The following is a 113,905-nucleotide window of genomic DNA, read 5'->3' on the forward strand; positions in this document are numbered from 1 at the left end:
TCCGGACCGGCGGACAGGACGATCGGGCTGCCGCTGGAAGGGGTCACCGTCACCTGGTAGCCGGTCAAATAGGGCAGCACCGCCGCGGTCCACTGCAGATGCAGCGCCGAGCCGTCATAGACGACCGACTTCAGAACCGGCGCGGCGATCGTTGGCAAGGTGATTGCTTCACCAGCCGAGACGACGCCGGTGATGATTCCCATCACGGGCGTGACAGTTGCCGTCCACGTCTTGGACAGATCCAGATCATACGGGATGGAGATCGGCATGGTCGGGCCGGCCGACACGGTGGCCGGCGTTCCGCCATTGTCGAGCGTGACGGTGTAGCCATCGACCGGACAGCCCGGATCGAAGTCGACATCGATCGTGATCGTCTTGCCGTCGTAGGATGCCGACCTGATCTGCGCGACGCCGAGCGGTACGGTCAGCCGTTGCGATTTCGGCCCCTGGCTGGTCTTGCCGCCCGTGGTGTTGATGATTGTTGCTTCGATTTCGTAGACGGTATTGCCCGCCGGCGTGATGTTGTCCCATGTGATGGCGGCAGGGCTGGCCGTCGCGGTTTTGGCGGTGCCGGCGACGCCGTTGGTGTAAAGCACCGCGCTCAGTTCCCGGTCGGTGGAAAGCGCGCCCGGAGTGACGAAGGTCGCCGCGATCGTGTTCTTTCCGCTCGCCAGCGTCACCGTGGCATCGACGATCTGCGGCGGTTGCGGCTCGATCGCCACCGCCGCGCCGGTTGGCCCGACAAAGGCGCCATAGATGACGCGGCCGGCAATGGACGGCGATGCCAGCGTGTCGAGCGCGCCGGTGACGATCTGTCCACCCTTGTCGCCGCCTTCGGCAACCGCGACGACGTCGCTGCCCGACATCAAAAGGAGTTCATAGCGCGGCGCTGCGACCACCTCGCCGGTCGGCAATGCGGGCAGGCTCCAGACGGCGCTCGCCTGTCCGCCGTCGAAACGGATCGCGGAGATGGCCGGCGATGCGGTCGGGACGATCTGCTGCGCGCTCACCGGGCCTGTCGTGAAGGGTGCGCTGAAGCCGCCGGCCGTCGCTCCGACGACAGGCTGGACGGCCGATATCCGGACCGAATAGGTCTGCTGCGGGTCAAGGCTCAGATTGGCGATGGTGGCTTCAGCATCACTGCCCAGGTAATAGTCGCCCGTCAGACTGCCGCTGGAATCGTCGATCAACTGCAGATAGATACCACCGATCTGCGCGCCGCTGGGGATCTCCCAGGTAAAATCGATGCTGGACGCCAACACGGAAAGCACGCGGACACGCGCCTGCTGCGTAACGACGGGTGCGGACGCGATGTTGGCGGTGTTCGACCAGTCCAGATCGGCCGGGTTTTGCCCGCTTCCCCCGAACTGGACCTGAATGATGTAGGACGGCCCGGCTGCAAGCGGCATCGCGTTGAGCACTCGCACGGTGTTGGCCGTCGACCCGGTGCCATAGCCGATGGGCAGGTTGTTCTCCAGAAGCCGGGCATAGGCGACGTAACCGCCCGTCACGCCCGTCGTGTTCAGATTGGCGGTCACCCCGGCCTGCGTGCTGGCCAGCGGGAGCGGCGCGAACGGATCCACATACTGAATGGAGGAGAAGGTGGTCGCCGGATCGATCGTTTCGCCGCTCATGTCTGCATCCCCGCGGCATGCACCGCCTGCTGTCTACGCCCGTGCACCAACCGGCGACGGACGCACGGGCCCAAACCCGCAAACGCTGCCGCCAAAGACCCTCCGCGCCGGGAACCGGTCACCGGCGGGCACGGCATGGTCAGAAGTTTCCGCCATACTTGACGTTGTCGTGCGCGATCATTTCCAGCGTGCTGGCGTAGTCGGTGTGATAGCGCTCAGGCAGGCGCGCACGCATGTATTCGAGCGAACGCGTGTTGTTGCGGTGCAGCTGTGCCATGGCGTTGAAATCGCCGACCGCGATTCCGTTGGCGTAAAACGTGCCAACCTCAAGACTTCGACCAGCCTCCCGGTCCGTCTCGTCCACCAGCTTCAGGTTGCAGAAAATGCCGTCGTAGCGGGACTCCTCGCAGCTTGCCACGCTGTCGGTCCCGTCCCGTGTCAGCACCGCGTCACCCGGCTTCAGGTCACAGGCATGCGCAAGGCCGTCCGGCGTGACGACCGGGTGGCCGCCCGTCAAGATCACCGAGAGTCCGCTCTTCGTCATCAGTTCGAACACCAGGTCGACCGGATGCGGCGTGGCGCCGGCATTGTGGAGCGCCCGGGTGGTAGCCTCCACACCCAGCGACCCGCCATGCACGGTCCGGACGCGGGCCGTGTTGTCGACCTCTTCGAGCACCCGCTCGGCGCCGTCCGCCATCGTGACCGACGCCTCGGCGGCGATGCAATGCCACCAGAATTTGATGTTCGGGATCTGTATGCAGTTGACCGACGGCTGGTCGGGCCAATCATAGCTGCACACGTTGAACGTGAATGTCGGAGCCACCGGGTTGTTCACCGGAATGTTGAACTGGAAGTAGAAGCCCGACAGCGTATCGCGCGCTGGCCCGTAGGGCGGAAACTGCAATGATTCCATCTGGCTGGCGGCATCGAACGGATAGCTCCACGTCACCACGTTCGTGCTCGTGTCACCGGTGATCTGGGTCAGCAGGCCTTGGCTGCTTTGATGGTCGATCTTGTGCTGGGCGCTGACCGAGTAGAGTTGGGTCGTCACGCTCAGCCCTTGCGTGAACTGGTGGGTGTTCGGATCGACGTAATTGAGCGGCTGCTGGACGTTGACCGTCCCCGTGAACGGCACGAGCAGGATCGGTGTGTTCGACGTGTCCTGATTGTAGAAGTAATCAAGATCAAGGCCGGTCTGCGGACGGCCGAGACCGATCTCGATCTCGGTGTGTCCGCTCACCTTGATAACCGGATCGGTCACATCGGCGGCCACGGCCTGCGCGTTCAGCTCAATCGCCTGTGTGTTCGCGACCATGCCGAACCGAGGCGGCGTGCCCGGCGCGGCTTGCGAGTGGTAGAAGCCGACGCTCGTCATGTTCGCCGGCGCGGCCTTGGCGGTCGCCGAGCGTGTTGCCGCCGGCGCGTAGCCGCCACCGACGCGGTTGGCGTGGCCCATTGCCGCGATATCGCCCGTGTCAGAATCGAGCGCCAGCGCAAGGCTCCCGCTCATCAGTGCACCGCGCTTGTCCACATGCCACGCCCGGCATGTCGCCCGGCCCTGCGCGTCCTGACCCGCATCGACGATCTGGAGTGCCTGCGTGTCGTCGTCCTTGCCGGCGCCCGACTTCGCCGCGGCGTCGAGATCGTCGAACAGGGCGGGATGCGATTGCCTGGTTTTCCCCGTCAGTTTCAGGAAGGACGCAATTGCCGCCGCATCCTCCTTGTCCGCGGGATCAAGCGTTCGCGGCACATTGTCTTTGGTCTTGTCGATGGCAGCNAGCAATCACGGCCCTGTCGGCCCCGGAGACTTCAAACATAAATCAACCCCTCCCGAAATCGATAAACGATCAGGTCAAAAAAATGCCAACACGACGCGATACTTGTTTGCCGACGGCTCAAATTTATTCTGTATTTCCTGTACGCTACATCNTGAATAGACTTTATGACAATCGGATTCTGGAATTCTTCAATCCAGGATCAGGGCTCAAAGCCGGAAGATGACGGTTGCGGCGATGCAGATGGCGCTCATGAACCTGTGGGCGCAGCTGTCGTAGCGGGTTGCGACGGGTCGCCAGCCCTTCAGCCTTCCGAACAAGCGTTCGATGACGTTGTGCTGTTCCCGCGCATGCTGGCGACGTCCGACCTGATGGCGATGCTGCCGGGCGGCGTCATCTGAAAGCGGTTCGCTTCCATCGGCTTCAAGCTTTGCCCGATGCCGTTCGAGTTCGCTCACCGGCGGGTCGAGATGATCTGGAAAGCCAATCGCACCAACGAGCCGAGCCATCGCGGGCTGCGCGGCCGGACTGGTGCGGCCTGTGAGGCGTTGCCGGGGATCGAGGGCTGAGCGCGTCGTGGTAGCTGTCGGTGGACGATGCCGGTGCCCGGATCAACGACCGGAGAACTTACCAGAGCGAAACCAGTCCGCGTTCCGGGCTTGGAAACTCGACGCCGAGCGAATTTGCGGCCCGGCTGAACGAAACCCGAAAGGTCGCATGAGGCCCGGACCAGAAACGGGGTGAGGCTCCCCTCTCGGCAGAGCAAAAAACGGCAGAGTTTTAACGGGGCCGAGACAAGATCATGGATGGCGGAAGGACGAACCGGACAGGCAGTATGGGTGCCATGTCACGGTCGACGCTGCTGCAACGAAACCGGCGGCAGCCGGTCATCCGCATGGCTCCAGTGCATCGACGAAGGCGCGCGCGCGTCTGGCAATGTCGTCCACGGTGTAGCTCGGCTTGAACAGCGCCGATCCCAAACCGAACCCGTCGATACCAACCGATCGGAAGTCGGCCATCGATGTTGGCGTGATGCCGCCGACGGCGGCGAGAATTGCATCCTTCGGCAGGACGGCGCGCATGGCTGCGATGCTGGTCGGCGATACCATCTCGGCGGGAAAGAGCTTCAGCAACGACGCCCCGGCATCGAGCGCGGCGAATGCCTCGGTCGGCGTGCAAACGCCCGGACACCACCAAAGGCCGCGCGCCAAAGCATGCGTGCCAACCGCCGGGTTCATGTTTGGCGCAACGATGATGCACCCTCCCGCATCGGCGACCGCATCAACGTCGGCACATGTCAGCACGGTACCGGCGCCGATGATGGCCCGGCCGCCATGCCGGTCGGAGATCCGCCGGATCGATTCGAGCGGGTCGGGCGAATTCAGCGGAACTTCGATGATCCTGAAACCGGCTTCGACGAGCACGTCCGTGACCGGCACCGCCATCGAGGGCTCGAGGCCGCGCAAGATGGCGATGAGGGGGACGGCGTCAAGTGCCGATCTGAGCGTATTCACAGGAGCAGCCCGGCCGACCGGGCAATCAGGAAGTGGCCCATGGCGACGATGTCGTCGGGCGCGCGCCGGCTGTCGACACCGGCGATGCCCAGCGCGGTTTCGTAGCGGTCCGCAAGGTCGTTTCGCCCGATGATGGTGACCCGACCATCCTTGTTGCCACGGTCGGCGCCGGCGGAAATCTCCGCACCGATCAGCAGGCCGGACAGATAATCCGCCACCATGGTGGGCGCGATCTTGCCCATCAGAGGCAGCGTGCGGACATGGAAAAGGTCGTGCAGCAGGCTCGACCGCTCTTTCAGGCCGGCCGTCACGCCTTGCTTGAAACCCTCGGCGCTGAACGGCCCATCTTCGATCAGTGCTCCCAGGATTGTGTGTCCCCTCAACGCGCTGAAGATTTCGCCCGTCATGTAGGTGGCATAGTCCTCGATCCGCCCGTCAACCACGCGAATCCACTTGCTGTGCGTGCCCGGCATGACAAAGACGCCGTCGGACATGCCGAGCGCCGAGGCACCGATGATCTGGGTCTCCTCACCACGCATGACATCGGGGCCGGATTCATGCTCGGTGGTCACGCCGGTAATGAAGGAAAGCTCGACGCCGCAGGCTGTACGGTGCGGGACGAGCGCGCGGGCCAGGTCGTCGGCACCGAGCGGCACGGTTTCGTATGGCGTTTCGACCCAGCCGTTCCGGCTGGTGATCATTCCGGAAGCCAGAACCGGCAGCCTGGCCTTGGTCATCCATTGTCCGACAAGATTGGCGAACACGGCTTCGAAGTTCCCGTCCGGGACATGCATGATGCCTTCCGGCGAGGATACGCTGTCGAGCACTTCGCCTTCGGCGCCGATCAGAAAGGCGCGGAGCGAGGAGGTTCCCCAGTCGATCCCGATGAGCACGGGCTCAGATACGGCCGAATTCATTCAGCAAGTCCTCGACCGTCTTGCCCTTAGCAACCCATTTGCGGGTCTCTTCTTCGCGGTCGGCCTGCTCCTGGGCGAGCGCGACGACTTCCTCGGCCTTTTCCAGCGGGACCACCGTGACGCCCATCAAATCGGCGACGACGAAATCGCCGGGGTTCACAACGACGCCGCCGCACTGGATCGTGACATTGATCGACAGTTCTTCCTTGCGGCCGGAAAACATGGTGTGAGTGCCGCGCGGCGTGATCGCGCGCGTCCAGATCGGCCAGCCAATGTCTTCCAGCTCGTCCGTGTCGCGACCGGCGCCGTCCACGATCATGCCGCGGATGCCGCGGTTCTGCGCCAAGCCGCCCATCAGGCCGCCACAGACCGATGTGTTCGGATCGCCGCCGGCGTCGATGACGATCACGTCACCCGGCTGGCCCATCTCAAGCGCCTTGAGCGGATCGACAAGGTCTCCCTTTGACAGTTGGACGGTCACGGCCTGACCGGTGACCTTGGCACGGAAGGCGGGCTTGATGCCGCTGTCCATCACGCCGGTGCGGTACTGCACGTCGGCGAAGACCGCGGTAGCGGAATAGCAGGTCAGGACCTTGTCGAACTTCGCCAGAAGGTCGGGCTTGCGCTCGAACTCGTTGAACACCTTAAGCATCATTGTCTCCGTTATTGGGCGTGAGCGACCAATGCCTCGGCATTGACCGGATAGTCGGGCCGTTGTCCCGTCAGAACCTTTGCCACCTGCGTTGCCGCGGTGACGCGGGCGGCCCGGATGGATTCCTCGGAATAGTAGGCAACGTGCGGTGTGATCAGCACGTTGGGCAGCGTGAAGAGGGGATTGTCGGCGGGCGACCATCGCGCGCGCTTGGCGGGCTCTTCCTCTGGATCATCCAGGCCCGCCGCTGCCAGTCTGCCATCGGTGAGCGCGCGAAACAGAGCCTTGTTGTCGACGGTCGGTCCGCGACCCGTATTCACAAGGATGGAGCCCTCTTTCATGGTCGCGAACTCCGGATCGGAAAGGAAATGGCGCGTGTCCGGGGTCATCGGCGCCTGCATCAGCACATAGTCCGACCGCGCAAGCAGTTCGGATTTCGACACCAGTTCGACTCCGTGCTGCGCGGCCACTGCGGCCGGCAAGAATGGATCATAGGCAATGATCTCGACACCAAATGCCCTGGCGCGGGTCGCGATCGCCTGTCCGATCTTGCCAAAGGACACGACGCCCATGGTCCGGCCCCGCAGGCGGTAGACCGGCTGACCGCTTTGCCAGCGCCAGACACCGGCATGCGTCGCACGATCATAGTCGGGCAGCTTGCGTGCCAGTGCCAGCCACAAGGAAATGGCGTGGTCGGCGACTTCCTCGGTGCAATAGTTCTGCACGTTGGTGACGAGAATCCCCCTTTCGGATGCCGCCTCGACATCGACAATGTCAACGCCGACGCCGTAGCGGGCGATGACCTCGCACTTGCGCATCCTGGAAATGGTGTCCCGGCCGATGCGCGCATACTGGTTCATCATCGCGGCGCAGTGCGGAGCCGCATCAAAAAGGTCGTCTTCGTGCTTTGCCTGCAGCGCAATCACCTCCGCGCCCACTGCTTCCAGGATCTCGCGCTCCACACTGACATCACCGTAGTCGTAGTCCGTGATCACGACCTTCGGGCGGTCGGTTCGGGGTCGAAAGGCGTCATGCCTAGACATAGGCGCCCGCCGAATAGGTCAGCTCGTAGGAATGGCTGTAGAGTTCGAAAATGTTGCCGAACGGATCTTCCATGTAGACCATGCGGTAGGGCTTCTCGCCCGGATAGTACTTGCGCACCTGCTGCATGCGCTGCCGGCCGCCAAGCTTCTCGATGAGCTTGACCCGCCCTTCGACATCCTCGTCCTGGATGCAGAAGTGGAACAGGCCGCGCCGCCAATACTCGAAGGGACGCTCTTCCTCGATCGTGTTGGGGAACTCGAACAGTTCGATCCCGACGCCATCGCCCAGCGACAGATGGGCGATGCGGAACGAACCCCAGCCTTCGCCGAACACATCGTCGCACATCTGGCCGATGGCGCTGTCGTCGTGCTGGATCTCGGTCGGGCCCATGATGACGTACATGCCGAAAGCCTTCGAATAGAACTCCACCGCCTTTTCGAGGTCGGGAACGGTGATGCCGATGTGCGAGAATGTGAGCGCGGCCATGGGGGACTCCTTTTTTCGTGTGTCAGAGAATGCTGCGGACGATGCCGCCCTCTATCCGGTGGGCTGCACCGTTCGAGGCTGTGCTGGCGGAAATCGTGACAATCATGCGCGCCACTTCATCCGGCTGGACGAAGCGCTGGATGAGCGATGTCGGCTCGTCCGATTTGAAATAGTTGTCGACGATGGTTTCGAGCGGCTCGCCCTTCTGCGCGGCAAGCCCGTCGAAATAGGCGGCAACCCCTTCGGTCCATGTCGGACCGGGCAGGATCGAGTTGACGCGGACGCCGGTGCCCTTGGTCAATTCCGCCATGCCGCGGGTCAGTCCGAGCATCGCGGTCTTGGTCACGGAGTAATGGACCATCTGCGGCAGCGGCTTGACGCCGGCTTCGCTGGCCATGTTGACGATCGAACCGGTGCCGCGTTTCAGCATGGCGGGCAGGAACACCCGGCTCATGCGCACCGCCGACATGACGTTGATGTCGAAGTACCGCATCCAGTCGTCGTCGGTCAGATCCTCGAACGGCTTGACCGAGAAGATGCCGACATTGTTGACGAGGATGTCGAGCTCACCGAGTTCCTGCGCGAAGGCGCAAAGCGCATCGGCATCATCGCTGTTGGTCAGATCGCCCGACTTGCCGCTCACGTCTCCGCTCGCGGACAGATCCTGCACGCAAGCCGAAACTTCTTCATCGGTCAGCCCGTGCACGATCACCCGGGCGCCCTCCTGCAGATAGGTGGCGGCCGTGGCCTTGCCGATACCCGACCCGGAGCCGGTGACGAGGACGAGCTTTCCTTTCAGACCGAGATCCATGTCAGGCGGCCTTCTTCTCGCTGGCTGTCTGTGCCTTTGGCGTGCGTCTGAAGATGCGCGCCATCAGCGCCGAGATCTCGGCGCGCCACATGTCGATGCCGACTGCGAGCAGGATGATCACGCCAAGAACGATGTTCTGGACCGAGGACGGCGCCGCGTTCAGGTTGAGGCCGTTCTGGACAATGACAATCGTCATGGCGCCCATCAGGGTCGCAAGGATGTTGCCCCGGCCGCCCGCAAGGCTGGCACCGCCCACGACCGCGGCCGCGATGGCCTGCAGTTCCAGCGTCTGGCCGTAGTTGGGCGATCCGGAGTTGAGGCGCGCGGCCATAAGGACGGCGCCCACAGCCGTCATGAAACCCGCAATGACGAAGGTTGTCGCCTGGACCTTCCTGACGTTGATGCCGGTCAGGACGGCTGCGGCGGGGTTGCCGCCGACGGCGTAGATCTCACGCCCGAGCTTGGTGAAATTCATCGTGAAGGCGGCAAGGCCGTAGAAGAAGACGAGGTAGAAAAAGGGCAGCGGAATGCCGATCAGCTTGCCGTAGAAGATCGGCTCAAGCGCGGGGTCGAGCGAGAAGATCGGCGAGCCGTTGTTGAACGTCAGCGCCAGCCCCCGGAAGGCGATAAGCGCGGCGAGCGTGGTGATGAACGACGGTATTCGCCCATAGGCGGTGATCAAACCGAGCAGCAGGCCGAGCGATGCGCCGATGATCAGGATCAGCGGAATCGCCAACGCAAGCGGCAAATCCATGAATTTGAGCATCTGCGCAAGAATCATCGTCAGCAGTGCCACCATCGACCCCGAACTCAGGTCGATGCCCGCCGCAAAGATCACGATGGTCGAGCCGATGGCGATCAATGCCACGATGCTGACCTGCAGGGACAGGTTGGACAGATTGCCCGGGTTCAGGAAGCGATCGGTTGTCAGGGCGACAATCAGGGCCACGATCACCATCGCGGCGAACGGGCCGATCAGTTGCGTATCGAATACCCGCCTCATGCGAGAGCCTCCTCCGGATGACGATGATTATGGTCGATGGGATCGGCGGACGCCCGGACGAGGTCGTCGTGGGACAGTTCCGCCGCATTCACGGTGCGCTTGATCGCGCCGTGCTGGACGATTGCGATGCGATCGCTCATGGCCAAAAGCTCATCGTGATCCGAACTGATCAGAATGATCGACTTGCCGGCGCGTGTGAGCTTGTTGATCAGCTTGTAGACCGCGATCTTCGCGCCGATGTCGATGCCCTGCGTGGGCTCGTCGAGGATCAGCACCTGTGCGTCGGAGAACAGCCAGCGCGCGATAACGATCTTTTGCTGGTTTCCGCCCGACAGGAAGTTGACGGTTTTTTCTTCCGCCTGGGACGAGATCTCCAAATCGCGAATGAGGTCACGGGTCCCCTTTTCCTCGGCTTTCAGATCGAGCACACCGAAACGGGCCAAGCCGCCGAGCGAGGCGGCGGTGATGTTGCCGCTGGCCCGGAAATTGAAGAAGAGCCCGTCGAACTTGCGGTTCTCCGGCACGAGCGCCAGGCCGGCCCGAATGGCATCGGTCTCCGCCCGGAACTTCACCTTGCGACCGTTCAGCCGGACTTCACCGGCGGTCAAATCGTCAGTGCCGAAGAGCGCGCGCGCAATTTCGGTCCGCCCGCTGCCGAGAACGCCGCCAAGGCCCAAGACCTCGCCGCGATGAAGGGTGAACGATACGTCGGTGACGCCTGCGTTCGTCGCTAGCCCGCGGGCTTCGAAAACGACTTCCTGCGTGGCGTTACGCTCTTTCGGGTAGTGCTCTGCGATGTCTTCGCCGACCATCGCGCTGACGATCTCGGAGACATTGATCTTGGTTTCGCCGCTGGCGCGCACGACGCGGCCGTTGCGCAGGATCGTCACCTCATCGACGATCCGCTCCACCTCGTCGAGACGGTGGGAGACATAAAGGATCGCAACGCCACGATCGCGCATCTTGCGCAGAAGTCCGTGCAGGCGCTCGATCTCGTCTTCGCCGAGCGCCGCGGTCGGCTCGTCGAGGATGATCATCCGCGCATCCATCGCGACCGCCTTCGCGATCTCGACAAGCTGCTGCTCGCCGACCGACAAGCTGCCCGTGATCGCCTCGGTCGGAATATCGACTTCCAGTTCGGCCAGAACCGCAGCGGAGTCGGCGTGAACCTTCTTCCAGTCGATGACGCCGAAACGGGATCGCGGCATGTTGCCCAAAAAGATGTTCTCACCGACCGAAAGGGTCGGGACGATCGAGAATTCCTGGAAGACGGTTGCAATGCCAAGTTGGCGCGCGGCTTGGGGATCGGAGATGACAACCGGCTGGCCGTTGAACAGAATCTGGCCGCTGTCGGGCTGCTGCACGCCCGACAACGTCTTGATCAGCGTGGACTTGCCGCAGCCATTCTCGCCCAGAAGGCCGTGAATGGAACCGGCGAGCAGCTTGATGCAGACACGGTCATTGGCCAGGACGCCCGGATAGGCCTTGCTGACGTCGACAAATTCCCAAAGCGGGATCGGTGCGGTCATCGCCTTGTTCTCACCAGAAGGGCCGAAGGGCGGCGTTTCGCCCCCCGGCGGCATGCGCACACGCCACCGGGGAACAGGGAGGTTCTCAGTACTCTTTGGACGGCTGCGGGAAGAGCTTCTCGGGCTCCTGCAGGACCGCCAGTGCACCTTCACTGTCCTCGATCGTCGTCGGCGTTTCGATCCAGCCGCCGGGATAAGTCCCTTCAAGGGCGTCGAGCGTGGCATGCATCGCCGCCTTGCCCATCAGGAAGGGAGAGGTGTTCACCGTCGCCGTCACGTTGCCGGCAGCGATCTCCTCGAGACCGGACGTATCGCCGTCATTGCCGAGCAGCACGATGTCCGACCGGCCGAGTGCCTTGGCCGCGTATGACGCGCCAATGATCATGTAGTCGTTGGCCGCGAAGATCATGTCGAGATCGGGATGCGCCTGCAGGATGTCCATGCCGGCGGTGTTGCCGCCCTCGACGTTCCACTTGCCATCGATCGAGACGACGACCTCGAAGTTCTCATTGCCTTCAATGCCGTCGAGGAAGCCACCGACGCGCTCGGTCGAGTGGTAGCCCGGCTGCCCCTCGATGATGCCGACCTTCAGCGGCTCGCTGCCATAGTTCTCGATCGCCCAGTCGGCGATCTTGTGCGTGCCATTGCGCTGCGAGTAGCCCACAACGCCATGGATCGGGGTCGGAAAGTTCGGGATGTCGGAGTTGATCATCACGACGGCCATGCCTTTGTCGACCGCCTGCTTGAGAAGCGGTGCGGCGGCAAACTCGTCGTGCGTGCCGAAGATGATCGCGTCTACGTCCTGAGTAAGAACGTCCTGGATCATGCCCATCTGGCCGTTGATGTCCGCGCCGCTCTGCGGAGCCAGCATGAACACCTCTGCGCCTTCCTCTTCCGCGACGGCCTTGATGCCTTCGCCGATGGCGATGTAGTAGTTGAACTCCGTCGCCGGCGGCATGTAGGCGATCCGGAACGGCTCGTTCTTTGGAGCAATCGCGTCGATCGGCGCCTGGGCGCCCTCGGCCAGCGGTACGGGCGCCGGGTAGTCTTGGGCGAGCGCGACCGTTGCGAGAGCGGCAAGGCTCACGGCAAGGGTCGCCTTTGTTGCGGATTTCAGCATGTCAGTCTCCTCCTGAGGTGGGTTGGCTTATCCGTTGAAGGGAGCGTCAATCACTCCACGTACGCCGGGTTTGACGGCAAAAAGCCCGCCGGATTCCGGTTCTTTTCTGAGAGCTTCCTCGCCGCTCATGAGTCGCGACGTGGTTATGAAGAGCGTATCGAGGTCCGGACCGCCGAAAGCGCAGCAGGTCGGCTTCCAGACGGGCACGTCGATCACGCGGTCGATGCTGCCGTCGGGCGCCACGCGGACGACGCGGCGGCCTTCCCATTCCGCGTTCCAGACGCCGCCCTCGGCATCGACGCACGAGCCGTCCGGCAAGCCGGGCTCGGCGGCAAACGAACAATGGAGCCGCCGATTGGAGACCGTGCCTGTCGCCTGGTCATAGTCGAACGCAACGATCTCACGGTCGGGCGTGTCGGCGAAGTACATCACCGACCCGTCCGGCGAGAAGCACGTCGAATTGGCGCACGACACACCGTCGAACAGTGTGCGCACCTTAAGGTCGGTATCGATCGAAAGAACCGAGGAATTGGCCGCGCCGGACCCTTCATTCATACCACCGACGATCAGCCGTCCGACCCGGTCGGTCCGACCGTCGTTCAGGCGCGTTTCGGGATTGCCACGTTCGAAATGCGTGATCAGCGTTTCCTCGCCTGTCGCCAGATCGACGAGCGACACCCGATCGGCAAACGCCACGATCAGCCCGCCCCGGGCGCGCGGCGCAAAACAGCACACGCGTTCGGCCATTTCATGCCGTGCGGTGTCGCCGGAAGAGGGCTCATAGGACCAAAGCGCGCGACCTTCGATGTCCGTCCACCAAACCATGCCGTCTGACGGGCTCCAGAAGACCCCCTCCCCGTGCTGGTTCCTGCAGTCGACGACCAATTGCGCTTGCATGGACGACCTTCCTCCCAGAGATCGTACTGATATCTAATATACCAGCTTGTATTATCTGGTGTATCAGATATTTTGCAGACCGCAACACTTTTTTTGAGAGACCGCCGATGGCCCTCGCGAGACCCAAGTCCCTGCGCGAACTCGCCCTTGAGTATCTTCGCAACCGAATCATCGACGGCACGCTGAAGATGGGGCAGACCTTGTCGGAGCGCGGCATCTCCGAAGAGCTAAGCGTTTCCAAGTCTCCCGTGCGGGAAGCGTTGGCGCAACTCCGTGATGAAGGACTGGTCAGCATCGAGCCGCAAAAGGGGGCCCGCGTCTTCACCCTGAGCGAAGCGGAAGTGACCCAGATTTGCGATTTCCGCCAGGCGATCGAGACGGCCGCCTTCGAACTTGCGCTCGCCCGCGATCCCGACGGGCTGGCCGGGGAAATGACCAAGGTCGTCGACGCGATGGAAGATGAGCGTGCCAAGGGCAATGAGAAAGCCTATCTCAAACTCGATACCACCTTTCACCAGATCATCTTCGAGCACGCGGGCAACGACTATCTGACCGCGAGCTACACGCGGTATGTCGGCAAGATCGCGGCCTTGCGTACCCATCTCGCCAAACTGCCGCAGCACACCGAGTTGTCGTTCCAGGAGCACCGCAAGATCGCGGCCGCGGTCCGAACCGGCAATATGGATGTGATCCGGAAGCTCCTTGCCGAGCACATCGACCGAACCCGTCAGGCCTACAAGAGCGCCACGATCGTCCTCGAAGGCACGGCCGTCGCCTGACCGCTCCCTGCTGGCTGAATTGAACGGGCGTTGCCATTGTGAGGCGCCTGCAACCCTTCTGGCGGAACCACGGACGGAATCCCTGACTCCGCGATGCCTCCTGACTGATTGACATCTGAGATATCAGATGTCATATTTCAGTTGGGAGGAAGCATCTTGTCGTCAAGTGTCGGGCAGGCCGCGCAGGCGGTCCAACCTCTGATCCGCTTGGATTCGGTTCGCAAGAGCTTCGGTTCAAACACCGTGCTCGACGGCATCGATTTCGCGTTGCGCCCCGGTGAGATTCACGCACTTTGCGGCGAAAACGGCGCCGGCAAATCCACATGTCTCGGTCTTTTCTACGGTCTGCATCAGCCCAATGCGGGCAAGATCTACCGGGATGGCGAGGAGATGCGGATCGAGAGCCCATCGCACGCCCAGGCGCTCGGGATCGGATGCGTCTTCCAGGAACTCAGTCTTGCCGGCGCGCTGTCAGTTGCCGAGAACATCTATGCAGGGCGCGCGCCTTCGCGGATGGGCATCGTCGACTGGCGAGAGCTCCGCCGGCGCGCTGAAACCCTGTTGTCCGAATTCGGCCTCGACATCGACGTGTCGCGGCCCGTCGACAGCCTCCCCATCAGTTCGCGCCAGATCATCGAGATCGCCAAGGCGCTTTCGCTGAATTCCCGAATTCTGCTGCTCGACGAGCCGACGTCGGCGCTCGCGCCGGACGAAGTGGACGCGCTGTTCCACGTCCTGCGCGGTCTCACCCAAAAGGGGATCGGCATCGTCTACGTCAGCCATCACATGTCGGAGATCTTCCGCATTGCCGATCGGGTGACCGTGCTGCGCGACGGTCGCCGGATCAGCACCCGGCCCGCCTCCGAAACCTCGCAGGAGCAGGTCGTCGCGGAAATGATCGGCAGCGCTCATCCCGGCGATGTCCAACGCTCCGGAACCGCGTCGCACCGCGAGGTGCTGCGGCTGGAGGCGCTTTCCCAATCCGGCCATTTCGAGGACATCTCGTTTTCGGTGAAGGCCGGCGAGATCGTCGGGCTTGCCGGCCTGATGGGTGCCCGGCGCAGCGAGATCGTCCGTTCGATCGTCGGGCTCATGCACGGCGCGACGGGGCAGGTGCTGCTCAAGGGGCAGCCTGTCCGGTTTCCTTCTCTCCGCGACGCGATGGACGCCGGCGTCGGCTTCGTGCCCGAGGAACGCAAGACCGAGGGCCTGTTTCTCGATCAATCGCTGAGCGACAATCTTGTCGCGGCCAGCCTTTCCGACCATGCCTCATTCGGGATCATGCGCCCCGAATCCATTCGCCAGGCCAGCCGCTCAGCCATCGACGCGTTCAGCGTCAAGACGCGCGGCGTCGGCGAACGCATCGGCGCGCTTTCCGGCGGCAACCAGCAAAAGGTGATGCTGGCCAAGTGGCTCAAGCGCGCACCCGACCTGCTTGTCGTCGAGGAGCCGACCAAGGGCGTCGACGTTGGGGCAAAGTTCCAGATCCATACCGAACTGATGCGCTGCGCTGCCAACGGCATGGCGATCATCATCGTCTCGTCGGATTTTCCCGAGCTCGTCTCGCTGTCCAACCGGATCCTGGTGATCCACGAGGGCCGGCTCATGGGTGATGTCGCCGCTCATGATGCCACCGAAGACGCGCTCCTTCAGATGGCCGCCGGTCAACGCGCATCCATTGCGACGCCCGATCCCGTACACACAGGAGCCGCCTCGTGACCATCACTCTTCAGGCCGATGAACCTGAGCGCAAGCCGCTCTTCCGCCGGGTCCTGCAGGCGTTCATCGACGTCCGCGAACTGACGCTCATCGTCCTGATCGCCGCGATCATCATCGTCATGGCGAATGTGAGCCCGTACTTCTTGAGTTTCTCGAACTTCCGGGCCGTTGCCGTGGGCATGGCTCCCACGGCGGTCATCGTAATCGGCATGGCGATCCTTCTGNCTGGCCGGCCTGCCGATTCCGGTCGCCGTGATCTGCGGCCTTCTTCTCGGCGCCGTCGTGGGAGTGGTCAACGGCCTGCTTGTGACCGGGCTTGGAATCAACCCGCTGATCGCGACGCTCGGTACCATGTCGATCGCGCGCGGCATCGCGCTGGTCCTGACGGAGGGCTTTTCCGTCTCGAGCCTGCCCGCAGCCTTCGGCTGGATCGGCAAGGCCGATCTTGGCGGCTTTCCCGTCATCGTCATCGTGACGATCCTGCTCGTGGTCGTTTTCGACCTCGCCGTCCGGCACACGCGCTTCTTCCGCCAGGTCTATTTCATCGGCGCCAACGAGAAAGCCGCAATGCTCTCGGGCATCAACGTCAACCGCGTGCGGATCATCGCCTATGCGCTGACCGGCGTCCTGGCGGCGTTTGCCGGTGTGCTGCTCGCCTCGCGCCTGATGAGCGGCACGCCCACGGCCGGCAACGGCCTGGAGCTTCAGGTGCTGGCCGCGGCCGTCATCGGCGGCGCGTCGCTCCGCGGCGGGGAAGGAACGATCCTCGGGGCGTTCCTTGGCGTCGTGTTCGTCGCACTGATCAACAACACCATGACCATGCTGGCCGTGTCGATCTACTGGCAGATGATCGTCATCGGCACCGTCCTCGTCTGCGCCGTTGCGCTCGACATGCTGATCCGAAGCAAGCGGGCCTGATGCCCGCTTCAATTCCGGCAACCGCAATCCACGACCACTGATCCAACAGGGAGACCACGATGACTGATCTGAAATTAAACCGCCGCAACCTGCTCACTGCCGGCGCGGCCGCCGGGCTGGCATCTGCCTTCGGCCTGCCAATGCTGTCGAAGCAGGCGTTCGCCCAGGGCGCCGGGATGGAATACGTTTTCCTGTCTGTCGTGACGCAGGTGCCTTTCTGGGTCGACCACCGCGCCGCGCTCGAGGATGCAGCCGATGCCCTGGGTGTGAAGACCAGTTTTACCGGCCCGCTTGATTTCGACACCGCCGCGCAGGCGCGCCAGCTCGACGAGTTGATTGCGCGCCGGCCTGCCGGCCTGCTGATCTTTCCGGGCGATGCGGCGGCGATGGCGCCCGGTATCGACCGGGCGGTCGAAGCGGGCATTCCCGTCGCCTGCTGCACCGGTGACGTGCCACAGAGCAAGCGATCCGTCTTTCTGGGGATCAACGGGTTCAACGCCGGCAAGATCGGCGGAGAAATGCTCGCCCAGGCGATAGGCGGCGAAGGCAAGGTGATCCTCGGTACGTTCCCGGCCCCGTCCGTGCTGGAGCGTGTGGAAGGCTACAAGGCCATCTTCGCCGAAAAATACCCCGGCATCGAGGTCGTCGACGTTGTCAATGACAAGGCCGATCCGTCCTATGCGCCGACGGCCTACCTTCAGGCCATCCAGGCCAATCCCGACATTGTCGGCATTGGCGGCACCGACGGCGACAGCGGCAAGGGTGCCGCGATCGCGGTAAATGAAGCCGGCCGGGCCGGGGACATCAAGATCGTCGCCATGGACCGCAACGACGACATGCTGCCCTATATCGAGGACGGCACGATTCACGGAGCCGTGGCTCAGAAATCCTACATCGAGGCCTTCCTTGCGGTGCACATGCTGCATTGGCAGAACACGGACGGCATCAAGGTCGTTCCGGACTGGAAGGCCGCCGGGATCAACCCGCTCCCGGAGAGCGTCGACACCGGCGTGATGCCGATCACGGCGGACAACGTCGCCCAGTTCAAACACGCCTGACGACAAGAACCGGCGCAACCATCGTTGCGCCGGTTCTGATACGTTCCTTTCATGTCCGGGATCTGGACCGTCCTGTCGCTCGAAAAAGGCGACCTCGAACTCAAGCTTCTGCCGGGCATCGGCGGACGGCTCTGGGACATTGTCTTTCGTGGCCGATCGCTTCTGTTTCAGAACCCGGACCTCATTGGCCGTGCCGTCGATCTGAACGCGCTCGGAGAGCTGCCGACGCGCTCACCGCAGTTCGGCTTTCCGCTTTGGGGCGGCGAGAAAACCTGGATCGCACCGGATTCGGCCTGGATCGGCGGCGCGCCCTTCCCGATGCTCGATTCCGGACCCTATGGCGTTGAATCACAGACATGCGACCGGATCGCGATGGCCAGTGAGACCTGCCCGCTGACATCGCTTTCCGTCCAGCGGCGCATCACGCTTGCGTCGGAAACCGAATGGTCGATCGAGCATCAGATCACGAACAAGGGCGCAGCGGCCCGCCATGTGGGCATCTGGTCCGTGATGATGATCGACCATCGCGCATCGATCGGTGTGGCGACCTCCGCGCCAACGATCGAGCCCGTCTTCGGGAACGCCGGAACGCTTGTCCAGCCGGCCGACGCGGGCATTGTGTGCACGTGTGCGGAGCGGCAGGAGTTCAAGGTCGGCCTGCCGAACCCCGATGGTCGCACGCTGATCCGGTTCGGCGACGGCGACACCTGGCTTCTGTGTGCGACCGACCCTCAGGAAGAGGCCGATGCCTGGGCCCACGGCCATCCGTTCGAAGTCTTCAATTCGGGCGACTATGCCTACTGCGAAGCGGAATGGCACTCCCCGGCCAAGACGCTCGAACGTGGAGAGGCGATGTCGTTCCGCCAGACCTTCCGGATCTGGTCAGGCGATCAGGTGCCCGGTGACATCGGCCTTGGGCCGTCTGATCAGGAGTTGATCACATGCATGTTCTGATTACGGGCGCTGGCGGCCACCTCGGCCGCAAGCTCTTCGACGCGCTCGAGGCCAAGCCCGGCTACGCCGTCAGCGGCATCGACATTCGCCCCACGGACCATCCGCGGATCCACACCGCCGACCTGTCGTCCGAGCCGGTCTGGGCGGACCTGTTCGAGGGTGTGGACGTTATCGTGCACCTTGCCGGCGACCGCGAGCCGGGCGCCACCTGGCCGTCGGCGATCAAGAACAACATGGATGCAACGCTCACGCTCTATCACCACGCCGCGGCCAGGGGCGTGAAGCGGGTCGTCCTTGCCAGCTCGAACTGGCTTCACGGCGACAAGCGCTTCACCGGCGATCGGCTGGATTCAACAACGCCGCCCGGTCCGATCAACGCCTACGGCATGTCGAAGCTCTTCTGCGAACGGACCGGCGCTTATTTTGCCGAGCACCACGGTCTGTCGGTCATCTGCCTGAGGATCGGCTGGACCCAGTGGACCCACGACAACCGTCCGGGCCCACACATGGCGATGGGGCGATGGGGCCAGGAGATGTGGCTCAGCGACCGGGATTTCCTGAGCGGAATGCAGGCCGCGATCGAAGCGGCCGATGTCGACTTCGCGGTGCTGAACCTGATGTCGGACAATCCCGGCATGCGCTGGGACATCAGCGAAACGCGCCGGGTGATCGGGTATGAGCCCGAAGATGGAAGCCCAGCAAAGATCACGATGGCAATCCGCCTGACGTCAGCGCTGAAGAAGCTGGTAACCGTGACGCTGCCCAACGCGATCGATAAGCGGCACCCTGACTGGTAGCCGCGGGGATGAAGCCGCGCATGGCGCGGCGTCGAAGAACGGCGCCCCCGGAATCCGAGGCGGCAAATGGCCCAAACGGCAATTTCCGCCAATGAGATCAAAAGCGCGTGCGCACGCCCATCAGGGCCGCGATCCGCGCGTCGATGCAAGGGCCGGCTGCGTATCAGCGGCTTCCGCTATCGAGCCAAATCCTCTCTTGCGAAACGCAGTCGGCCCATACATTGCCGCCGGTTGCGGGCATGAGCTTATGAACAATCTTACGGTGGCTTCCGGCCGGCAGCATCCGCTGCCGGCATCTCGGCGCCGGAGAATTTTCCGCTCTCAAGGATCAGCCACGCTCGGCCAGCATTTCGACAAGATCTATGTCCGCCCGTTCGGTCAGCGAGACATAGACAAAGGTGATCGTCTCGCGTGCACTGACCATTGCCGAGGGGTAGGGCAGGTGCACCAGTTCGCGGGACGCGAACGCCGGCGACGCGGTCCCCATCTGCCATCTTGTTTCGATAGAGACATCGACAAGATGCATCCGCAAGCCATCGGCTCCCGTCCGGCTTGTCGGGATACCGGCAAGCTCCAGAAATGCAGGCTTGTCGTCAGACTTGCGAAACCCGTCAATGAACGATGCGGCCAGCGACTGCAGCCGATCGTCACGCTCCTTGTCCGGATCGACGTGCACGTGGCTGCGCATGTGGTCATGGGCGTGATTGTGCCCGACACCGTGGCCATGATCGTGGTCGCCAGACATCATGTGAGCTCCCAACCTTGTCCGCCTTCAACATCGGGGCCAGGCGGAACACTCACGGGCTTGTCGATGATGCCCTTGTGGGAACCAAGCTTGCCGTGGCTGACAAGCGTTCCAAGAACATCGACGATCACACGTGTTGCCAGCAGCGCTGTGATGTCGGACGTGTCGTAAGGCGGAGAAACCTCTACGACTTCGAGGCCGCAAATGCCTTCCTTGGCAACCAGCGAGACCAGCTCCAGCGCCTCGCGCGGAAGAAAGCCGCCGGGCTCCGGCCAGCCGGTACCCGGTACAAAGCCGCAGTCGACGCTATCGATGTCGAATGAAACGTAGACTGCGTCAGCATCCTTCCATGCAAGCTCAAGCGCTCGGGCAGCCGTCTCGGCAAGACCCAGTTCCTCCACGTCGCGCATGGTGAAGATGTTGGTGTTGCGCTTGCGCGCCTCCATCACGCCTTCGCGGGGCACCTGCCAGCCGCCAATCCCGATCTGGACAAGGTTCACCGCCGGAACATTGGCGAGATCAGTCGCGTGGAACCATGGGGTGGTGTGCATCCGCTCATCCAGATCCTTTTCCTGGATGTCGATGTGGCGGTCGAAATGGACGATACCGATGCGTTTGGACGTGCATTGCGCGATGCCGCGCACGCATGGAAAACCAATCGAGTGATCGCCGCCGATCATGATCGGAAGCGCACCCGATGACGCCACATGGCTGACCGCGCGGGTGATCTGGTCAAAGGTCTTTTCGATGTTGGCGGGAATCGTAAAGACATCGCCGACATCGCACAGAGTCATTTGTTCGCGCAAATCGATGCCCATCTCATAATTATAGGGCGTGTAAAGGGCGGAAATCTTGCGCACGCCCTGCGGTCCAAAGCGGGTGCCGGGGCGATAGGTCGTGCCGCCATCAAACGGAATGCCGATGATTGCCGCGTCGTAAGCACCGACCTTGGTCGCGTCTTCGATGTATGGCGCCTTGAGGAACGTGTTGATGCCCGCGTAATGGGGCAACTCGCCGCGCGCAAAGGTCGGGATCGACTTGTCTTCCAGGCTGTCGGATCCTGTCAGCCCCATGCGCAACGCCCACGCGCGCTCTTGCTGCCAGGCGGCCGAGGGCAACTCGCCTTCTTTTTCCGCCGCTTTCCAGCCACGCATTTGCAGCTTGTCGAAGTCGGGGTGATGAAAGCGCTGCGGAGCCGGGCAGCCGATACCGCCGGCTTTTTGCCCTGACCGTGAGGGCCCAAATTCAGTTGATGTGCGCATGGTTGGCTCCGATGTGATTATTCGGCGGTTGTTGGATCAGTTCGTTGGCTTCAGGCACATCTGCGCGTGAGGCGGAATCGATCGGAAGATCGTAGGTGATCGTCGCGCCGTAGCGTTCCGGTGCATGGGGATCGTGCCGTGTCTTGTCGAAAACCAACAAACGCGTGCCCAGCTTGAACGCTTCATGAATGTCGTGTGTCACCATGAAAACCGTCATGCCGCGCTCCTTCCAGAGTTCGAGCAGAAGCTCGTGCATGTCCAGACGAATTCCCGGATCCAGCGCGCCGAACGGCTCGTCGAGCAAGAGCACATCGGGCTTCTTCAGAAGCGCCTGGGCTATGGCAAGGCGCTGTTGCATCCCGCCGGAGAGTTGCGCGGGGTATCGTTTTCGCGCCGCAGCCAGTCCGATCTTGTCCAGCGTCTCGGTCACCCGTTCGCGGGCCTTGCGTCGCGCGGCGCCGAAGCTGCGCGCGGTCAAAGCACTGCATTCGAATTCCTCGGCGAGGATCAAATTGTCTTCCACCGTCAGATGCGGGAAAACCGAGTATTTCTGGAAGACGATCCCGCGTTGCGGTGTCGGCTCGCGCGGCAACGGTTCGCCGTCGATCAAAATGTCGCCGCCACTGGGATGCTCCTGAGACAGCAACATGCGCAGAAAAGTGGATTTGCCGCAGCCTGACGCACCAACAATCGTGCAGAAGCTGCCTCGTGCTATATCGATGCTGACGCGCTCCAGAACGATCGTGTCGCCATAGGACTTGGTCACGTTGCGCACGCTGATTTTGGTATTGCCGACGTTCCGGGTCACAGGCTTCCCCCCCTGCAAGTGCGCCCAGCGGAAGGCACGCATCGACAGCAGCAGCAACAGCCTGTCGATCACATAAGCCAGCAGGGTGATCCAGATGACGTAAGGCAGGATGACATCCATCGCGAGAAACCGGCGCACGAGAAAAATCCGGTATCCGAGCCCCGATGTGGACGCGATGGCTTCGGCCGAAATCAGGAAGATCCAGCCAGGCACAAGACCCAGACGCAAGGCCGTGATCAGCCTTGGCAGAACCTGCGGAAGCACAAGCCTGGTCATCATTTGCCAGGTGTTGGCGCCAAGCGTCTGTGCCTTGATGACCAGTTCGCCGGGAATTTCCATCACGGCCTGCGCCGTCGCCCTTGTCATCACCGGGGCGGTGCCAAGCGCGACCAGCATCACCTTGGACGCTTCTCCCAAGCCGACCACAATGAAAAGGATAGGCAGAACGGTGATCGGGGGGATCAGTGAAATCGCCGAAATGTAGGGCGCGAGTGCTGCCCGTATGTGCGGAACGAACCCGATGAGAATGCCTGTGATCAACGCGAATGCAGTTGCAACAGCCATACCAAATCCAAGCCGCCACAGGCTGTCGAATGTATCGACCCAGAGAACGAGATCTCCGGTTCTGCGGTCTGGAACTGCGGCCAGGCGCCAGAACGTTGCTGCCATCTGCTCGATCGACGGCAGCAACTTGTCGGCGGGATTTTCCAGCCGTCGGAAATGGCTGGCCACGGCATAGATCACAATGGTTGCCGCGAACGGTGTCGCAGCCAATGCCAGCCCCAGAACCCGGCCGGGTGTACGGTTGATCAAACGCATGGACGGTTCAGATCGAGGCGATCAGAGTTCGCCGTTCGCCGCCATTTCCATGTAGCTGGTGTCGAACCGCAGTTTCACGTTGCCTTCGTCACCGAAAACGGAGCCGTCGGGGAACTCGACGCCGACAAACTCAGGCGATGGCGCGCCTTCGCCGAGAATGCCCTTGTCGAACAGAAACTCGGCAACGAACTGCATGGTCTGCGGCAGCTCCGGCGATTGCGTGAACTCCACCGCCGCGGCCGGCTCGTAGAACATTTTCGTCGTTGCAAGCTGTGCGTTGTATCCCGCCAGATCGGTTCCCGAGGCATCGGCCATGGCCGTCAGCGCTGCCTCATCGCCAGCCGCCATCAGGCCCATCACTTCATACCATGCGCCGGTCAGGGCCTTGCCAAAATCCGGATTGGCCGCCAGCGTTTCGGTATTGACCATCATGATATCGATGATCTCGCCGGGGATGTTGGAGGAGTCAAACACCTTGGTCGAACCCGGTGTCGCTTCGATTTCCGAAAGCAGCGGATTCCATGTCACCACAGCCGTGACGTCGTCTGTCGCGTAGGCGGCAATCATGTCCGCATCGGATGTGTTGACAACGGTTAGGTCGCGCTCGGAGAGTCCGGCACCATCGAGCGCGCGCGCCAGCAAATAGTGCGAAACGGACAGTTCCACCAAGTTGACATTCTGGCCGGCCAAGGCTTCGACGCTGTCACCCTCCTTGAGGACAATGCCGTCGTTGCCGTTCGAGAAATCACCGACGATAAGCGCCGTGGTGTCGACGCCACCGCCGGCCGGAATGGAAAGCGCATCCATGTTTGTCATGGAGCAGCCGTCGTACTGGCCCGCCGTGTACTGGTTGATCGACTCGACATAATCGTTGATCTGTACGATCTCGACATCGATTCCGTACTTGTCGGCCCATTTGTCCATGATGCCGGATTCTTCAAGATAGCCCCAGGGCATCCAGCCGACATAGATCGACCAGCAAACGCTGAACTCGGTTTTCTCCATGGCATTGGCCGGTTGACCGACTGCCAGTGCCAACATGGCCGCCGACGCCCACGCCGCCGCTTTGAGTGTCTTGATCATCATGGTCTCGCCTCTCCGCTCGTTCGGCTTGGCCACATGGTGTGGCCACCGGTTGAAAGAGGTTCGAGCACGCAGACCGGGAGGAGGCTCGCGTGCGCAAACCTGTGCAGATATCTCCCGGGATTTTGCCCCGCCGTGTTTCCGACCTTCACCGGCCGGATGGTACCTCTCGGACCTGCACCCTTCAAAAAAAGAGGATCGGAACCCTAGGCACCCGCTGCACACAGGAACAAAAAGCAAGCCGCGTGCCAAACGCATATCGGGGCAGCATTGGGCGCAAATGGCGCTCAGGCGTCGACCGGTTGGCCTGTTTTGTGTGCAGCGCGCTTCAAATTGATGCACCGATTGATGCAAGCGTTCGCGGCCCGATCGAAACCGAAAGACGATTGGCTTGCTGAGGGTGCCGCGCTTGCGCAATCGGATGACCGTCGAGAACCGATTTGGCCACGGGCCGCAAAATGCCTGTTGAGAACACAACCGGCCGAGCAAGTGCGCTCTTCCAATCGGCCAATCGACGAAAAGCTTTCGATGGACCTGCTCGATGCGCAGTGAGCGGCGAGGCGAAACACGCTTTGGCCCGCACCTTACGGATCAGTCCACATCCACCTGTTCTGCTCCCAGATCTTTTCACCGATGCGGCAGTCCTGTTCGCCGCCGGGCAGATCCAGAATGCTGCCGCTCGTGGGTATGATGCGGGCTGGTGATGAGGGTCCGCCTGCCAATTCGAGAACGATCTTGCGTCGCACGGCTTCCGGAAATTCGTCCCATGACAGGACCGGTATCAGGAACGCACCGGGGCCGCCAATGACGCAATCCCGGTAGTAAAGGTCCAGCCGCTCAATGTCGAACTGGCTGTAGATGCCGTCGCGCGTCATCAGTGGCAGGCCGTTGATGACAATGCCGGATGAAAGCGCTTCATCGCGGGCCCGGACGACATATGGCCCCTGATTGTTTGGCCCGTCGCCGGAAATGTCGATGATCCGCCGGCTGCCGGAATAGGCGTTGGTGTCGATTGCGCTGACCGCAAAATTGATCCCGCCGGAAATGGACGTGCGGCTCATGGACAATGAGGCGTGGGCAAGCAGTTGCTCGGCAAACGCCTGTGCGTCTGCGCGCTCCTCGATCAGCGTCCAGTCCACCAGGATCCTCTGATTGTACTGGCCCGCCCACTCGACGTACTGGATCGCCACGCGGCCGAGCAGGCCGTCGCTTATTGCGTCAATCACCTCATCGCTGACCAGGGCTTGCGCATAGCCGCGACGCTGGATGTCGAGTTCTGCCGGAGACATGGAGCGCGAGACATCGACGGCGAGCACGAGTTCGGCATCGACCTGAATTGTCTCTGCGCGCAAAGCAGCCGTCAGCAGCAGCCAAATGGACATCGTTAGGATCAGGCTTTGGAGGCTTAAGCGCATGTGTCAGTGCATCTCTTTTGCCAAATTCCGTCAACTCACGAATTTCCGGCCGCAGAAGCCTGACCCGCCCGAACCAGCTCTGGCAAACCGATTTCACCGAACTCAAGGTGGTCGGCCGGGGCTGGCTCTACCTCTCCACCATCCTCGACGACCACAGCCGGCACATCATCGCCTGGCGGTCTTTTAAGGCGATGCGCGCCGGAGACATGACCGCGATCCCGGAGGATGCCCCGGCTGCCTCCGGATATGACAGCGCCGTCGTCGCCGACCGCCCGCGGCTGCTCACGGAGAACGGATCGTCCTATATCCCGGGAGACCTCGCCGTCTGGCTCGAAACCGAGGGCATCGACCACGTCCGCGGCGCGCCAAGCATCCGCAGAGCCAAGGCAAGGTCGAGCGCTGGCGCCTGACGCCGAAGCACCGGATCGTGCTCGAGAACCACTCCTTGCCCGGGGCGCTCGAGGAAACGAGCGCCGCTTTCGTCGGGCACTACAACCATCGGCGCTACCAGGAGCGCCTCGGCAGCCTCACCCCCACAGGCGTCTACTTCGGCAGGGCGGAATCCATCCTCGGGCAACGCAAGGAGATCAAGGCAAAGACGATCGGGACACGCCGCTTGCTGCATGGTCAGACGGCGGCATAGACCGAACCGCCAACGAGCCAGAGCCTCCGCTCCCGCTCAGCCCGTCGTGTCCCCAATCATCCGGCGACGGACACGCATAAAGGCAGCGCGGAGCACCGCCCGAGACCTTGGATCATGCGGTGGGGATCGGTGATCCGGGCGGACCGCGTGGCGGACACGCTTGCGAGGACCACCGGTGAGGTTGGGGCCGACACGCTTGTCATCGGAAAACCAAGTGCGCAGCACGTCCCCTTCAATCAGAAACATGCGGTTGGCCTTGGACCATTCGGATTCGCCGTCCTTCAGTTCTGGCGACAGTCGACCCGCAATCGAGGGCTCTCCTCCATGAATCGGACATCGGCGCAATGCGCCGCGGCTCGCCAAAACGAGCAAATTCGGCAGGCTTGTATACCCCGATACAGCGCGCTCGGCGTCGACCTTCAATGATCGGCAACATCGCGTGGCGGCTCTTGCCGTACGGTCGATCCAAGGAGGAAACGTCAACATGAAACAGACAGCTCTGGCGACGGTAACTGCCGTCGCGCTTTCCATCTCGTCGTTCGCTTCGGATGCCCGCTCGGAAGAGATCATGCGGATATCGAGTTGGTTGCCGCCGAGCCATGTGAACACCGAGATCTTTCCCACCTGGATCGAATGGATCGAAGAGGCCACCGACGGCCGCGTCACGGGAACGATCGAATATGACCTGGCCTCGCCGCCCAACCAGATCGACATCGTCACCGATGGCGCGGCGGACGCAGCCTGGATCTTCCATGGCTACAATCCCGGTCGCTTTGTCACGACGAAGCTCATCGAGCTTCCCGGCCTGTCCGGCGACGCCGAGGCGAGTTCCGTTGCCCACCAGCGCGCCTACGAAGCACATCTGAGCGCCGCCGGCGAACATGACGGGGTCGTGGTCGCGGCGATGATGACGCATGGGCCGGGCCAACTCTACATGCGAACGGTCCATGACGGTCTGGAGGCGCTCAGCGGTGCCAAGATACGCATCGGGGGCGGCGTTTCGGCCGACGTCGCGGAAGGCCTTGGCATGGTGGGTGTCCAGGTGCCCGCGCCACAAGTCTATGAAACGCTCGCCGGCGGTGTCGCAGACGGCGTGATGATGCCGATCGACACCAACAAGGCCCTGCGGCTGTACGAGGTGGCACCGCAAACCTACATCATGCCCGGCGGCTTCTATCGCGGCTCCTTCGCGCTGATCCTGAGCGAGGCCTTTCTCGCGCGCCTGAGCGAGGAGGACCGTGAGGCGGTCCTGTCCACCACGGGTGAGCGGCTCGCGGCGATGGCCGGCGCGGCTTGGGCCAGAGCCGATGTCGCCGGTCTCGAACTGGTGGAGGAGGTGACCGCTATGCACACCTTCTCCGAAGCGGACCAGAACGCCTTCGCCGAAATCGCCGCCGAGATTCGCCGGCAGACGGTCGATGCGGCCGCCGGCCGCGGCGTCAACGCCGCCGCCGCGCTCGAACTGATCGAAGAAACGATGCGGACCTACCGCCAGTGAGCGACCGCGCCAACGGCGGCGTCCGGTCGAACGGGAACCGGACCGCTTTGCGCTGGGTCGCGCGGTTGCCGCTCTACGCGGGCGCCCTGATGCTTCTGGTGATCCTCGGTCTGACGGTGGTCGATGTTTTCGGCCGCTACATCCTGGATGCGCCGGTGAACGGCAAGACGGAACTGACCCGGCTGATGATGGGGACGATGATCGCGCTGGCGCTGCCTGTTGTGTCGGCACGCGACCAGCACATCACGGTCGATCTGTTCGACGGCCTGTTCGGTCCGCATCAGGCGCGCCTGCGGGATGCGGCAATCAACGCCGTTTGCGGCGTGTCGACCCTGATCCTCGCCTGGTGGGTCATGTTCCGGGCCGAACGGCTGATGAAATGGGGCTATGTCAGCGATTTCCTTCACCTGCCGCTCTATCCGGTGGCGTACTTCATTGCGCTCATGGTCGCGGTCACCGGCTGCGTTCTGCTCGTCAAGGCGGTGCTCGGCCCCGTCGCCAAGCCGCACGCCCGCGGTGGCGATCCGATGCCGCCCCGGGTCTAGCTCGAGGACACCGTTATGACGATCTCGCTTCTCGGCTTTGCGGCCGTCATCGTACTGGCCTTCCTGCGGGTTCCGATCGCCTTTGCGATGGGGCTGGTCGGCGTCGTCGGATTTGGTTGGTTGAACGATTGGAAATGGACGGCGGCCTTGTCGCCCGCGGCAGGTACGGTGCTGGATTCGGTGCAGACCGAAACGCTTTCGGTCCTGCCGCTGTTCATCTTGATGGGGCTGCTGGTCAGTCAGGCCGGGCTTGCGAGCGAACTCTACCGCGCCTCCAACGCCTTTCTGGGACACAGGCGTGGCGGCCTGGCGATGGCGACGGTCATCGCCTGCGGCGGATTTTCCGCGATATCCGGATCGTCACTTGCCACGGCGGCGACGATGTCCAAGGTGGCCATGCCGGAGATGCGCCGGTACGGCTATGACGACCAGCTCGCCACCGCGTCGATCGCCGCCGGCGGCACGCTCGGCATTCTGATACCGCCGTCCGTCATCCTGATCATCTATGGCGTGATGACCGAACAGAGCATCGAAAAGCTCTTCCTGGCCGGCGTGATACCGGGGCTGGTGGGCATCCTTCTCTATCTGGCCGCCGTCCGGTTCATCGTCTGGCGCCGCCCCCATTTCGGACCTTCGGGGGCACGTTCGGATTGGCACGCGCGCGCCGCAGCGGTGCGGAACGTCTGGCCGATCGTGCTGCTCTTCACCGCGGTGCTGGGCGGCATCTATCTGGGCATCTATACCACGACCGAGGCGGCAGGAATCGGTGCGGCCGGAGCACTGGTGATCGCGCTCGTGCGTCGCAAGCTCGGCGGCAGAGCGTTGCTCGATGCCCTGATCGAGACCCTGCAAACGACGGCTTCGCTGTTCGCGGTGCTCATAGGAGCGGTGATCTTTCAGCGCTTCGTCGTTCGCGCCGGTCTGCCGGAAGCGCTGCTCGAGGTCGTCACCGCACTCGATGTCGGCCCGCTTGCCGTCATCTTCATGATCCTGCTTGTCTACTTCCTGCTCGGCTGCGTGTTTGAAAGCCTGTCGATGATGCTGTTGACGGTGCCCGTGTTCGCGCCGGTCGTCGCGGGACTGGGCCTGTTCTCCCAATATGGCGCGATGGGCGAGGAACTCTCGCTGATCTGGTTCGGCATCTTCGTGGTGGTGGCAACCGAAATCAGCCTCATCACGCCGCCGGTTGGGCTCAACGTCTACGTCCTGAAAGGCGTCATCGGCGACGTGGCGACGGGAACGATCTTCAGGGGCATCACGCCCTTCTGGGCTGTCGATATCGTTCGGCTCGTGCTTCTCGTCTTCATACCTTACATGGCGATCGCCTTGCCGTTGACGATGCAGAACTGAGGGGCCCCACCGATGGCGGACAAAGCAAACATGTCGCTCACGTTCCGAACCCTGTTCCGCCGCTTCACGACCGGGGTGGCAGTGGTCGGTGTCGCCGGCGGCGACGGCCCGGTCGGCGCGACGGTAAACTCGCTGACGGCGGTCAGCCTCGACCCGATGCTCTTGCTGTTCTGCGCGCGGAACGGCAGTCGAACCGCCGGCCACATCCAAGAGACTGGTGCGTTCTCCGTCAACATCCTGACCGCCGAGCAGGAGGCGGTCTCGCGGCACTATGCCGGCGAGCCGGGCGACAAGCCGGACTGGACATGGCACGCCTTTGACGAGACGGTCCGACTGGAGGGCGCCAATGCGACCTTCGTGTGCCGGCTGGAACGGGTTCACCCCGCAGGAGATCACGCCATCATCGTCGGCCGGGTCACCGACATGGCCGGACCGGAAACCCCCGGGACTCCTCTTCTTTATCACGGTGGCGGTTACGCCGCGCTCCCCTGGCCCGGCGAGGCGCCGGAACCGGTCGAACCCGTCAGCTTCTGGTGGACCGGCTAGCCGACATCCAGCCGTTCGGCATGGGCCGGCGAAATGACGAAATAGCCGTCATCGAGATAGAGGGTCCCGCTCTCGCGCATGCGTTTGAGGGTCCGCGTGACGGTCACACGCGAAACGCCGGTCATGGCGGCGATCATTTCGTGAGTCAGTCTCGTGCGCACCATATTGCCCTTGGCGTGACGCGTGCCGAACATCTCGCCGAGCCGCGTCAACAATTCGAGCACGCGCTCCTCGGGCTTGTTCGAGACCATTTGCTCGAGGCGAAGCGCCAACACACGCTGCTTCAAGCTCGTCAGCCGCAACAAGATCAACGCGAACTCGGGGTGCTCGCGAAACAGATCGGGCAGCCTGCGCGCCTCGAACTCGAGGACCGTGGTCGGCTCGGTCGCCACCGCGGACGAGAAGCTGGGTAAACCCGCAAAAGCCGTCGCCTCGCCGCAGATCGTGTCGGGGCCCATTTTTTCAAGCACGATCTCGACGCCGTCGATGCGGAAAATCGATATCTGAACGAGCCCGCTGACGACGAAATAGAAGCTGTTGCTCGGTTCGCCCTGCGCATAGATCTGCTCGCCGGCCCGGAACGTCTTTTCCCGCACCAGATGTCGCAGCTCCGAGATCATCGAAGCCAACTGGTTCGGCATGCGCCACGTGGCTTCCGGCTTACCGGTCATCTTCATTGCCTGCCTGCGGGAACCGAACGCTGACAGTATCCGGCGATACAGCGCCGACGATCATACTGCACATATGGTTCCCTAGCACACATCGAACGAGCGAGGGAAACGTCGGAATGGCTCTGCAAACTCTCCAAACGCACGACGCGGACGGCGACGATTGGACCGCAGGCGAAGAGGTTGTCGCCAAGGCAGCGTCCGCCGTTCCATGGCTGCTGGACCAAGCGGGCCGTGTGGACCGCGACCGGACGATCCCGGACGACGTCGCGGCGGCACTGATCGAAACCGGCATTTTCAGGCTGGCCCAGCCAAGGCGTTTCGGCGGGATGGGCGCATCGCCGAGCCTGATGTGGCGGGCGGTTTTCGAGATCGCGCGCGGTTGCGCGTCCTGCGCGTGGATCTCGGGGCTGACCTGCGCCAATCTGCTGGTCGTCGGGCGCTTCTCCGAAGCGGCGCAACAAGAGGTCTTCGCACCCGACAGTTCACCCGTCGTGCCCTTGTTGACCGGCGGTGTCGGTCACGACATCAAGATCGAAACGCGCGATGACGGCATCATGCTCTCGGGCAAGTGGCGCTATGCCTCCGGCATCGATCTCGCCTCCTGGGTCGGCCTTCTCGTGAACCCCGCGCCGACGGACGGTCGCGCCGAGCCCGTTCTGGTTCTCGTGCCGGCGGACGCGTTCACGATTGACCATGACAGTTGGCATGTCATCGGCATGCGTGGCACGGGCAGCAAGAACATCGTCCTGGAAAGCGCGTTCGTGCCGCACCACCGGATGATGGACTGGGCGGCTCTTCAGGTTGGCGAGAAGCATGCCTCCTGTCCCAACGACGAGCCGGCCTATCGGTTTCCGCTGAACGCGCTCCTCGCCATGTCGGTGATCGCGCCGACGCTCGGCGTCGCCTCGGCGGTGGCGGAGGAATATGCCGCGATCGTCAGCCAGCGCGTGCAGTCGAACGGTCAGGGGAAGCAGGTCGCCGACAGGTCCTCCCATGTCGATCTCGCCGCCGGCATCGCGACGATGGACATGCTGCGCAATGTCCTGATCACAGAGGTCGAAGCGATCGAGCGCAAAGTCGAACGCGGTCAGACGCTAAGCTTGGAGGATCGCGCACTCCTGCGGATGAAGATCGCCATCGCCGCGCGCAAAGGCCTGTCGGTCGCACAAGAACTGTTTGCCGGTGTGGGAGGCAGCCTGCTGCCGGAAGGAACCCGGATCGAACGGCAGTTCCGCGACCTCCATGCGATGAGCAGCCATTTCCTGTTGCAGCCCGACCCGATCGGTGAGGCCTATGGCCGCTTGCTGCTGGGGCTGGATCTGCCCGCCGGCGCTCGCCTTTGAGCATCTTTGGGGCCGTGGATCGACACCGGCCCTCGCCAACACACGAAACCCCAGCAAGAGGCACGCCATGACCAAGACAACATTCAACCCCGAAGACCCCGCCTTTGCGACGCCCGACGGCTCGACGATCTTTGCCAAGTTCGGCTACTCGGCGGCCGTGCGGTCCGGCGATCACGTCTTCGTCGCCGGACAGATCGGTCTCAATCCCGATGGAACGGTACCGGACGATGACGAGGGGCAGATCGTCCGCGCATTCGAACGGCTTGAACTCGTGCTCCGGAGCGCGGGATGCGGCATGGAGCATCTCGTCGAACTGGTGTCCTATCATGTCGGCTTGCAGGGCCATCTTTCGCAGTTCGTCGAGATCAAGAAGCGGTTCGTCCCTGAACCGCATCCAACGTGGACCATTCTCGAAGTCGCCGGCCTGGCACGCCCTGGTCTCGTGATCGAGATCAAGGCCGTGGCGGCCCTGCCGTCGAGCTGATCCCTGATGGCGAATGGTGCTGTCAGGTCGCGTTCCGTCGGCTCTGCCGGACGGTATCTGCTGACGTGTGGGACGATCTACCGCCATGCATGGGACGACCGTCCGGCGGAGGCCATGCTGGTCGACAACGGGCGGATATCCTGGTCTGGCGCGCGGGGAGAGGCGCCGGCGGCGGATCGCGTGATCGATCTGGGCGGCGGCACCGTTCTGCCCGGGATGACCGATGCGCATGTGCATTTGCTGGCCGTCGGACAGGCGCGGCAGCAGGTCTCGGCGATCGCGCCGGACATTCGCTCGCGCGACGACTATTTGCAGCGCCTCACGTCCACATCGCAGGGCATGCCCGCCGGCGCCTGGCTCTTCGGCGGCGATGTCAACGAACAGCTGTGGCCGGAGAAGCGGATGCCGGATCGCGCGGCCCTCGACGCTGCCATGCCGGATCGCCCCGTCTTGCTGCGCCGCTTTTGCGGCCATGTCGCGATGCTCAACTCGGCGGCCCTCCAGGCGCTGAATCTGAATGCTGAGTCCGCCGGCACAGCCGGGGTAGAACTTGACCGCGACGGTGGCGCGCCGACGGGCATCGCAAGGGAACGTGCGGCCGAGTTCGTGTTCCGCGCCGCGCCCCGCCCTCCGGACCGCCAGATCGCTCGCGCGACGCGGCAGGTGATCAACGACCTGTCCCGGTTGGGGGTCACCGCTGCCGTGGATGCCGCCGTCGGCTTCACGTTCGGATTCGAACCGGAGTGGAACTTCTGGCAGCTCTTGCACGAAGAAGGGGACCTGCCGCTTCGGCTCGGGTTCATGGCACAGATCGATCCGGCCACCGCAAAAGCACTGTCGCTTGCGCCCGTCCGCGATCCATGGTGGCAATTGTGTACCCTGAAGATCTTCGTCGACGGCATTATCGGGGCGCGCACCGCGGCCATGAGCCGGCGCTATCACGACACCGATGGCAGCGGCTATCTGATGCATGAGCCGGCCGAAATCCGAAAGTTCGTTCAGGCAGGCCACGATCAGGGCTGGCAAATTGCCGCTCACGCGATCGGCGATCTTGCCATCGATGCCATCATGGACGCGATCGCCGCGGCGCAGTCCGGCCGGTCTCGCAACGGCTTGCGCCACCGCATCGAGCATTTCGGCCTTCCCGACCCCTCGGCCTTCCGGCGCGCCGCCGACCTTGGGGTCCTGGTGGCGACCCAGCCAAGCTTCATCTCACGCATGGGCGACTCCTGGCCCATCGCACTGGGCGATCGGCATCACCGCTGCTTTCCCGCCCGGTCCCTTATCGAAGCCGGTCTGTGCCTGGCCGGCAGTTCCGATGCACCGACCGGCGAACTGTCGCCATGGGCGGGGATTCAATCCTTCGTCACGCGGCGCGCCGCGAGCGGCCAACCCAGCGGCCCGCACGAGGCCCTGTCGGTGCGCCAGGCCATTCACGCCTATACGAGTGGCGGTGCCATCGCCATGGGACACGATGCCTGGCGCGGGACGCTGCATACCGGCATGGCGGCCGATTTCGCGCTGTTGGACCGCGATCCCCTCTCATGTTCGGTGGACGATCTGGCATCGATCACGGCCCGGCTCACGGTTGCCGACGGGTGGGCCATGCACGATCCGGACGGCATCCTGTAGCGAGCCAGGCCGGCCGCCGAAGACGGTCGTCCATACACTTGGCTGACAGCCGCGCGGGGGATGGGTCGGTCCGCGCTGGTTCGCCTCGCTTGTCCCAGCCATAGCGCTCCGCCATGGCGTCGACCTCGTTCTCCAAGAAGCCGAGCGCGAGCGCGCGCCGGCGAAATTCTTCGAACGTCTTGACCTCGGCCCGTCCGTCAAGACGGCGGTCCAAGAATCCGTCTTCTTTTGATTTGTCATGGTCCAAAACTGATCGATAACGCTTCCATCCGCCGTAAGGTCATCCCGATTGCCCCGTGGTGTTTTCGGACAGGAACTGAGCGGCCCATCGCCCATGGGCGACCCGGCATCACGAACGATCCGGTCCTCCTCCCGTCCGCCGGTTTCGCGCGGCAGCATCGCAATTGCAGTCCATGAAGCCGTGTACGGGACAAGTCAGACACATCTCCTCAAGGCGTTTTTTCAGGGCCTGGCGGCCCCGGTGCAGCCGGACATTCAGGTTGTTGAGGCTTAGACCGAGTGCTTTGGCCACGCGTTGGCGCGGCTCTTCGAGAAGGTCGATCCGCCAGAGAATTTCGGCATATTCGTGCTTCAGAGTGGGCAGAAGCTTGTAAAGGCAATTGCAGATTGCTTCGTCGATCTCGAAATCCGTCTCAGTCGAAAGCTCCTGGATATCCAAAGGATCCATGACGGTCTCCCGTTGCCGCCGACGAGCCGCTCGACGCTGATGGTCGATGATGGTCGTTGCGAGTACGCGGCTGAGCCACCCGCGCACGGACCTGACATCCTGCAATTGGGCCGACCGCTCGATAGCGCGGAGCATAAACGCCTGCAGCACGTCTTCGGCTTCTTCAACCGAGCCCATACGACGGCATAGAAAGCCAAAGAACTGACGGTGGCTCTCTTCGAGCGCACGTCGCACCGCAGCATCTGGAGTGTGAAGCGCATCGGATGATGCTTGATTATCGATGGGCAGGGCTTCACTTGGTCCGCTTCTCAAGACTGCAATCCTCCAGGTAAGTTTGACGCACCGGTTTGCGGTTTCTTACACCTCGGTATTGGCCAGGCCGGATCCGCAAACGGGTGCGCTGCGCCACGCCGCGATATCGGTCTGTAGGGCGAGTCCGAGGATTGCTCAGCAGTCGCACTCGGCGAACCGCCCATCGGCGCAGATCGGACAGTATTGCTTGATGCTCGCCTTCAAGGCTCGGCGGGCGCGGTGGAGGCGGACGCCGACATTGTTCGCGGTCAGACCCAGATCTTCGGCAATTTGGCTGCGTGATTCCTGGTCGAGATCGGCTCGCTTCAAAATCTCCGCGTAGTCGCATCTCAGCGTGGTCAGACCGTCTCGAACGCAGCGACACGATATGGCCACGTCATTGATCGGATCTGGATCAAGAGCGGTCGGCTGCGGTTCGCGCTTGTAAGCCTCGTCGCATCTCAGGCGAGCAGCGCGGCGTCGATAGTGATCGATGAGCGTGTTACGAAGGATGCAGCGGAGCCACGCGTCGGTCCTTGCTGCGTCATCCAGCTTTTCCGCCGACCGAATGACCTTGAGACAGAAGTCTTGAAAGGCGTCTTCAGCATCCTCCGGTCGATTAAGGCGGCGGCGGAAATAATTGAGAAATTCGCGCCTGCATTCCAGCAAGCGGTCGTGAATTGGATTGTCGTGCGGCTTCGGCACGTTCTGTCGAACGGGTGCGTGCATCGAGGGTCTCCACAGGTCAGCCATTTGGACCATGCGGACACGATCACTGGTCGTGCCCGCGTGGCGCTTGTCGTCAAGCGGCTGGGAGACGGGGAGGCCGGAAGTAAGAATAGGTCAGTGTCGGCAGTGCAGGACCGGCGCGATCAAAGCGCCATGTCGCTTTGGCCGGCCTGACGATAAAGGCGAACGCCGATGAAGGGACCCCGAAAGAGCAAACGCCGGCCGGGCGGCAACAGGCGCTGGTGCCTTCACCTTGTCCGGTGTCATTGGCGATATCAGACAGCGGCGCTTGTGAACACGCCGGTTCCGCATCAAGCGGGGCGGCCAGCGCCGGATAGGTCGATGCGATCGACGCCACCAAGACGAGGACAACGATACCCCACCGCCGATAAAACGGAGCAGGGTTCCATTTCGTCCTTTTCTTCACCAGGCCTGTCAGCATCCGATCGCCGTCTTGGGTTACGATCGCTCAGGGTTTGAACGCGAGACCGTACGCCGGTGCGATCAAGCACGCGCATGGTGGCAATCTTCAGGCGGCCTGTCGACAGTGACGATTTTGCTGCGAACGGGGCTGGCGCGAAGCCGGTCGCCCATGATGCCTCTCAGCCGATCAGGACCGTACCGTCGTCGCGCAACTCATAAGGCGGCACCACGAGGTTCCTCGGAGCCGGCCCCCTGCGAATCCTGCCGGAGGTGTCGTAGTGCGATCCGTGGCAAGGGCAGAACCAGCCGCCCCATTCACCCCGTTCATCACCTTCTCGCTGGCCCAGGGGAACGCAGCCCAAGTGGGTGCAAACGCCGACGACAACGAGCCATTCTTCGGACTTTACCCGGGAAGCATCGGTGGCCGGGTCGATCAGGTCTGGACTGTCGTCGTCGGCCTTGGCTTGAGCAACCTGCTCGGGCGTCCGACGTTCGATGAACACCGGTTGGCTGCGCCAGATCACAGTTATGCGCTGACCGGCGGCGATTGGCTCCAAATCGACTTCGGTCGTCGCAAGCGCTTGCACATCAGCCGACGGGTTCATGGCGTCGATGAATGGCCACACCGCGACGGCCGTTCCGACAGCCGCCATCATGCCCGTCGAAACAAACAGGAAATCGCGCCGTTCGATTTGCGGCGGCCAATCGTCGTCGCTGTTGGCGTCGCTCATGACCGCCCCGGCTGCTGCCCGCGCACCGCAAAGAAGTTGTAAAGGGGCCCGAATATGACGGCCACATACCAGCCATAGGCGAAAGTCTCCGCCAGCCCCAACAAGAAGCTCCGCCAGCTCAGCCATGTGAAGCCCGGGAGCAGCCGCAGCCAGGTCTGATACATGGCCTGTCCGGGAACAAGCAGGTCGAAAACAACACACAGGGTGAAGGTCAGGGCCAAAAACACTCCCAGGCTCATGCCCAATGCGAAGATCGGTATCCGTCGCGATGTTGCGTAGCGCATCGACAGATTGTCAGCCGGATCGAGCGAAGTGGTGTAACGGGTTTCCGTCATTGCTTTCCTCCAATGTCTGGCCATCGCTGTGCTCCAATGTCCGAATGGTTGGATGAAAACGACGCACCCAACGGCTCGACCTGGTGCTTTAGACGGATCGAGCCTCCAAACATTACAGCCGGACATCCCGCCGACTCGTTTCCCGCGCGGCCGCTGAAAGCTGTCGATGCGGACGGTCGAGTGCGATCCAAAACCGGCAAGAGCTTTATCGGGGACCGAGCACCCGCCTTCCAAGGCTCACGACCAGGAGCGGAACGACGATCCATTGAACGAGCGGGGAAAGGCCGGTGCCGAAGGGCGGCACGCGTGGCATGAAGTCCGAATAGGTCCAGCGCAGCGACACCTCGGTGTAGTAGTATTCAAAGCCGACGGTCAGCGCGATACCGACGGCAACGAACAATCCGAGTTGCCAGCGTTTCGGCCCGGAAATCCAGTGCCGCGATCGTGCGGCCAATGCGGTAATCCAGAAGGCGGTCAGCGCGAAGCCGACATCGCCGACGGTCGCCGATGTGCAGATCTTGATGCCTTCCCAATGGTTAAGGTCCGCCATGCCGGCATAGGTCGGCACCTGCAGGAATTCCCAGACGTAATGCAGGACAAACGACAGGAAGGCGACCGTCACCTCCGGCACGGCCCAAAGCGAGCGATCGGGCCGGGTTGGGCGGGTGCCGGTACTCATCGCATCAGATATTTGATGAGGGCGGCGACGCCGAGCACGAGAAACACCAGCACCAGAAGACCGATCAGGCCCATGCCGCCCATACCCCAAGCACTGTCCATCATTCCATTACCCATCATTTCCTTTTGCCTTCCTTGTCGATTGGCCGGTGTGCCGTTCCGATCATCGAAACGATCATCTCGCGGCTTCGTTTCCGTTCAGCCATGCGGTTTCCGGGCTGCGTGATCTGTCCGGCGTGTCACATCGATCGCGTCCGAAGCGGTTTCGTCGAGACATGCCGTTTCGATCTGAAGCGTCACGAAGAAGAAGCCAAAGCGTTCACGCAGAAGCGCATGCGCCGTCTGGAGCAATTCTCCGGCGTCTCCGTGCCATTCCGGTGCTGTGCGGACGTGAGCGGAGAACACGTAGCGGCCGCTGGTCAACGCCCAGCCGTGCACATGGTGGATATCGGAGACGCCATCGAGAGCTTCCAGCGCCGTGATGACCCGGGACAGCGACACGTCGTCCGGCGTGCCGTCCATCAACAAGTGGACCGCATCTCGCAATATGCCCCAGCTCGCCCACAGCAAAACGAAGCCAAACGCGACACCCAGCAGCGGATCGATGGCGAGGAAGCCGGTGAACTGGATGACAAGCGCCGCGACGATAATGATCAGGCTGCCGACGAAGGTCTGAATGATGTGCCAATAGGCGCCGCGGATGTTCAGGTCCTGGCCCTGCTGGCGGTAGAGCAGATAAAGCGCGATCACTTCGGTGACGATACCGCCACTGGCGACAAGCAACATTGGCCCTGTCGGCAGATGAATTGGCGCGCCCAACCGCATGACGCCCATCACGATCACAATCAGCGCCATGACCAGCAGGAATGCGCCATTGACCAGCGCGCCGATGATCTCGGCGCGATACCAGCCGAACGTCCGTCGCAGGTCGGCAGGTCTCCGAGCCAGCCGCGATGCAACGATTGCAACCAGCACACCGCCCACGGCAGAGAAGGTGTGGAAGGCATCGGAGATCACCGCCACCGAACCCGTCCACAGGCCGACAAGCAACTCGATAACGAAATAGACACCGGTCAACCAGGCCGAGATAGTCAGCGCCCGGCCGCTGGATGGCAGATGCCCGGCATGGCCCTGTCCGCCGTGGCCGGTTCGCGCTTTGCCCGAACCAGCATGGTTGCTTTCCATTCCGTCCTGATCAGCGCTCACGAGCGAGGCTCCATAGAGTAGACGCGGTTGAGTTCGTCATGGCGTTCGCGAACATCGGCGGGCCACGTGCTCTTGATGTAGCTGAGGATCGCGATGATTTCGTCGTCGGTCAGGATGTCTTCATAGGCAGGCATGGCCGACCGGTAGTTTTCGAGGTTTGCTGCACGCACGACACCCAGTTTGGTGATGTCGAACAACACTTGATCGGGATGGTGCCAGGTGTGGCCGGTTTCATCATGCGGCGGCGCGGGCATCAATCCGTCCGGTTTGGGCGAGCGCCAATCGGCGACCTCGCCTTTAAGNCGGGCGGAGGAGCTCGGCTCCGCCCGGATCCGCCCCGCCCCCTGTCAGGCGGATCGCGGCCACTGCGGCTAGCGCCGCAACCGCAATTCCGCCTGCCCCAAGCCAGATCCGAGACTTCATGTCGAGGATCCGGCTGGCGAGGACTGATAGATTCGGGGTCGGGTCATTGACCCATCCGCAGGAAGACTGCCGGCTGTTCACCGCTGCGATCCGAATAGGCATAAACGTTGTATTGGGCGTTGTCATCGAATCCCATGCCCAGCGACCCTTGCGGCATGCCAGGCACGGCCAAGCCGCGAACGTCCGGTTTCTCCGACATCAGCTTTTCCACGGCTGCAATTGGAACGTGACCTTCGAGCACGTATTTGCGTTCGCCGCCGATGACCGAGGTGTGGCAGCCGGCCAATTGGTCGGTCACTCCGCCCTGCTTCTTGATCAGCGACAGATCGTTCATGTCGCGGGTCTCGACGGTGTAGCCGGCCTCGATCATCTTGTCGGCCCAGACCTGGCAGCAGCCGCACCACGGCGTTTTGAAGACGAGGATGGATTTTTCCGGATCGGCCTCTTGCGCGGAGGCTGAGGCAAGTGTTGCGACGGTGGCCGCAACGGCGATCCCGATCATGGCCCTTTTCATTGTTCGGTATCCTTTTTCGATTTCTCGGAATGGCAACTCGTGCCGATCAGCTTGTGCATCACGAGATGCATGCCCAGACACGCCAGAAGCGGCGAGGCCGCCCAGAGCAGCTGTGTCAGGGGTTGGCCTTCGGGTGCCGCCAGAACGATCAGCCCGACGCCGGCGACCATCGCCACGCAACAGGCCATCATCAGCCAATGGGACACCGAGTGTTCCGTTTCTTTGCCCGACTGTTTGCTGGCCGGAATGGCCGGAACGGAGCGCCGGTAGGGATTGTATGGCGTCTTCATAGCACCACCACCTTCGCGCCGAGCGGCACGCGCTCATACAGATCGACCACATGATCGTTGATCATGCGAATACAGCCATTGGACACCGACTGCCCAATGGATTGCGGCTGGTTGGTGCCGTGAATCCGGTAGAGCGTGTCTCTGCCATTGCGGTAGAGATAAAGCGCCCGCGCGCCGAGCGGATTGTTCGGCCCGCCGGGGACCCCGCCGGCATAGCGGGCGTACTTCTCCGGCTCGCGGCGGATCATGTTTTGGGTTGGTGTCCAGCGAGGCCACTCGGCCTTGCGGCCGATGACGGCCGTGCCCTTGAAGGCCAGACCTGCCCGGCCGACGCCGACGCCATAGCGCCGTGCCTGTCCGCCGCCTTGCTGCAGATACAGAAAATGGTTGCGTGGGTCGATGATGATGGTGCCCGGCGCATAGCCCGACATACGGACATTTTGCGGCAGGAATTTAGGGTCGAGCGTTGGCGTATGGGCCCGGGCAGGCAAGCCAGGCAGAAATGCGCTGGCGGTAACGCCCAGCACAAACGTGCGCTTTGTGATCATGAGAAACCTCGATTGGCTGATTTCGCGAAGGCACCCTGATAGGTGCCGGCTATGAGAAATCAGGCAGCAATCGGAGGTCGAAACTGGGGTAGGGCTATGCCGTCAGGCGCGGCTCCGGAACGGGTGATCCTGAGGTCGGCGTCCGTTTCGGCGAGAAAGCCGATGATCGATGGCACGGCGTTGCCGCAATCCATGGCACAACCGCCCATGGCATGATGCATCTTGCTGTCCTCGACGCCGCAGCAATCGGCAAGCATGTCCGCCAAGCTGAGCTCGGTCAACTGGCCATGACCGGCGGCATCCGCCTTGAAGCCCGACGCTCCGTCGAGCGTCGTGCCGGGGACGGCCATTGCCGCCACCAGTGCCAGCATCACGATCATGCTCAGTACGCGCTTCATGCCGCCGTTTTAGACCAATCTCATTTGGTTTTCCACATCTGGCTTCTTCACGAGATGGTATGGCTCCATGAGATCGTCAACTCGAGGGCGACGACCTTCGTCTTCCTGCGTCTTCGCCGGTTCGACCGCCTCGGGAGTTTTCTAGCGATTGCCTTGAGCGGCAAGCCGTGCGCCAATCGCGGCCAGACCGATATCCAGCGCCGCATCGGTCTTGGCGATTGATTCAGGGCCATCCTTGATCGTACCGGTAAGCGCTCTGATCGCGTCGATGGTTTCGGGGATCACAATGGCCTGGTTGTCGACCATGTAAGCGTAGAACAACTCGTCGCCGTGCACCTTCAGCATGTCTTCCCACACCGCAACTTCGTAGAGACTGTCGTAAGGCCGGGAAAGGTCGGCCATCATCTCTTTGATCGCATTGATGGCGTTCAACCCATCTCCGGCGCGCACAAGCGCAATCCGCGAAGACGTCCGAAGGGCATTCAGCACCTCCTCCTCCTCGACGTTTCGCGTGAGTTGAACAGTCCAATAGTGCAAATGCGCCAGCGTCTGGGGAACCTTGACGGCCATCGTGACCACGTCGAGATCGGGGTCCACGCTTTGCGTATCCGGGCCTTGATGGCTTGGGATTGTGGCCTCGGGAACCAGTGTATTCATGATGCCGCCCAAATGACTTTCCCAAGGATCGGTCGCTCTGCGAAGGAGCGTTCCGCGCGCTCTTCGCAGCAGTCCTGCTCTTTTGAGGGCACTCAACGTCCGCACGATGGATGTGGTGTTGCACGACACGACCCTGGTGCTGTTTCGATCAACCGCGCTATCGTAATTGGCTTCGGCCACGAATGAATGGCCGGTGACATCATGTGCTTCGCCGCCGTGAACGATGAATTTGATGCCGCGTCGGCGGTACAGTTCGACATTCTTCGCCGCGATCCGCTTTGGCGTGCAGTCGACGACGATGTCCGATTGTTCAAGCAATTCATCCAAAACACCAGCGATCTCGAGACCAGCATCTTGCATTGGCGATGCATGGCCGTCGGACGCGGCGTAAAGCTGGAAGCCCTTGTGTTTGACGATATGAGCGCGCCAATCGCCGGTGATGTCGGCGACCCCCGACAACTCCATGTCATCCTGGGCGGCGATCGCATCGGCCACGCGTTTGCCGATGACGCCATAGCCATTCACCGCCACTCTTGTGCTGTCGTTTTCAGCCATTTGTTCCTCCATCGCTTGCGGGTCGGTCATCCGCTTGCCTAAATCGTTTTCGGTGACGCCATTGTCGCTTGCTGGTTTCACGTGCCAAAGGCGAACGCCGGCGGCAGCCAGAAAGACCGGAAGGGCCAGGCCAAATGCGAATCTCAAGGACGCCGGGGTTCGGGTTCTGTCTGGGTCTATCATTCCGGTATCCCACGGTCGGCCAACTCGGCGCGACAGGCGCGGCGGGATCGCCAATAGGGACGCTCGAAAGAAGCGTTCGTTACAGTTTGGGATCCATTGCGCCTCATCTCGATGCGACGGGAACCTTGTTCCGTCAGCGCGTATCGCGACTCCGCTGGCCGGCTGCCGGGTTCGGCGCAGGCCGCCATGGCCAGAGCCGGCTCATCGCAACGCAGATAAATGATCCGGACCAAGCGATCGGCGGCAAGCCGTTCGATGACTCAACACCAGTGATGGAGCGGAGAACGCCGGAAGGAAAAAACGTCGCCAAGATTGGGCGACGTCCAATGCACCAGTCGAGGATCTGGTGGCGGTGCTGGAGGAGGCCGGCTGTCCCGCCAAACCAGTTCGGGCCGCTTGAAGGCGGACAATATGCGAGACGGCGGCCCATCGTCTGCTACCGCTATTGCATGTCTTGCACTTGGCCGTTGGCTCAGGTCACCTCGAACCATGTGTTCATGCCGCCCGCGGCGTGTTCGAGCATGTGGCAGTGATAGAGCCACTTGCCGGGATTGTCGGCAACGAAGGCGATCCTGGTTGTCTGTTGCGGCCCGACGAGAAACGTATCCCGCCATGGCTGACCAACATCGATCTCGCTGCCCGAGCGTTCGATGACGCGGAAATGGTGGCCGTGGACATGCATGGCGTGAACGAACGCTGTATTGTTGACGGTCTCGATGACGATCGTTTCGCCGCGTTGCGCCGAATATAGCGGCGTCTCGGGAAGATTGGCGATACCGTTGAACGCCCAGACCTGGCCGGTGTCGCGGAAGTCGGAGCCTTCGAGCACTTTGCCATTGTAGGTAACGCGTCCGATGTTGCCCATCGCACCGCCCGTCATCTCGACGCGAACCGTCCGTGCGCCAGCCAATTCAGGTTCGGGCAGATCGTTGACCGGCAATGACGGCACACCCGGCCCGTCCGCCGTTTCGCCCCGGACTTCAAACCCGGCAAAGGCAAATGGCGTGTCGCCCGACAGCTCTTCGATGACGAAATCCGATCCCGCTTGCGGTACGATCAGCAGGTCGACGCGTTGCGCCGGACCGACCATGAGCGGCGCGTAGGTCAGGCGCACCGGCTCGGGCAGAGCCTGCCCGTCATAGGCGATCACTTTTGCATCGAAACGGTTCGGATCGATTTCGAGGATTCGAGCGTTGGAGGCGTTGATCAGGCGAAGCCTGTAAGGCTCACCTGCATTCAACATATTGACCGGCATGGCCCGGCCATTGACCGTCAGCCAATTGCCCAAACGCCCGTCATGGCTCCAGTCCATCAGCGAGCCGAGGCTTGCCACATCCAGCGTGCCTTCGCCGGCCAGCCGCCAATCGTCGATGACCAGCGTCAGATCATGCGCCCGATCAAAGGGAACCTCGTCTTCGTCGACGATCAGCGGTCCGTAAAGGCCGCGCGCGACCTGGTTCCAGCTCTTGTTGTGGGCGTGATACCAATAGGTACCCGCATCGGGCGCGACGAAGTCATACTCGAAGCTCTCGCCGGGTTCGATCGGCTCCTGTGTCAGCCCGGCAACGCCATCCATGGCGTTGTCGATACGAATGCCATGCCAGTGCAGGGATGTTGGCTCTTCAAGGTTGTTGGTCAAACGGACCCGTACCCGCTCGTCGCGTCGCACACGTATTTCTGGCCCGGGCGCCGAGCCGTTGTACGTCCATAGGTCGGATGCCGGCCCATCCGGCTGGAAAATGGCTTGCTGGGAGGGACCAGCAACCAGATCGATGAAGCTGCCCTGGCGGGCGAGCGCGAGCGATGGAAACTGGACGGCGAGCGCAGCAAGACCTGCCCCGCCCACAAAATGTCGGCGTGTGATGTGCATCATGAACCTCAAGAAACTGGAACGGTGAAGGATGTGGTCAGCAAGGCGGTTGCCGTGAAGATCAGCAGAAAAGCCATGGTTTCGTATCGCAGCGATCTTCGGAAACGCGGCGCCGCGCGCTCGGCATCAACCGCCAGCGCCGGCACGAAACGCCATTTGTTGAGCGCGGCGATACCGAGCACGATCGATACGAGCACCAGCTTGCCGATCAGAACCCGCCCGTAGTCGGATGCCCAAAGCGGCTCGATACCGCCAAGCAGAACATAGGCAAAAGTGCCTCCCGCGAGGATCAGCATGGGCACGATGATACTTGCTTGCCGGCCGAACCGGTCGGCGATCTCGGCGGCGTGGGATGCACCGCCATCGAACAAGGTCAAGCGGTACAGCGGGGCCAACGCACCAAACCAATAGGCCACCGCCAACAAATGAAACGTGATCAGCCCACCGAGCAGCCATTGCGGTTCGCGCGTGGCGTGGCCGGTCAGGGCAAACGAAGCAGCGACCATAATCGCGCCGAACAACGTCGCCGGCGCCCGCACTGGACGGAACAGCGCCGCGAGCAGGATCAGCGCCAAACCTCCGAGGCGGACGTAGGTGGACTCACCCAAGGGGCCTTGCAAACTGATCATGACGATGTTGGGATCGACCATGCCGCCCCAATCGTCCATCAGCCGTCCAGCTTGCACCAGCACACGGAACAGTGTCGCCGCTATGGCGATCAGCGTGGCAGCGATCGCCAGCGGCCGCAGCGCATCCGCCACTTCATCGCCGGCGCGCGGCAAACCGAGGCGGAACAAGAGCGTACCGACCGCCAGGAAGCTCGCCACGTAGATGATCAGCTTGCTTGCGGCAGCAAGCAAGCTCCAAATCATGAAGACATCGCCCAAGGTTCATTCTCCTTCGACGGTGAAGGAAAACGAGCCAGTCATGACATGGCCGTCTTCCCCGAGAGCACGCCAGTTCACCTCGTATCGACCAGCGCCCATGAACTCAGGCGTCAGGCTGATCGCATCAACCATTGCGAATGTCGGTATTTCGATCGCCCTGGTGTGACTGGCTGCGCCGTTCGTGTGCATCATCTCCACTTTCATCACACGCGCGGGTGCCGTGAACTTCAGCTGGATCGTTTCGGGGACGGCATCGAGCGTCGCTCCGTCCGCAGGCTCGGTCATGTTCATTTCGGAATGGGACAGGGCGGGTGTTGCTGCAAGCAGCAGCGCCGCAAGCGCCACAATGGATTTCTTCATGCTTGGTATCCTCTTTCTTCCTTGTCCAACGCTGCGCGTTGCGCCGTCATCGGCATCAGGCCGACAATCGTGCGACCATGGCAATGAGCGTTCAATGGACTGGGGCCGGCGCCGTTCACGGTCGCCGGGATTGCTTATCAGATCAAGGAAGAAGGATATCTGGGCGGGGGCGGATCCAGCGCGTTCGAGCGACCGGTCAGAGCTTTGACGGGCCAGTCGATTGGCGTGTGATCTGCGGTCGTGTCGGACAAGTCGGCGACGGCCGGCGCCAACAGAATATGGGCGCCACAATGCAGGGATTGCGATGGCGTACTGGACTTGCATCCGCTGGTTTCATGCGCTCCAGCGGCGTGGACCGATGGCGACTTGGAACTCGAATAACAGTCAGACGCCGGTGTCTTCACCGCATCTGCATGCGCAAACGTGCCACCTGCCAGAAACAGCATCAGGACGGCGAACATGGAAAACCATGTCGCGATGAGCCTTTTCTGCCGGTGCGCAATCCGCATCGAATCGACGAATCCTGTGCCGTTGTCGAAGGCGCTGTTAGGCACCGAATGTGACCAAGTCATGCCGCCTGACAGCCAAAGTGTCAGCAAAATTGCTTAAGAAGACATCTATCTTCCGTGCCAGATGGCCGCGCGTTGCCAACACCGCGTCGATGGCTCGACGGCAGATGCGTCAAACCCTTTGCGTTGCAGCGCTGTTTGCCGCTGTCGCCGCGTCTTGAGGGGATCGGAGGTAGAGGTAGTCGCGGACCAGAGGGACCGCGTCCTGACGGCGGCCCAATTGGAGTTGGAAGACGACATGATCGCCGTGGCGGAACGACAATTCGCTGCCGGACAGGTAGAAATCCCACATGCGCACGAAGCGCTCATCATAGAGCGCGGCAGCCTGATCAGCATTATCGAGGAACCGCTTGCGCCAGGCCCTGAGCGTTTCGGCATAGTGCAGTCGCAAGACCTCGATATCCAGCACATGAAGCCGAAGTTGCTCGATGTGCCGCATGAGTTCGGAAAGCGCCGGGATGTAGCCGCCGGGGAAGATGTATTTGTCGATCCACGGATTTGTCACGCCCGGCGGCGTCGTCCGCCCGATGGTATGAATGAGCGCAACGCCGTCATCGGACAAGAGCCTGGCGATCCGAGCGAAGTATTCGGAGTAATGCCGTGCGCCGACATGTTCGAGCATGCCGACCGAGACGATGCGGTCGAACTGGCCGTCAAGCGAGCGGTAATCGGCAAGTTCGAAATGGACTTGGTTGCCCAACCCCTGTTCGGTCGCGCGCTTGCGGGCTGTGGCAAGCTGTTCCGATGACAGCGTGATGCCAAGAACATCCGACGCTCCGAGCCGGGCCAGGCCAAGCGCCAATCCGCCCCAGCCCGAGCCGATGTCGAGAACCCGGTGACCCGGCTTGATCGCAAGCTTGCGGGCAATGTGCGCTTTCTTGGCGGCCTGCGCCTCGTCCAACGACATGTCGGGCCGGGCGAAGTAGGCACACGAATACTGCATGTCGTCATCGAGAAACAGTCGGTAGAGCGCATCGCCCAGGTCGTAGTGGTGCGCGACGTTGCGACGAGCCCGGGACGGCGGATTGGGGCCCTGCATCATCCGTGACAACCAGGCCGAACCTCTGTTTTGAGCCGTGCCGTCATCACCATAGATATTGGTCCAGACGAGATCGAGCAGGTGGTAAATCGACCGGTCACAGAGTGTCAGCGCGCCGTCCATGTAGGCCTCGCCGACTCGCAGTTCGGGATTGCGCAGGATGCGCCCGATCCAGCGCGCGTCTTTGATTTGGGCGCGCACCGGCACCGCAGTCCGCTGACCGTATATGATCTTGCCGCCGTCCGGATATGTCAGGTCAAGACGCCCGATCTGGATCTGTCGTTTCAGCAGGCGATCCAGCAGCTTTGCACCAATTGCCACGCACATCCTCCTTTCCCGCCGGTCCGCAACGCGTGATGTCTCGACATTAGAGCATTGGTTGGCAGGAAAAAGGACGCCGGCCGTCCGGCCGGGTTACAATTGGCCGCGATGCAAATCACTGTCCGGACGGCCGGCTCAAGGATCGGGGCGCAATGGCGCCGTCCAGCGCCGTTCAAAAAGCGATGCACCCGATCGGGCACCGCCCGACCTGTTCGATGTGTAACGCTTTGACGCCTGCTGCGTCCGTTAAAGGAACGGCCGGATCGATCTCGTTGACCAGCGTGTGGAGGTTTCTTCGCTCGCTGCAACTGTCGGTCAGCTAATGGAGCCAGCCATGAAGGTTAAGGACCCGGTTTGCGGACGTCACATTGACCTGGACGAGGTCTATGCAAGCGCGGAACACGAAGGATGGGAGTATTTCTTCTGCTCGGCTGTCTGTCACCGGCGGTTCCGGCTGGAGCCATCGGCGTTTGCGTCGGCGCCAAAGCCAAAAGGCGACAGTCCATCGGAAAAGAAGGCCTCTTGAGAAGGACCCATGGGACAGACTCTGAATCATCATAATCGCCACACTCATCACTCTCGCGGCAAGGCGAGCGGTCATCGCGGCCATGGTGGGCATGGCGGACACGATCATGCGGCGATGATTGCCGATTTTAGAAAGCGCTTTTGGGCCACGCTCGCCGCCACCGTCCCGATCCTCGCGCTTGCGCCGATGATCCAGGGATGGCTCGGCCTTGAAGAAGCCCTCGAATTTCGAGGCGACAGCTATGTGCTCGCAGCGCTGTCGACGCTTGTCTACTTCTACGGAGGCTGGCCCTTTCTGACCGGCCTTTGGTCCGAGGTCCGCTCCGGCCGCACCGGAATGATGACGCTGATCGCAGTCGCCATCACTGCCGCCTATGCCTATTCCATGGCCATGGTCGTGATCGGCAGCGAGGAGACCTTCTTCTGGGAGCTCGCGACGCTGATTGCGATCATGCTGCTTGGGCACTGGATCGAGATGAAGTCGGTCATGGGTGCGGGCAAGGCCCTGGAGAAACTTGCCAGCTTGATGCCGGACACGGCACATCTGGTGGAAGCCGATGGCAGCGTTCGCGAAATCGCCGTTTCAGAACTGCAAGGCGGCGAGACGCTTCTTGTCAAACCGGGTGAGAAGGTTCCCGCCGACGCGGTCATCGTGAAGGGCGAATCGTCTTTGAACGAATCCATGCTCACCGGGGAGTCCAAGCCGATTCACAAGGCGCCCGACGCCGAGGTGATCGGCGGATCGATCAATGGCGAAGGAGCATTGACGATCAGAGTCGCCAAGACGGGTGAAGACAGTTTTCTGTCAAGCGTCATCAAACTGGTCGAAGAGGCGCAAGCCAGCAAGTCGAAAACCCAGGATCTGGCGAACAATGCGGCGCGCTGGCTGACTTTCATCGCCCTTGGAGGCGGGCTTGTCACGGTTCTTTTCTGGACACTTCTCACCGGCCAAGACTTCGCTTTCGCCATGGAACGCGCCGTCACCGTTATGGTCATAGCCTGTCCGCATGCGCTTGGCCTCGCCGTTCCGCTTGTCGTCGCGCGCTCGACCGCGATCGCAGCTTCCAACGGTCTGCTCATTCGCGACCGGACCGCGTTCGAGGAAGCGCGAAACACCGAGGCAATCATCTTCGATAAAACCGGCACGCTGACCAAGGGCGAGTTCGGCATCACCGATACTCTGGTCTTCGACGAAGCCTTCGGTGCGCGTGACATCGTCTCCTATGCGGCGGCCGTCGAAATGCAGTCCGAACATCCGATCGCAAAGGGTATCGTCAACGATGCGGAAGACATCTGGACCGTCGACCATTTCAGGGCGATTCCCGGCAAGGGTGCCGAGGGCAAGGTCAAGGATCGTGACGTAAAGGTGGTCAGTCCCGGGTTTGTGCGCTCGCGGGGAATATCAATTGATGATCCGCGTTTTGAAGAACTGAGCGCGCAAGGCAAGACCGTGGTCTTTGTGCTCATCGATGATGAACTTGCTGGCGCTATCGCGCTTGCCGACATCATCCGGCCGGAATCCAGACAAGCGATCGCCGATCTGCAGGCCATGGGCATACGCTGCATCATGCTCACCGGCGACAATCAGCAGGTCGCCAATTGGGTCGGCGAGGAGATCGGTCTTGATGAAGTGATCGCCGAGGTTCTGCCACAGCAGAAAGCAGATACAGTCAAGGAGATACAGAGCCGTGGATTGATCGTTGCGATGACCGGCGACGGCGTCAACGATGCTCCCGCCCTGGCACAGGCCAATGTGGGTATCGCCGTCGGCGCAGGGACCGACGTCGCGATCGAAACGGCCGACATCATTCTGGTGCGGTCCGATCCCGGCGATGTTGCCGCTATCCTCGGCCTGGCCCGGGCGACCTACGGCAAGATGATCCAGAACCTTGCTTGGGCGACAGGTTACAACGCGTTTGCGATACCCGCCGCCGCCGGGGTGTTTTTTCCCTGGGGTCTCGTCCTCAGCCCCGCAATCGGTGCAATCTTCATGTCGGCCAGCACGGTCATTTGCGCGGTCAACGCGCAGTTGTTGACGCTCAAGAAGCACCGGAACGGGGCAGGCACAGCAACATCACAAAGCGCGGACCGGTCAGCGCTAGCGGGCGGATGAGCATTGTCGCCGATCAATTGTTGCTCTTGGTCCGTGTCAACGCATGTCGCCCGGACGATGGCAGCTAGGGCCAGGTGCGTTGCCGCCGGATTATTGGGCCCTGGCCCCAAACCACGATTGTTGGCGATTGCCGTCATGGCGCTTTGGGCATCGTGTTATCCGCTGATTGCACTGGCGCTCGATGATGCCCCGCATCTGACGTTTGCCGCCTTGCGCGCCCTGATCGGCGGCGCGGCCCTGATGCTGGTTGCGCTGGCCACCGGCGCGAGCTGGCCCAAACAGAGGATCGAGTGGGGCTGGATCGTGCTGGCGGGCGTCGGCATGACAGGCATCGGCTACTTCGGCATGTTTCACGGAGCCGAGTTCGTTGCGCCGGGTCTGGCAACCGTTATATCCAACACTCAGCCCCTGATTGCCGGACTGCTCGCCGCAGCCTTTCTGGCAGAGCGTGCCGGGCTGATGGGCTGGACCGGACTGATGATCGGTTTTTCCGGAATCGTCGTGATCGCGACACCGAATTTCAGCGCAGGATCCTCAAGCACAAGTTCGGTCGGCTTTGGCTATGTCTTGCTGGCGACATTGGGCGTTGCCGCGGGCAACATCGCCATTCGACAGCTTGGTTTGCGCGTAGCGCCTGTCATGGCGATGGGATTGCAGTTGATCATCGGAGCCATGCTTCTGGCCATTCTCGCAATGGCGCTGGAAGATCCGACACAGGTCAACTGGAGCGGCAGGTTCCTTGTTTCGCTTCTTGGCCTGGCTCTGCCCGGCACCGCACTTGCGTTCTGGATGTGGCAGATCACGCTGGCACACCTTTCGGTCTCGCAGGCAGTCTCGTTCAGCTTTGTGGTGCCGATCATCGGCCTGACCGTCGGCTGGGCTTATTTTGGTGAGACGATAACGACAATCACGATCGCCGGCGCCGTGATTTCTGTTGTTGGCGTGTATCTAGCGTCAAATGGACGAAGCGATACCAACGAAGTCAGTCGCCGCGGCCAAAAACACGCGTTTCGGGCGCAGCCGTCTTCAAAGCCGCCACGGCATCGCCGAGCGTCACCAGATCGTTGAACTGGCCGATGCCGGAGGCGTCAATCTCCAAAACCGAGCGCACGGCCAGTGCGAGCATGGCGGCCGTCGCCGCCGCCTGACTACCCGTATGTATCTCGATCCGCCCCGATACACTCCCGGCGTCATCGTGGCCTTCGACAAGGAGACGTGTTCCCGAGCGGCCCATGGTCGGCCCGCGCGCGAACAGGTCCGTCAACCGCCCGGCCTGACCTGCCAGAACCGCTCCGAGCCCGGCACGAAGCGTCGCTTGAATCGCCCGGGTCACCCAAGGCGGATCGACGGCAAGAAAAGTCCAAGCACCGCCGAGATTTAGTTGCCGGCCGATTGCAATCTGATCGGAAAAACCGAAGCCAAGAGCAAGGCGTGCGGACCGGTCGCCTTCAAAACGCACCTTTCGGCTGAGTGCGCCGGGCCGAACGCGGGTCTCGTTACCCTCATGCCAGGCCGGATAATCCGCGCCCATGCTGGCGAAGGTCCACCGGGTCGCCGCGTTGCCATGATGCCGGCCCATGCCGATCTCGATCACGATATCGGCGCTGCGCGTATCCGGGAAGCGGCGCTTGAGGGCTGCCGCCATCACGTTGGTCAATCCAGGTGAAACGCCGGCATTGAGGGCCAGGAGGCCCGGCCCCGGGCGTTCTTTCACTGCGTATTCCAATGCCTTGAGATAGGTTGGTGTTGCTGAAGATTCGATCATGCGCGCTCCCCGGGAAACCAGCGCTGCAACGAGATCGGGAGGTGTCGCTTCGACAAGGTTGACGTAAGCCGCAGGCGGCAGTTTTTCGGCATCGGCATGTGTGACATCAAGACCCACACCACGGATCTGCGGCCCGATCGCGGCCGCCGCGGCGTCGGCCTTGCTGCCATCCCGGCCCGCGATGACGACGGAAAGCCTGCAATCCTGTCAAGCATGCCGGCAAGCTTGCGGCCGACGTCGCCGTAACCGCCGATGATCCACACCTGCGCCGTCATGTCCGTGTCGCGCGCAATGCTATCGGGTGTCAATTGCTTGTTCCTATTTTGAGCCCTGGTTGGACCTCTCTGCTCGAAGGCAAAAAAACATTGCCACGACCGAAACCGCGCCGATCAGAACAACAAGCCGAAAACCGGAACGCTTGTCGGCTCGCGCGTCACACCGATGCGACAACCTCTGACAACATGTCCCGGACTTCGCCGGCCACCTGAACCAGGTCGTCATTGTCGATGGCCTTCATCGAGGCCACAGGATCGACCGCGCTGACTTCGACTCCATCCCGGGTTTGTCTGATGATGACGTTGCACGGCAACATGGCACCGACACGTGGCTCGATCGCGATCGCTTCCCAGGCCATTTCCGGATTGCAGGCCCCCAGGATCCGGTAGGACGGCATCTCCTTGCCGATCTTTTTCTTCATTGTTGCTTTGACGTCGATCTCGGTCAGGATGCCAAAACCTTTGTCGGCAAGGGCATCGCGAACTTTCGCATCGACCGTCTCGAAATCACCGTCGGCAATCAAACGGGTCATGGTGTAGCTCATCGGACTTCTCGCACTTGATCAAATGTCTTGGGGCGTCAGTTGTCGTCCATCATTGGGCGATCATCATCGTCCATCGTGCCACTGCCCGGCTGCATCATCACGCCGGGCATCACGGCGCGCATCTGCTCCATGCGCTCGATCATCCGGGCCGGTGCCGTGAATTCGGCGTCTGTCACCTTACCGTCACCATCTTCGTCGAGCGCCTGAAACCGGTCCACCATGCGCGCGCGAAATGTGGCATTGTGGAGTGTCTCGAACTCGTCGATGGACAGAGTTCCACTGCCGTCTTCGTCGTACGCCTCAAGCTGGCCTGCGAGACCCATACGCATTTCGTCCGCGCTGACGAACCCATCCTCGTCGGCGTCAAACCCATCCATGATCAATGCCATGGGACCCATGCCCGTCATCATGCCACCCATGGGCCCCGAACCGCTCATCATTTGCCGATGCATCTGCATCATCATGGGCATCATGTCTTGCTGGTTTCCCATCATGCCACCGGCTTGTCCTGGTCCCATGCCTTGACCGGCCATGCCGCCCATCATGCCGAAGCCGGGACCGCCCCATTGTCCGCCGGGATGGTGGCCGCCCATCGAGGCCTGGGCGAAGGCCGGAAAGGCGGCAGCGGTGCCGAGGGCCGCAACGGCGCTCAGAGCGATTATCGATTTGCGTTTCATGACATCACCTCTCATTGGAAATCGGTTTCGATGCCAACCATGTGAGCAATGGGAGACAAAACGCCATAGCCGCGCAGAGCGGGATTGTATCGGTCTGTAACTGCGCCGGTCCTCGTTACTTTTGCGGACAATTTTGATCTGAAATGCCGTCACCGCACGTTATGAAGAGGACATGAATGAGCAGCCGCACATCCTGGTCGTCGATGACCATCGCGAGATCCGCGATGCCGTCAGCCGCTATCTGGAAAAGAACGGGATGCGAGCGACTACGGCGCGCAATGCGGTCGAGATGGACAACAAGCTCAAGTCGGGCCGCTTCGATCTGATTGTGCTCGATATCATGATGCCGGGCGAAGACGGCCTGTCGGTGTGCCGGCGTCTCTCGGCCGAGAGCGACGTGCCAATCCTGTTCCTGACGGCCCTGGCCGAAGAGACTGATCGCATTGTCGGGCTTGAGCTCGGTGCCGACGACTATTTGTCCAAGCCCTTCAATCCGCGGGAATTGCTTGCGCGCATCAAGGCTATTCTCAGGCGCGCCGAGAGACGCGAAAGCAGCGCGGGCGAACTGTCGGGCAGGCTGGTCGCATTTTCCGGCTGGACGCTCGACACAGACAGCCGTCGGCTATGCGCCGACAACGGCAATGAAATCGATCTGACAAGCTCCGAGTTCAAGCTTCTTACCGTCTTTCTCGAGCGTCCGCGCATGGTTCTCAGCCGCGATCAGCTTTTGGATTTGACTGCGGGACGTGCCGCCCCCCCGCTCGATCGTACAATCGACAACCAGGTCAGCCGGCTTCGGCGCAAGATCGAACAGGATCCGTCACGCCCCCAGATCATATCGACGGTTCGCGGTGACGGTTATAGCCTGACCGCAGATGTCGAGGTCGGATCGTGATGCGGCGTCTGGCTGCCATCAGTCTGCGTACCCAACTGGTCATCCTGATTCTTGGCGCGCTGGTTGTCGCTCAGATTGTCAGCCTGTTCCTGTTCGTCGACGAACGCAGTCTGGCCGTACGGGCGGCCCTCGGAATGGAAGCTGCCGGGCGCGCCGCCAACGTCGTAAGGCTGATCGAAGAGGCGCCGCCATCGCTTCATGCATCGATCTTGCGGGCCGCCGATTCGCCGCTGGTTCGCTTTGACGTCGGTCCAATGCCGAACGTCCAAGTCCACGACCACAACACCAGCGGACCCGTCGTCGAACGGATTAGAGGTTTGCTGGGTGCGGCCGGTGACAGGGAAATCCGGCTTGACCTGCGGGAAATCGAAGCAGGATTTCCAGCGATCGCCGGCGTCCCGGACGGCATGGCCCGGATGCATAGCCGCATGATGCACGGCCGGATGTCGGCGATAGAGATGAACCTTTCCATCGCGCTGGGCTCCGGTGAATGGCTGAACGTCGGTACCCGGTTTCAACGGCCGCCACTACAATGGACTTGGCTCACAGCTCTCAGCTTCGGACTGACTGCCGCATTGATCCTGGCAGCTGCGTTGTGGTTCATGCTCTCTCGTCTCACCGGGCCGCTGAGCCGTCTGGCAGGAGCGGCCGATCGCCTGGGCCGGGGCGAACACGTTGCGGAACTTGCCCCGGCAGGTCCTTCGGAGGTTCAAGAACTGACCGAAGCGTTCAATCAGATGCAGGCGCGGCTGACGCGCTTCGTATCTGACCGCACCCGGCTCCTGGGTGCGCTTGGCCACGATTTGCGGTCTCCGCTGACTGCGATGCGTGTCCGGGCCGAAATGGTCGAGGATCAGGAGACCCGGGAGCGGCTGATTGCGACGATCGGCGAGATGCAGCAGATGGTCGACGAGACNTCTTTGCAGCGACTTGGCCGAAACCGGACAAGATGTGGAGCTGTCGGCAGAACCTGATTTATGGGCACGGCTGCGTCCGACGGCGTTAAGGCGCGCCTTGCGCAACATCATCGACAACGCCGTTCGTTATGGTGGCAGCGCACGGGTTTCGCTGGCACCCAGCGGAGACAACGCTGAAATCACCGTTGCCGATGATGGTCCGGGCATACCCCAGGAAGATGTCGAACGCGTTTTCGATCCTTTCGTACGCATCGAAACGTCCCGTTCCCGTGAGACCGGCGGGGCAGGCTTGGGCCTGGCAATCGCGCGCACGATCATTCAGGGTCACGGCGGCAACATCGAATTGGCCAACCGGCCAGAAGGCGGGCTGACAGCCGCGATAAGCTTGCCGCTGGTTTCCGATCCCGGTCCGACGGAAGCCTAGGGTCCCGACCCCAGAGACTGCATTCGGATTCACGCGCGCCGTTCGGCCTGCGATCTCACCGCTGACTGCTGAGTATGTTGAGTCCGATGGCCCCCTTGCGCGGTTCAGAGGTCGTGTTCGTGCGGCCTTCTTTGGGACGTTCAAGATCGTTGAGGATCGGGCAGTCCGGTCGGTGATCGCCGGAACAGTTCGCCGCCAGGTCTTCCAGCGTGTCGGCCATGGCTTCCAGTTCGCCAATTTTCCGACGAAGGCTTCGAACATGCTCCAGCGCCAGTCGTTTGACGTCGGCGCTTTGACGGGACTGATCGCGCCACAGGTCAAGCAGACCGCCTATGGCATCGACCGAGAACCCCAGATCGCGCGCACGCCGGATGAACCGCAGCATGTGCACGTCCTGCTCGGAATAGACACGGTAGCCGGCCTCGGTTCGGGCAGCCGGCGGGATCAGGCCGTTCTGCTCATAGTAGCGGATCATCTTGGCTGAAACGCCTGACGCGTCGGCCGCTTGTCCGATGTTCATGCTTGCCTCCTGTGTCGTCCGGGTATTCTCGCGTCATCGTCCTCGGGCGTGCAAAAGACGTCGGTGTGCAGATCGTCCTGCCGCGCCGGTCGCTTCCATTATGGCGTCGATCATCGTCGGCGGTCCGGCCGTGCGAGTCTTCCGGACGTCAATATCCTCAATGTCCTCGGCACCCGCGTCACTTGCATGACCCGTGCGCTGCGCCTTGGCTATTGCGCCGGGGCGAGGCGGGGGCTTGGCGCTGGTGCACTGGCAGGCGCGTCCGCTTCCATGGGGGCGTTGAACCCGCGCAATCGCAGCGCATTGCCGAGAACGAAGACGCTGGACAGCGCCATGGCACCGGCGGCGAAGATCGGCGACAGAAGCAAGCCGAAGGCGGGGTAGAGCACGCCCGCTGCAACCGGGATCAGAGCCGTGTTGTAGGCAAACGCCCAGAACAGGTTCTGCTTGATGTTGCGGATCGTCGCCTGGCTGATCGCGATCGCGTTCGGCACGCCTTTCAGGCTGCCGGACATAAGCACGACGTCGGCCGCTTCGATGGCAACATCGGTTCCAGTGCCGATGGCAAGCCCGACATCGGCCTCCGCCAACGCAGGCGCATCGTTGATGCCATCGCCGACGAAGGCCAGTCTGCCATGCTCGGCTTTCAAGCGCTTGACCGCTTCCACCTTGCCGTCGGGCAACACCTCGGCCACCACTTCGTCGATGCCCAGACGGCGCGCGATGGCGTCTGCCGTGCGGCGATTGTCGCCGGTGATCATCGCCACCTTCAGGCCCAGATCGTGCAGTGCCTTGATCGCCTCGGGTGTGGTCTGCTTGATCGGGTCGGCCACCGCCACGATGGCGGCAAGCCTTCCGCCGATAGCCGCATAGAGCGGCGTCTTGCCCTCGTCGGCGAGCCGGTCGGCGGTTTCAGTGAAGAGGGCCGTATCGAGGCCAAGTCTGGTCATGAACCGGTCAGCGCCGATCTCGACGCGCGCGCCATTCACCTCCGCTTTCACGCCGAAACCGGTCACGGAGTCAAAGCCTGTCACCTTCGGCAGATCGAGCCCTTCGGTCTCGGCCGCTTCGACGATGGCCCGGGCGATCGGGTGCTCGGACCTGGATTCCACCGCGGCAATCCGCGCCAGCACGTCATCGCGTTCAAAGCCTTCGGCCAGTTCGAGGTCGGTCAAAGCCGGCTTGCCTTCCGTCAGCGTCCCGGTCTTGTCGAGCGCGACTGCCTTTGCCTCCTTGAGGAGTTGAAGCGCTTCGCCCTTTCGGAACAGAACGCCCATTTCCGCACCGCGTCCGGTGCCGACCATGATCGAGGTCGGCGTGGCCAGACCCATGGCGCAAGGGCATGCGATGATCAGAACAGCCACGGCATTGACCAGTCCGAATGTCAGCGCCGGTTCCGGCCCGAACGTCAGCCAGACGACAAAGGTCAGCGCCGCGATAATCATGACTGCCGGGACGAACCACAGCGTTACCCGGTCGACCAGCGCCTGGATCGGCAATTTCGATCCCTGCGCTTCTTCCACCATGCGGATGATCTGGGCAAGCATGGTATCGGCACCGACGGCGGTCGCCTTGAAGGCCAGCGCGCCTGTCTGGTTGACCGTGCCGCCGACAACCTCGGCGCCGTTCGACTTGGCGACCGGAACCGGCTCTCCGGTGATCATCGATTCATCGATATAGCTCTCGCCTTCGATCACCGCGCCATCGACTGGCACGCGTTCGCCTGGCCGCACCTCGACGATGTCGCCCGGTGCGACATCGGCCACCGCGATTTCGGTGGTTTTGCCATCGCGCCGAACACGTGCCGTCTTGGCTTGAAGTCCGACGAGACGCTTGATCGCCTCGGATGTGCGTCCCTTGGCGCGCGCTTCGAGATATCGACCGAGCAGGATCAGCGTGACGATGACGGCGGCGGCCTCGAAATAGACGTTCACCGTTCCGGCCGGCAGCAATGCTGGCGCAAAGGTCGCGACAACCGAATAGAGAAAGGCCGCCGACGTGCCGACGGCAACAAGGCTGTTCATGTCGGGCGCGCCGCGAAGCAGGGCCGGGAAGCCGTGGGTGTAAAAACGGATGCCGGGGACGAACAGGACGAGTGCGGTGAAGCCGAACTGAATGTACCAATTCGCCTGCATGCCGATCGTCGTCATGATCAGTTCATGCATGCCGGGAATGACATGACGGCCCATCTCCAGGATGAAAACCGGTGCCGTGAGCAGCGCTGCAAGGATCACGCTGCGCTTGAGCGCAGCTTCCTCGGCGTCCTTGCGGGCGACGGTCTCGGCGTGCTCATCGCCGCTGCGGTCAATCGGTTTGGCGTCATAGCCGGCATGGGCCACGGCCTCGACCAACGCGCTCATATCAGCGTTGCCCGTGACACTCGCTCGCTCGGTTGCAAGGTTTACCACGGCACCGGTCACGCCCGGCACGGCCTTCAGCGCCTTTTCGACCTGGCCGACACATGACGCGCACGTCATGCCGGAAATCGACAATTCGGCCGAGCCAGCCGGAACGTCGTAGCCGACATCCCGCACTGCATCGGCCAGCACATCCCGTGCGACCGGGGCAGCCAGCACGATCTCGGCTCGTTCTGTTGCAAGATTGACGCTTGCTTGTTCGACGCCGGGGACCGCCTTCAACGCTGCCTCGACACGGCCGACACAGGAAGCGCAACTCATCCCCTCGATCGGGAAACTCACTTTGTCTTGCGAGTGTTTTTCTGCCGGCGCATTCATCGCCTTTCCTTCCCTTCAACATGTCGCTCGCACAGCAAGATAGGGCTTCCAACGACTGGAAGGTCAAGGGAGAGGGGTGCGGTTTTTTCGCTGTTGACCTTGCAACGGTTTGAGACCGTATCGGTCTGTGCATGCGGCAAACTGAGGAGCTTCACATGCAGTTCACATCGGAAACATGTCCCGCGACGGGCGTCCCCCAATCCAACGCGTGAAAACCCGGTCTTGAGTCATGGCGTCGCAGACGCCACTTGGCGGCGGGCCCCTATGAGGGGGCCGGGCGGTAGGCCACCACCTCGATCTCCACATTCGCGTCGACCATCAAAGGCGCGCCGACGCAGGACCGCGCCGGAGGCAAATGCGGGAAGTACTGCGCATAAACCGCATTGAAGCGCACGAAATCGTTCCGGTCCGTCAGCCAGATGGTGGTCTTCACGACATCATCCAAAGACGCGCCGGCCTGCTCAAGCGCGGCGGCGATGTTGTCGAGCACCTGGCGGGTCTGCGTTTCGATGTCTCCGCCGACGAGCGTGCCGTCAGGGCCGAAGGGCACCTGGCCGGACAGGAAGATGAAGTCGCCCGCCCTGACGGCCGAGGAGAGCGGGACCACGGGATGAACGCCGAAGACTTGCTTCTTCACAAGGGTTTCTCCTTTCCCTGAACAACTTTTGCAGGCGCGGGCTGTCTTGCCGGAGCGCTGAGGACGAGAATGTTGCCGAAGAGAACCGCGATGCCGCCAGCGATCACATAGCCGTCGATCGTCAGATTCTCGAACAGGGCCGACAGAAGCAGCGCAACCACCGGCACGAGCGCCAGCGTGTAGGACGCGCTGGCCGGGCCGATGCGTTGGACGAGGCTGAAATACATGAAGAACGTCACGCAGGACGCGATGATCGCCAAGTAGGCCAGCCCGGCAAGATATGCCGCGGATATGTCGACCTTGAAGCTCATGTCACCGAACAGCGCCAGCGCGAACGAAAACAGGGCGCCAAAAAGCGCTGCCCAGCTCATGAGCACTGATATGGGTATCCCGGCTTGCTGGTTTCGCATGGCAACGACGGTGCCGCATCCGGTGCATGCCGCCGCCGCCAGGGCAAATGCAACGCCAGCCATCGTTTGAGGGCCGGACGACACCGCCAGAAGCTGCGGCATCGCAATGACGGCAAGGCCGGCGATGCCGGACATGATGCCGAAAAGCATGCGCATGGTGACCGGCGCCGACAGGAACAGCCAACCCACGACGGCCGCGAACAGGGAGGATGTCGAAAGAACCAGCGCCGAAATGCCGGAGGTGATCAGCGTCGTTGAATGATAGAAGGTGATGAAGGCCAGGCCGAAAAACAGGACCCCCTGGACCACAACCCAAGGCTGATCGATTGGCCGCAGCCCGATCTTCTCGCCGCGCGCTATGCTCCAGCCGAACATGACAAGGCTGACGAGCGCCATTCGGTATCCAACCGAAACCTCAGGAGCGCCGGAGATTGCCTGATGACCGGTCACGATGGCACTGCTCCCCCACAGAACCGCCATCGCAACAAAAAGAAACGCGCTCATGCTCCTCCTTCGTTCCGGCAGGCCATGGCACGCGGACGGAACGTCTTTGCGTTCGGGATGGCCTGCTCAAGCTTCGGATTTCGGCTCTTGCGCCTCGGGCGCTTCCCTGACGCCACGCCATCCGCGCGCCAGAATGCCCGCGCTGGCGTCGTCAAGTTTGGCCAGTATGCCGTTCAAGACGTCCAGCTCCTCCTGCGAGACCGCATGGACCAGCTCGGTTTCGAGACGTTCCGCAAGTCCGGAGATCTCGCTGAAGGCGGCCCAGCCGGTCTCCGAGAGCTCGATTGCGGCATATCGCCGGTCGGAGCGGCCAGTCTGGCGTTGGGCGAAGCCCAGTTCCACCAATTGCTTGACCGCGCGCGACACCGCGAACTGGTCAAGGCCGCCAGCCTGACAGATTTCCTTGGCACTGACGCCGGGCCGGTTCGCGATGATCGCCATCGTACGCCATGCGGACCGGGACAGGCCGAACCTGGGTCCGTAAAACGCGTTGAGGACATCCGCAACGCGGGCGGAAATGCGGAAAAGCCGGTAGGGGAGCCAGGCTTCCAGCTGAAGTGTCGCGTCCGGATCGATCGGGCTCTGGCCGTCGTCCATTTTCGATTTTTGAGTGCTAATTAATTGCATAATGCAAGCGTATCCTTTTTAATCCGCTCGGGCAACGGCTTAATCCGTCAAAGACCGATGACCAAGAGGTGACGTGCTTTTGCGGAACGGGAAACGCCAGATCGAAAAGGATCGGACATGCCATTTGTCGTCCATTGCATCGACCGGCAGGATGCCGGAGACCTTCGCCGGCGCACGCGTGCCGAACACCTTGAATACATGATCGCGCACAATGAGCGGGTGGCATTTGGCGGCCCGTTGCAGAACGAGGATGGGTCGAAGGTGATCGGCAGTCTGATGGTGCTGTCCTACGACACGCGCGAGGCTGTCGAGGCGTTTCTGGATGCCGAACCCTATTCGCGGGCGGGGTTGTTTTCGGAGTTGAGGATCAGCCGTTTTCGCCAGATGGTCCCAGAAAACCCGCCCGGCCTGCTGATGAAAGAACTGGCGCGTGAGCGCGCGGCACTTCGGGGGCATCCGGTTTCCGGGCCGCGCCACGGGGCCGGCGCGGTCAGGACAAGATGAGCTGGTCGTCTTCGACCTCGGTGCCGGTGGTCTTCTTGAAAAGATCGAGCAGGTCCGGAACGTCGTAGCCCTTCCGCGCGTCACCATGAACATCGAGCAGGATGCGGCCGCCGTTCATCATGATGGTACGGTCGCCGTAATCGAGCGAGTTGCGCATACTGTGCGTCACCATGAGAGTTGTCAGTTTCTGCTCTCCGGTGATTTCCGCCGACAGATCGAGGACCGTCGCTGCGGCGCCCGGATCAAGCGCGGCGGTGTGTTCGTCCAGAATGAGGATCTTCATCGGCAGCAGGGTCGCCATCAGCAGGCTGAGTGCCTGCCTCTGTCCTCCCGAAAGCGTTCCGGCCATCGCACCGAGCCTGTCTTCCATCCCCATGTCGAGCCGTGAGAGCTGGTCGGCCAGCCGGCGCCTCTGGCCGCCCCGGCCCAGCGCATTGCGCAGGCTTCGCCTGCTGCCGCGGCTTGCCGCAAGGGCGAGGTTTTCCTCCACGGTCAGGCCGCTGCAGGTGCCGGCGCGCGGTTCCTGGAAAACCCGCCCGATCATGCTGGCCCGCTGCTCCGTGCGCCAATTGGTGACTTCCTGACCGTCGATATAGATGCCGCCCTTGTCGAGACGGACATCTCCGGCGATGGCTGACAAAAGCGTGGACTTGCCGGCGCCGTTGGTGCCGATGACCGTGACGAACTGGCCTTCCTCCACGTCGAGATCCACACCGCGCAGTGCCGGAACCGCCAGCGGCGTTCCCGGGTTGAACGTCAAAAAGGCATCGCAAACACTGAGCACGAATTCACCCTTTCTGCGGTTGCGTATCCATCAGCAGGCTCCGCATCTTTGGCCAGAACTTGAAACGGCTGTTTCGCCTGGCTTGGGAAAGAATGACGGCGATCGCGACAACAACGGCCGTGACGAGATTGAGGTCCTGCGCCTGAATGCCGAGAAATCCCGCGCTGAGGGCGGCGGCGATGAACAGGCGATAGAGAAGCGCGCCGATGAGACAGCCAAGCGTCGCCCAGAAGACCTTTGTCGAGCCCAGAAGGGTTTCGCCGATGATCAATGCGGCAAGGCCGGTCACAATCGTACCGATGCCCAGCGAAACGTCGGCGACGCCCTGGCTCTGGGCGAAGAGGGAGCCGGCCAGCCCGACAAGGGCGTTGCTCACCGACATGCCGATGATCGTCATGCGTCCGTTGCTGACCGATTGCGCGCGCGCCATGGCCGGGTTCTCTCCGCTGGCCCTGAGCGCCAGGCCGACCTGTGTTCCCAGGAACCAGTCGACGAGCAGTTTCATGGCAATTGCGAAAACCAGAAGGATCGCGCTGGTCGTCCAGATCCCGAGATCGATCACCCCCTCGAACGCGGTGAAGATCGTGTTCTCGCCGTATAGCGAGATGTTCGGTCGTCCCATCACCCGCAGATTGATCGAGTAGAGGGCCACCATGGTCAGGATGCCGGCCAACAGATTGAGAATCCGGAACCGGACGTTCAAAAAGGCCGACACGAAGCCAGCGCAACAGCCGGCGAACGTACCTATGACCGTCGCAAGGAACGGATTGACGCCATGAATGATCGCGACAGCGGTCGCGGCAGCCCCGAGTGGGAAGCTGCCATCGACCGTCAGGTCGGGAAAGTTGAGGACGCGAAAGGAGAGATAAACCCCGAGCGCCACAAGGGAGAAGAGAAGGCCGGCTTCAATGGCGCCGGCGACGGCTAGCGCGCTCACCTTACTGGATCACTTTCGTGGCTTGCTCCAGAATGTCATCGGGAAGTGTCACGCCCATTGCGGCTGCGGCGCTTGTGTTCAGGTAAAGGTCCTGCGTGTCCAGCGCTCCCACCGGGATCGCCGCCGGGCTCTCCCCGTTCAACACACGCACTGCCATCTCGCCGGTCAGGCGCCCGAGCTTGTAATAGTCGAAACCGAGGGCAGCCAGCGCACCGCGCTCGACGGAATCCGTGTCGCTGGCGAAGACCGGGATCTTCGCCCTCTCGCCAACGTTCACGACGCTCTCCACCGCTGCCACAATGGTGCTGTCGGTGGGGATGAGGATGGCGTCGGCACGCCCGGCCAGGCTGAGGGCCGCATCGGCGACCATCGCCGTCTGGGAGGCGGTGCTTTCCTCGATCTCGAGGCCATGCGCCTCCAGTTCAACCTTCAGTGCGGCGACCTGGGACACGGAATTGGCTTCGCCGGCATTGTAGATGACCCCGATCCTCTTTGCGTCGGGGACAAGCGTCTTGATCAGCGCCAATGTCGGTCCGAAGGGTTGTTTGTCGGTCGTGCCGGTGATATTTCCGCCCGGTGCCTCGATGCTCTCGACCAGCTTGGCGCCGACCGGATCGGTGACGGCCGCGAAGAGAAGCGGGATGTCGCCGGCCGTGCTTTGAAGCGCCTGGGCCGAAGGTGTGCTGATGGCGACGAGCAGATCGGGTTCCAGTCCCGCGAACTCTTTTGCGATCTGGAGCTGCGTGGGCATGCTGCCCTGAGCGCTCTGGACACGCAGTTCGAGCGTTTCGCCCTCCTTGAACCCGTGGGCTTCCAATTCATCGACGATGCCCATGCGCGCCGCGTCGATCGCAGGATGATCGATGATGTAGGTGATCGCGACCTGGGTCATCTCGGTTGCCGAGGCAACCGAACATGCCGCCGAGATCAGTGCCGCCGCGGCGAAGCTTGCTGCTTTCTTTCGAAACATATCAGATGATCCTTTCGCTGTTTGTTTTGCTGGACGCTTGGAACTCGCGTTTCCGCGAAGCTTGAGGCGCGGGGTAGGGCAGGGCGCCATGGGTGTTTTCGGCAGCCGTCGACAGGTGGCCCGACTGCCGCGGCGCGGCGGCGGCTGTCGCCGTCGGTTCGGGGTTTTCGGGTGCCAAGCGGCACCGCACCATGGACTGGTCGAAGTCCTTGACCGTCCGCGCCCCCATCAGCATCTGAGCGACGTTGAGCTCGCTTCCGAGGATGGACAGCGCATGACTGACGCTTTCCTCGCCTCCACACGCAAGGGCGTAGAGCGTTGCGCGGCCGACCTGGACGGCATCGGCACCAAGACAGAGTGCACGGGCAATGTCCGAGCCCGTCCGGAAGCCGCTGTCGACGAGAAGGGTGAGCCTCGATCCGCACTCGGCCCGGAACTCGGGCAGTATGTCGATCGTGGCGATCGCGCCATCGAGTTGGCGCCCGCCATGGTTGGATATGACCAGCCCGTCGACGCCGATCTCCAATGCCTTGGCAACCTGGCCGGGATCGAGCATGCCTTTGACGACCAGCGGACCGTCCCAGGCGTCGCGCACCCATTTGATGTCTTCCCAATCAACGGAAGGATCGAGCTGGGCCTGCATGAGTTCTGCGATCGTGTCGGCCTTCTCCAGGCCGAGTTCGGCCGCCATGACCTCCAGTCTTGGCGGGCCGGCGCGCGCCGTCCGCAGGCTCCAGCCGGGATGGGCGGCAAGACTCGCCAGCTTTGCCGGTGACCAGCGGAACGGCAAAGAAAAGCCGTTCTTCGCATCGCGCAGACGGCGTCCGGGAATGGCATTGTCGACCGTCACCTCGAGCGCGCCGAAACCGAGATCGCGTGCCTTGGCGACAAGCCGCTTGCTGACCGCCCGATCCTTGAAGATGTAAAGCTGGAACCATTTGGCGCCATTGCCGGCGGCGGCGACCGCTTCCATGGTGGCCGTCGCGGCCGTGCTCATGACAAATGGAATGTTGTGGGCGGACGCGGCGCGGGCCAAATCGACGTCCCCGCATGGCCATGCGGCGCCGGCCAGTCCTGTCGGACCGATGATGATCGGACGGTCATAGCGCTGACCGAAAAGGCTCACCGACTGCGAACACGAGCTGATGTCGGTTGGCGCAGAGCCGACGAGACGGACCCGGTCAAGCGCTGTCCGGTTTTCGGCCAAAGTGTTTTCCGTTCCGCTTCCGCCGTCGATGAAGTCGAAGACGAAGCGGGGAAGCCGCCGGCGGGCTGTTTCGCGAAAATCGGCAATGGAGTGTTGGCCATGTATCATCGGACCGATGCCTCTTACTCAAAAGGCGGCAGATCGCCGGCTTCCACGATTTTTCCGGGATTGAGAATGCCGCGCGGGTCAAGCGCCCGCTTGATGGCCGCCATCGCGCGCACGCCGGCAGCGCCATGTTCTTCGGCAAGATAAGCCCGCTTGCCATATCCGATCCCATGTTCGCCGGTGATCGTTCCGCCAAGGGCGATGGCGCGCCGCGACAAGCGCCGCAGAAGCTCGTCGACCTTTTCGCGTTCGGACGGCGCGTCCGGATCGAAGATGACGCACATGTGGAAATTGCCGTCGCCGACATGACCGCAGATCGGTGCCGTGAGCCCGAGCTGCGCGCAGTCCTGTTTGGCGAGGGCGATGGCTTCCGCCAGCCGGGAGACGGGAACGCAACTGTCGGTTGGAATGCCCTTGGCGCCCGGCCGCAGCGCCAGTGCGGCCCACCATGCGTCGTGCCGGGCCCGCCAGATGCGCGCGCGTTCTTCGGGAAGACGGGCCGTGTCGATCCGCGCCGCCGCATGTTCGGCGGCGATTTCGGCAATCCACGCGGTCTGGCGCGAAACGCTGTCAGGTTCACCGGCGCATTCCACGATCAGTGTCTCGCCGGAGGTCAGCCCGAGGTCGGAATGGGCTTGGATGGCGCGGATCTGGACGTCATCGAGATATTCGATCCGGGCGACAGGGATGCCCGCACCCATGATCTCGATCGCGCAGTCGATCGCTCCGGTGTGAGACGGAAAAGCGATCAACAGGGTCTCGACAGCTTCGGGAACGGGATGAAGCCGCAATGTGGCGGAGACGATAACGCCAAGGGTGCCTTCGGCACCGACGAAAAGCCGGGTCAGATCGTATCCGGACGACGATTTGCGCGCCGAACTTGACGTCCGCATCTGCGTCCCGTCGGCCAGGACGACATCCAGGGAGACGATTTGGTCCTTCATGGTGCCGTACCGCACGGCCATCGTACCGGAGGCACGGGTCGATATCATTCCGCCGATGGAAGCGTCGGCGCCCGGGTCCACCGGAAAGAACAGGCCACAGTCGCGCAGATGGGCGTTCAGCTTTTTTCTGGTCACTCCCGGCTGGACGACGCACGTCATGTCGGCGGTGCTCACCGGGCCGATCGCATCCATTTGCGACATGTCCAGGCAAATACCGCCGTGCAGAGCCGCGACATGCCCCTCGCACGAAGTCCCCGTACCGAAGGCGATCACCGGAACATCGTGGTCGTGGCACAAGGCGACGATGGCGGCGACCTCGGCTGCGTCTTCGGGGAAGGCAACCGCATCCGGCGGATAAGGCGGCAGATAGCTGGCGTCCTGACCATGGTGCTGGCGCATGGCCGCAGAGGTGGACAGGCGGTCGCCCAGCATCGCTTTGAGCGCCGACACCACATCTGCCAGCGGATCGTTCTCGTCGGTGCGAGGTGAGTTCAAGGCTGACATCGGGAAAGCCCCGGTTTCGACCTGCGCTCGTTGGTCGGCAGGTCGCGGTCGGCACGGGTTCTCGACCCGGCGCTGTGCATTGGAAACACGCCCATGATGGTCTGACTGGTCGTGAAGTGCCGAAGTGTATGAAGCGCCCGGCGAACCGGCGGGCCGTCCGGATGGCCCTCGAACTCGCACAGGAAACGGGTTGCCACGAATTGGCCGCCGACCAGATAACTCTCCAGCCTNAAACATCAGGCAGGTCAGGACGTCTGGCCGATCCGCCGCCGGAACGATCGGCTTTGCCGCCAGCACATAGAAGCGGGTCATGTTGAAGGGATCGTCCTGTATGTTCGGCTTCAGGACTTGGAGGCCATAGGTCTGTGCGGCGAGATTCGAGGCAATGGCGGCGTCCGCACGATCGCCCTTCTGTTTGATCAGCGCCGCCGCGGTGGCGGTATCGCTCTGTGCAACGGCGAAGAGGCCGTTTGACCTCAGAAAGCGCTGCACCTGCCGCAGCGCGACCGGATGGGAATGCACCCGCCTTATCTCCGCAAGCGACCAGCCTTCCGGGGCAACCAGATGAAGCTCGATCGGCAGGAAGATCTCGCCGACAATCGAAAGACCGGCTTCCGGCAAGAGCATGTGAATGTCCGGCACCCGGCCGGCAAGAACGTTCTCACACGGCAAGACGGCGACGTCTGCCGCGCCGCTTCGCACCGCATCGACGACGTCGAGCAAACTGTCACCGGCAATGCTTCTGGCGTCGGGGAAGGCGCTTTCGCAGGCGATATGAGCGAACGCGCCGACGCTGCCGTGATAGATGGCGACATTCGGCGCCACTCGACTTTCGGGCATCGCGGACGCCGCCCGGAGGCCGCCACAAGCAGCATCGCCATGTCGCCCGAGATCGCCATGTCGCCCGAGCGCGGGATGCTCCCGGCGAGGTGACGACGTGCCCCGGCCCGTATCATGGCCGTATCGGCGAACAACCCGCAAATCGGGTTTGCGGCGGCCCTGCGAGAGGGAGCGCTTGCGGCGCACGCCTTGTCTGTCGCCATGTCCTTTCAGCTTCCGGGGTCGGCGCATGGCGCGGATCCTCAAAGATTGCCCGTCAACCATGTGCCGGCCGGACCGATGTCATCACGGTCATGGGCCACATGAGCGCCCAGCCGGACGTCGTCTGGCTCACGCTCAGGTGCCGATCCGCAGCTTCAAGGCAGTCTTCGGCGCTGTAGCCGGGTTTGGCGGAAAACAAGAGCTGCAGAAAACAGCCGATGTCCTCGCGCTTCTTGAACTCCCAGGGTGTGACGACTTCATGAAAGACGGGCTCTCCCCAGCCCGTGAGCGCGCAAAGGCTCTCGGCGAACTCGCGCGACAAGAATGCCACCTCGTGGCCCGTGCTGCAGCTTCGCGCGATGAAGCTGTCGAAATATCTGGCAAGCACCGTTCCGGAGAAGACGTCCGCGACAGCCAAGCGCGCGCCGGGCCGCGCCAGCTCGGCAAACCGGGTGAACGCCGCGGTCTTGTCGGTGACGTGATGGATTGCGCCACGGCTCCAGATCGCGTCGAACCCGTGGAAATCGATGGCGAGCGTGTCGGCCGATGCCGGCACAACCCGGATGTTGCCGTGCCTGCTTTCGGCTTCGATACCGGCCAACTGATCGGTTGAAGGATCGCTTGCCACAAGGAGCCCGTCCGGCCCCAGGCAATCGGCGATGGCGACACTGAAATATCCGTTCCCGGCCCCGACTTCGAGAATGCGCTCGCCTTGCGCGGGTTGAAGAAACCGCTTCATGCAGGCGATGTCCGGCCGCCATGCGTCGGCGTAGTGCGACAGGGCATTCCGATAATCCGACGATCGTTTTCCGATGAATTCAATCGACTGGGATTCGGTCTTTGCATCGGCATACATCGATCTGGTCCTTCTGATTGCAGACGTGTTTCGACCGCTCCTGGCCGCGTGGCCGTGTCGTTTCCTCCATCTTCCTCGGTCAACCGCATGGCAACGCGGGACGGTCGTCGGCGGGCGGCACCCGCCGGGATCCTGCCGCTTCCCGGCTTCTTTCGACGCACCCGCCCGGGTCTTTGCCCGCGTCCCGTTGCGAAAACCGGTCCGCGCCGGAACAGGATACGTTGCGCGTTTCTTAGGAGCGATTTCCTTGGCTCGGCCGTCGACCGCAACGATAGTTTGCAAAAAACTAGCTTGTCAATTGCATTTCGCAATTAAATATTGCAGTGCAAAAAATTTGAGCAAACGCCGCCAAACCGGTCATTGAAATCGCTTGTGTTCCACAAGAACCGCCGGTTGTCCGCGATCTGTCGAGGGCCGCGCAAGGATGGTTCGGCTGGACGAATGGCGGCTTCCGGACGATGGCCAAAGCCGCTGATGTGGTTGGTTGCGGCGCCGCACTTCCGGTTGTTGGTGCAGCAAAAGCGAGCAGGGTGTCGAGTTCTCCAAAGGGCGTGACCTGAGCGGTTTGGCTGCCTCGCTCACTTGGATCGTCTCCGGGTTGGCTATCTCGGTGGTTCGGTTCTGACGCGCGCAGGGTGCGCGGAGCTCTCGATTTGCTCAGGCGCACGCTGCGCGGTTGCCGGCTGTTTTCCGTTCAAAGCCGAATGCGGCCTGCCGGAGTTGTGGTCTTGGCGCCGGCGGCCGGACTTTTGCTTTGCGTGCGCCCGGGATTGCGCACCCAAAGCACGATGCAGGCCAGCAGAAGCAGCATCAGCGCCGGCACGAAGCTGCCGCCGATGACGGCCAGATGCGTGTAGATGGCGCCGACCATGATGCATGAGACCAGGGCCGCGCCCCAGAACGCTGTGGCCGGGATCAGCAGCATGACGGCTCCGGTGATTTCCAGACTGCCCGTCACATATTGAAACAAGGGACCGAGGCCGATCGCTGCGAACATCTGCAGCATGGGCTCGGTGCCGATGATTTTTTGAGAGCCAGCGGCAAGAAACGCCAATGCAAGCAGACCCTGCGCGCCCCAGGCGACCCGGTTCTTCCACTTCGGCTGATCGATGTTATCCGTGTAGGCCATGTCATTCCTCCTTCGGTTCCAATGACGTGAGTATCGCCAAGAGACGGGCGGATCTGGAACAGGCCTGACTGGAACCTGGCGTTCCGCAGGCGAAACGCCAGGTTGGGCGGCGGTGGAGGCCGCCGCCTGCCGGTCAGGGCAAAAAGGTCGAACCGAGCAGCAGGATCGCGTCCGATACCAAAAGCGTGACAAGGCAAAAGCCCATGATATCGCGTGCGGACAGGCCCGCGATCGCCAATGCCGGCAGCGCCCAGAAGGGCTGGATCATGTCCGTCCAGGCATCGCCCCAGGCGACCGCCATCACCACGCGCGGCAGATCGGCGCCCAAGGCCGCCGCGGCCGGGATCATGATGGGCCCCTGGACCGCCCACTGCCCACCGCCGGAGGGCATCAGCACGTTCACGAGCCCTGCGCTCAGGAAGGCAAGTGCCGGCAAGAAGGTCGCGTCCGCCCGGTCGACGAACAGCGTCGTCCATCCGGCCGCCAGGCCGGAGCCGACCATCATGCCCATCCCGCCGGCATAGAAGGGAAACTGGATAAGTATGCCGCCGACGCCCGAGATCGCGTTGGCTACAGCACCGCTGAAGCTGCGAACCGAGGCAAGGGGTCCTGCCGGCCCGACCAAGGCCGTACCATCGCTCGAGCCGGCATGTGGCCTTGAAGGTCATGCCGCTTTGGGAAACGGCCCCGTGCCGCCGACATCGCCGATATGGTTGCCGTTCAGATAAAGGCCTGTGGCGACAGGTGTTGCCGCCGTCACGGTCTGAAGTGCCATGCACGCTTGTCGGCAATATCTGATGAACTCGGAGATCTTCGGTGTCGATTCAGGGCTTTCAATGATGAGATTGAGCTGCATCAGCTCGCCCTTGCCGTAGATGTCGGCAGGCGCGACGGCACCCAGATCCATTGTGGTCGTCCATGTGCTGCGCTGCTCAAGACGCGCCGCGGAGATTTCGAAATCGCGGCTCTTGGCGAGCATCTCCACATGGCTCATCAGACACAGACCGAGGCCGGCGGCGAAGTACATCAGCGGCGACGGCGCCGTGCCGCGGCCGCCAACGGCCGTGCCTTCGTCGGAAATCAGTTCCCATGTCCCCCCATCGGGGACGTTGGAGAAGACCGTCACCTTCTTGAGATGTTTGCCTTCCGGCATGGACTCCACGTTGACATGGGCATCGAAGCGCATCCGTTCGCCCTGCCTGACCTTTTCCAGTGACGGGTCAGGCAGCGTCTTCTGACGGGGTTCATCGGGGATCTTTCGCACGATCGTTCTGTCGTTCATGTCCCAGGACACATCAGTCATGGTTGGTCTCCTTTTTTTGGCCAGGTGTGGCAATGGGCGGCCATCCGGCCCGGAAGACGGGCCGCCCGCTCGGTCGATTCCGGGCCGGTTCTTGAAGTGATGTCTTGCTGGCGGAACGCGTTCGCCCGCTGCGTTGCGGCGTCAGCGAGCGCTCATGCTGCGGCCTCCCACCGGGGGCTGTCGGCCTGCGCTTCCGCCAGTTCCTTGCGGAAGAACAGTGAGTAGACAACAGGCACGAAACCGAGGGTCAGCATCGCGCCAACCGTCAGTCCTGCGGCCATGACGGTCGCCATGCCGAAGAACAGCGGATCGACCGACACGATCAGCGGCATAAGTCCCAGGACGGTCGTGATGGTTGTCATCAAGATCGGCCTCAGCCGGCGCATGCCGGCCCGGACGATGGGCTCCATCCCGGAGTGGCCTTCAGACCGTTCGATCTCGATCCGGTCGATGAGCACGATGGCGTTGCACATCACGATCCCGGCCAGCGACAGCATGCCGAGGATGGGCATGAAGCCGAAATCGGCGCCGAATCCGCGCAGGCCAATGGCGACACCGACGACGATCAGGGGAATCGTCATGATGAGGATCAGCGGCCTGCGGAACGAGTTGAACTGCAAAATCAGCAGAAGCGCGATGATCCCGAAGCTGAGCGGCATGTTGGCAAGAAGCGCCGCGCGCCCTTCCGAGGACTGCGTGATGATGCCGTCGAATTCAATCGAGTGGCCCGGCGGCATGGAGGCTTCGAGCTCAGCGAGCCTTTCCTCGATGAGGGGCACCATGTCCTCGGCTCCAATCAGGTCCGAGCGTGCTTCAATGGTTACGGTACGGGCCAGATTTTCCCGTTCAATGCGGCTGTAGCCATTGACGAAATCAACGTCGGCGACCTGTGCAAGCGGGACGACCGCACCGCCCGCACCAAAGATTGACAGGGTACGGATGTGGTCGAGGCTTGTGCGCTCGCCGGCCGTCGCGCGCGCGACAATGGGCACGACATCGTCGCCCTCGCGGTACTCGGAAACCGGCCGTCCGCTGAAATAGGCCGACATGGAGCGGGCGACATCGGCCGACGTGACTCCGGCGCGGCGGGCGCGGGCCTGGTCGACCTCGACGACGACGCGGGCGACGCGGTTCTCCCAGTTCTGCCTGATGTCGCGAGAGGCCGGGATTTCTTCGGCGAGGATTGCCTCGACCTGGCGCGCGGTCGCGTAGATGTAGTCGCGGTCCGGGCCGATGACCTGGACTTCGAGAACCGAGCTATCCGACGGTCCGAGGAACATGCGCGTGACCCGATTGGAGATGTGCGCGAACTCATTGTCGAGGTGATCGCGCAGTTCCGTCACAGCCGTGTCCATGTTCTCCGGGCTGTCGACGTTGATCACCAGCACGGCACGGTTCGGCGCCGGATCGACGGGGGTCAGCGACAAGACGAAACGCGGTCCGCCAAAGCCGACGTAGGCGACATGATCGACCAGCCAATCGAAGCGCTCATCGTTCAGGGTCGGCAGCATGGCCTCGATCTCGTCGCGCGTGGCATTGGTCGTCACGTCGGCGGGAAGGTCGAAATAGGTGATGATCTGCGCCCGGTCGGAGCCGGGGAAAAAGCGCTGCGGCGCCGTTGCGATCGCGGCGGCGCCGGCGACCAGCGCGATCACCATTCCGGCCAGGAAAACGAACCGGTTGCGCAACGCCCACCGAATGCCGACCTCATACGCCGCGATCAGCGGATCGAAGGCGCGTTCATAGAACGGGCGCTTGCCGCCCGGTTCCGGCGGCGCGGCAAACCGGTGCGACAGAAGTGGGGTCACCATCATCGCAACCAGCCACGAAACCGAGAGCGTGATCGCCATGACCAGGCTGATGGAGCGGGTGTATTCGCCGGCCACATGTTCCGCCAGCATCAGTGGCAGGAACACCAGGATCGTCACCGATGTCGAAACGAACAACGGCAAGGCCAGCGTGCTGCCAATGCTCTTCATGGCACTGTCCCGATCTTCGCCCTCGCCGATGCGACGTTTGTAGTCCTCGGCGACAACGATGCCGTTATCGACAAGGATGCCGAGCGCGATCACCAGCGTGGCAAGGCTCATGCGCTCCAGCGGCATACCCAAAATGCCCATCACCGCCAGCGTCGCCAGCGTGATGACCGGAATGATGGCGCCGACGATAAGTCCGGTCTGCACCCCCAGGAGAAGGACGACGACGCCCAAGACGAGCGCCAGGGTCTGCACCACGTTGAACGACACGCCGTAGACCGCCTGCTCGACCTGATCGGCCTGGAAGGTGACGATATCGATGGTGAACCCGACAGGCAGCGTGGCCTCGATTTCCTCCAGGGCGGTCGCAACGGCAGGGCCGAACTCAAGCACGTTGCGGCCGTCCTGCTGCGCGATGGCGAACATGATCGCGGGATCGCCCTGGTAGAACACGGTCTGCGGCGCCGGGTCGATGAGGTTGCGGCTGACTTCGGCGATGTCGCGCAGAGCGATCGTCTCACCACTGCCGGGAATCTCGATCAGCGTGTTGCGGATCGCCTCGATGTCGCGAAAGTCGCCTGTCGGCTCGATCAGCACGCTGCGCTCGCCGAGATCGATCTGGCCGCCCGGCCGAATGATGTTCTGGCCGGCCAGTGTCTGGGCAATCGCTTCAGGGCTGATCCCCAATTGGGTCAGTCGCGCGTTGCGGCTTTCGATGTAGATGCGCTCGGGTTGGGCGCCGACGATGTCGATGCTCTTCACCCCGTCGACGGCATAGAGCTGGTCGCGCGCATAGGTCGCCATGTCGCCGAGTTCGGCCATGGAATGATCCGGCGAGCGAAGGGCCGCGGTAACCACGGCGACATCTCCGGTATCGTCCAGGACGACCGGCGGACGTGTGCCGTCAGGCAGGCTTGCGGCGGCGGTCTGCACTTCAGCGCGCAGATCGTCCCAGATCTGATCGAGCTCGAAGTAACGATCGAAGACCTCGACATGAATGATCGACAGGCCCGACACCGAACTGGAGCGTATTTCCTCCACCTCCGGCAGTTGGCGGATGGCGCGCTCCAGCGGCTTGGTCACAAGCTCTTCGACCCGTTCGGGGCTGAGTCCCGGATAAGCTGTCTGCACGATGGCCTGGCGGATCGTAATCGCAGGGTCTTCCTGGGCGGGCAGGTTGAAGTAGCTCCAGGCGCCAAATGCCATCAAGATCGCAACGATGGCGTAGACGATGCGCTGATTGCGATATGCAAGTTGCGTCAACATTGCTGCTTTCCTCAGTCGTCGTACCGTACGATTCCGACGCCCCGCAGGGCGACGCGCTGGCCGTCATGGAGGAAGGGCAGGCCTCGTGTTGCGACGATGTCTCCGTCCTCCAGTCCTTCGGAGATGAGCGCCGTCGTGCCTTCGCGCCCAGCGACGGTTACACGGCGCTTTTCAAGCGTCTGCGTGTCCGACTGAAAGACGAAGGCGACATGGCGGTCACCGTCACCCGGCAGGATCGCCGTGTAGGGGATGCCGAGAACGTCGCTTGCGCCAGCGGTGCGCGGGTCCGACCTCAAGTCCAGATGGACCTCGGCCGTCATGCCGGCGCGAACGCCGTGATCGGCATTGAGAATATCGAGCGTGACGGGAAAGCCGGTCGTCGCGTTGGCGCGGCTGCCGATCTCATGAACGCGCGCCGTAACGGCGGTCGCGGTGCCATCGAGTATGACAGCCCCGTGATCGGAACCTGGGACGATTTGCGCGATCAGCGCGTCCGGCACCGTGATCTCGATCTGAAAGCCTGCGTTCGCGTTCTGGATTTCGAAGGCCGGCGCGCCTGCCTGCAACGTTTGCGCCGGCTCGACCAGGCGCGCGGCAACGATCCCCTCGTAAGGCGCACGCAGCACCGCGTCATCCAGACGGTCTTCCGCTTGGCGCACGCCCGCCTCGGCCATGGCCAGGCGGCTTTGCGCGCTCTCGGAGACCGCCACAGCCGACTCGAGTGCTGCTTCACTGATAACCCGGCTGGCGGACAGCTCTTGCTGTCGTTCCAGCATCAGCCGGGCTTCGGTCGCGCGCGCTTCGGCTTCGATCAGTGCCGCGCGGCGTTCATCCAGCGCGATCCGCAATGCCGTCGGTTCGAGCTCCGCCAGAACGTCGTCCGTTGAAAAGCGGTCGCCGATCTCGACGTTGACGGATGAAAGGGTGCCGGTCACCTCGAACGATAGGGGTGCGCGGTCCGCGGCGACAACACTGCCGGTCAGGATGCGGGAAATGCCTCTGTCAAACGGTGCAACGCGCGCCCAGTCGACCGGGCGGGCCGGTGCCGTTTGGTCGCCTGCCTCGTCTTCGGGTTCGTCCGCAATCGGTTCGGGAAAGGCAATGGCGAGGGCAAGGTCGCCTCGTGCCATCATCCGCTCGCCGATCAGTTGAATGCCCGGATAGCTCCATGCGGTGCGGACCACACTGTTGTCATCGAGGCGGACATTGAGCGCGCCGGCAAGGGCGACCGCAATCGCAGCGGCTGGAACAATGGCCACGGCCGCGCCGACAAGGCGCGACGACGAACTCGGCTTCCTTGTGCGAGCGCGCCGCGCCGCGAGCGCGCCGGCCAAAATGACGACCGCAAAGGCTGCAAAGGCGGCCAGCACAGGAAGCGGCGTTGCCGCCGCAGCAGCGACGGCAGCAACCAAGGCCAACGCGGAGCCGAGGGCATGGATTGCGCCCAGGCTCCAGCCAAAGCCCGCCATGAGGACGAGGCCGGCAATCAGTGCAATGTCGAACGGTCCGAACATGGTCTCTCCTTTCCACACCACAATGAGCCAAGGGGTGGGGCGGGAGAACCGAACGAACTAAAACGACGTGTTTCAGAATCGAAACGCCCAATGCCGTTTTTCGATGTTATCGCAGAGATCGCGGGCAATAATGGCCTGCACACGCTCGTGAAAGGACCGCCATGCCGATGCAATCACCCATAGGCCTTGATGATCTGCGGCATTTCTTTCTCATTGCCGAAGCAGGCGGCGTCAGTGCCGCCGCACGGCGCTTCGACATATCCAAGGCAACGCTCTCGCGGGCTATTGCCAGGCTCGAAGATCAGGCCAAGGGGCCGCTTTTCGACCGTCTGAGCACTGGCCTTCAACTCACCCAGGCTGGCGAGGCGCTTATGGACGCAGCGCGCCAGGCCACCGAGGCGGGAAGTTCGGCCGAAAACGTTCTGCGGACGGTCATCGAGGAACCGCAGGGCGCCCTGCGTGTGGCTGCAAGTGCCCTGAGCGCACAATATCTTGTCAGCCCGGTGCTGGCGCGGTTGACCGCAGATTATCCGTTGGTCACCGCGCACATCAAGGTGACCGCCGATGGCCCAGATCCGCTTGCCGAGGATCTTGACCTGGTCCTGCAACTGGGGCGGCCGCAGGAGCCCTACCTTATCGCGCGCCGGATCATCGGCACACCGATGAAGCTCTATTGCGGTCCGGACTTCGCCGCATCTCATCCCGTCGATGATCCTCAAGCGGTTACCGAACTGATCCGTGTTTGCGTCGACGTTCCAGGGACATCTCACGAGTGGACCCTGACCGACCAAGACGGCGTCCCGGTGAGATTTGATAAAACGCCATCCGTCTTTGCCGGGGATCCCTCCGTTGCACTGGGTCTGGTGCGATCGGGTGCGGGCGTCACTTTGCTGCCGGCGCTTTATGGCGATATGCAGGTGCGGCGCGGTGATGTCGTGCCTGTCCTGCCCGGCCATGAAGCCCCAGCGGTGGAGATTTTTGCTGTCTTTCCACCGCGCCGGTCGAGCGTCCCGGCCGTGCGCATCTTCATCGACTATCTCATCGAGTATGCGAACGCGCTGGTTCACAGAACGTGATCCCGGCAGTCTTGCCGGTTTCGGTGGGCTCGGCTCTTTTTGACGGTGCCCCGATGGCTCCAGCAGCGCCAGAGCCTGAAATGCTGGGTGTCAGAATCTGAGAAGTTTCAAAGACGAGAAAGCGCCGGGGTGCGGGTGAATTTCAATGCAGCCGCATCGCGCGATCAAATGGCCAAGGCGGCGCCACACGGCGGCCTGTCGACATCAATCGCACCGCTTGCGCTCGATGTCGCTGGACTGCTCCTGAAATCCACACGTTTGCCGCCGGTGAATGTGGAATTCGTTGGCCGGGAGTCTCGGCAGCCACTCAAGCCATTGATGCAGAACAATGTTCTGGCCTGCCCTTTTTGCGGGCTTTATGCGTTTTGGCGCCATGTCGTTTCGGTGAAACGAGCTTCACCTCGCTGACTTCGTATTGTGGGGCGGCTTTCCGAGAGCGGCCGGGAACATGCCGGGTCGCACATGGACCGGCTGGCGGACCGGCAACGGCATCCAACCCGCAAGACGGGCCGGTTCAGCCGGCGTCCGCTTCCTCGTCGAGTTCGGCGAAAACCGCCCGGGCCGACCGCATGGCGTCGAGAGAGGCGGGGACGCCGCAATAGATCGCGCCCTGGAGAATGATTTCGACGATTTCCTCTCTCGTCAGGCCGTTGTTGAGGGCGCCGCGTACATGGAGCCTGAATTCGGCCGATCGGTTGAGGGCCATGGTCATACCCAGGTTCAGAACGCTTCGCATCCGACGCTCCAGGCCCGGCCGGCTCCAGATCTCGCCCCAGCACCATTCGGTGATCAGCTTCTGCAGCGGAGCCGAGACATCGTCCGCTGCGGCGATCGACCGGTCGACATATGCATCGCCCAGAACCTGGCGGCGAATCCGCAAGCCTTTCTCGAACCGCTCCCCCTCAAACTCGGGGCGTTTGTTGGTCATGTCGCAACTCCTTTCTCGTGGTCTGTGGCCTTGACGCGGGTCCGTGTCTGACCGGTCTTGCGGGCCCATCTCCGCTCCGATTGTTGTGCCTGCCCGCTGGTCGTTCCCTTGTGCTCATCGACCGGGCGAATGTCTCGGCGATTGCCAGAACGGCAGCGTGAATCGGTCCCGCGGTGAGGCTTGGAACAACCGAAGCATCCACCACGAAGAGATTGTCGAGCGATTTCAGCCTGAGATCGGCATCGACGACGGCCTTGGCGTCCTTGCCCATCCTGCAGGTGCCGCATGGATGATGATGGGTGATGACCGCGTTCTCGATGAACTCGTCGATTTCGGACACGCTGTTCAGGGCGCCGGGAAGCAGTTCGCGCTCCCGCCACTCCGATAGCTCGTTCCGATGTCCGATCGTTCGCGCGGCTTCAAGCGCCTGTCGAAACAGGACCCGGTCGCGGCCGGTCTGCAGATAGGCCGGATCGATGATCAGGGGGTTGCCCGGCTCCGATCCGCTGATGCGGAGGCTTCCGCGGCTCGTGGGATGGGTGACGCCAAAGAGCAGTGAATAGGCGCTGCCGGGTTCGGGCGCCACAAAACGTTCCGACACGATCGGCGCCACGCCGCAACCGACGACGATGTCGGGCCGTCCGGTGGCCGTGAAGGCGTCCGACCGCATGTAGGCCATCGACTCGGAGTGCTGGAGGCGCGACGGGGGGAGGGGCTTTCGTGTTGCGTACATGTTGCCGGCGCCCAGCAGATGGTCCTGAAGGTTGCGGCCGATATCGGGCATGTCGAAAAGGCATCGAACGCCGGCGGCGGCGAGCCATTCCTGCGGCCCGATGCCAGAGCGCATCAGCAGTGCCGGGCTTTCCAGCGCGCCTGCACTCAGCACGACCTGCCCGGCACGGACGTCGATCGCACCGTCGGGTCCGACAAGCTCGAAACCGCGGACCCGGGTGCCATCGACGATGAGCCGTCGCACCAGTGAACCCGTTACAATGGTCAGGTTGTTGCGGCTGCGAACGGCTGGCGTCAGCCAGGCATCGGCGGTGGTCACACGGCGCCCGTCGCGTATGTTCAGGGCATTCGGCGTAACGCCAACCATCTCTCCGTCATTGTGGCTCTTCAGGCGGGGCAGGCCAAGCGATGCGCCCGCTTCGATAAAGGCGCGGGTGAGGGCGCTGAGCTCCTCGCCGGGCACGTAGACAGGCATTGGACCGGTTTGCCGAGGTGCGCCATCGCCATCCGGCAGGCGGTTTTCAATGGCCCGGAAGGCTGGCTGCAACTCATCCCAACCCCATCGGGTATCGCCGGTTGCATCGACCCAGGCCTGGTAGTCCTGGGGATGACCGCGCATGTAACCCATGGCGTGCAGGCAGCTTGAACCGCCGATCGCCCGGCCCCGTGCCCAGTGATGGACCCGGCCGGCCGTTCTCGTTTGCGGTTCGGTTCGATAGTCCCAATCATAGCTGCGGCCCTGGAGCGCCGGCCACGCAGCGGGATGCCGGATGTCCGGGTCCGTTGCTTCTTCGCCGGCTTCGACCAGAAGGACATTGCGGTCCGGCTCTTCGCTCAACCGCGCTGCCAGAAGCGTGCCAGCCGAGCCGCCACCTATGATCGCGACATCGGCGGCAGGCCTCACGCCGTCAAACGCGTTGTCCATAGCCACTCCGTTTGGTGCGCACGTCGCCTGCGTCCGGGCTTTTCAGGGTCGATCGATTCAACCCCCGACACCGCGGCGAGCCGCCGGGCATTCTGCGTGTCGGCGGATGGTGCATGACTGCCGGCTGCACGTCTGAGCAAACGCCAAAGACCAGGTTCAGGACCCTAGGTTCCGGTTTCCATGGAGAGCTTCGCCGCCGCCTTTGCCTTCGCGATGTGTTTCTTGGAGGCCTTGCGGGCGGCCTTTTCATCGCCGGCGGCGATGGCTTCGAATATTTCCCGCATCTCCGCCAAACTGCTCTGCGCGCGCCCTTTCAGCGACATCGATCGCGCGCGAAAGAAGCTGATCCTCGCGACCAGACCGCGGTGCACCTCCTCCAAAATCGGATTCCCGCAATTGGCGAGTATGATCGAATAGAAGTCAGCGGCCGTCTTGACGCGCGCCAGACTGTCGTTGCTCGAAGCCGCTTCCTCGAAGGCCGAGAGCGACTTTTCGAGTTCATGCAACTGGTCTTTCGATATCCGCTGGGAGCACCGCCCCACCGCTTCCAGTTCCAACAATTCGCGCACTTCATAGATCGCCGTCATCTCCTCCAGGGTGAGCGCGGGGATCGACGGTCCGCGGTTGGGCACGATGTCGATAAGCCGTTCGGCCTGCAGACTTCGCAGCGCCTCTCGCAGTGAAGGACGGCTGATACCGAGTTCTGCGCAAAGATGACTTTCGACCAGGCGGCTCCCGGGCTCAAACATGCCCGAGAAGATGGCCAGTCGCAGTTTGTCGACTGTCTCCTGCTGCACCGTTCGCGGTAAAATCCGAAGATTTATTTCTGGTGGCATTGTTTAGGTCTCATCAACAGCGGAAGCGATCCGACGAATAGCAGATGGCACTGCATAGACGATGACACCATAAATGGCCAGACCGTCAATTTGCAAGATTGAAAGAATGTCAGACAATTGGGTTGACGCCTCATCGGGTTTTGTGTTCCCTTTCGTGTGACAGGCAGCGGTGATGAGAACTGGTACATGGTGGCGGACACGCACTTGGATGGCATGCACTCGCGACGCATCGAGGCAGGCGGCATTGCATTGAATGTCCGTGAAGCCGGGAGCGGGCCGCTGATGCTCTTCTTCCACGGCATCACGGCCAATTCGGCCGTCTTCGCGCCGCTGATGGCCCGGCTTTCCAATCGATTCACGACCATCGCCGTCGACCAGAGAGGGCACGGCCGCAGTGACAAGCCGGATAGCGGTTACGACGCCGATTCCTATTCCCGGGACATCGCCGGCTTGATCCGCGCTTTCGATCGGGGGCCGGCAATTCTGGTGGGGCATTCCCTCGGATCGCGCAATGCGGTGACCGCCGCGGCACGATATCCGGACCTGGTGCGCTCGGTCGTGGCGATCGACTTCACGCCATACATCGAGGCTGAAGCGCTCGATGCGCTGGAGGCGCGTGTGAATGCCGGGAGCCGGGTCTTCGAGAATCTGGACGCCGTGGAGGCCTATTTGCAGGCCCGCTATCCGAACCTGCCCGCGGCCGCCGTGAAGATCAGGGCCGAAAGCGGATTTCACCCGGTCGACGCGGGTCTGGTGCCGCTGGCATCGCCCGTCGCCATGGCTCAGACCGTCACGGGACTTCGCTCGGACCTGACCCAGGCCTATCGCGACGTGAACCGTCCGGTTCTGATCGTTCGCGGCGGGCGCAGCAAGCTGGTTTCGGCTGCTGCGCTGGCCAAGACAAGCCAGCTGCGCCCGGACCTTCCCGTGGTCGTCGTTCCCGACGCCGATCATTACGTCAACGAGGTGTCTCCCGACATCACGTTGAAAGCCATCACAAATTTCATCGATGCCTGACAGTGCAAACGCTGCCAACGAGTGCGCAAGAGGACCCAAAGCATGGCCAATATCAACAACTCAACCGGAAAAACGCGTCGCGCCGAGGTTGCTGGCGGCGGCTTTGCCGGGCTGACGGCCGCCATCGCGCTCAGGCAGTGCGGATGGGATGTCCAACTGCACGAAAAGGGATCCGAACTGCGGGCGTTCGGCGCGGGCATCTACCTTTGGTACAATGGTTTGCGTGTCCTCGAAGGCGTGGGCGCGCTGGAGGACGTTCTGGCGGGCTCGCATACGCCTCCGGTCTACGAGACCTGGCTGCACAACAAGTCCGTTTCCCGGGAGACCTTCAACGGATTGCCTTGGCGCATCATGACCCGCGCGCATCTGCATGATGCGCTGGTCAAGCGCGCCAAGGAGGTCGGGGTCGAAATCCGCACCGGCTCGGAAGCCGTAGCCGCCGATCCTGACGGTCGTCTGACCCTCCAGTCCGGAGAGGTGCTCGAAGCCGACCTGATCGTCGGAGCGGACGGTGTCGGCTCGAAGGTCAGGGACTCGGTGGGCTTCGAGCAGGACCGCTGGGTTTCCACCGACGGGATCATCAGGCTGATCGTGCCCCGGATGAAAAAAGAGCTCGGCCATGGCGAGTGGGACAACACCATCGACATGTGGAACTTCTGGCCGCGCGTACAGCGCATTCTCTATTCGCCGTGCAACGAGAACGAACTCTATCTGGGCCTGATGGCGCCGGCGGCCGATCCTCGCGGATCGCGTGTTCCGCTCGATCTCGAAGTCTGGGTCGAAATGTTCCCCTTCTTGGAGCCGTGCCTGATCGAGGCAGCCAAGCTGGAGACCGCCCGCTACGACAAATATGCAACGACCAAGCTTGATGCGTGGTCGAAAGGCAAGGTGGCCCTCGTGGGCGATGCCGCAAACGCTATGTGCCCGGCTCTGGCGCAAGGTGCGGGGTGCGCGATGGTGAACGCCCTCAGCCTGTCTCAAGACCTGGAACGGGGATCGTCGGTCGAGGCTTCGCTTGCCGCATGGGAAAAGCGCGTCCGCCCGATCACGGACCGCTGCCAGGCCCTGTCGGGCGAATATGCGGCCAATCGCTCGCTCTCCAAGGGGAACATGTTCACCCCGGCGGCCCTTGAATCCGCCAGCTACGATCCGCTGCGAGGCGTTTTTTCATGGCCGCAGTGAAGGCACTGCCTGCCGCAAACTTGACAGCCGGCGCATCCGTTGCGCGCTTTTCGGGAGACAAGAATGGATAATTCGGCCGCAGTCGAAAAGCACTATGAGGTGCGTGGCTGGTACTCGACCGTCCACGAGATTCGCCATGATGGCGGGCAGCCCGGCGATGCGCTCGTCAAAGCGGCGGTGGGCGTGATCATCAAGAACCCCTATGCCGGCAAGTTCGTGTCCGATCTGTCGCGATTGACCGGGCCGAGCGCGGCCATAGGCCATGCGCTTGGCGAGCGGGCGGTTGCGCTGCTGGGCGGCAGGCCGGTCGAAAGCTATGGCAAGGGCGGTATCGCCGGCGTCGCCGGCGAGCAGGAGCATGTGGTGGCCTGCGTCACCACGGTGTTCGGCGATCCGTTACGCCAGCAGGTCGGTGGCGGCGATGCCTGGATATCCTCGGCCAGCAAGGTCGGCAGCGCGGGCACGTCCATCGACATTCCGCTCGCCCACAAGGACGAACTCTACATCCGGTCCCACTACGACGCGATCACCTTCTGTGTGCCGGACGGTCCGCGCCCCGATGAGATCCTTGTCTGCATTGCCGCGGCCACCGGACCGCGCGTGCACCAGCGCGTCGGCGGCAAGTCCGTCGCCGAACTCAAAGCAGCCGTTTAGCCCGAATTCGACCGATCAAAGGACGCATCCAATGCCTCTCAACATCAAAGACCTGAAAATCACCTCGACCGATTTCCAGCCGCTTGGAAAGCTGCGCGACGAGCATGCCGGCGACAAGGGCAACGTCTTGCCGAAACTGACGGTGAGCGGCGTTCCGGAGGGCACCAGGGAACTGGCGGTCATCTGCCATGATCCCGATGCGCCCCTTCCGCACGGCTTCACGCACTGGGTCGTTTTCGGCATCGATCCGTCGACCACCGACCTATCCGACGCCCAGGAGAGATTTCGGGTCGGCCCCAACGGTGCCGGCGACCACCAGTATTACGGACCCCAGCCGCCCGCCGGCCATGGCGAGCACCATTACTACTTCTGGGTCTACGCCCTGGACACAAATGTAGAGGGAACGCCGACCCGCGAAGCGTTCCTCGACACCTACGCCGACAACATCATCGAGCAGAACCGCATCGTCGGCCTTTACGAGAACAAGTGAACGTCAAGGTCCCGGCGAGCGGCACGGAGCGCTCGTCGGGGCTCATGTCATGGGAGGGTTCGAAAATGGCAAACGGCAGCGAGACGCGCCAGACAGTTTTCGAGGAACTGGTCACCGCGACGAAGATCCTGCTGAACGAGGGCATTCTCGACACGTTCGGCCACATCAGCGCGCGTGATCCCGAAGACCCCGACGCCTTTTTCCTGGCGCAAAAGCTGGCTCCGAGCCTCATCACGGTGGACGACATTCAGCGCTTCAATCTGGACGGTGAAACGTCGGACAACCGGCCATCTTATCTGGAGCGCTACATTCACAGCGAGATCTACAAGGCGCGGCCGGATGTTCAGTGCGTGCTGCACAGCCACTCGCCCGCCGTGCTGCCCTATTGCTTCGTCGATCAACCCTTGCGGCCGGTGACCCATATGGGGGCGTTTCTGGGCGAAACGGTTCCCGTTTACGAGATACGCGACAAGCAGGGCGACGATACGGACCTGTTCGGCGGCAGTCCCGATGTTTGTCGTGATATTGCCGAGAGCCTGGGTGACCAGGCGGTGGTCCTGATGGCGCGCCATGGTGTCGTCAATGTCGGCAGCTCGGTCAGGGAAGTTGTGTTTCGGGCCTTCTACACCGAACAGAATGCCGCAGCGCAGACGGCAGGACTGCAGATCGGAACAATCAAATATCTCTCACCGGGAGAGGTCAGGACGGCGGGGAAACTCGTCGGTGCCCAGATCGATCGCGGATGGGACCACTGGTCCAAGCGCCTCGCGCAGGCGGGGCTGATCTAATGCCTGCGGCTTGGCAGGAAAACCCGCCGCCCGCCGAAAAGGGCTGGCGTCACACGCAATAGTTTCCTGGCGCAGTGGCGCCAGATGAAGGCAGCGAAAACATGCCGAATGCAGGAAACTACGACTACATCATTGTTGGCGCCGGGTCGGCGGGTTGCGTGCTCGCGAACCGGCTGAGTGCCGACCCGAACCTTTCGGTGCTGCTGCTCGAGGCAGGCGGCTGGGATCGCGATCCCATGATCCACATCCCGCTCGGATGGGGAAAGATCCTGACGGAGCGCCGCCACGACTGGATGTATTTTTGCGAACCCGAGCAGAATGTGGGCGGACGCAGCGTCGAGTGCGCGCGCGGAAAGGTGATCGGCGGCTCGTCGTCGACCAATGCGATGGCCTATGTTCGGGGCAATCGCGGAGACTATGACCGCTGGGCCGCCAACGGGCTTGAGGATTGGTCATACGACCGGGTGCTTCCCTATTTCCGGAAGCAGGAACGCTGGGAAGGCGGCGAGAGCCGGTACCGCGGCGGCGCCGGGCCCGTCAGCACCCAGTTCTGCCGCTATCGGGACCCGCTCGTGGAGGCGTTTGCGCAGGCCAGTCGACAGGCGGGCTATCCGCAGACAGACGACTATAATGGCGAGACCCAGGAGGGTTTTGGCCGCCTTCAGATGACCATCTCGAAGGGTCGGCGCTCTTCCACAGCCTCGGCCTATCTTCGCCCTGTCCTGAAACGTTCCAACCTGACCGTGCTGACCGAAGCGACGGCCACGAAAATCCTTTTGAAGGACGGGCAGGCCACCGGCGTGCAGATGCTCCATCGCGGGACGCAAAGAACCGCCGTGGCCCGCAAGGAAGTGTTGCTGGCGGGCGGCGTGATCAACACGCCACAATTGCTCATGCTGTCGGGTGTCGGCGCCCCGGATGAATTGTCGGCGCAGGGGATTGCGACGCAGGTCGATCTGCCGGCGGTGGGCAAGAACCTGCAGGACCATGTGTCGGTCATTGTCATGTACAGGCGCCGGACCCCCGGCCCATTCCTCCGAAACATGCGGGCGGACCGGATCGCACTGGATTTCGTCAAGACCTACCTCACCGGTCGCGGTTTCTCCTCGGACGTCCCAGGCGGTGTGGCCGCATTCCTCAGGAGCGGTCCGGATCGGCCACTGCCGGACGTGCAACTGCTTTTCACGGCAGCGCCGCTTGCCGCATGGCCTTATCTCAAGCCGTTCAAGCAGCCGTTCCAGGACGGGTTCGCGACGCGCATCGTGGCAACGCAGCCCAAGAGCCGGGGCTCGGTCAGGCTCGCCTCGTCCGATCCGCTTGCCGCGCCCCTGATCCACCAGAACTTTCTGGCCCATCCCGACGACTGGCAATCGCTTCGCGCGGGTTTTCGCGTGGCAAGGAACCTCGCGGCACAGCCCGCCATGGAGCCCTTCATCGAGGCGGAATTCTTTCCCGGACCCGATTGCCAGAGCGATGACAAGATCGACGAGCACATTCGCCAGACCTGCATCACCGTGCATCACCCGGCCGGCACCTGCCGGATGGGCAGCGATCCGGCCTCGGTTGTCGATCCGGCCCTGCGCGTCCGCGGCGTCGATGGATTGCGGGTCGTCGATGCGTCCGTGATGCCCGATCTGGTCTGCGGAAACATCAATGCCGCGGTCATCATGATCGCCGAGAAGGCCGCCGACCTCATCTCGACGGAACAGACAAACAGGATAGCGGCATGATCAAGCATGTAGCGATCATCGGTCTTGGAACCATGGGGCCCGGCATGGCCGCGCGTCTCGCAAGGGGCGGCATCGCGGTGACGGCTCACGACATTGCACCCGAGGCGATCGAGCGCGCGGGCGTGATGCTGAAAGCCGCAGAGACCGTTCTGGACGCGCTGGGCATGCCGTCGACGGATGGGAGCGCCACGGTCCGCTTTGTCGAAACGATAGAGAGTGCCGTGGCGGATGCCGATCTGGTCATCGAGAATGTGCCGGAAAGCACCGCCGTCAAGGCAGACGTCTATCGCACGATCGACGGCCTGATCGGGCAGGACACGATTGTCGCCTCGGACACGTCGGGCATTCCCATCACCAAGCTACAGGCGCATANTCGGCGGCGAACAGACGGCGCCGGAAACCGTTAAGACCATCAGGGACTTCATCCGGTCGCTGGGACTGCTGCCGGTTCTGGTCAAAAAGGACGTACCCGGCTTTGTCGAAAACCGGGTTCTGTATGCGCTGCTGCGCGAGGTCGTGGACCTTGTCGAACGCGGCGTGATCGAGCCCGAGGATATCGACACCTGCGTGTCGTGGGGCATCGGCTACAAGCTGGCGGTGATCGGGCCGATGGCGTTGCTCGATATGGCCGGCATGGACATCTATCACTCGGTCTCTTCCTTTCTCAACGAAGACCTCGCCGACCGCAAGGACGTGGCGCCGCTCGTTGCAAGGCAGATCGCCGACGGCAAGCTTGGCATCAAGTCGGGCGAGGGGATTTACGCCTACACTCCCGAACGCATTGCCGAACTTCAACGTGAGCGTGCACGCAAGCTGGTCGCGATCCGCCGCATCATCGAGGAGGACGGCTAAGGTCATGGCCGCTCATCCGACACAGTGCCGAACCGTAATGGCCGCCTGCGCGAGCGGATTGGTCCGGTGTCATGTCCGGGAGAACGGCACATGAGCGCAAACGGCATCTTTCGGCTTGAAGCCCTGGCCGTCCGGCTCATCGGGATGCTGCTCGGCCTCGGCATGATCGTCATGGTCGCGGTCAACGTCGCCAACGCGGTGGGACGCTATAGCGGTCTGTTCGCGCTGGTCGGCGCCGACGAACTGCTTGTCTACGGCATGATCTGGATCGTCATGCTGGGCGCCATCCTGGCCGCGCGGGATCGCAGCCACCTGTCGATCAACCTGCTGCCTTCGGCGGTGTCGGGACGATCCGCCACGGCACTGCAAATCGGTATCGGCCTGGTGACCGTCGCCGTCTGCGCCTTCGTGGCCTGGCAGAGTTTTGATTTTGTCCAACGCATCGCCAGCCTCAACCAGGCAAGCATGGGACTGGGCATCCCGATGGTCGTTCCGCACTCGGCCATTCTCGTGGGTTTCGGCGGCATCGCCGCGGTGACCGCCGTGTTGACGGCTCTCGATATTGCTCGCTTTGCCAGCGCCGAAGAGGTGTCCGATTGACATGGGTTTTGAGCATCGCCATCGCAATCCTGACCGCGCTTGGCGCGCCGATCTTCGTGGCGCTGCTCGCCGGAGCGTCGCTGGCGCTTTTGCTGTTTCCCGGTCCGCCGCTGATTGCGCTGCACCAGACGATCTTCGGCGGGCTCGATGCCTACGCTCTGTTGTCGGTCCCGTTCTTCGTCTTTGCGGGCGAATTGATGGCGATCAGCGGCATCGCCAATCGGTTGATCGGGTTGGTTCGGGCCTTGTTCGGCCGGGTTCCCGGATCGCTGGGCCTTGCGGCACTGGGCGGCTCGACCCTGATCGGCACGATCTGCGGCTCGTCGGCTGCGGCAGTCGCCGCGGTGGGGCGCAACATTCATCCGCAGCTCATCGACAATGGCTACGGCAAACAGCGGGCGGCCGGTATCATAACCTCGAGCGGCGCGATCGACATCGTCATCCCGCCTTCGATCGCCATGATCCTGTACGGTGCGTCCGCCGAGCAGTCGATCCCGAAGCTCTTCATCGCCGGCATCGTGCCGGGCCTGGTCATCGCGCTGCTGATGGCGGGCTACATATCAACCTCCGCCGCGATCGCGCGCATACCCCGGCAGGCGCGCTTTCAGGCCCAAGCGGCATTCGTCGCTTTCCGGCAGGCCTTCTGGGCCCTCACCATGCCGGTCTTCGTACTGGTGGGGATCTATGCCGGCCTGTTTTCGCCCACCGAAGCGGGTGGTTTTGCCTGCGCCTATGCGCTGTTCCTGGGCTTTGTCGTCTACCGGACCATCACCTTCCCAGCGATGCTGGAGGCCGCGGTCCGCTCGGCCATGATGACGTCGCGAATCATGATGGTGGTGGCTGCCGCCGGGGTCATCAGCTGGATTCTCACCGTCGAGGGCATACCGCAGGCGCTCATTCAGGCGACCGCCGATGCCGGGCTGTCGCCGTTGGGCTTCCTGCTGATCGTCAATCTGTTGCTGCTGGCGATCGGCTGCGTGCTCGACCCCACTTCGGCGATTCTCGTCTTGTCGCCGCTGCTGGTGCCGATCGCCATCTCGCTGGGCATCGATCCCATCCATTTCGGCGTGGTGATGACCGTCAACCTGGCCATCGGCATGTTCACGCCGCCCTTCGGGCTGAACATCTTCGTCGCGCAGTCCGTTCTGGGAGCACGCACGGCCGACATTTATCGCGGCGTTTTGCCGTTCGTCGCGGTCCAGATCTGCGCACTCGCCTTCATCACCCTCATCCCCGGCCTGTCGCTCTGGCTGGTCGACAGCATGTCCTGACCGCGTGAACCCGATTGGAAGCAACCCACCATGACCAAGTCGATCGAAACAGAGGAGTAACCGGACAATGACCGTTCAAACAGCACGCCGAAACCTGATGGGATGTCTCGCCGGCGCCGCGCTTGCGCTTTCCCTGCCTCTGGCTGGAACGGCACAGGCACAGGACACGATGAAGCTGGCTTCCGCCACGATCAACGATGTCCAGCATGAGTGGCAGAAGGAGTTCCAGAAAGAGATGGAAGCCCGCGTCGGCGATGCGCTGACGGTGGAGATCTACCCCGCCTCGCAGCTCGGCGCGATCCCGCGCATGGCCGAAGGCGTTCTTCTGGGCACGATCGAGGCCTTCACCACGCCGACGGCCTTTGTCACCAATGTTGATCCGCGCTTCCAGGCATTCGATATGCCCGGACTGTTCAGCGATGCCGATGAAGTGAGCGCGGTGATCCACGATCCCGAGTTCCGCGACTATTTGGAGACGCTCTTTCTGGACAAGGGCCTGCGCATTGTCGGGGCGATCTACAACTCGCCCGTCCTGATGCTGAGCCGGGAGCCGGTCACCACGCTCGACGGGTTCGACGGCCTCAAGGTCCGGACCTTTGCCTCGCCGCTGCAGATGCAACCGATGTCTGCGATCGGCGCCAACCCGACGCCGCTGGCATTGTCCGAAGTGATCCCGCAGCTTCAGTCCGGCGGGATAGACGGCATGCTGGCCGGAATGCCGATCCTTACGGCCTTCAAGTTCTACGACACGGCCGTGAACGTCACGGACATCAACATGAGCCAGATCGTGTCGGTGACCGTCGTCAACGAGACCTGGTTCCAATCGCAATCCGACGATGTGAAGACGGCGATCCTGGAAGCGGGACGCGCCGCCGAGGAAACCGTCTTTCCCTGGGGCGTTGCCAATGTCGAACGCGCAAATGGCGCCTGGCTGGAGAACGGCGGCACGATCCACATGCTGCCGGCTGACGAGAAGGCCGAGCTTCAGGAGACCTTCGCCAGGGTCGGCAATGAAATCATCGACAGTCAGCCGGATGTGGCCGAGGTGCGCGACCGGATTGCGGCAAGGCTCAAGGAGGTCCGGGGCGAGTGACCCGTCTAACCGTCCAGCGCGTCGCAACGCAGTCCCTGGTCATCGCGGGCATGGCAGGCGAAGTGAAACGCTGCCTGCGACCCGCCCGCCGCCATCGGCAGTTTGAGCCGCGTGCGGGCAGTGCCGCTGGCACACCAAACCGCTTCCACCGGCATCCGGTCTCCGATCGTGTTGAGAAGGTTGAGAGCGCCCGTCTGCCTGTCGTGCCACAGCGTCAGCGTCAGTTCACCGCCCGGGGCTATGCGGCCGAGTTCATCGGAATACCAGTGTGCCAGCGACGCCTGGCAATCGATCGGAGCGCCGGTTTCGTTGGCAACAGACACCTCGACCGGGTCGGCCCCTTCGGTGCCCCGAACAATGCCCGAGTAAGGCACGTAAGTGCCGCTGCCGGCCGCTGCCGGGAGCGTTGAGAACCCACCAACCAAAGCAAGGAGGACAAGACCGCTCTTAACGATGCCCGTCGCCAGACGGAACAACGCAATCCACTCAGGGAGTATCATCATGAGGAACCTATTCTTTTCTACCGCGCTCGGCTTGGCGCTCGTCACCTCGGCGGCCAATGCTGCCGACGTCGATACCATAGCGGTCCTGACGCCGGAACAGGGCAGCGACTTCGGCTGGAACCAACAAGGCGTCGACGCCGCGCGGGCCGCCGCGGCGGCCGCCGGTGTCGAGATCATCGTCGCCGAAGGGCTCGGCTATGGCGATGTCCGCGCGCCGATGCGCGAACTGGCGGCCGATGGTGCCGATCTGTTGATCGCCCATGCCAGCGGATACAACACAGCAGGCCCCGAGATCGCAGAAGAGACGGGCGTCCCGGTGGCGATCGTCGACAGCCCCGACGCGCTGAAGGCCGGTCTTGTGGCCGACTACACGCTGTCCGGCCATGAAGGCGCTTACCTGGCTGGACGGCTGGCGGCCAAGATGACGACGACGGGCACCGTCGGCATCGTCGTTTCGGGCGAGCCGCCATCGTGGAACTCGCAGTCCGCAGGCTTCGCGGCAGGCGTGCGCGCGGAGAACCCTGACGTCAACATCCTCTATTCGGTGATCGGACCGGCGGCCTATTCCGATGCTGCCGGCGGCAACCGCGTGACCACTTCGGTCATCGCCGCGGGCGCCGACATCATCTTCGGGCAGGGCAACGGGTCGAGCTTCGGCATGATCCAGGCGGTCGAATCGAACCAGGCCACTGACGGGTCGGACGTGCTGTTCATCGACGTGATCGGCGACAAGTCCGAACTCGACACCGGCCACCTGCTGACGTCGGTCGTCTGGGACATGACCCCGGTCTATTCCGCGATGATCGAGGACCTGAAGAACGACACGTTCGGCACCCGCAGCTACTCGATCAGCCTGGCCGATGATTCCGTCAAGCTGCTCAAGACCCCGCAGGTGGACGATGAGGCGTGGAATGCGGTGATGGAGCTGCGCGATCAGATCCTGTCCGGCGACATCACGGTTGAAGCGATGTTCGATGCGGAGGATGTGCGCGCGATGGTCACGGTGGCCGAATGAGCACATCCGTGGCAATGGCAACGGAAACCGCAAACGACCTGCCCCCGGTACCGGGGGCAGGTGTGATCGGCGTGCATCGGGTAACCAAGCGTTTCCCCGGCGTGACTGCGGTCGATGATGTATCGCTCACGATTCACCCCGGCGAAGTGCATGTCCTGCTGGGCGAGAACGGTGCGGGCAAGTCCACGCTGGTGGGCATTCTTGCGGGTCTGCAGGAGCCGGACGAAGGCTATCTCTCCGTCGATGGCAATCGGACGCGGCTCGCCAGTCCTTCGGCCAGCCTGAACGCCGGGATCAGCACGGTGTTCCAGCATTCGATGCTCGTGCCGACCCTGACGGTGCTGGAAAATCTCACGCTGGGAGCGCCCTGGTATGAGCGGCCGCCGCGTGCGCGCATCGAAGCGCGCATGGCCGAACTGAAGCGCGAGTTTTCGCTGTCCCTGCCGCTCGACGCCGTCACGGGCGACCTGTCGCTGGGTCAGCAGCAGCAGATCGAGATCGCCCGCGCACTCTTGCGTGACAGCAAGGTGCTGATTCTTGACGAAGCGACCTCAATGCTCACCCCGCAGGGCGCGCAAGAGCTTGGCGCCAGGATGCAGAAACTGGTGAAGGGCGGTCTGGCGGTGATCTTCATCACCCACAAGCTCGCCGAGGCCTACCAGTTCGGCGACCGGATTTCCGTCCTCAAGCAGGGCGCGCTGGCCGGAGAAATGGGCCCCGAACAACTCAAATCCATGACAGAGAAGCAGGCGGTGGACGAGATCGTGCGCCTGATGTTCGGCCGCGAGGATGGCGCAACCTCGACCGAGCATCGGCAGAGCACCGCACGGGCGGAGACGCTGCTCCGGATCGAGCAACTGGCGACCGAAGGTGACGCCGACGTGGTGGGCCTTGAGAACGTGTCGCTGGCGCTGAAAGCGGGTGAAATTCTCGGCATCGCGGGGATTGACGGCAACGGACAAAAACAACTGGCGGAGGCGGTGGCAGGCCAACGCCCCGTTTCAGCGGGGCGCGTGGAATTCGACGGCATCGACATTACGCGCGCCACCGTCGCGCAGCGGCGCGAGATCGGGCTGCGATACCTGACGGACGATCGTCTCGAGGAAGGCTCGGTCGGTGCATTCCCGGTCTCCGAGAACACGGTACTCAAGGACGTGGGCCGCCCGCCCTTCTGGGTGAACGGCATCGAGCGACCGGCACGCATTGCACAGCACGCGCGCGACCTGATCGCCAGATTTTCGGTTTACACCCCGAGCGAAACCACGCCGATCGGCCGCCTTTCCGGCGGCAACATCCAGAAGGTCCTGCTTGGCCGCGAGCTTTCGGGCGAAGCGCGCGCGGTGGTCTTCAACAAGCCGACATACGGGCTTGACCTTCAAAACATCGATGCCTCACGCCAGCGCATCTCCGAGATCGCGGCACAGGGCATGGGGGTGGTGCTGATTTCCACCGACCTCGATGAGTTGATGGCTCTGTCGGATCGCATCGCGGTCATCGAGGGCGGCCGCATTCGCGGCGTCGTCGACAATGATGGTGGCGGCGAAGCGCTGCGCCTGCGCATCGGCAGGATGATGGCGGGCGCCGAAGAGCACATGGAGACAATGGAGTAAGCATGGTGGACGATGCGACCCCCGCCGCCGAGAACCCGGACGCCGAAGCGGCCCGAGCCGCGCCATTGGCGTGGCGCGGTTCCATGAAGCGGTTCCTGACGCTGACCGCCGGACCCATCGTTGCGGCTTTCGTCCTGTCGGCGGTCATTCTGCTTCTGGTGGGCGTCAACCCGTTGACCTATTACGGATACATTCTCGAGCGGTCGCTCTTCTCCGGACTGGGGTTGGAGCAGACGGCGACGCGAATGGCGCCACTGTTATTCCTTTGCGCCAGTCTGATCGTCGCGTTCCGCGCGGGGATATGGAACCTGGGCACCGACGGCCAGTTTCTGCTCGGTGCGGTCGTCGCGGCCGCCATCGCGCCGCTCCTGGTGAGCGTACTGCCGGGCTGGGCGGTGCTGCTGACGGGATTCGTGCTGGCGATGATCGCCGGCGGCCTGTGGTCGATCGTTCCGGCGCTCCTGAAGGCCTATCAGGGCGTCAACGAGATCATCACCACGCTCATGATGTCCTTTCTTGGCGTGCTGCTGGCGTCAACGCTCGTCAAGCTGGTCTTTCGCGACCCTGAAACCACCGTGCCGCAAACCCGCACATTGCCGGTCGAAGACAGGCTGCCGCGACTGTTTGACACGTCGATCTCAAGCGGGCTGATCTGGGGGCTGGTCGCTGTACTCGCCGTTCATCTGATGATGACCCGCACGGCCTTCGGCATGAAGCTCCGGATGGTTGGCGCCAATCCTGCCGCCGCCAGCCATGCGGGCCTGTCGGTGCCGCTCCTGACCATGGCCACGTTCGCGCTTTCGGCAGGTTTTGCCGGCCTTTCAGGGGCCTCCGAGATTCTGGGCGTGGCAGGCAATGTGCGCGCCGACTGGAATCCGGCCTACGGTCTGATGGTGATACCGCTCGTCTTTCTCGCGCGCTTCCATGGCGTCGGATCGATCGTGCTGGTGTTCTTTTATTCGGCCCTGCTGATCGGCAGCGAAAGCGCCGCGCGCCGCCTGGGCGTGCCGCAAGACTTCACGCTCGTGCTGGTGGCCAGCCTGCTGATCTGCCTGGGTCTTGGGGAATACATCGACTATCGCAAGCAGAAGCAGGAGCGCTGAGATGGGCGGATTGCTGACCGAGGCGTTCCTTTCGTCGCTTCTGACCGGGGCCATCGTCGCCGCAGTCCCGATCCTGCTGGCCGGGCTCGGCGAGCAGATGTCGGAAAAGGCCGGCGTACTCAATGTCGGGATCGAGGGCATGATGCTGATGGGGGCCTATACGGGTTTCCTCGCGGCCTTCCAGACCAGTTCGCTTTGGCTGGGGTTCCTGGGCGGAATCCTTGGCGGCTTGCTGACGGCTCTGGTCATGGCGATCCTGTGCGTGCGGATGGGTCTGAACCAGATCGTCATCGGCATCGGACTGACCTTGGGTGCCGAGGGCCTGACGGCGCTGCTGCACCATTTCCAGTTCTCGCGCAGCTATCCCCGGCTGCCCGCGCCCGAGCGTCTCGACATCCCGGGCCTGACGGATCTGCCGGTGATCGGGCCGTCGCTCTTCGCGCGTCATCCGATCGTCTATTTCGCCCTGCTTGCCGTCGTGGTTCTGGCCCTTTTGTACCGGCGCACCAATCTCGGCATGACCCTGCGGGCGGCCGGCGAACGGCCCGCTGCCCTGGACGTGGCCGGAGGCAACGTTGTCGGCATCCGGCTGGCTGCCGTGCTCTTCACCGGCGCGATGGCTGGCCTGGGTGGCGCTTACCTCGCCAACATCGCAGCGGGCTTGTTCATCCCCTTCATGACGGGCGGGGCCGGCTTTATCGGCATCGTGCTGGCCATGCTGGCGCGGGGGCGTCCGCTCTGGGTTCTGATCGGCGCGCTGATCTTCGGCGCGGCGCTTTCGCTGACCACCGCTTTGCAGGTTGCCGGATCGACCATGCCCACCGAGGTGATCCAGATGCTGCCCTTTGCGGCCGTGATGCTGGTCCTCGTCCTCTTCGGGCGCCGGGCGAAACTGCCGTCGGCACTCGCCGTATCTTACGAACGCGGCGCTCGCTAGCGGGCACCGAACCATCCCGGTGCGCGCAAAACGTGCCGGACAACAGGAAGGAGAAGTCACATGCCAGATACCAAGGTCTACCTGCTTGATGGCGGCACGCTGGTGCTGGACGGGTTTCACATCTGGTGGAACAAGGGACCGGGAGGAGAGGTTCGCTTCCCCGTCTATTCGGTGCTCGTCGATCATCCGCAAGGCAAGTTCCTGATCGACACCGGCTACGACTACGACCATGTGCAGAAGGTGCTGCCGTTCGAGAAGCCGCAGCAGACAGAGCAGCAGACCATCCCCGGCGCGCTCAAACTGCTCGGATTGGAGCCCAAGGACATCGACGTCCTGTTCAATTCGCATTTCCATTTCGACCATGTGGGCGGCAACAAGTTTTTCCCCGACGTCAAGAAGATCTGCCACAAGGATGAGATGCCGCAGGCGGCCAACTGCCAGTCCTTCGAAGTGCTCGGCTATTCCGATCTGGCTTTCTCCACCGAGGTGGCCGAAGCGCGCGGCATGACCGATCAGCTCGATGCCGGCCAGACAGCCGGCAACACCAGTTTCGAGTTCGTCGAGGGCGATGTGGAACTCGCGCCGGGGGTGACGCTGATTTACACGCCGGGCCACACGGTCGGGCATTATTCCCTGCTGGTCGAGTTCGACACGCGCCGTCCGCTGCTGCTGACGCTCGATGCCGCCTATACCCGCAAGAACTATGAAAACGACATCAATGCCGGGTTCCACATCGACCCTGTGGCGGGCGTGGAATCGATGCGCCGTCTCAAAAAGATCGAAGAGGACAAGAACGCCGAGGTGCTGTTCAGCCACGATCCGGAGAGCTTCAAGGAATATCGGACCGGCGTGAATTTCTACGGCTGAGGAGGGGAATTGCATGATGTATGATGAGTCAAGGGCGCCAGTCTTCACACTGACGTCCGGGCCCGTGGACGCCTACCCGGAAGTATTGCGCGCGCTCGGACGGACGGTGCTGTACGACTACGATCCGGCGTTCCAGGCGTTCTATGAGAACGTTGCGCTGAAGGCGCAAAAGGCGATGAGGACCGGCGCTCCGCCGCTGATACTGCAGGGCGAGCCGGTGATGGCGCTCGAAGGCGCTGCCGCCTCTCTCATCGCCAGGGAGGATGTGGTTCTCAACCTGGCCTCCGGGGTCTACGGCAAGGGTTTTGGCTATTGGGCGGCACGCTATGCCAAGAAGGTCGAAGAGATCGAGGTGCCCTATGACAGTGCCATCGATCCCGAACAGGTGCGTGCCTTCCTCAAGGCGCATCCGGAGATCGCGGTTGTCTGCGTCTGTCACCACGACACGCCATCGGGCACGCTGAACGACATCGAAGCGATTGGCGCGATCGCGGCGGAGGCGGGCGCATTGCTGCTTGTCGATGCGGTTTCCTCCTGGGCCGGTATGCCCACAAGCGCGGCCGCCAGCCAGGCTGCGGTTTATGTCACCGGACCGAACAAGTGCCTCGGCTGCCCGCCCGCGCTGTCGCTGGTCGCGGTCTCGGACGCTGCCTGGGCCAAGATCGAGGCAAATCCCGACGCTCCCTTCGCCTCAATGCTCAGCTTCACGGACTGGAGGCATGCGTGGAAGAAGACCGAACCGTTTCCCTTCACGCCATCGGTGTCGGAGATCAACGGACTGGACGCGGCCCTCGATCGCTACCTTGAGGAAGGACCGGAAGCGGTATGGGCGCGTCATGCGCTTACCGCCCGGATCTGCCGTGAAGGGATCAAGGCCATGGGCATCGAGCTTTGGCCGATACGTGAAGAGATCGCTTCGCCCACAACCACGGCGGTTCGGATGCCCGAAGGCATCGACGCCGGCACGGTGCTGGCGTCAGCGCGTGCGCGCTACGGCGTGTCCATGTCCGCGGGCCGTTCCGAAACGCTCGGGAAACTGGTGCGGATCGGCCATATGGGCCCCACCGCCCAGCCGGCCTACGCCCTGGTCGCGATCGCCGCGATAGGCGGGGCGCTGAAGTCCGCGGGCGCGCAGGTGGACGTGCCGGCGGGACTGGCGGCGGCGCAGGCCGTCTGGGACGCGGCAATCGATCAATGATGCCGGTGACGGCAAACAGGGAAAGGAATGCGAGATGAGTACAAGTCTTAAGGGCAAGACCGCCGTCGTGACCGGTGCCGCACAGGGTATCGGCAAGGCAATCGCCAGGGCGCTTGCGGAGGCCGGGGCGAAGGTGGTGATCTCCGACATCAATGGCGAAGGCGCAAAGTCGGCGGCAGCCGAGATCGGGCATGGCGCCAAGGGTGTGGCCTGCGATGTCACCGACGTAGAACAGGTCAACACGATGCTGGAGGACGCCGCCGAGGATGGTGCGATCGACATCCTCGTCAACAACGCCTCCATCGTTCCCTTCATCGCATGGGACGATGTGGATCTCGCCCATTGGCGGCAGATCGTGGACACCAACCTGACCAGCGTCTTCATCGCCAGCCGCAAGGCCACCGACATGATGCGCGCGGCCGGGCGCAAGGGCACGGTGCTCAATATCGGCTCCAACGCCTTTTATGCGGGCACGCCCAACATGTCCGCCTATGTCGCAGCCAAGGGCGGCGTGGTCGGCTTTACCCGTGCCCTGGCCACTGAACTTGGAAAGGACGGGATCAGGGTCAACGCGGTGATGCCGGGTCTGACCGAGTCCGACGGGGTGAAGGCCAGCCCTCATAATGAAGCCTTCGGCTTTGTCGAGATGCTTCAGGCGATGCCCGGCAAGGGTCAGCCAGAGGATATCGCCAAGGTCGTTGCGTTCCTCGTCTCCGACGATGCCGGCTGGATGACCGGTCAATGCGTCAATGTCGATGCCGGGATGGTCCGTCTTTAGCGGCGCAACCCGGTTCGAGCGGCCGGGTCCGATAGCGCATCGCATCCCGAAAGCCTCGGTACATCGCGTGGCCCGGCGGATAACAGTCGCGTCCGCCGGGCTTGCCAAGTCGGGCTTGCCAAGCCGGGTTTCGGGCGTGATGGAGGGTCGCCGGGAAAAGGCTCGGCAGGCCGTGCCGTTCGCCGCTTCGCCAACACATCGGCCGGACGCCATGGCTTCATCTCAAGCCTTGGTCCCAAAGAAAAAACCGTTGATATCGCCGGTTGCATCTCCCGCGCCAACTGGCCGTGACCATTTGCTGGTGCCGGCAGCGTGCCGTAGCACGTCGGTTTGACCGACCGCTTTACATCGATTTGCACTGCCGGCATCTTTTCCGTCATTTGGGTGCAGTTGGTGCAACATATGATCGAATTCGACAGCAAGCTCGCACGGACATTTTTATACGTATGCCAGGAGCGAACGCTGAGGGCCGCGGCCTACAGCCTCGACCTCGAGCCCTCATCCGTGAGCCGCCAAATCAACACACTGGAAACACAGCTCGGCCTGCCCCTTCTCGAACGGAGCCGCAAGGGGGTCGTTCCGACAGAGGCCGGACGGCTTTTGCTGGACCATCTGCGGCGGCAGCGCGCCGACAATGAAGCGTTGCTGTCGGACTTTGACGCACTGCGTGGCATGCAGCGCGGCGAGATCGTGATCGCCATTGGCGACGGCTTTATCAGCGATTTCATGGCCAATGCGCTTCCCAGTTTTCGGGCCGCACTCCCCGGCATTTCGTTTCAACTGCTCAGCGGCTCGACCGAGAAAGTTGCGAAGCTCGTGCGCGAGGACGTCGCGCATTTCGGGTTCGCGATTAATCCAGACCGCGAACAGGCCTTGCGTGTGATCGAGCGCGTGCGCCAGCCATTGGAAGTGCTGCTCAGCCCCCAGTCGAAACATGCCGGATCCGGCGTCGCCATGTCGATGTCTCAACTGACCGAGATTCCCCTCGCGCTTCCCAGGCCCGATTTTGGCATCGGAACACTGCTGCGAGAGACTGAGGCCACCTATGGCGTGCGGCTTGTCGGGGCTGGTCGAGACAGACTCACTGGCCGTGCTGCGGAACTTCGTGCGCGAAGACATCGGCGCGACGATCCTGCCAGCCTTTGTCGTCGCGCGCGAGTTGGCGGACGGCCATGTCGTGACCGTGCCTCTCGATATTCCCGAGTTGCAAAAGGGCGAGGCGACAATCCTTGTCAGGACAGGACGGCGGTTGCCCGAGGCTGCGTCACGCCTTGCGACCCATGCAGCGCGCGCAATGCTCGCGTTCAGGCGCAAAATCCAAGTGCCGAACGTTGCGCCCAATGCAACATAAAACTCTATCCCATGCAATTTACGGCTCGCACATCATGCCTATTGTCTCGCCGGCAACGATGCGCCAAGGGAGGTGAGTTCCATGATCTTGAAGAAACTTTTTTCCGCGACGGCTGGTTTGGCCATTGCGGTGGCTTTGGGCCAGGCTGCCTCGGCAGAAACCCTGCGTCTGGCCTCGCAAGGCGACGCAACGAGCCTTGATCCGCACAGCCACAATGAGAGTTTCACGAACTACTTTCTCGCGAACGTCTACGAGGGGCTCGTCGGCCGCGACAAGAATTTCAGCATTGCCGGCCAGCTTGCCGAAAGCTGGGAACAGGTTGATGCGACCACATGGAGGTTCAACCTTCGATCCGGCGTCACGTTTCACGACGGGTCGGCCTTTGCGGCCGACGATGTGATCTTCTCGATGAACCGGGCCCTTGCGGACACCTCCAACTTCAAGCACGTCCTGGCTTCCGTCGACAGCTTCACCGCCATCGACGACCGGACCGTCGAGATCGTGACCAAGGCTCCCAACCCGATCCTGCTGAACGATCTCCTGGACCTGATGATCGTGGACAAGCAGTGGGCAGAAGCCAACGGGTCGGAAGAGCCGATCAATCTCCAGGCCGAGGAGAAGGCCTTCTCCGCAACCAATGCCAACGGTACGGGTCCGTTCCGCGTGGTCAGCCGGACTCAAGGCGAGAAGACGGAGTTGGCGGCCAACCCGAATTATTGGGGTGAGAGGGGAAATGTGACCGAAGTCGTCTTCACTCCGATCAACAACGCCTCGACGCTGGTGTCGGCCCTGTTGTCCGGTGAAGTCGATGTTGTCATGCCGCTTCCGCTTCAGGACATTCCGCGCGTCGAATCGGCCGATGGCGTCAAGGTGGTCTCCAGTCCCGAGGCACGCACCATGTATATCGGCATGGACCAGTGGCGTGACCAGATCATTGAGAGCCCTGTCGAAGGCAACCCGTTCCTGGACCTTCGTGTGCGTCAGGCATTCGCACACGCCATCAATGCGGAGGCAATCATTGATCGCGTGATGCAGGGTCAGGCGACACTGGCCACGCAATATGTGATGGACAAGGTGAATGGCTACAATCCGGACCTGACCCGGCTGCCCTACGATCCCGAGAAGGCCAAATCGCTGCTGGAGGAAGCCGGCTATCCAGACGGTTTCGAGCTGACGATGGACTGTTCGACCGACCGCTATGTGAATGACGGTCAGATTTGTCAGGCAACAGTCAGCCTGCTGGCGCAGGTCGGCATCAAGGTGAACCTGCTGGCGCAGCCGAAGGCACAGTTCTTTCCCAAGGTCGTCTCGCCGGACTTCGGCACCTCGTTCTTCCTGCTGAGCTGGACGCCGTCGACGATGGACAGCCTCAACGTCTTCCAGAACGTGCTGGGCACGCGCGACCTGGACAATGGGCGGGGCGCCTGGAACATCTCCGGTTGTTCGGTCCCGGAAGCTGATGCGCTGGCAGCGGAGGCTGCCACCATGATGGACGCGGATGCGCGTGAGAAGCTGCTGCAGGACGCGATGGCGCTGATGGTGGACAATGTCTGTCTGGTGCCGCTGCATGTGCAGCAACTGGTCTGGGGCGTTGCCCAAAACATCGACGTCGTACAACACCCCACGTTCGAGTTCCCCCTGGAACACTTCAACGTGAACTGATGCACGCTGTGTGGCCTGGTTGTGACCAGGCCACCCGCCAAGCCGAGACGCTCTTCAAATGGTCCATGTGATAGCTCGCCTCTTGCAGGCCTGTCTGGTCATGCTTTGCGTCGCTCTGGTCGGATTCCTGGTGTTCCAGTTCGTCGGCGATCCGGTGCTGGCGCTTGTCGGACAGGAAACCTCGATCGCGGANCGCGTTGCAGGGTGATTTGGGGATCTCGTACAGCTTCAACCGAGACGTCTCCGAGATGATCGCCGAACGTCTGCCCGCGACGATCGAGCTTGTATTGCTGTCCGGTCTTCTCGCGCTGGTGATCGCGATTCCCGCGGGCATCTACACGGGCATCAACCGCAAGGGCGGCTGGGCGCAGGCCCTGATGGCCCTGTCCGTCATCGGTGTCTCGATTCCCTCCTTCCTGCTCGGCATCCTGATGATCCTCGTCTTTTCGGTGTGGCTCAACTGGCTCCCGTCTTTCGGCCGCGGCGATGTGGCAGGGGCTTTTGGCTTCCGGTCAAGCCTCTTCACGCTCGATGGCTTGAGTCACGCCTTGATGCCCGCCGCCGTGCTGTGCCTGTTCCAGATGGGCGTCATCCTGCGGCTGGTCCGCGCGGAGATGCTGGAGGTTCTGCGCACCGACTATATCCGCTTTGCATGGGCTCGCGGTTTGCCGGCGCGTTCCGTGTATCTGCATCACGCACTCAAGAACACGCTGGTCCCGGTGATAACGGCTATCGGTCTGCAACTGAGTGCTCTGTTCGCCTTCTCGATCATCACCGAGCGCGTCTTCCAGTGGCCCGGAATGGGATCGCTGCTGCTGCATGCGATCGAACAAAGCGACATCCCGCTTTTGGCCGCCTACCTCATCTTCGTCGGGCTGGTCTTCACCGTTTCCAACCTTGTCGTCGATGCCCTTTATGCGCTGATCGATCCGCGCATTCGGCATGGAGGCGGTTGAGCCATGCTGAACAGGATAAAGTCGGACTTCTGGTACGAACTGCTGTCGTCTCCGGTTACCGTCATCTCGGCCTTGACCATCATCGTTCTGGTTCTGGCCTGCGCATTTGCCCCCTGGATCGCGCCGCACACGCCGTTTGATCCGAGCACGATCTCGATCCTCGACAACAATCTGCCACCGGCCTGGGAAGATGGCTCCGACCCTCGATTTGTTCTGGGGACCGACATGCAGGGACGCGACGTGCTCTCGGCGATGCTCTATGGCGGCCGGATTTCGTTGCTGGTGGGGCTGGGGGCGGTCGCCCTGTCCACCCTGATCGGCCTGGTCGTCGGGCTGCTTGCCGGCTTTTTCGGTGGCATCACGGACACGGTGCTCATGCGGGTCGCCGAGGTCCAGTTCGCGTTTCCGCCAATCCTGATCGCACTGCTGTTGAACGGTATCCTGAAGACCGCGCTTCCTGCGGATGTGTTCGCCACGGCCGCCGTGCCCATCATGATTCTGGCGATCGGCCTGGCGGGATGGGTGCAGTTCGCGCGGATCGTGCGTGCCTCGACGATGGTTCAGCGCGACCAGGATTACGTCACGGCTTGTCACGCGATCGGACTGCCGAACCATACGGTCATCTTGCGCCACATCCTGCCGAACGTGCTGGGGCCCGTTCTCGTGCTGGCCATGTTGCAGATCGCCGTGGCTATCGTAACCGAGGCAACCCTGTCCTTTCTCGGCCTGGGCACACCCCTGACCGAACCGTCCCTTGGGGCGCTCATCCAGGCCGGCAGCCAGTTCCTGTTCTCCGGCATCTGGTGGGTGGTCATCTTTCCCGGCCTCATGCTGCTGGCGATGGTGATCGCCTTCAATCTCGTGGCCGACTGGTTTCGCGACTATCTCAATCCGAGGCTGCGATGACCGCTCCCCTGCTCAGCATAGAAGCGCTCTGCGTCGGATTTCCGCACCGCCTCGGCGATTTCGTCGCCGTGGACGGCTTCACCATGGACCTGAACAAGGGAGAAATCGTTGGCCTGATCGGAGAGAGCGGCGCCGGCAAGTCGACGGTCGGAAACGCCGTGATCGGCCTTCTCAGCCATCCGGGCCGGATCACCGCGGGGCGCATCGTTCTACAAGACCAGGACCTCGCCGCACTTTCTGCCAAACAGATGGAGGTTCTGCGGGGTCGCCGCATCGGCATGATCTTTCAGGATCCGATGACATCGCTCAATCCGCTGATGACCGTTGGGGCGCAGTTGGCGGAATCGATTTCGATCCTGCAGAACAAGTCCCTGTCAGAAGCCCGCATCGAGGCCGCCAAGCGCCTCGGGGATGTCGGCATCCCGGACGCCGATACCCGGATGCACCAGTATCCGCACGAGTTTTCGGGCGGGATGCGCCAGCGAGTCGTGATCGCGCTGGCGCTTGCAGGCGATCCGGATCTGCTGATTGCCGACGAGCCGACGACAGCGCTCGATGTATCTGTGCAAAAGCAGGTGCTCGACCTGATCCGGAGCATCTGCAGGCAACGCCAGCTTGGCGTGATCCTTGTAACGCACGACATGGGCGTCATCGCCGAAACCGCAGACCGGGTCTGCGTGATGCGCCACGGAAAATTGGTGGAAACGGGCGTGACGGCCGATGTCCTGGGCAGCCCCAAGGCGGAGTACACCAAGCAGCTGATAGCGGCGATTCCCAGTATCACCGAACGCGAGGAGCGGTTCCGCAACCCCGCCAGGCGCACCGGAGAGATCGACGCCTGGCTGCTGCAGGCGCATGACCGCGAGGAAAATGGCGCCTTCCTCAGGAGTTCGGCGCTGGTGAAGGAGTTTCCCGCCAAGGGGGCTTCATTCAGGATCCGGCCTCCGGCATTCCGGGCCGTTGACGTCCCCCCGCTCGAGATCGCACGGGGCGAGGTTCTGGGGCTGGTTGGTGAGAGCGGTTCGGGCAAGTCCACGCTCGGACGGCTCTTGACGGGGCTGCTGCCCATCACCGAAGGGGCGGTGACCTACACCGACCATGGCGACATTTCAGCCCTGCGCCAAGCCGCGCAGCGCAAGAGGTTCCGGCGCGATGTCCAGGTTGTCTTCCAGGACCCCTATTCTTCTCTGAACAGCCGACTCCGCGTGGATCATATCCTGTCCGAGCCGATCAGGTTCCACGGGCTCGCAAGCCGGGCGCAGACACCAAGGCTCGTCGGCGCCCTTCTTGAACGGGTGGGATTGAAGGCGGCAGACGGCCGGAAGTACCCGCATCAATTCTCGGGCGGTCAGCGCCAGAGGATCTGCATCGCGCGTGCGCTCGCCGTGCGTCCACGGTTCCTTCTATGTGACGAGCCGACATCGGCGCTCGATGTCTCGATCCAGGCGGAAATGCTGGCTCTGCTCATGGAGCTCAGACGCAGTCTGGGGCTGACGATGCTCTTCGTCAGCCACGACCTTGCCGTCGTGCGCCAGGTCTCGGATCGCGTCGCGGTCATGCAGCGCGGCAAGATCGTTGAACTGCGCGAGTCCGAAGCGCTTTTTGATGCGCCTGAGCACGAATACACCAGGCATTTGTTGAACACCGCCCCGCGCGTTCAGATCGAAACGAGGAATTTGGAGGAAGCGCTCTGATGTCGCAACCAGTCGGTCTGATCGGTCTCGGTGCCATGGGCGGCAGCATGGCGGCACGGCTGCTGGAAACGGGGCACGAAGTCGTCGGGTACGACGCTCTGCCAGAAGCGCGAGAACGGGCGGCGCGCGTCGGAGCGGTCATTGCCGATCATCCAGCGGCGGTGGCCAAGGCAGTCGATGTGCTGATCCTGTCGCTGCCCAAGGCGCAGTTCGTCGATGACGTGATGTCGGATGTGGGGCCGCATCTGTGCAAGGGGGCGGTCGTGCTGGACACGACAACCTCCGAGCCGGAAACCAGCCGAGCTCACGAGACGAAAGGGGCCGCGCACGGTTATGCGTTTCTCGACGCGCCCGTCAGCGGCGGGCCTGCGGCCGCCCGGTCCGGCGCCATGACCATGATCGTTGGCGGCGATGGCGCAGCGCTGGAAAAGGCGAAGCCGGTGCTGAAGGATTTGACGTCAAAGCTCTTGCACATTGGTCCGTCGGGTGCGGGCAACGTCGCCAAAATTGCCAACAACCTGCTGTGCGCCGCCAATCTGGCTCTGGTCAGCGAGATGGTGCATCTGGCCGCACGCGCCGAGGTTTCGGCCGCAGACCTGCTGGCGGGCGTCAATGCCGGCTCCGGGCGAAGCGGCGTCAGTGAGGTGAATTTTCCACGCTGGATTTTGAACGGCAGCTACGATTCGGGCTTCACCATGGGGCTGATGCGTAAGGATATCGGCCTGGCGCGCGATCTGGCGGACAAATTCGGCCTCGATCTGCCTGCGATGAAAGCCATCGCCGACATTTGGGAAGAAAGCCGCGACAGGCTCAGCGACAGCGCCGATTTCAACGAGATTTTCAAGTACGAGAAAAGCCATGACTGATCGTGCCGCCATGTTTCAGACGCTGTGCGAGGAACTCGGGCTTGGCCAACGACCCCAAAGCATTGTCGGCGGAGAGCTTGTGGATGGGGTAGGGGCGATGATCACCTTGCAAGATCCGTTCAGCCTGTCGACTCTCGCCGTCTATGCGGATTGCGCCGGCGCAATCGCAAACCGCGCTTGCGATTGCGCGGAAACCGCGCAACGCACTTGGATTGGCGATTTCACGCCGGCTGCACGCGGCAACGTCATGCAGAGCGTTGCCTCTGCAATCGAGGCGCGGACCGAGACCCTGGCAAAGCTCGAGGCTCTTGTGGCGGGCAAGCCAATTCGCGACTGCCGGATCGAGGTGGCCAAAGTCGTTGAGATGTTCCGCTATTATGCCGGCTGGGCAGACAAGCTGCACGGCGAGGTCATTCCGGTTCCGTCGGGTCACCTCAACTACACCCTGCGAGAGGCGATTGGCGTCGTCTTTCAGATCACCCCCTGGAACGCGCCGATCTTTACGGCCGGCTGGCAGATCGCCCCGGCGATTGCCTGCGGCAATGGCGTGGTGATCAAACCGAGCGAGTTGACGCCCGTCACAACCATCGCTCTGGTCAGGCTTGCCGAAGAGGCGGGGTTGCCGAAGGGCCTGGTCAATGTCCTTGCCGGTCTCGGTCCGACGGCAGGTGCAGCTGCGATTGCCCACAAGGCGGTCGGCAAAGTTGTCTTCGTCGGTTCGCCCGCCACGGGTCGGCGGGTGGCCGAAGCAGCGGGCGCAGCGCTGAAGCCTGTCGTTCTTGAGCTTGGCGGAAAGTCCGCCAACATCGTGTTTGACGATGCCAATCTCCAACATGCGGCGTTGGGCGCGCAGGCAGCCATCTTTTCCAGCGCCGGACAAAGCTGCGTGGCCGGCTCACGATTGCTGGTCCACAAGGATATCCACAGCCGGCTGGTAGACATGATCGCGTCCGGCATGAACGACATCACGTTGGGCGATCCGCTGGATGATGCGACCGAAATCGGTCCGATCAGCAACGCCCGCCAGTACGAGTTCGTCGGTGCCATGATTGCAGACGCAAGACAGGGTGGCGCAACCGTACGCACCCGATCGACGCGACCGCAGAGCGGCTTTTTCGTCCCGCCCACCGTGCTTGATGGATTGAGCCATCAGGCAAAAGCCGCGCAGACCGAGATCTTCGGACCCGTCGTGACGGCAATTCCGTTTGCGAACGAGGCCGAGGCCATCGAGATTGCCAATTCCACGGAGTTCGGCCTGGCAGGCGCCGTCTGGACGTCCGACGTGGGACGGGCGCATCGCGTATCGCAAGCGGTGCGCGCGGGTACGTTCTGGATCAACAGCTACAAGGCCATTCATGTTTCATCGCCGTTCGGCGGATCGCGCGAGTCCGGGTTTGGCCGTTCCAGCGGGACCGACGCGCTGATGGAATACACCAGTCCGAAGAGCATCTGGCTCGACAGCGGCGAAATACCGAAAATCGCCTTTGGTTATGTTTCGTGACGCAAGCGAACGCGCGGACAACGGCGAACCCGATCGACCACGTGGGCTCTGTTCCGGCGGACGCCGGCTTTTTCACCTCGCGACATCCGGTCTGGACAGGCTGGCGCAGAAACCTGCACCGATATCCGGAGCTGGCCTACCAGGAGCACAGGACGTCCGAATTCGTCGCCCAACGGCTGACAGACATGGGGATCGCGGTGCAGCGCGGATATGCAGGCACGGGTCTGGTCGGGGTTTTGAAGACGGGCGAGGGTCCCAACATCGGATTGCGGGCCGACATGGACGCCTTGCCGATTGTCGAGGAGGGTCGGCAGGATTACAGATCCGTCAATGATGGCGTGATGCATGCATGCGGGCACGATGGGCATACAACCATGCTGCTGGCGGCCGCAGAGTATCTTGCGCGCACCAGACGATTCCAGGGCACCGCCACGTTCATTTTCCAGCCGGCCGAGGAATGCGAGGCCGGCGCGCGACGGATGATCGAGGACGGCCTCTTTGCCGATCATCCGGTGGACGAAGTCTTTGCCCTGCACAACTGGCCCGGTCTCGCCGCCGGGGAGGTTTCGGTCCGCGCCGGTCCCCAGATGGCGGGTTTTGACACGTTTGACATCACGATCACAGGGCGCGGCAGTCACGCGGCAATGCCCCAGGAAGGCACCGATGCCGTCGTCGCGTCCGGACAGCTGATCGGTGCGCTTCAATCGATTGTCTCACGTTCGCTTGATCCGCAATCGGCCGCCGTTCTGAGCATCACGCAAGTCCACGCGGGAGATGCATACAACGTCATTCCCCAAGCCGTTCGACTGGCCGGCTGTACGCGTTTCTTCGACACCGCGGTGAAGAACCGGTTGAAAACGCGCATGAGGCAGATCTGCACCGGAATCGAAGTGCAGCATGGTGTCTCGGTCTCGCTCGACTACAAACCGGTCTATCCGCCGACCATCAATCATCTGCGAAGCCAGCAGATGGCGGCGGACGTGGCAAGAACGATTGTCGGCGACACGCTCGTTCACGACGATCAGAACCCGTCGATGGCGTCGGAGGACTTCGCCTTCATGCTGGAGCGAGTGGCGGGCGCCTATCTCTGGTTTGGCAACGGCCCGGTCGCAAGTTTCGGTGCGCTGCACACGCCGACCTATGACTTCAATGACGCCATCCTGCCCACCGGCGCGCGGATTCTGGCGGCCTTGGTCGAAACGGACAGGCGATGATGCGTCCGGACAATCGCCGAGGGTGGAGCGTTCTGTTGTGAGATCGAACCGTTCCGCCGGGCAGGTTTGGTTCGATCTCTCGACAGAACGCTCCAAGCGGCTTCGATGCTTCAGGGCAGACCGCCTGAGTGTCCAATTCGACCGTCAGCGGCAGTCGATGACCGGTGATGCGTGATCGCATCGCATCCGTGGGCGGAAAGCAGCGGGCGGCACCTGCCGCCCGCCGGTCGTGGGCTGGCGATCAGCTTTCCGGCGTCAGGCAGTCCTTGAACGACGTCGTCATGTTGCGGATCAGCTCGAAATAGAGGTCCGGGCCCTTTTCCAGTTCCGCACCGAGCGGGTCGAGCACACCGGACTTCGCCGCTGTTCCCTCGATCACCGTCGAGACCAGTTGCGGCTCGAACTGCGGCTCCGAGAACACGCAGGCGGCGCCGGCGTCCCGGACGGTCTCGCGCAGCTCTGCGATGCGTTCCGCGCCCGGCATCACCTCGGGCGACACCGTGATCGAGCCGGCGGCTTCCAGGCCGAAACGGTTTTCGAAATAGTGGTACCCGTCGTGGAAGACGATGAAGCCCCGGCCCGAAAGCCCGGCAAGTTCGGTCTCCACGTCGGCGATCAGCGCATCGAGCCTGGCTTCAAGCGCCCCGGCATTGGCCTCATAGGTTGCGGCATTGGCCGGATCGGCTTCGACAAGCGCTTGCCGGATCTCGTGGACAAGCGCCTTGGCGTTCATCGGATCGAGCCAGATATGGGGGTCGGCGCCATCATGGCCGTGCCCATGGTCGTGATCGTGCCCGGCTTCTGCGGTCTCCTTGTCGTGATCATGATCGTGGTCGTGTCCATGGTCGTGGGCCTGCTCGTCATCGTCCCCATGATCGTGCGTGTCAAAGGCGCCGCCCTCACGGAACTCCAGCTTGACCAGATCGTGGGCATCCATCAGCTCCACGATCGTCGCATCCGCCGCGACGCTTTCAAGCGCGCCTTCCAGGAAGGCTTCCAGCTCTTGGCCGACCCAGAAGACGACGCCGGCGGACTGCAGCATCGTCGCTTCGGAAGGGCGCATCGCGTAGGTGTGCGGGGAGCCGGCACCCTGAACGATCAGGCCCGGCTTACCGACGCCTTCCATGACCCCGGCCACAAGCGAATGGATCGGCTTGATCGAGGCGACCACATTGATCTCGGCCTGGGCGGCGACGGCCGACGCGGTCAGCAATGTCGAGGCCAGAAGGGTTGATTTCGCAAGGCGCATATTGTTCTCCCTGTTTGCACCGGTGTGGCGAGGGCGGTCCCTCACAACGTGATTGCGTAATGATATAACGTGTGCGATACCGTCGCAACCGGTTTTGCACCGATTGCCGCGACCATGCGAGCTTGATATCTCGAACCGATGTTGAAACGACCCGACCCACTTGTGACGCTCGATGGCGCGGGCATCTGCCGCGACGGCCGGTGGCTGGTGCGCGGGGTCAGCTGCACGGTCGACCCCGGAGAAATCGTCACGCTGATCGGCCCCAACGGATCGGGCAAGTCGACGACGGCGAAGATGGCGCTCGGCATATTGAAGCCCGACGAGGGCTCGGCGAAACGCCGCGACGGTCTGCGGATCGCCTATGTGCCGCAATCGCTGGCCATCGACTGGACGCTGCCCCTGGCTGTCGACCGCTTCCTTCGGCTGACCGGCCCGATCGGCAAGGCCGAGGCTGCCGATGCGCTGGCGGCCACCGGGGTCCGCCATCTGGCCCGTGCCGAGGTGCGCACCCTGTCCGGCGGCGAATTCCAGCGCGTGCTTCTGGCTCGCGCCATTGCGCGCAAGCCCGATCTTCTGGTGCTGGACGAACCGGTTCAGGGCGTCGATTTCACCGGTGAGATCGCGCTCTACGAACTGATCAAGTCCATCCGGGACCGGCTCAATTGCGGCGTCCTGCTGATCTCCCATGACCTGCACGTCGTCATGGCGGCGACGGACCGCGTGATCTGTCTTAACGGCCATGTGTGCTGTTCGGGCACGCCGACGGCCGTCGCATCGAGCGCGGAATACAAGGCGTTGTTCGGCGCCCGCGCGGCTTCGACGCTGGCCGTCTATGAGCACAGTCACGACCACACGCACCTGCCGGACGGGCGCGTGCAGCATGCCGACGGCACGATCACGAACCATTGTCACCCCGGCGACGGACACCATCCCGGCCCAGACGCGCTCCACAACAAGGGTGATGGCGATGTTCGATGATTTCTTCATGCGCGCGCTCATCGCCGGCATCGGCGTCGCTCTGGTCGCCGGTCCGCTGGGCTGTTTCATTGTCTGGCGCCGGCTGGCCTATTTCGGCGACACGCTGTCCCACGCGGCCCTTCTGGGCGTCGCGCTGGCATTCCTGTTCGAGGTGAACATCACCGCCGCGGTCTTTGCGGTGTCGGCCTGCGTGTCGATCGCCCTTTTGCTGCTCCAGCGCGGCGCGACACTGTCCGCCGATGCCCTTCTCGGTCTTTTGGCGCACGCGTCGCTGGCGCTCGGCATGGTCGTTCTGGCCTTCCTGACCTGGGTGCGTTTCGATCTGATGGGGCTTTTGTTCGGCGATATACTGGCCGTCTCCAAATCGGATCTGGCCACCATCTGGCTCGGCGGCGCGGTGGTTCTCGGCATTCTCGCCGCCATCTGGCGTCCGCTGTTCGCGGCGACCGTCAACAGCGAACTCGCCGAGGCCGAGGGCATGAACCCAGCCCGCGCCAATATCATCTTCATGCTGTTGATGGCCGCTGTGATCGCGATCGCCATGAAGATCGTTGGCGTGCTTTTGATCACGGCCATGCTGATCATTCCGGCCGCAACCGCCCGCCGCTTCGCCGCCGGGCCCGAGCAGATGGCTGTTCTCGCCGCGCTCATCGGCGCAGCGTCGGTCGTCGCCGGCCTTTTCGGATCGCTCGAATGGGACACGCCGTCCGGCCCGAGCATCGTCGTGGCGTCACTGGGCTTCTTCCTGCTGTCGCTTGTTCCGACCGGGCGGCGTTTGACCCGTGGACGTGATCGTCCGGCGACCGAGCCGCGCCACGGTGCGAAAGGATAATCGGGATGCAGCACGGCCATGCTTCCGACGCCCTGACGAAGAATCAGGCCCTTGTGATGGGCGCCCTGTCCGAGGCGGGCGGCCCGCTGAGCGCCTACACGATCCTGGACCGGTTGCGCGATGACGGTCTTCGTGCGCCGCTGCAGGTCTATCGCGCGCTGGACAAGCTGGTCGAGTTCGGGCTCGTCCACCGGCTGGAAAGCCTCAATGCGTTCGTGGCGTGCCGCCACCCGGGATGCGACGGCCACCAATTCACGGCCTTCATGATATGCGATGATTGCGGAAGCGTGATCGAGATCGCCGACAATGCGCTGGCCGGGCGCCTGAAAGGGTTGGCCCAGGACGCCGACTTCGTTCTGGAGAAGTCGACGGTCGAACTGCGCGGCCTGTGCGCGGGATGCCGTCCGGCATAGGGTTTACCGTTCCTGTCCGTCGCCACACCGCGAAGGAGGAAGACTACAGCCGCCGCAGCAGCCCCAGAACGAAGACCGCGCCCAGGGCGGTCGTGACAATGCCGATCGGCAGTTCCTGCGGCATCAACAGGGTGCGCGCGGCGATGTCGCTGGCGAGCAGCAGACAGGCGCCGATAATCGCCGACATGATGATCAGCCCTTTGTGCATCGGGCCCACGAACCCGCGTGCGAGGTGTGGAACCATCAGGCCCACAAATCCGATCACGCCGGTGATCGAGACGAAGGCGGCGGTCGCAAAGGCGCAGACGAGAAAGGTGATCCGGCGCATCGCGTCGACGTTCACGCCCAACGTCCTGGCCGTGTCGTCGCCGGCGAGCAGCGCGTCGAGCCGGCGATAGCTGACCTGCGCGAAGACGAAGATCACGACCGCGCCGGCAAGCGCGATGGGGAGCAGATCCCAGCGGGCGAGACCCAGCCCGCCGAGCGTCCAGAACAGGACCGAATGCGCTGCCCGCTGATCGCCGGCAAAGACGAGATAGTTGGTCACCGCCATGAACAGGAACGATACCGCCAGACCGGCGAGGATCAGCCGTGCCGGTCCCTGATCGCGCAGACGCGCGACCAGAACCAGTACGATGGCCGAGGCGAGCATGCCGCCGACAAAGGCGGCGATGGGCAGAGTCCATATGCCAAGCACATCGCCTGTCACGGTGATGACGAGCACGGCGCCGGCCGCGGCGCCCGAGGAAAGGCCGAACAGGAACGGATCGGCGAGATCGTTTCGCGTCACGGTTTGCAGGAGGCAGCCAACCACGCCAAGCCCTGCCCCGACCATGACCGCAAGCAGCGCGCGAGGCAGCCTGAGATCGACGACGATCCGGTCGATCGGCGTCGGGCCGGCCTCGCCATAGGCCCCGGTGAGCGAGCGTGACAGCGCCTCAACAACGACACTGGCCGGAATCGGCGTGGAGCCGACCGCAATGGCGACCACGACCAGAGCTGCAAGCAGCCCCAGTGCCGGCAGGAGCCACGCCGTTGATTGCTGCATCGCCTAGGACGCGCCGCCCTGGATCGCCTTGGCGATCTTCCCGATCGCGTCGATGTTCGCCGGTCCCGGGGTGAGTTCCTCATAGCGCAGGGTCACGTAGCGCTCGTTCTTCACCGCATCGGTCTGCGACATGACGGGGTGCGCTTTCAGGAATGCCAGGAGGCCCTCGGCGCCATCGCCGCCCTGATAGTCGAGAAGGATGAGAAATTCGGGATTGGCGGCCGCAACGGCCTCCCAGGATGTGCGTCCCCAGCTTGTCTCCATGTCGCCGGTCACGTTGGTGCCTCCAGCCGCC

At 62.7% G+C, this 113,905-nt stretch carries 112 protein-coding genes, 4 pseudogenes and 1 riboswitch (2 of these 117 running past the window's edge); of the genes and pseudogenes, 52 read left to right on the plus strand and 64 right to left on the minus strand.

The features are described 5' to 3' along the window. The 12 genes from DEM25_RS07830 to DEM25_RS07890 all read right to left on the minus strand — a co-directional run. A protein-coding gene (locus DEM25_RS07830; RefSeq protein WP_109765511.1) for a hypothetical protein crosses the window boundary here: on the minus strand, positions 1-1,634 show its 5' end (the start). 2,419 nt of this gene lie to the left of the window's left edge; only the first 1,634 of its 4,053 coding nucleotides appear in the window; its start codon is at positions 1,632-1,634; its stop codon lies beyond the left edge, outside the window. 1,984 nt (positions 1,635-3,618) lie between these two features. Further along, positions 3,619-3,918, minus strand: coding sequence for a transposase (locus tag DEM25_RS18295; protein WP_109765508.1), 300 nt, complete (start codon positions 3,916-3,918; stop codon positions 3,619-3,621). Between the two features lie 378 nt (positions 3,919-4,296). Then, a complete protein-coding gene (locus tag DEM25_RS07845) occupies positions 4,297-4,923 on the minus strand; it encodes a 2-dehydro-3-deoxy-6-phosphogalactonate aldolase (RefSeq protein WP_109765506.1) in 627 nt (208 codons plus the stop codon). Continuing rightward, on the minus strand, positions 4,920-5,840 hold the full coding sequence (locus DEM25_RS07850; protein ID WP_109765505.1) for a 2-dehydro-3-deoxygalactonokinase: 921 nt from the start codon (positions 5,838-5,840) through the stop codon (positions 4,920-4,922). The genes DEM25_RS07845 and DEM25_RS07850 overlap by 4 nt, the downstream gene beginning before the upstream one ends. Beyond that, positions 5,821-6,492 (minus strand): RraA family protein, encoded by a 672-nt coding sequence (locus tag DEM25_RS07855; RefSeq protein WP_245412794.1) that lies wholly within the window; start codon positions 6,490-6,492, stop codon positions 5,821-5,823. Before DEM25_RS07855 ends, DEM25_RS07850 begins: the two co-directional genes overlap by 20 nt. Positions 6,493-6,503: 11 nt before the next feature. Then, positions 6,504-7,487: a C-terminal binding protein gene (locus DEM25_RS07860; protein ID WP_245412795.1), complete on the minus strand. Its 984-nt coding sequence runs from the start codon at positions 7,485-7,487 to the stop codon at positions 6,504-6,506. 40 nt (positions 7,488-7,527) lie between these two features. Then, entirely contained in the window at positions 7,528-8,022 is a 495-nt protein-coding gene (locus DEM25_RS07865; protein ID WP_109765499.1) for a lactoylglutathione lyase family protein, read from the minus strand. A gap of 22 nt (positions 8,023-8,044) precedes the next feature. After that, positions 8,045-8,833, minus strand: a complete 789-nt coding sequence (locus DEM25_RS07870; protein ID WP_109765497.1) for an SDR family NAD(P)-dependent oxidoreductase — start codon at positions 8,831-8,833, stop codon at positions 8,045-8,047. A 1-nt stretch (position 8,834) separates the two neighbouring features. Further along, complete coding sequence (locus DEM25_RS07875; protein WP_109765495.1) at positions 8,835-9,836, minus strand: ABC transporter permease; 1,002 nt, start codon at positions 9,834-9,836, stop codon at positions 8,835-8,837. After that, entirely contained in the window at positions 9,833-11,365 is a 1,533-nt protein-coding gene (locus DEM25_RS07880; protein WP_109765776.1) for a sugar ABC transporter ATP-binding protein, read from the minus strand. The genes DEM25_RS07875 and DEM25_RS07880 overlap by 4 nt, the downstream gene beginning before the upstream one ends. 85 nt (positions 11,366-11,450) lie before the next feature. Continuing rightward, on the minus strand, positions 11,451-12,485 hold the full coding sequence (locus tag DEM25_RS07885) for a sugar ABC transporter substrate-binding protein (protein ID WP_109765493.1): 1,035 nt from the start codon (positions 12,483-12,485) through the stop codon (positions 11,451-11,453). Between the two features lie 27 nt (positions 12,486-12,512). Next, positions 12,513-13,382 carry an SMP-30/gluconolactonase/LRE family protein gene (locus DEM25_RS07890; RefSeq protein WP_109765491.1) on the minus strand — a complete coding sequence of 290 codons (870 nt, stop codon included), beginning with the start codon at positions 13,380-13,382 and terminating at the stop codon, positions 12,513-12,515. Between the two features lie 107 nt (positions 13,383-13,489). Here DEM25_RS07890 and DEM25_RS07895 point away from each other — a divergent pair, with 107 nt between their 5' ends. From DEM25_RS07895 to DEM25_RS07920, 6 genes are all read left to right on the plus strand, one after another. Then, the gene (locus DEM25_RS07895; protein WP_109765489.1) at positions 13,490-14,161 is read left to right on the plus strand and encodes a GntR family transcriptional regulator; all 672 of its coding nucleotides are present in this window, start codon (positions 13,490-13,492) and stop codon (positions 14,159-14,161) included. A 156-nt stretch (positions 14,162-14,317) separates the two neighbouring features. Next, a complete protein-coding gene (locus DEM25_RS07900) occupies positions 14,318-15,880 on the plus strand; it encodes a sugar ABC transporter ATP-binding protein (protein WP_109765487.1) in 1,563 nt (520 codons plus the stop codon). A 282-nt stretch (positions 15,881-16,162) separates the two neighbouring features. Next, positions 16,163-16,798: an ABC transporter permease gene (locus DEM25_RS07905; protein WP_245412796.1), complete on the plus strand. Its 636-nt coding sequence runs from the start codon at positions 16,163-16,165 to the stop codon at positions 16,796-16,798. A gap of 59 nt (positions 16,799-16,857) precedes the next feature. Further along, positions 16,858-17,856, plus strand: coding sequence for a substrate-binding domain-containing protein (locus DEM25_RS07910; protein WP_109765484.1), 999 nt, complete (start codon positions 16,858-16,860; stop codon positions 17,854-17,856). 51 nt (positions 17,857-17,907) lie between these two features. Then, entirely contained in the window at positions 17,908-18,810 is a 903-nt protein-coding gene (locus DEM25_RS07915) for a hypothetical protein (protein WP_109765482.1), read from the plus strand. Beyond that, a complete protein-coding gene (locus DEM25_RS07920) occupies positions 18,798-19,607 on the plus strand; it encodes an NAD-dependent epimerase/dehydratase family protein (protein WP_109765480.1) in 810 nt (269 codons plus the stop codon). Before DEM25_RS07915 ends, DEM25_RS07920 begins: the two co-directional genes overlap by 13 nt. A gap of 328 nt (positions 19,608-19,935) precedes the next feature. On the opposite strand, the gene DEM25_RS07925 is transcribed toward DEM25_RS07920, so the two are convergent. The 6 genes and pseudogenes from DEM25_RS07925 to DEM25_RS07945 all read right to left on the minus strand — a co-directional run bounded on the left by DEM25_RS07925 (position 19,936) and on the right by DEM25_RS07945 (position 25,739). Next, positions 19,936-20,352, minus strand: a complete 417-nt coding sequence (locus tag DEM25_RS07925; protein WP_245412797.1) for a hypothetical protein — start codon at positions 20,350-20,352, stop codon at positions 19,936-19,938. Further along, positions 20,352-21,614, minus strand: a complete 1,263-nt coding sequence (locus DEM25_RS07930) for an agmatinase family protein (RefSeq protein WP_109765478.1) — start codon at positions 21,612-21,614, stop codon at positions 20,352-20,354. The genes DEM25_RS07925 and DEM25_RS07930 overlap by 1 nt, the downstream gene beginning before the upstream one ends. Then, positions 21,598-22,380, minus strand: a complete 783-nt coding sequence (locus tag DEM25_RS18490) for an ABC transporter ATP-binding protein (RefSeq protein ID WP_245412833.1) — start codon at positions 22,378-22,380, stop codon at positions 21,598-21,600. Before DEM25_RS18490 ends, DEM25_RS07930 begins: the two co-directional genes overlap by 17 nt. Before the next feature lie 51 nt (positions 22,381-22,431). Then, positions 22,432-23,241, minus strand: a pseudogene (locus tag DEM25_RS18495) (ABC transporter permease); the annotation flags it as partial. A gap of 21 nt (positions 23,242-23,262) precedes the next feature. Next, on the minus strand, positions 23,263-24,324 hold the full coding sequence (locus DEM25_RS07940) for a putative urea ABC transporter substrate-binding protein (RefSeq protein WP_109765774.1): 1,062 nt from the start codon (positions 24,322-24,324) through the stop codon (positions 23,263-23,265). Between the two features lie 112 nt (positions 24,325-24,436). Beyond that, positions 24,437-24,545: riboswitch (guanidine-I (ykkC/yxkD leader) on the minus strand. A gap of 363 nt (positions 24,546-24,908) precedes the next feature. Continuing rightward, the gene (locus DEM25_RS07945; RefSeq protein WP_109765472.1) at positions 24,909-25,739 is read right to left on the minus strand and encodes a DUF1194 domain-containing protein; all 831 of its coding nucleotides are present in this window, start codon (positions 25,737-25,739) and stop codon (positions 24,909-24,911) included. Between the two features lie 62 nt (positions 25,740-25,801). Between DEM25_RS07945 and DEM25_RS18140 the strand changes: the two are divergent. From DEM25_RS18140 to DEM25_RS07975, 5 genes and pseudogenes are all read left to right on the plus strand, one after another. Continuing rightward, positions 25,802-26,382: pseudogene (locus tag DEM25_RS18140) on the plus strand (transposase); the annotation flags it as partial. Positions 26,383-26,866: 484 nt separating this feature from the next. Continuing rightward, positions 26,867-27,880 (plus strand): TRAP transporter substrate-binding protein, encoded by a 1,014-nt coding sequence (locus DEM25_RS07960; RefSeq protein WP_109765466.1) that lies wholly within the window; start codon positions 26,867-26,869, stop codon positions 27,878-27,880. Next, positions 27,877-28,425 carry a TRAP transporter small permease gene (locus DEM25_RS07965; RefSeq protein WP_109765464.1) on the plus strand — a complete coding sequence of 183 codons (549 nt, stop codon included), beginning with the start codon at positions 27,877-27,879 and terminating at the stop codon, positions 28,423-28,425. Before DEM25_RS07960 ends, DEM25_RS07965 begins: the two co-directional genes overlap by 4 nt. Before the next feature lie 15 nt (positions 28,426-28,440). Next, on the plus strand, positions 28,441-29,775 hold the full coding sequence (locus DEM25_RS07970; protein ID WP_109765463.1) for a TRAP transporter large permease: 1,335 nt from the start codon (positions 28,441-28,443) through the stop codon (positions 29,773-29,775). Between the two features lie 30 nt (positions 29,776-29,805). Beyond that, on the plus strand, positions 29,806-30,321 hold the full coding sequence (locus tag DEM25_RS07975; protein ID WP_158585205.1) for a flavin reductase family protein: 516 nt from the start codon (positions 29,806-29,808) through the stop codon (positions 30,319-30,321). Here the strand turns inward: DEM25_RS07975 and DEM25_RS07980 are convergent. Continuing rightward, a complete protein-coding gene (locus DEM25_RS07980; RefSeq protein WP_158585206.1) occupies positions 30,318-30,992 on the minus strand; it encodes a Crp/Fnr family transcriptional regulator in 675 nt (224 codons plus the stop codon). The genes DEM25_RS07975 and DEM25_RS07980 overlap by 4 nt on opposite strands. 116 nt (positions 30,993-31,108) lie before the next feature. Between DEM25_RS07980 and DEM25_RS07985 the strand changes: the two genes are divergently transcribed. The 3 genes from DEM25_RS07985 to DEM25_RS07995 all read left to right on the plus strand — a co-directional run bounded on the left by DEM25_RS07985 (position 31,109) and on the right by DEM25_RS07995 (position 34,451). Further along, on the plus strand, positions 31,109-32,335 hold the full coding sequence (locus tag DEM25_RS07985) for an acyl-CoA dehydrogenase family protein (RefSeq protein ID WP_109765457.1): 1,227 nt from the start codon (positions 31,109-31,111) through the stop codon (positions 32,333-32,335). Positions 32,336-32,402: 67 nt separating this feature from the next. Beyond that, the gene (locus DEM25_RS07990) at positions 32,403-32,819 is read left to right on the plus strand and encodes a RidA family protein (protein WP_109765772.1); all 417 of its coding nucleotides are present in this window, start codon (positions 32,403-32,405) and stop codon (positions 32,817-32,819) included. A gap of 114 nt (positions 32,820-32,933) precedes the next feature. Further along, positions 32,934-34,451: an amidohydrolase gene (locus DEM25_RS07995; RefSeq protein WP_158585207.1), complete on the plus strand. Its 1,518-nt coding sequence runs from the start codon at positions 32,934-32,936 to the stop codon at positions 34,449-34,451. Positions 34,452-34,800: 349 nt separating this feature from the next. Here the strand turns inward: DEM25_RS07995 and DEM25_RS08000 are convergent, their stop codons facing one another. From DEM25_RS08000 to DEM25_RS08075, 18 genes are all read right to left on the minus strand, one after another. Then, positions 34,801-35,451 (minus strand): RNA polymerase sigma factor, encoded by a 651-nt coding sequence (locus tag DEM25_RS08000; RefSeq protein WP_245412798.1) that lies wholly within the window; start codon positions 35,449-35,451, stop codon positions 34,801-34,803. A 135-nt stretch (positions 35,452-35,586) separates the two neighbouring features. Continuing rightward, positions 35,587-36,159: an RNA polymerase sigma factor gene (locus tag DEM25_RS08005; RefSeq protein WP_158585208.1), complete on the minus strand. Its 573-nt coding sequence runs from the start codon at positions 36,157-36,159 to the stop codon at positions 35,587-35,589. Positions 36,160-36,232: 73 nt separating this feature from the next. Then, complete coding sequence (locus DEM25_RS17590) at positions 36,233-36,601, minus strand: hypothetical protein (protein WP_147393287.1); 369 nt, start codon at positions 36,599-36,601, stop codon at positions 36,233-36,235. Between the two features lie 160 nt (positions 36,602-36,761). Then, positions 36,762-37,313 (minus strand): ubiquinol-cytochrome c reductase iron-sulfur subunit, encoded by a 552-nt coding sequence (gene petA, locus DEM25_RS08010; RefSeq protein WP_109765449.1) that lies wholly within the window; start codon positions 37,311-37,313, stop codon positions 36,762-36,764. After that, positions 37,310-37,648 (minus strand): DUF5676 family membrane protein, encoded by a 339-nt coding sequence (locus tag DEM25_RS08015; protein WP_196780302.1) that lies wholly within the window; start codon positions 37,646-37,648, stop codon positions 37,310-37,312. The genes petA and DEM25_RS08015 overlap by 4 nt, the downstream gene beginning before the upstream one ends. 205 nt (positions 37,649-37,853) lie before the next feature. Beyond that, positions 37,854-38,327, minus strand: a complete 474-nt coding sequence (locus DEM25_RS08020; protein WP_109765447.1) for a hypothetical protein — start codon at positions 38,325-38,327, stop codon at positions 37,854-37,856. A 197-nt stretch (positions 38,328-38,524) separates the two neighbouring features. After that, positions 38,525-39,532: a cation diffusion facilitator family transporter gene (locus DEM25_RS08025; RefSeq protein WP_245412799.1), complete on the minus strand. Its 1,008-nt coding sequence runs from the start codon at positions 39,530-39,532 to the stop codon at positions 38,525-38,527. Then, positions 39,529-39,786 carry a c-type cytochrome gene (locus DEM25_RS08030; protein ID WP_120222673.1) on the minus strand — a complete coding sequence of 86 codons (258 nt, stop codon included), beginning with the start codon at positions 39,784-39,786 and terminating at the stop codon, positions 39,529-39,531. Before DEM25_RS08030 ends, DEM25_RS08025 begins: the two co-directional genes overlap by 4 nt. A 212-nt stretch (positions 39,787-39,998) precedes the next feature. Then, the gene (locus DEM25_RS08035; RefSeq protein WP_245412800.1) at positions 39,999-40,457 is read right to left on the minus strand and encodes a DUF411 domain-containing protein; all 459 of its coding nucleotides are present in this window, start codon (positions 40,455-40,457) and stop codon (positions 39,999-40,001) included. A gap of 8 nt (positions 40,458-40,465) precedes the next feature. Beyond that, positions 40,466-40,759, minus strand: coding sequence for a DUF2933 domain-containing protein (locus tag DEM25_RS08040; RefSeq protein ID WP_109765439.1), 294 nt, complete (start codon positions 40,757-40,759; stop codon positions 40,466-40,468). Beyond that, positions 40,756-41,307, minus strand: a complete 552-nt coding sequence (locus tag DEM25_RS08045; protein WP_109765437.1) for a L,D-transpeptidase — start codon at positions 41,305-41,307, stop codon at positions 40,756-40,758. The genes DEM25_RS08040 and DEM25_RS08045 overlap by 4 nt, the downstream gene beginning before the upstream one ends. A 59-nt stretch (positions 41,308-41,366) precedes the next feature. Next, positions 41,367-41,687: a hypothetical protein gene (locus DEM25_RS08050; RefSeq protein ID WP_147393288.1), complete on the minus strand. Its 321-nt coding sequence runs from the start codon at positions 41,685-41,687 to the stop codon at positions 41,367-41,369. Positions 41,688-41,846: 159 nt separating this feature from the next. Then, complete coding sequence (locus DEM25_RS08055) at positions 41,847-43,100, minus strand: type II glyceraldehyde-3-phosphate dehydrogenase (RefSeq protein WP_245412801.1); 1,254 nt, start codon at positions 43,098-43,100, stop codon at positions 41,847-41,849. 472 nt (positions 43,101-43,572) lie between these two features. Further along, positions 43,573-44,973 carry a multicopper oxidase family protein gene (locus tag DEM25_RS08060; protein ID WP_342633465.1) on the minus strand — a complete coding sequence of 467 codons (1,401 nt, stop codon included), beginning with the start codon at positions 44,971-44,973 and terminating at the stop codon, positions 43,573-43,575. 5 nt (positions 44,974-44,978) lie between these two features. After that, complete coding sequence (locus DEM25_RS08065; RefSeq protein WP_109765430.1) at positions 44,979-45,857, minus strand: CopD family protein; 879 nt, start codon at positions 45,855-45,857, stop codon at positions 44,979-44,981. A 3-nt stretch (positions 45,858-45,860) separates the two neighbouring features. Then, the gene (locus DEM25_RS17765) at positions 45,861-46,217 is read right to left on the minus strand and encodes a copper resistance CopC family protein (protein ID WP_158585209.1); all 357 of its coding nucleotides are present in this window, start codon (positions 46,215-46,217) and stop codon (positions 45,861-45,863) included. Between the two features lie 137 nt (positions 46,218-46,354). Then, complete coding sequence (locus DEM25_RS17770; RefSeq protein WP_158585210.1) at positions 46,355-46,789, minus strand: hypothetical protein; 435 nt, start codon at positions 46,787-46,789, stop codon at positions 46,355-46,357. Between the two features lie 109 nt (positions 46,790-46,898). Next, positions 46,899-48,146 carry an SAM-dependent methyltransferase gene (locus DEM25_RS08075; protein ID WP_245412802.1) on the minus strand — a complete coding sequence of 416 codons (1,248 nt, stop codon included), beginning with the start codon at positions 48,144-48,146 and terminating at the stop codon, positions 46,899-46,901. Between the two features lie 334 nt (positions 48,147-48,480). On the opposite strand from DEM25_RS08075, the gene DEM25_RS18405 reads away from it, so the two are divergent. The 3 genes from DEM25_RS18405 to DEM25_RS08090 all read left to right on the plus strand — a co-directional run bounded on the left by DEM25_RS18405 (position 48,481) and on the right by DEM25_RS08090 (position 51,852). After that, entirely contained in the window at positions 48,481-48,672 is a 192-nt protein-coding gene (locus DEM25_RS18405; RefSeq protein ID WP_109765768.1) for a YHS domain-containing protein, read from the plus strand. 114 nt (positions 48,673-48,786) lie between these two features. Then, positions 48,787-50,784, plus strand: coding sequence for a copper-translocating P-type ATPase (locus DEM25_RS08085; protein WP_109765427.1), 1,998 nt, complete (start codon positions 48,787-48,789; stop codon positions 50,782-50,784). Positions 50,785-50,841: 57 nt separating this feature from the next. Next, positions 50,842-51,852 carry a DMT family transporter gene (locus tag DEM25_RS08090; protein WP_109765767.1) on the plus strand — a complete coding sequence of 337 codons (1,011 nt, stop codon included), beginning with the start codon at positions 50,842-50,844 and terminating at the stop codon, positions 51,850-51,852. Here the strand turns inward: DEM25_RS08090 and DEM25_RS08095 are convergent. The 3 genes from DEM25_RS08095 to DEM25_RS08105 all read right to left on the minus strand — a co-directional run bounded on the left by DEM25_RS08095 (position 51,767) and on the right by DEM25_RS08105 (position 54,199). Next, entirely contained in the window at positions 51,767-52,666 is a 900-nt protein-coding gene (locus DEM25_RS08095) for a saccharopine dehydrogenase family protein (RefSeq protein ID WP_147393289.1), read from the minus strand. The two genes, DEM25_RS08090 and DEM25_RS08095, sit on opposite strands and share 86 nt — an antisense overlap. A 316-nt stretch (positions 52,667-52,982) precedes the next feature. Continuing rightward, positions 52,983-53,369: a DUF302 domain-containing protein gene (locus DEM25_RS08100; RefSeq protein ID WP_109765423.1), complete on the minus strand. Its 387-nt coding sequence runs from the start codon at positions 53,367-53,369 to the stop codon at positions 52,983-52,985. Positions 53,370-53,404: 35 nt separating this feature from the next. Continuing rightward, positions 53,405-54,199 (minus strand): EF-hand domain-containing protein, encoded by a 795-nt coding sequence (locus tag DEM25_RS08105; protein WP_245412804.1) that lies wholly within the window; start codon positions 54,197-54,199, stop codon positions 53,405-53,407. 19 nt (positions 54,200-54,218) lie between these two features. Here DEM25_RS08105 and DEM25_RS08110 point away from each other — a divergent pair, with 19 nt between their 5' ends. The 3 genes from DEM25_RS08110 to DEM25_RS18145 all read left to right on the plus strand — a co-directional run bounded on the left by DEM25_RS08110 (position 54,219) and on the right by DEM25_RS18145 (position 56,282). Continuing rightward, positions 54,219-54,941: a response regulator gene (locus DEM25_RS08110; RefSeq protein WP_109765419.1), complete on the plus strand. Its 723-nt coding sequence runs from the start codon at positions 54,219-54,221 to the stop codon at positions 54,939-54,941. A 602-nt stretch (positions 54,942-55,543) separates the two neighbouring features. Beyond that, positions 55,544-55,915: a HAMP domain-containing protein gene (locus tag DEM25_RS18500; protein WP_439650666.1), complete on the plus strand. Its 372-nt coding sequence runs from the start codon at positions 55,544-55,546 to the stop codon at positions 55,913-55,915. Between the two features lie 40 nt (positions 55,916-55,955). Beyond that, positions 55,956-56,282, plus strand: a complete 327-nt coding sequence (locus DEM25_RS18145; RefSeq protein ID WP_245412806.1) for a sensor histidine kinase — start codon at positions 55,956-55,958, stop codon at positions 56,280-56,282. A gap of 55 nt (positions 56,283-56,337) precedes the next feature. Here the strand turns inward: DEM25_RS18145 and cueR are convergent, their stop codons facing one another. The 5 genes from cueR to DEM25_RS08140 all read right to left on the minus strand — a co-directional run bounded on the left by cueR (position 56,338) and on the right by DEM25_RS08140 (position 61,685). Next, on the minus strand, positions 56,338-56,802 hold the full coding sequence (gene cueR / locus DEM25_RS08120; RefSeq protein WP_109765416.1) for a Cu(I)-responsive transcriptional regulator: 465 nt from the start codon (positions 56,800-56,802) through the stop codon (positions 56,338-56,340). A 209-nt stretch (positions 56,803-57,011) separates the two neighbouring features. Further along, complete coding sequence (locus DEM25_RS08125; RefSeq protein WP_109765414.1) at positions 57,012-59,537, minus strand: heavy metal translocating P-type ATPase; 2,526 nt, start codon at positions 59,535-59,537, stop codon at positions 57,012-57,014. 262 nt (positions 59,538-59,799) lie between these two features. Continuing rightward, a complete protein-coding gene (locus DEM25_RS08130; protein ID WP_109765412.1) occupies positions 59,800-60,174 on the minus strand; it encodes a RidA family protein in 375 nt (124 codons plus the stop codon). Then, positions 60,171-61,088, minus strand: coding sequence for a DMT family transporter (locus DEM25_RS08135; RefSeq protein WP_109765410.1), 918 nt, complete (start codon positions 61,086-61,088; stop codon positions 60,171-60,173). The genes DEM25_RS08130 and DEM25_RS08135 overlap by 4 nt, the downstream gene beginning before the upstream one ends. A 66-nt stretch (positions 61,089-61,154) precedes the next feature. After that, complete coding sequence (locus DEM25_RS08140; protein ID WP_109765408.1) at positions 61,155-61,685, minus strand: MarR family winged helix-turn-helix transcriptional regulator; 531 nt, start codon at positions 61,683-61,685, stop codon at positions 61,155-61,157. A 147-nt stretch (positions 61,686-61,832) separates the two neighbouring features. Between DEM25_RS08140 and DEM25_RS08145 the strand changes: the two genes are divergently transcribed. Next, positions 61,833-62,219: a YciI family protein gene (locus tag DEM25_RS08145; RefSeq protein WP_109765406.1), complete on the plus strand. Its 387-nt coding sequence runs from the start codon at positions 61,833-61,835 to the stop codon at positions 62,217-62,219. Here DEM25_RS08145 and DEM25_RS08150 read toward each other — a convergent pair. The 12 genes and pseudogenes from DEM25_RS08150 to DEM25_RS08200 form a co-directional block, all read right to left on the minus strand. Beyond that, a complete protein-coding gene (locus DEM25_RS08150; protein WP_109765404.1) occupies positions 62,206-63,003 on the minus strand; it encodes an ABC transporter ATP-binding protein in 798 nt (265 codons plus the stop codon). The two genes, DEM25_RS08145 and DEM25_RS08150, sit on opposite strands and share 14 nt — an antisense overlap. A gap of 4 nt (positions 63,004-63,007) precedes the next feature. Then, a complete protein-coding gene (locus tag DEM25_RS08155) occupies positions 63,008-63,940 on the minus strand; it encodes an ABC transporter permease (protein ID WP_109765402.1) in 933 nt (310 codons plus the stop codon). Between the two features lies 1 nt (position 63,941). After that, positions 63,942-64,910 carry an ABC transporter substrate-binding protein gene (locus DEM25_RS08160; protein WP_109765400.1) on the minus strand — a complete coding sequence of 323 codons (969 nt, stop codon included), beginning with the start codon at positions 64,908-64,910 and terminating at the stop codon, positions 63,942-63,944. A gap of 1 nt (position 64,911) precedes the next feature. Next, on the minus strand, positions 64,912-66,225 hold the full coding sequence (locus DEM25_RS08165; RefSeq protein WP_109765398.1) for an alpha-hydroxy acid oxidase: 1,314 nt from the start codon (positions 66,223-66,225) through the stop codon (positions 64,912-64,914). A gap of 14 nt (positions 66,226-66,239) precedes the next feature. Beyond that, positions 66,240-67,670, minus strand: coding sequence for an FAD-binding oxidoreductase (locus DEM25_RS18150; protein ID WP_109765396.1), 1,431 nt, complete (start codon positions 67,668-67,670; stop codon positions 66,240-66,242). A gap of 342 nt (positions 67,671-68,012) precedes the next feature. Further along, positions 68,013-68,774: pseudogene (locus DEM25_RS18410) on the minus strand (prephenate dehydratase domain-containing protein); the annotation flags it as partial. After that, positions 68,767-69,567, minus strand: coding sequence for a class I SAM-dependent methyltransferase (locus tag DEM25_RS08175; RefSeq protein WP_109765394.1), 801 nt, complete (start codon positions 69,565-69,567; stop codon positions 68,767-68,769). The gene DEM25_RS08175 and the pseudogene DEM25_RS18410, both read right to left, overlap by 8 nt. 694 nt (positions 69,568-70,261) lie before the next feature. Further along, complete coding sequence (locus tag DEM25_RS08180; RefSeq protein WP_109765391.1) at positions 70,262-70,696, minus strand: DoxX family protein; 435 nt, start codon at positions 70,694-70,696, stop codon at positions 70,262-70,264. Positions 70,697-70,829: 133 nt separating this feature from the next. Further along, the gene (locus DEM25_RS08185) at positions 70,830-71,321 is read right to left on the minus strand and encodes a TIGR00366 family protein (protein ID WP_109765389.1); all 492 of its coding nucleotides are present in this window, start codon (positions 71,319-71,321) and stop codon (positions 70,830-70,832) included. Positions 71,322-71,360: 39 nt separating this feature from the next. Further along, positions 71,361-71,999 carry an OsmC family protein gene (locus DEM25_RS08190; RefSeq protein ID WP_109765387.1) on the minus strand — a complete coding sequence of 213 codons (639 nt, stop codon included), beginning with the start codon at positions 71,997-71,999 and terminating at the stop codon, positions 71,361-71,363. Between the two features lie 152 nt (positions 72,000-72,151). Then, positions 72,152-75,238, minus strand: a complete 3,087-nt coding sequence (locus DEM25_RS08195; RefSeq protein ID WP_196780304.1) for an efflux RND transporter permease subunit — start codon at positions 75,236-75,238, stop codon at positions 72,152-72,154. A gap of 14 nt (positions 75,239-75,252) precedes the next feature. After that, complete coding sequence (locus DEM25_RS08200) at positions 75,253-76,755, minus strand: efflux RND transporter periplasmic adaptor subunit (RefSeq protein ID WP_109765383.1); 1,503 nt, start codon at positions 76,753-76,755, stop codon at positions 75,253-75,255. A gap of 161 nt (positions 76,756-76,916) precedes the next feature. Between DEM25_RS08200 and DEM25_RS08205 the strand changes: the two genes are divergently transcribed. Then, positions 76,917-77,831, plus strand: coding sequence for a LysR family transcriptional regulator (locus DEM25_RS08205; protein ID WP_109765381.1), 915 nt, complete (start codon positions 76,917-76,919; stop codon positions 77,829-77,831). Between the two features lie 87 nt (positions 77,832-77,918). Next, positions 77,919-78,239 carry a hypothetical protein gene (locus tag DEM25_RS17595; protein ID WP_147393290.1) on the plus strand — a complete coding sequence of 107 codons (321 nt, stop codon included), beginning with the start codon at positions 77,919-77,921 and terminating at the stop codon, positions 78,237-78,239. A gap of 106 nt (positions 78,240-78,345) precedes the next feature. On the opposite strand, the gene DEM25_RS08210 is transcribed toward DEM25_RS17595, so the two are convergent. From DEM25_RS08210 to DEM25_RS08220, 3 genes are all read right to left on the minus strand, one after another. Beyond that, a complete protein-coding gene (locus DEM25_RS08210; RefSeq protein ID WP_109765377.1) occupies positions 78,346-78,759 on the minus strand; it encodes a carboxymuconolactone decarboxylase family protein in 414 nt (137 codons plus the stop codon). Further along, entirely contained in the window at positions 78,734-80,416 is a 1,683-nt protein-coding gene (locus DEM25_RS08215) for a GMC family oxidoreductase (protein ID WP_109765375.1), read from the minus strand. The genes DEM25_RS08210 and DEM25_RS08215 overlap by 26 nt, the downstream gene beginning before the upstream one ends. 164 nt (positions 80,417-80,580) lie before the next feature. Then, on the minus strand, positions 80,581-81,252 hold the full coding sequence (locus DEM25_RS08220) for a GntR family transcriptional regulator (protein WP_109765373.1): 672 nt from the start codon (positions 81,250-81,252) through the stop codon (positions 80,581-80,583). A 186-nt stretch (positions 81,253-81,438) separates the two neighbouring features. Between DEM25_RS08220 and DEM25_RS08225 the strand changes: the two genes are divergently transcribed. From DEM25_RS08225 to DEM25_RS08270, 11 genes are all read left to right on the plus strand, one after another. Next, entirely contained in the window at positions 81,439-82,269 is an 831-nt protein-coding gene (locus DEM25_RS08225; protein WP_109765372.1) for an alpha/beta fold hydrolase, read from the plus strand. A 42-nt stretch (positions 82,270-82,311) separates the two neighbouring features. Continuing rightward, positions 82,312-83,451, plus strand: coding sequence for an FAD-dependent oxidoreductase (locus DEM25_RS08230; RefSeq protein WP_109765370.1), 1,140 nt, complete (start codon positions 82,312-82,314; stop codon positions 83,449-83,451). A gap of 63 nt (positions 83,452-83,514) precedes the next feature. Beyond that, complete coding sequence (locus tag DEM25_RS08235) at positions 83,515-84,105, plus strand: amino acid synthesis family protein (RefSeq protein ID WP_109765368.1); 591 nt, start codon at positions 83,515-83,517, stop codon at positions 84,103-84,105. 31 nt (positions 84,106-84,136) lie between these two features. Continuing rightward, positions 84,137-84,595 carry a YbhB/YbcL family Raf kinase inhibitor-like protein gene (locus DEM25_RS08240; protein ID WP_109765366.1) on the plus strand — a complete coding sequence of 153 codons (459 nt, stop codon included), beginning with the start codon at positions 84,137-84,139 and terminating at the stop codon, positions 84,593-84,595. A 65-nt stretch (positions 84,596-84,660) separates the two neighbouring features. Then, a complete protein-coding gene (locus tag DEM25_RS08245; protein ID WP_109765765.1) occupies positions 84,661-85,383 on the plus strand; it encodes a class II aldolase/adducin family protein in 723 nt (240 codons plus the stop codon). A 101-nt stretch (positions 85,384-85,484) separates the two neighbouring features. Then, entirely contained in the window at positions 85,485-87,113 is a 1,629-nt protein-coding gene (locus DEM25_RS08250; protein ID WP_109765764.1) for a GMC family oxidoreductase, read from the plus strand. Positions 87,114-87,157: 44 nt separating this feature from the next. Continuing rightward, complete coding sequence (locus DEM25_RS18160) at positions 87,158-87,520, plus strand: 3-hydroxyacyl-CoA dehydrogenase NAD-binding domain-containing protein (RefSeq protein ID WP_439650667.1); 363 nt, start codon at positions 87,158-87,160, stop codon at positions 87,518-87,520. After that, the gene (locus tag DEM25_RS18165) at positions 87,435-87,965 is read left to right on the plus strand and encodes a 3-hydroxyacyl-CoA dehydrogenase family protein (RefSeq protein ID WP_245412810.1); all 531 of its coding nucleotides are present in this window, start codon (positions 87,435-87,437) and stop codon (positions 87,963-87,965) included. Before DEM25_RS18160 ends, DEM25_RS18165 begins: the two co-directional genes overlap by 86 nt. Before the next feature lie 90 nt (positions 87,966-88,055). Then, the gene (locus DEM25_RS08260) at positions 88,056-88,565 is read left to right on the plus strand and encodes a TRAP transporter small permease (protein ID WP_109765362.1); all 510 of its coding nucleotides are present in this window, start codon (positions 88,056-88,058) and stop codon (positions 88,563-88,565) included. An 8-nt stretch (positions 88,566-88,573) separates the two neighbouring features. Beyond that, entirely contained in the window at positions 88,574-89,836 is a 1,263-nt protein-coding gene (locus tag DEM25_RS08265; protein WP_245412811.1) for a TRAP transporter large permease, read from the plus strand. Positions 89,837-89,903: 67 nt separating this feature from the next. Then, positions 89,904-90,929: a TRAP transporter substrate-binding protein gene (locus DEM25_RS08270; protein WP_245412812.1), complete on the plus strand. Its 1,026-nt coding sequence runs from the start codon at positions 89,904-89,906 to the stop codon at positions 90,927-90,929. Between the two features lie 5 nt (positions 90,930-90,934). Here DEM25_RS08270 and DEM25_RS08275 read toward each other — a convergent pair whose 3' ends face one another. Next, positions 90,935-91,429 carry a hypothetical protein gene (locus tag DEM25_RS08275; RefSeq protein WP_147393291.1) on the minus strand — a complete coding sequence of 165 codons (495 nt, stop codon included), beginning with the start codon at positions 91,427-91,429 and terminating at the stop codon, positions 90,935-90,937. 1 nt (position 91,430) lies between these two features. Between DEM25_RS08275 and DEM25_RS08280 the strand changes: the two genes are divergently transcribed. From DEM25_RS08280 to DEM25_RS08360, 15 genes and pseudogenes are all read left to right on the plus strand, one after another. Beyond that, positions 91,431-92,447, plus strand: a complete 1,017-nt coding sequence (locus DEM25_RS08280; protein ID WP_109765354.1) for a putative B6 ABC transporter substrate-binding protein — start codon at positions 91,431-91,433, stop codon at positions 92,445-92,447. Then, entirely contained in the window at positions 92,444-94,057 is a 1,614-nt protein-coding gene (locus tag DEM25_RS08285) for a putative B6 ABC transporter ATP-binding protein (protein ID WP_245412813.1), read from the plus strand. Before DEM25_RS08280 ends, DEM25_RS08285 begins: the two co-directional genes overlap by 4 nt. 2 nt (positions 94,058-94,059) lie before the next feature. Continuing rightward, positions 94,060-95,160, plus strand: a complete 1,101-nt coding sequence (locus tag DEM25_RS08290; protein WP_109765353.1) for a putative B6 ABC transporter permease subunit 2 — start codon at positions 94,060-94,062, stop codon at positions 95,158-95,160. A gap of 1 nt (position 95,161) precedes the next feature. Further along, on the plus strand, positions 95,162-96,097 hold the full coding sequence (locus DEM25_RS08295) for a putative B6 ABC transporter permease subunit 1 (RefSeq protein ID WP_109765351.1): 936 nt from the start codon (positions 95,162-95,164) through the stop codon (positions 96,095-96,097). Positions 96,098-96,157: 60 nt separating this feature from the next. Next, positions 96,158-96,964, plus strand: coding sequence for a 4-pyridoxolactonase (pldA, locus tag DEM25_RS08300; RefSeq protein ID WP_109765349.1), 807 nt, complete (start codon positions 96,158-96,160; stop codon positions 96,962-96,964). Positions 96,965-96,977: 13 nt separating this feature from the next. Then, a complete protein-coding gene (gene ppaT / locus DEM25_RS08305; RefSeq protein ID WP_109765347.1) occupies positions 96,978-98,162 on the plus strand; it encodes a pyridoxamine--pyruvate transaminase in 1,185 nt (394 codons plus the stop codon). A 34-nt stretch (positions 98,163-98,196) separates the two neighbouring features. Then, positions 98,197-98,940: a pyridoxal 4-dehydrogenase, SDR-type gene (gene pldH / locus DEM25_RS08310; protein WP_109765345.1), complete on the plus strand. Its 744-nt coding sequence runs from the start codon at positions 98,197-98,199 to the stop codon at positions 98,938-98,940. A gap of 330 nt (positions 98,941-99,270) precedes the next feature. Next, positions 99,271-100,491, plus strand: a complete 1,221-nt coding sequence (locus tag DEM25_RS18505) for a LysR family transcriptional regulator (protein WP_158585212.1) — start codon at positions 99,271-99,273, stop codon at positions 100,489-100,491. Continuing rightward, a complete protein-coding gene (locus tag DEM25_RS08330) occupies positions 100,373-101,953 on the plus strand; it encodes an ABC transporter substrate-binding protein (protein ID WP_109765339.1) in 1,581 nt (526 codons plus the stop codon). Before DEM25_RS18505 ends, DEM25_RS08330 begins: the two co-directional genes overlap by 119 nt. Before the next feature lie 58 nt (positions 101,954-102,011). Continuing rightward, a pseudogene (locus DEM25_RS08335) lies at positions 102,012-102,909 on the plus strand (ABC transporter permease). Between the two features lie 3 nt (positions 102,910-102,912). Continuing rightward, positions 102,913-103,815, plus strand: a complete 903-nt coding sequence (locus DEM25_RS08340; protein ID WP_109765335.1) for an ABC transporter permease — start codon at positions 102,913-102,915, stop codon at positions 103,813-103,815. After that, positions 103,812-105,509, plus strand: coding sequence for a dipeptide ABC transporter ATP-binding protein (locus DEM25_RS08345; RefSeq protein WP_109765333.1), 1,698 nt, complete (start codon positions 103,812-103,814; stop codon positions 105,507-105,509). The genes DEM25_RS08340 and DEM25_RS08345 overlap by 4 nt, the downstream gene beginning before the upstream one ends. Next, positions 105,509-106,375: an NAD(P)-dependent oxidoreductase gene (locus DEM25_RS08350; RefSeq protein ID WP_196780305.1), complete on the plus strand. Its 867-nt coding sequence runs from the start codon at positions 105,509-105,511 to the stop codon at positions 106,373-106,375. Before DEM25_RS08345 ends, DEM25_RS08350 begins: the two co-directional genes overlap by 1 nt. Next, positions 106,368-107,876, plus strand: a complete 1,509-nt coding sequence (locus DEM25_RS08355; RefSeq protein ID WP_109765330.1) for an aldehyde dehydrogenase family protein — start codon at positions 106,368-106,370, stop codon at positions 107,874-107,876. Before DEM25_RS08350 ends, DEM25_RS08355 begins: the two co-directional genes overlap by 8 nt. 41 nt (positions 107,877-107,917) lie before the next feature. Continuing rightward, positions 107,918-109,090: a M20 aminoacylase family protein gene (locus DEM25_RS08360; protein ID WP_109765762.1), complete on the plus strand. Its 1,173-nt coding sequence runs from the start codon at positions 107,918-107,920 to the stop codon at positions 109,088-109,090. A 241-nt stretch (positions 109,091-109,331) separates the two neighbouring features. On the opposite strand, the gene DEM25_RS08365 is transcribed toward DEM25_RS08360, so the two are convergent. Beyond that, entirely contained in the window at positions 109,332-110,339 is a 1,008-nt protein-coding gene (locus DEM25_RS08365) for a zinc ABC transporter substrate-binding protein (protein WP_109765328.1), read from the minus strand. Between the two features lie 138 nt (positions 110,340-110,477). Between DEM25_RS08365 and DEM25_RS08370 the strand changes: the two genes are divergently transcribed. The 3 genes from DEM25_RS08370 to DEM25_RS08380 are packed head-to-tail and all read left to right on the plus strand — an operon-like array spanning position 110,478 to position 112,562. Then, positions 110,478-111,317 (plus strand): ATP-binding cassette domain-containing protein, encoded by an 840-nt coding sequence (locus DEM25_RS08370; RefSeq protein ID WP_109765326.1) that lies wholly within the window; start codon positions 110,478-110,480, stop codon positions 111,315-111,317. Beyond that, the gene (locus DEM25_RS08375) at positions 111,307-112,149 is read left to right on the plus strand and encodes a metal ABC transporter permease (protein ID WP_109765761.1); all 843 of its coding nucleotides are present in this window, start codon (positions 111,307-111,309) and stop codon (positions 112,147-112,149) included. The genes DEM25_RS08370 and DEM25_RS08375 overlap by 11 nt, the downstream gene beginning before the upstream one ends. Positions 112,150-112,154: 5 nt before the next feature. Beyond that, positions 112,155-112,562 (plus strand): Fur family transcriptional regulator, encoded by a 408-nt coding sequence (locus tag DEM25_RS08380; RefSeq protein WP_109765324.1) that lies wholly within the window; start codon positions 112,155-112,157, stop codon positions 112,560-112,562. 43 nt (positions 112,563-112,605) lie between these two features. Here DEM25_RS08380 and DEM25_RS08385 read toward each other — a convergent pair whose 3' ends face one another. Beyond that, positions 112,606-113,610, minus strand: a complete 1,005-nt coding sequence (locus DEM25_RS08385) for a FecCD family ABC transporter permease (protein ID WP_109765322.1) — start codon at positions 113,608-113,610, stop codon at positions 112,606-112,608. 3 nt (positions 113,611-113,613) lie between these two features. Then, positions 113,614-113,905 carry the end of an ABC transporter substrate-binding protein gene (locus DEM25_RS08390; protein WP_109765320.1) on the minus strand. It continues 656 nt past the right edge of the window, so 292 of the gene's 948 nt are visible here — the last part of the coding sequence; the start codon falls outside the window, past its right edge; the stop codon is at positions 113,614-113,616.

This window comes from Oceaniradius stylonematis (genome assembly GCF_003149475.2).
Lineage (GTDB): Bacteria > Pseudomonadota > Alphaproteobacteria > Rhizobiales > Rhizobiaceae > Roseitalea > Roseitalea stylonematis.

Bases quoted from the DNA above. Each gene is read 5' to 3' on its own strand.
- DEM25_RS18295 (WP_109765508.1), bottom strand. From the start codon at position 3,918: ATGGCTCGGCTCGTTGGTGCGATTGGCTTTCCAGATCATCTCGACCCG.
- DEM25_RS07850 (WP_109765505.1), bottom strand. From the start codon at position 5,840: ATGAATTCGGCCGTATCTGAGCCCGTGCTCATCGGGATCGACTGGGGA.
- DEM25_RS07855 (WP_245412794.1), bottom strand. From the start codon at position 6,492: ATGCTTAAGGTGTTCAACGAGTTCGAGCGCAAGCCCGACCTTCTGGCG.
- DEM25_RS07865 (WP_109765499.1), bottom strand. From the start codon at position 8,022: ATGGCCGCGCTCACATTCTCGCACATCGGCATCACCGTTCCCGACCTC.
- DEM25_RS07870 (WP_109765497.1), bottom strand. From the start codon at position 8,833: ATGGATCTCGGTCTGAAAGGAAAGCTCGTCCTCGTCACCGGCTCCGGG.
- DEM25_RS07875 (WP_109765495.1), bottom strand. From the start codon at position 9,836: ATGAGGCGGGTATTCGATACGCAACTGATCGGCCCGTTCGCCGCGATG.
- DEM25_RS07880 (WP_109765776.1), bottom strand. From the start codon at position 11,365: ATGACCGCACCGATCCCGCTTTGGGAATTTGTCGACGTCAGCAAGGCC.
- DEM25_RS07885 (WP_109765493.1), bottom strand. From the start codon at position 12,485: ATGCTGAAATCCGCAACAAAGGCGACCCTTGCCGTGAGCCTTGCCGCT.
- DEM25_RS07890 (WP_109765491.1), bottom strand. From the start codon at position 13,382: ATGCAAGCGCAATTGGTCGTCGACTGCAGGAACCAGCACGGGGAGGGG.
- DEM25_RS07895 (WP_109765489.1), top strand. From the start codon at position 13,490: ATGGCCCTCGCGAGACCCAAGTCCCTGCGCGAACTCGCCCTTGAGTAT.
- DEM25_RS07910 (WP_109765484.1), top strand. From the start codon at position 16,858: ATGACTGATCTGAAATTAAACCGCCGCAACCTGCTCACTGCCGGCGCG.
- DEM25_RS07915 (WP_109765482.1), top strand. From the start codon at position 17,908: ATGTCCGGGATCTGGACCGTCCTGTCGCTCGAAAAAGGCGACCTCGAA.
- DEM25_RS07920 (WP_109765480.1), top strand. From the start codon at position 18,798: ATGCATGTTCTGATTACGGGCGCTGGCGGCCACCTCGGCCGCAAGCTC.
- DEM25_RS07925 (WP_245412797.1), bottom strand. From the start codon at position 20,352: ATGTCTGGCGACCACGATCATGGCCACGGTGTCGGGCACAATCACGCC.
- DEM25_RS07930 (WP_109765478.1), bottom strand. From the start codon at position 21,614: ATGCGCACATCAACTGAATTTGGGCCCTCACGGTCAGGGCAAAAAGCC.
- DEM25_RS07940 (WP_109765774.1), bottom strand. From the start codon at position 24,324: ATGATCAAGACACTCAAAGCGGCGGCGTGGGCGTCGGCGGCCATGTTG.
- DEM25_RS07945 (WP_109765472.1), bottom strand. From the start codon at position 25,739: ATGCGCTTAAGCCTCCAAAGCCTGATCCTAACGATGTCCATTTGGCTG.
- DEM25_RS07960 (WP_109765466.1), top strand. From the start codon at position 26,867: ATGAAACAGACAGCTCTGGCGACGGTAACTGCCGTCGCGCTTTCCATC.
- DEM25_RS07970 (WP_109765463.1), top strand. From the start codon at position 28,441: ATGACGATCTCGCTTCTCGGCTTTGCGGCCGTCATCGTACTGGCCTTC.
- DEM25_RS07975 (WP_158585205.1), top strand. From the start codon at position 29,806: ATGTCGCTCACGTTCCGAACCCTGTTCCGCCGCTTCACGACCGGGGTG.
- DEM25_RS07980 (WP_158585206.1), bottom strand. From the start codon at position 30,992: ATGACCGGTAAGCCGGAAGCCACGTGGCGCATGCCGAACCAGTTGGCT.
- DEM25_RS07985 (WP_109765457.1), top strand. From the start codon at position 31,109: ATGGCTCTGCAAACTCTCCAAACGCACGACGCGGACGGCGACGATTGG.
- DEM25_RS07990 (WP_109765772.1), top strand. From the start codon at position 32,403: ATGACCAAGACAACATTCAACCCCGAAGACCCCGCCTTTGCGACGCCC.
- DEM25_RS07995 (WP_158585207.1), top strand. From the start codon at position 32,934: ATGCTGGTCGACAACGGGCGGATATCCTGGTCTGGCGCGCGGGGAGAG.
- DEM25_RS08005 (WP_158585208.1), bottom strand. From the start codon at position 36,159: ATGCACGCACCCGTTCGACAGAACGTGCCGAAGCCGCACGACAATCCA.
- DEM25_RS17590 (WP_147393287.1), bottom strand. From the start codon at position 36,601: ATGCTGACAGGCCTGGTGAAGAAAAGGACGAAATGGAACCCTGCTCCG.
- petA (WP_109765449.1), bottom strand. From the start codon at position 37,313: ATGAGCGACGCCAACAGCGACGACGATTGGCCGCCGCAAATCGAACGG.
- DEM25_RS08015 (WP_196780302.1), bottom strand. From the start codon at position 37,648: ATGACGGAAACCCGTTACACCACTTCGCTCGATCCGGCTGACAATCTG.
- DEM25_RS08020 (WP_109765447.1), bottom strand. From the start codon at position 38,327: ATGAGTACCGGCACCCGCCCAACCCGGCCCGATCGCTCGCTTTGGGCC.
- DEM25_RS08030 (WP_120222673.1), bottom strand. From the start codon at position 39,786: ATGCCCGCGCCGCCGCATGATGAAACCGGCCACACCTGGCACCATCCC.
- DEM25_RS08035 (WP_245412800.1), bottom strand. From the start codon at position 40,457: ATGATCGGGATCGCCGTTGCGGCCACCGTCGCAACACTTGCCTCAGCC.
- DEM25_RS08040 (WP_109765439.1), bottom strand. From the start codon at position 40,759: ATGAAGACGCCATACAATCCCTACCGGCGCTCCGTTCCGGCCATTCCG.
- DEM25_RS08045 (WP_109765437.1), bottom strand. From the start codon at position 41,307: ATGATCACAAAGCGCACGTTTGTGCTGGGCGTTACCGCCAGCGCATTT.
- DEM25_RS08050 (WP_147393288.1), bottom strand. From the start codon at position 41,687: ATGATCGTGATGCTGGCACTGGTGGCGGCAATGGCCGTCCCCGGCACG.
- DEM25_RS08055 (WP_245412801.1), bottom strand. From the start codon at position 43,100: ATGATAGACCCAGACAGAACCCGAACCCCGGCGTCCTTGAGATTCGCA.
- DEM25_RS08060 (WP_342633465.1), bottom strand. From the start codon at position 44,973: ATGATGCACATCACACGCCGACATTTTGTGGGCGGGGCAGGTCTTGCT.
- DEM25_RS17765 (WP_158585209.1), bottom strand. From the start codon at position 46,217: ATGAAGAAATCCATTGTGGCGCTTGCGGCGCTGCTGCTTGCAGCAACA.
- DEM25_RS17770 (WP_158585210.1), bottom strand. From the start codon at position 46,789: ATGACTTGGTCACATTCGGTGCCTAACAGCGCCTTCGACAACGGCACA.
- DEM25_RS18405 (WP_109765768.1), top strand. From the start codon at position 48,481: ATGAAGGTTAAGGACCCGGTTTGCGGACGTCACATTGACCTGGACGAG.
- DEM25_RS08085 (WP_109765427.1), top strand. From the start codon at position 48,787: ATGATTGCCGATTTTAGAAAGCGCTTTTGGGCCACGCTCGCCGCCACC.
- DEM25_RS08090 (WP_109765767.1), top strand. From the start codon at position 50,842: ATGGCAGCTAGGGCCAGGTGCGTTGCCGCCGGATTATTGGGCCCTGGC.
- DEM25_RS08100 (WP_109765423.1), bottom strand. From the start codon at position 53,369: ATGAGCTACACCATGACCCGTTTGATTGCCGACGGTGATTTCGAGACG.
- DEM25_RS08110 (WP_109765419.1), top strand. From the start codon at position 54,219: ATGAATGAGCAGCCGCACATCCTGGTCGTCGATGACCATCGCGAGATC.
- cueR (WP_109765416.1), bottom strand. From the start codon at position 56,802: ATGAACATCGGACAAGCGGCCGACGCGTCAGGCGTTTCAGCCAAGATG.
- DEM25_RS08125 (WP_109765414.1), bottom strand. From the start codon at position 59,537: ATGAATGCGCCGGCAGAAAAACACTCGCAAGACAAAGTGAGTTTCCCG.
- DEM25_RS08135 (WP_109765410.1), bottom strand. From the start codon at position 61,088: ATGAGCGCGTTTCTTTTTGTTGCGATGGCGGTTCTGTGGGGGAGCAGT.
- DEM25_RS08140 (WP_109765408.1), bottom strand. From the start codon at position 61,685: ATGGACGACGGCCAGAGCCCGATCGATCCGGACGCGACACTTCAGCTG.
- DEM25_RS08145 (WP_109765406.1), top strand. From the start codon at position 61,833: ATGCCATTTGTCGTCCATTGCATCGACCGGCAGGATGCCGGAGACCTT.
- DEM25_RS08160 (WP_109765400.1), bottom strand. From the start codon at position 64,910: ATGTTTCGAAAGAAAGCAGCAAGCTTCGCCGCGGCGGCACTGATCTCG.
- DEM25_RS08165 (WP_109765398.1), bottom strand. From the start codon at position 66,225: ATGATACATGGCCAACACTCCATTGCCGATTTTCGCGAAACAGCCCGC.
- DEM25_RS18150 (WP_109765396.1), bottom strand. From the start codon at position 67,670: ATGTCAGCCTTGAACTCACCTCGCACCGACGAGAACGATCCGCTGGCA.
- DEM25_RS08175 (WP_109765394.1), bottom strand. From the start codon at position 69,567: ATGTATGCCGATGCAAAGACCGAATCCCAGTCGATTGAATTCATCGGA.
- DEM25_RS08180 (WP_109765391.1), bottom strand. From the start codon at position 70,696: ATGGCCTACACGGATAACATCGATCAGCCGAAGTGGAAGAACCGGGTC.
- DEM25_RS08190 (WP_109765387.1), bottom strand. From the start codon at position 71,999: ATGACTGATGTGTCCTGGGACATGAACGACAGAACGATCGTGCGAAAG.
- DEM25_RS08200 (WP_109765383.1), bottom strand. From the start codon at position 76,755: ATGTTCGGACCGTTCGACATTGCACTGATTGCCGGCCTCGTCCTCATG.
- DEM25_RS08205 (WP_109765381.1), top strand. From the start codon at position 76,917: ATGCCGATGCAATCACCCATAGGCCTTGATGATCTGCGGCATTTCTTT.
- DEM25_RS08210 (WP_109765377.1), bottom strand. From the start codon at position 78,759: ATGACCAACAAACGCCCCGAGTTTGAGGGGGAGCGGTTCGAGAAAGGC.
- DEM25_RS08215 (WP_109765375.1), bottom strand. From the start codon at position 80,416: ATGGACAACGCGTTTGACGGCGTGAGGCCTGCCGCCGATGTCGCGATC.
- DEM25_RS08220 (WP_109765373.1), bottom strand. From the start codon at position 81,252: ATGCCACCAGAAATAAATCTTCGGATTTTACCGCGAACGGTGCAGCAG.
- DEM25_RS08225 (WP_109765372.1), top strand. From the start codon at position 81,439: ATGGTGGCGGACACGCACTTGGATGGCATGCACTCGCGACGCATCGAG.
- DEM25_RS08230 (WP_109765370.1), top strand. From the start codon at position 82,312: ATGGCCAATATCAACAACTCAACCGGAAAAACGCGTCGCGCCGAGGTT.
- DEM25_RS08235 (WP_109765368.1), top strand. From the start codon at position 83,515: ATGGATAATTCGGCCGCAGTCGAAAAGCACTATGAGGTGCGTGGCTGG.
- DEM25_RS08240 (WP_109765366.1), top strand. From the start codon at position 84,137: ATGCCTCTCAACATCAAAGACCTGAAAATCACCTCGACCGATTTCCAG.
- DEM25_RS08245 (WP_109765765.1), top strand. From the start codon at position 84,661: ATGGCAAACGGCAGCGAGACGCGCCAGACAGTTTTCGAGGAACTGGTC.
- DEM25_RS08250 (WP_109765764.1), top strand. From the start codon at position 85,485: ATGCCGAATGCAGGAAACTACGACTACATCATTGTTGGCGCCGGGTCG.
- DEM25_RS08260 (WP_109765362.1), top strand. From the start codon at position 88,056: ATGAGCGCAAACGGCATCTTTCGGCTTGAAGCCCTGGCCGTCCGGCTC.
- DEM25_RS08270 (WP_245412812.1), top strand. From the start codon at position 89,904: ATGACCGTTCAAACAGCACGCCGAAACCTGATGGGATGTCTCGCCGGC.
- DEM25_RS08275 (WP_147393291.1), bottom strand. From the start codon at position 91,429: ATGATACTCCCTGAGTGGATTGCGTTGTTCCGTCTGGCGACGGGCATC.
- DEM25_RS08280 (WP_109765354.1), top strand. From the start codon at position 91,431: ATGAGGAACCTATTCTTTTCTACCGCGCTCGGCTTGGCGCTCGTCACC.
- DEM25_RS08285 (WP_245412813.1), top strand. From the start codon at position 92,444: ATGAGCACATCCGTGGCAATGGCAACGGAAACCGCAAACGACCTGCCC.
- DEM25_RS08290 (WP_109765353.1), top strand. From the start codon at position 94,060: ATGGTGGACGATGCGACCCCCGCCGCCGAGAACCCGGACGCCGAAGCG.
- DEM25_RS08295 (WP_109765351.1), top strand. From the start codon at position 95,162: ATGGGCGGATTGCTGACCGAGGCGTTCCTTTCGTCGCTTCTGACCGGG.
- pldA (WP_109765349.1), top strand. From the start codon at position 96,158: ATGCCAGATACCAAGGTCTACCTGCTTGATGGCGGCACGCTGGTGCTG.
- ppaT (WP_109765347.1), top strand. From the start codon at position 96,978: ATGATGTATGATGAGTCAAGGGCGCCAGTCTTCACACTGACGTCCGGG.
- pldH (WP_109765345.1), top strand. From the start codon at position 98,197: ATGAGTACAAGTCTTAAGGGCAAGACCGCCGTCGTGACCGGTGCCGCA.
- DEM25_RS08330 (WP_109765339.1), top strand. From the start codon at position 100,373: ATGATCTTGAAGAAACTTTTTTCCGCGACGGCTGGTTTGGCCATTGCG.
- DEM25_RS08340 (WP_109765335.1), top strand. From the start codon at position 102,913: ATGCTGAACAGGATAAAGTCGGACTTCTGGTACGAACTGCTGTCGTCT.
- DEM25_RS08345 (WP_109765333.1), top strand. From the start codon at position 103,812: ATGACCGCTCCCCTGCTCAGCATAGAAGCGCTCTGCGTCGGATTTCCG.
- DEM25_RS08350 (WP_196780305.1), top strand. From the start codon at position 105,509: ATGTCGCAACCAGTCGGTCTGATCGGTCTCGGTGCCATGGGCGGCAGC.
- DEM25_RS08355 (WP_109765330.1), top strand. From the start codon at position 106,368: ATGACTGATCGTGCCGCCATGTTTCAGACGCTGTGCGAGGAACTCGGG.
- DEM25_RS08365 (WP_109765328.1), bottom strand. From the start codon at position 110,339: ATGCGCCTTGCGAAATCAACCCTTCTGGCCTCGACATTGCTGACCGCG.
- DEM25_RS08370 (WP_109765326.1), top strand. From the start codon at position 110,478: ATGTTGAAACGACCCGACCCACTTGTGACGCTCGATGGCGCGGGCATC.
- DEM25_RS08375 (WP_109765761.1), top strand. From the start codon at position 111,307: ATGTTCGATGATTTCTTCATGCGCGCGCTCATCGCCGGCATCGGCGTC.
- DEM25_RS08380 (WP_109765324.1), top strand. From the start codon at position 112,155: ATGCAGCACGGCCATGCTTCCGACGCCCTGACGAAGAATCAGGCCCTT.
- DEM25_RS08385 (WP_109765322.1), bottom strand. From the start codon at position 113,610: ATGCAGCAATCAACGGCGTGGCTCCTGCCGGCACTGGGGCTGCTTGCA.